At 72.1% G+C, this 114282-nt stretch carries 110 protein-coding genes, 1 tRNA gene and 1 pseudogene (2 of these 112 cut by a window edge); 72 read left to right on the forward strand and 40 right to left on the reverse strand.

The annotated features are described in order from the left end of the window. Positions 1-777, reverse strand: the 5' portion of a protein-coding gene (locus AB4K12_RS22035; protein WP_368435829.1) for a PspC domain-containing protein. 504 nt of this gene lie to the left of the window's left edge; 777 of the gene's 1281 nt are visible here — the first part of the coding sequence; the start codon lies at positions 775-777; the stop codon falls past the left edge of the window. Between the two features lie 123 nt (positions 778-900). Continuing rightward, on the reverse strand, positions 901-2451 hold the full coding sequence (locus AB4K12_RS22040) for a protein kinase (protein WP_368435830.1): 1551 nt from the start codon (positions 2449-2451) through the stop codon (positions 901-903). A 144-nt stretch (positions 2452-2595) separates the two neighbouring features. On the opposite strand from AB4K12_RS22040, the gene AB4K12_RS22045 reads away from it, so the two are divergent. Together AB4K12_RS22045 and AB4K12_RS22050 are read left to right on the forward strand one after the other, a co-directional pair. Continuing rightward, positions 2596-3948 (forward strand): PspC domain-containing protein, encoded by a 1353-nt coding sequence (locus AB4K12_RS22045; RefSeq protein WP_368435831.1) that lies wholly within the window; start codon positions 2596-2598, stop codon positions 3946-3948. Further along, entirely contained in the window at positions 3935-4177 is a 243-nt protein-coding gene (locus tag AB4K12_RS22050) for a hypothetical protein (protein WP_368435832.1), read from the forward strand. Before AB4K12_RS22045 ends, AB4K12_RS22050 begins: the two co-directional genes overlap by 14 nt. On the opposite strand, the gene AB4K12_RS22055 is transcribed toward AB4K12_RS22050, so the two are convergent. The 3 genes from AB4K12_RS22055 to guaA form a co-directional block, all read right to left on the reverse strand. Further along, positions 4170-4736, reverse strand: a complete 567-nt coding sequence (locus AB4K12_RS22055; protein ID WP_368435833.1) for a DoxX family membrane protein — start codon at positions 4734-4736, stop codon at positions 4170-4172. The genes AB4K12_RS22050 and AB4K12_RS22055 overlap by 8 nt on opposite strands. A gap of 130 nt (positions 4737-4866) precedes the next feature. Beyond that, positions 4867-5673 carry a class II aldolase/adducin family protein gene (locus AB4K12_RS22060; RefSeq protein WP_368435834.1) on the reverse strand — a complete coding sequence of 269 codons (807 nt, stop codon included), beginning with the start codon at positions 5671-5673 and terminating at the stop codon, positions 4867-4869. Positions 5674-5883: 210 nt separating this feature from the next. Next, complete coding sequence (gene guaA / locus AB4K12_RS22065) at positions 5884-7488, reverse strand: glutamine-hydrolyzing GMP synthase (protein WP_368435835.1); 1605 nt, start codon at positions 7486-7488, stop codon at positions 5884-5886. Positions 7489-7811: 323 nt separating this feature from the next. On the opposite strand from guaA, the gene AB4K12_RS22070 reads away from it, so the two are divergent. Then, entirely contained in the window at positions 7812-8138 is a 327-nt protein-coding gene (locus AB4K12_RS22070; RefSeq protein ID WP_368435836.1) for a chorismate mutase, read from the forward strand. Positions 8139-8801: 663 nt separating this feature from the next. On the opposite strand, the gene AB4K12_RS22075 is transcribed toward AB4K12_RS22070, so the two are convergent. From AB4K12_RS22075 to AB4K12_RS22090, 4 genes are all read right to left on the reverse strand, one after another. Further along, on the reverse strand, positions 8802-10598 hold the full coding sequence (locus tag AB4K12_RS22075; protein WP_368435837.1) for a GMC oxidoreductase: 1797 nt from the start codon (positions 10596-10598) through the stop codon (positions 8802-8804). 73 nt (positions 10599-10671) lie between these two features. Continuing rightward, positions 10672-12294, reverse strand: a complete 1623-nt coding sequence (locus AB4K12_RS22080) for a succinic semialdehyde dehydrogenase (RefSeq protein ID WP_368435838.1) — start codon at positions 12292-12294, stop codon at positions 10672-10674. Positions 12295-12352: 58 nt separating this feature from the next. After that, complete coding sequence (locus AB4K12_RS22085) at positions 12353-13975, reverse strand: serine/threonine-protein kinase (RefSeq protein ID WP_368435839.1); 1623 nt, start codon at positions 13973-13975, stop codon at positions 12353-12355. 52 nt (positions 13976-14027) lie between these two features. Continuing rightward, entirely contained in the window at positions 14028-15626 is a 1599-nt protein-coding gene (locus tag AB4K12_RS22090) for a serine/threonine-protein kinase (RefSeq protein WP_368435840.1), read from the reverse strand. A gap of 141 nt (positions 15627-15767) precedes the next feature. On the opposite strand from AB4K12_RS22090, the gene AB4K12_RS22095 reads away from it, so the two are divergent. Together AB4K12_RS22095 and AB4K12_RS22100 are read left to right on the forward strand one after the other, a co-directional pair. Next, positions 15768-15840 (forward strand) — tRNA-Arg (locus tag AB4K12_RS22095). Between the two features lie 108 nt (positions 15841-15948). Next, positions 15949-17127, forward strand: coding sequence for a winged helix DNA-binding domain-containing protein (locus AB4K12_RS22100; RefSeq protein ID WP_368435841.1), 1179 nt, complete (start codon positions 15949-15951; stop codon positions 17125-17127). A 46-nt stretch (positions 17128-17173) separates the two neighbouring features. Here the strand turns inward: AB4K12_RS22100 and AB4K12_RS22105 are convergent, their stop codons facing one another. Genes AB4K12_RS22105 through AB4K12_RS22120 form a run of 4 tightly spaced genes read right to left on the reverse strand, consistent with a single transcriptional unit; the run spans position 17174 to position 20847 of the window. Next, the gene (locus AB4K12_RS22105) at positions 17174-18091 is read right to left on the reverse strand and encodes a M64 family metallopeptidase (RefSeq protein WP_368435842.1); all 918 of its coding nucleotides are present in this window, start codon (positions 18089-18091) and stop codon (positions 17174-17176) included. Positions 18092-18107: 16 nt separating this feature from the next. Continuing rightward, positions 18108-19763 (reverse strand): recombinase family protein, encoded by a 1656-nt coding sequence (locus AB4K12_RS22110; protein ID WP_368435843.1) that lies wholly within the window; start codon positions 19761-19763, stop codon positions 18108-18110. Between the two features lie 36 nt (positions 19764-19799). Then, complete coding sequence (locus AB4K12_RS22115; RefSeq protein ID WP_368435844.1) at positions 19800-20417, reverse strand: hypothetical protein; 618 nt, start codon at positions 20415-20417, stop codon at positions 19800-19802. Further along, a complete protein-coding gene (locus AB4K12_RS22120) occupies positions 20401-20847 on the reverse strand; it encodes a helix-turn-helix domain-containing protein (RefSeq protein ID WP_368435845.1) in 447 nt (148 codons plus the stop codon). Before AB4K12_RS22120 ends, AB4K12_RS22115 begins: the two co-directional genes overlap by 17 nt. Before the next feature lie 253 nt (positions 20848-21100). On the opposite strand from AB4K12_RS22120, the gene AB4K12_RS22125 reads away from it, so the two are divergent. From AB4K12_RS22125 to AB4K12_RS22300, 36 genes are all read left to right on the forward strand, one after another. Further along, complete coding sequence (locus tag AB4K12_RS22125; protein ID WP_368435846.1) at positions 21101-21319, forward strand: helix-turn-helix domain-containing protein; 219 nt, start codon at positions 21101-21103, stop codon at positions 21317-21319. Continuing rightward, a complete protein-coding gene (locus tag AB4K12_RS22130; protein ID WP_368435847.1) occupies positions 21316-21528 on the forward strand; it encodes a hypothetical protein in 213 nt (70 codons plus the stop codon). Before AB4K12_RS22125 ends, AB4K12_RS22130 begins: the two co-directional genes overlap by 4 nt. Before the next feature lie 58 nt (positions 21529-21586). Beyond that, positions 21587-22624 carry a YqaJ viral recombinase family protein gene (locus AB4K12_RS22135; RefSeq protein ID WP_368435848.1) on the forward strand — a complete coding sequence of 346 codons (1038 nt, stop codon included), beginning with the start codon at positions 21587-21589 and terminating at the stop codon, positions 22622-22624. Next, positions 22621-23508, forward strand: a complete 888-nt coding sequence (recT, locus tag AB4K12_RS22140) for a recombination protein RecT (RefSeq protein WP_368435849.1) — start codon at positions 22621-22623, stop codon at positions 23506-23508. Before AB4K12_RS22135 ends, recT begins: the two co-directional genes overlap by 4 nt. A 184-nt stretch (positions 23509-23692) precedes the next feature. Beyond that, the gene (locus AB4K12_RS22145; RefSeq protein WP_368435850.1) at positions 23693-24649 is read left to right on the forward strand and encodes a mucin-2; all 957 of its coding nucleotides are present in this window, start codon (positions 23693-23695) and stop codon (positions 24647-24649) included. Further along, positions 24646-25341 (forward strand): hypothetical protein, encoded by a 696-nt coding sequence (locus tag AB4K12_RS22150; protein ID WP_368435851.1) that lies wholly within the window; start codon positions 24646-24648, stop codon positions 25339-25341. Before AB4K12_RS22145 ends, AB4K12_RS22150 begins: the two co-directional genes overlap by 4 nt. Then, positions 25338-25586 (forward strand): hypothetical protein, encoded by a 249-nt coding sequence (locus tag AB4K12_RS22155; RefSeq protein ID WP_368435852.1) that lies wholly within the window; start codon positions 25338-25340, stop codon positions 25584-25586. The genes AB4K12_RS22150 and AB4K12_RS22155 overlap by 4 nt, the downstream gene beginning before the upstream one ends. Then, positions 25583-26047, forward strand: a complete 465-nt coding sequence (locus tag AB4K12_RS22160) for a hypothetical protein (protein WP_368435853.1) — start codon at positions 25583-25585, stop codon at positions 26045-26047. Before AB4K12_RS22155 ends, AB4K12_RS22160 begins: the two co-directional genes overlap by 4 nt. Positions 26048-26068: 21 nt before the next feature. Then, positions 26069-26848, forward strand: a complete 780-nt coding sequence (locus AB4K12_RS22165) for a hypothetical protein (RefSeq protein WP_368435854.1) — start codon at positions 26069-26071, stop codon at positions 26846-26848. Positions 26849-27010: 162 nt separating this feature from the next. After that, positions 27011-28768, forward strand: a complete 1758-nt coding sequence (locus tag AB4K12_RS22170; protein WP_368435855.1) for a hypothetical protein — start codon at positions 27011-27013, stop codon at positions 28766-28768. Between the two features lie 120 nt (positions 28769-28888). Beyond that, positions 28889-29515, forward strand: a complete 627-nt coding sequence (locus AB4K12_RS22175; RefSeq protein ID WP_368435856.1) for a hypothetical protein — start codon at positions 28889-28891, stop codon at positions 29513-29515. A gap of 60 nt (positions 29516-29575) precedes the next feature. Beyond that, positions 29576-29995, forward strand: coding sequence for a hypothetical protein (locus AB4K12_RS22180; protein ID WP_368435857.1), 420 nt, complete (start codon positions 29576-29578; stop codon positions 29993-29995). Positions 29996-30241: 246 nt separating this feature from the next. After that, positions 30242-30688 carry a helix-turn-helix domain-containing protein gene (locus AB4K12_RS22185; protein WP_368435858.1) on the forward strand — a complete coding sequence of 149 codons (447 nt, stop codon included), beginning with the start codon at positions 30242-30244 and terminating at the stop codon, positions 30686-30688. Between the two features lie 6 nt (positions 30689-30694). Continuing rightward, positions 30695-31927 carry a PBSX family phage terminase large subunit gene (locus AB4K12_RS22190; protein WP_368435859.1) on the forward strand — a complete coding sequence of 411 codons (1233 nt, stop codon included), beginning with the start codon at positions 30695-30697 and terminating at the stop codon, positions 31925-31927. A gap of 72 nt (positions 31928-31999) precedes the next feature. After that, positions 32000-32434 (forward strand): HNH endonuclease signature motif containing protein, encoded by a 435-nt coding sequence (locus tag AB4K12_RS22195; protein WP_368435860.1) that lies wholly within the window; start codon positions 32000-32002, stop codon positions 32432-32434. Positions 32435-32462: 28 nt separating this feature from the next. After that, positions 32463-33896 carry a phage portal protein gene (locus tag AB4K12_RS22200; RefSeq protein ID WP_368436083.1) on the forward strand — a complete coding sequence of 478 codons (1434 nt, stop codon included), beginning with the start codon at positions 32463-32465 and terminating at the stop codon, positions 33894-33896. Between the two features lie 49 nt (positions 33897-33945). Then, entirely contained in the window at positions 33946-34470 is a 525-nt protein-coding gene (locus AB4K12_RS22205; RefSeq protein ID WP_368435861.1) for a hypothetical protein, read from the forward strand. Positions 34471-34487: 17 nt separating this feature from the next. Then, positions 34488-36746: a phage minor capsid protein gene (locus tag AB4K12_RS22210; RefSeq protein ID WP_368435862.1), complete on the forward strand. Its 2259-nt coding sequence runs from the start codon at positions 34488-34490 to the stop codon at positions 36744-36746. A 19-nt stretch (positions 36747-36765) separates the two neighbouring features. Further along, complete coding sequence (locus AB4K12_RS22215; protein ID WP_368435863.1) at positions 36766-36936, forward strand: Rmf/CrpP fold protein; 171 nt, start codon at positions 36766-36768, stop codon at positions 36934-36936. A 243-nt stretch (positions 36937-37179) separates the two neighbouring features. Beyond that, positions 37180-37824 (forward strand): hypothetical protein, encoded by a 645-nt coding sequence (locus tag AB4K12_RS22220; RefSeq protein WP_368435864.1) that lies wholly within the window; start codon positions 37180-37182, stop codon positions 37822-37824. 11 nt (positions 37825-37835) lie between these two features. Next, complete coding sequence (locus AB4K12_RS22225; protein ID WP_368435865.1) at positions 37836-38702, forward strand: N4-gp56 family major capsid protein; 867 nt, start codon at positions 37836-37838, stop codon at positions 38700-38702. 4 nt (positions 38703-38706) lie between these two features. Continuing rightward, positions 38707-39105: a hypothetical protein gene (locus AB4K12_RS22230; protein WP_368435866.1), complete on the forward strand. Its 399-nt coding sequence runs from the start codon at positions 38707-38709 to the stop codon at positions 39103-39105. Then, positions 39099-39422 carry a hypothetical protein gene (locus AB4K12_RS22235; RefSeq protein ID WP_368435867.1) on the forward strand — a complete coding sequence of 108 codons (324 nt, stop codon included), beginning with the start codon at positions 39099-39101 and terminating at the stop codon, positions 39420-39422. Before AB4K12_RS22230 ends, AB4K12_RS22235 begins: the two co-directional genes overlap by 7 nt. Further along, complete coding sequence (locus tag AB4K12_RS22240) at positions 39419-39772, forward strand: hypothetical protein (protein ID WP_368435868.1); 354 nt, start codon at positions 39419-39421, stop codon at positions 39770-39772. Before AB4K12_RS22235 ends, AB4K12_RS22240 begins: the two co-directional genes overlap by 4 nt. A 20-nt stretch (positions 39773-39792) precedes the next feature. Then, positions 39793-40203, forward strand: coding sequence for a minor capsid protein (locus AB4K12_RS22245; protein ID WP_368435869.1), 411 nt, complete (start codon positions 39793-39795; stop codon positions 40201-40203). A gap of 8 nt (positions 40204-40211) precedes the next feature. Beyond that, entirely contained in the window at positions 40212-40721 is a 510-nt protein-coding gene (locus AB4K12_RS22250) for a phage tail tube protein (protein WP_368435870.1), read from the forward strand. After that, positions 40721-41203 carry a hypothetical protein gene (locus AB4K12_RS22255; protein ID WP_368435871.1) on the forward strand — a complete coding sequence of 161 codons (483 nt, stop codon included), beginning with the start codon at positions 40721-40723 and terminating at the stop codon, positions 41201-41203. Before AB4K12_RS22250 ends, AB4K12_RS22255 begins: the two co-directional genes overlap by 1 nt. Before the next feature lie 267 nt (positions 41204-41470). After that, entirely contained in the window at positions 41471-43846 is a 2376-nt protein-coding gene (locus AB4K12_RS22260; protein WP_368435872.1) for a phage tail tape measure protein, read from the forward strand. A 2-nt stretch (positions 43847-43848) separates the two neighbouring features. Further along, a complete protein-coding gene (locus tag AB4K12_RS22265) occupies positions 43849-44751 on the forward strand; it encodes a hypothetical protein (protein ID WP_368435873.1) in 903 nt (300 codons plus the stop codon). A gap of 15 nt (positions 44752-44766) precedes the next feature. Next, positions 44767-45756 (forward strand): hypothetical protein, encoded by a 990-nt coding sequence (locus tag AB4K12_RS22270; RefSeq protein ID WP_368435874.1) that lies wholly within the window; start codon positions 44767-44769, stop codon positions 45754-45756. Between the two features lie 17 nt (positions 45757-45773). Next, the gene (locus AB4K12_RS22275; RefSeq protein WP_368435875.1) at positions 45774-46865 is read left to right on the forward strand and encodes a hypothetical protein; all 1092 of its coding nucleotides are present in this window, start codon (positions 45774-45776) and stop codon (positions 46863-46865) included. Beyond that, the gene (locus tag AB4K12_RS22280; protein WP_368435876.1) at positions 46865-47566 is read left to right on the forward strand and encodes a hypothetical protein; all 702 of its coding nucleotides are present in this window, start codon (positions 46865-46867) and stop codon (positions 47564-47566) included. Before AB4K12_RS22275 ends, AB4K12_RS22280 begins: the two co-directional genes overlap by 1 nt. Before the next feature lie 162 nt (positions 47567-47728). Continuing rightward, complete coding sequence (locus AB4K12_RS22285; RefSeq protein WP_368435877.1) at positions 47729-49081, forward strand: collagen-like protein; 1353 nt, start codon at positions 47729-47731, stop codon at positions 49079-49081. 72 nt (positions 49082-49153) lie between these two features. Beyond that, complete coding sequence (locus tag AB4K12_RS22290; RefSeq protein ID WP_368435879.1) at positions 49154-50023, forward strand: peptidoglycan-binding protein; 870 nt, start codon at positions 49154-49156, stop codon at positions 50021-50023. A gap of 58 nt (positions 50024-50081) precedes the next feature. After that, on the forward strand, positions 50082-50345 hold the full coding sequence (locus tag AB4K12_RS22295; protein ID WP_368435880.1) for a hypothetical protein: 264 nt from the start codon (positions 50082-50084) through the stop codon (positions 50343-50345). Beyond that, a complete protein-coding gene (locus AB4K12_RS22300) occupies positions 50342-50602 on the forward strand; it encodes a hypothetical protein (protein WP_368435881.1) in 261 nt (86 codons plus the stop codon). The genes AB4K12_RS22295 and AB4K12_RS22300 overlap by 4 nt, the downstream gene beginning before the upstream one ends. 475 nt (positions 50603-51077) lie before the next feature. Here AB4K12_RS22300 and AB4K12_RS22305 read toward each other — a convergent pair whose 3' ends face one another. Next, complete coding sequence (locus tag AB4K12_RS22305; RefSeq protein ID WP_368435882.1) at positions 51078-51341, reverse strand: hypothetical protein; 264 nt, start codon at positions 51339-51341, stop codon at positions 51078-51080. Beyond that, on the reverse strand, positions 51338-51790 hold the full coding sequence (locus tag AB4K12_RS22310; RefSeq protein WP_368435883.1) for a hypothetical protein: 453 nt from the start codon (positions 51788-51790) through the stop codon (positions 51338-51340). Before AB4K12_RS22310 ends, AB4K12_RS22305 begins: the two co-directional genes overlap by 4 nt. A 245-nt stretch (positions 51791-52035) precedes the next feature. Between AB4K12_RS22310 and AB4K12_RS22315 the strand changes: the two genes are divergently transcribed. From AB4K12_RS22315 to AB4K12_RS22340, 6 genes are all read left to right on the forward strand, one after another. Then, entirely contained in the window at positions 52036-52887 is an 852-nt protein-coding gene (locus AB4K12_RS22315; protein ID WP_368435884.1) for a helix-turn-helix domain-containing protein, read from the forward strand. Positions 52888-52891: 4 nt separating this feature from the next. Then, positions 52892-53089, forward strand: a complete 198-nt coding sequence (locus AB4K12_RS22320; protein ID WP_368435885.1) for a DUF397 domain-containing protein — start codon at positions 52892-52894, stop codon at positions 53087-53089. A gap of 361 nt (positions 53090-53450) precedes the next feature. Continuing rightward, positions 53451-53861 carry a hypothetical protein gene (locus AB4K12_RS22325; protein ID WP_368435886.1) on the forward strand — a complete coding sequence of 137 codons (411 nt, stop codon included), beginning with the start codon at positions 53451-53453 and terminating at the stop codon, positions 53859-53861. A gap of 95 nt (positions 53862-53956) precedes the next feature. Further along, on the forward strand, positions 53957-55057 hold the full coding sequence (locus tag AB4K12_RS22330) for a radical SAM protein (RefSeq protein WP_368435887.1): 1101 nt from the start codon (positions 53957-53959) through the stop codon (positions 55055-55057). Between the two features lie 9 nt (positions 55058-55066). Further along, on the forward strand, positions 55067-55237 hold the full coding sequence (locus AB4K12_RS22335; protein ID WP_368435888.1) for a hypothetical protein: 171 nt from the start codon (positions 55067-55069) through the stop codon (positions 55235-55237). Positions 55238-55306: 69 nt separating this feature from the next. Beyond that, complete coding sequence (locus tag AB4K12_RS22340; protein WP_368435889.1) at positions 55307-56116, forward strand: aminoglycoside phosphotransferase; 810 nt, start codon at positions 55307-55309, stop codon at positions 56114-56116. A gap of 87 nt (positions 56117-56203) precedes the next feature. Here the strand turns inward: AB4K12_RS22340 and AB4K12_RS22345 are convergent, their stop codons facing one another. Further along, positions 56204-56629, reverse strand: coding sequence for a M64 family metallopeptidase (locus tag AB4K12_RS22345; RefSeq protein ID WP_368435890.1), 426 nt, complete (start codon positions 56627-56629; stop codon positions 56204-56206). A gap of 131 nt (positions 56630-56760) precedes the next feature. Then, positions 56761-58092, reverse strand: a complete 1332-nt coding sequence (locus tag AB4K12_RS22350) for an alpha/beta fold hydrolase (RefSeq protein ID WP_368435891.1) — start codon at positions 58090-58092, stop codon at positions 56761-56763. A gap of 78 nt (positions 58093-58170) precedes the next feature. On the opposite strand from AB4K12_RS22350, the gene AB4K12_RS22355 reads away from it, so the two are divergent. Continuing rightward, positions 58171-59553, forward strand: a complete 1383-nt coding sequence (locus AB4K12_RS22355; protein ID WP_368435892.1) for a helix-turn-helix domain-containing protein — start codon at positions 58171-58173, stop codon at positions 59551-59553. A gap of 61 nt (positions 59554-59614) precedes the next feature. On the opposite strand, the gene AB4K12_RS22360 is transcribed toward AB4K12_RS22355, so the two are convergent. Then, a complete protein-coding gene (locus AB4K12_RS22360) occupies positions 59615-60460 on the reverse strand; it encodes a DUF4344 domain-containing metallopeptidase (RefSeq protein WP_368435893.1) in 846 nt (281 codons plus the stop codon). Between the two features lie 194 nt (positions 60461-60654). Here AB4K12_RS22360 and AB4K12_RS22365 point away from each other — a divergent pair, with 194 nt between their 5' ends. Continuing rightward, entirely contained in the window at positions 60655-61332 is a 678-nt protein-coding gene (locus tag AB4K12_RS22365; protein WP_368435894.1) for a response regulator, read from the forward strand. Continuing rightward, positions 61329-62459, forward strand: a complete 1131-nt coding sequence (locus AB4K12_RS22370; protein ID WP_368435895.1) for a sensor histidine kinase — start codon at positions 61329-61331, stop codon at positions 62457-62459. The genes AB4K12_RS22365 and AB4K12_RS22370 overlap by 4 nt, the downstream gene beginning before the upstream one ends. 28 nt (positions 62460-62487) lie before the next feature. On the opposite strand, the gene AB4K12_RS22375 is transcribed toward AB4K12_RS22370, so the two are convergent. Beyond that, complete coding sequence (locus tag AB4K12_RS22375; protein WP_086572946.1) at positions 62488-62862, reverse strand: STAS domain-containing protein; 375 nt, start codon at positions 62860-62862, stop codon at positions 62488-62490. A 385-nt stretch (positions 62863-63247) separates the two neighbouring features. On the opposite strand from AB4K12_RS22375, the gene AB4K12_RS22380 reads away from it, so the two are divergent. Then, entirely contained in the window at positions 63248-63814 is a 567-nt protein-coding gene (locus tag AB4K12_RS22380; RefSeq protein WP_086572939.1) for a sigma-70 family RNA polymerase sigma factor, read from the forward strand. Continuing rightward, a complete protein-coding gene (locus AB4K12_RS22385; RefSeq protein ID WP_368435896.1) occupies positions 63811-65040 on the forward strand; it encodes a maleylpyruvate isomerase N-terminal domain-containing protein in 1230 nt (409 codons plus the stop codon). The genes AB4K12_RS22380 and AB4K12_RS22385 overlap by 4 nt, the downstream gene beginning before the upstream one ends. Before the next feature lie 188 nt (positions 65041-65228). On the opposite strand, the gene purU is transcribed toward AB4K12_RS22385, so the two are convergent. From purU to AB4K12_RS22405, 4 genes are all read right to left on the reverse strand, one after another. Continuing rightward, the gene (gene purU / locus AB4K12_RS22390) at positions 65229-66092 is read right to left on the reverse strand and encodes a formyltetrahydrofolate deformylase (protein ID WP_368435897.1); all 864 of its coding nucleotides are present in this window, start codon (positions 66090-66092) and stop codon (positions 65229-65231) included. A 48-nt stretch (positions 66093-66140) separates the two neighbouring features. Next, positions 66141-66638, reverse strand: a complete 498-nt coding sequence (locus AB4K12_RS22395) for a hypothetical protein (RefSeq protein WP_086572942.1) — start codon at positions 66636-66638, stop codon at positions 66141-66143. A gap of 230 nt (positions 66639-66868) precedes the next feature. Continuing rightward, entirely contained in the window at positions 66869-68824 is a 1956-nt protein-coding gene (locus AB4K12_RS22400) for a hypothetical protein (RefSeq protein WP_368435898.1), read from the reverse strand. Between the two features lie 183 nt (positions 68825-69007). Next, positions 69008-70396, reverse strand: coding sequence for a transcriptional regulator (locus AB4K12_RS22405; RefSeq protein ID WP_368435899.1), 1389 nt, complete (start codon positions 70394-70396; stop codon positions 69008-69010). A gap of 311 nt (positions 70397-70707) precedes the next feature. On the opposite strand from AB4K12_RS22405, the gene AB4K12_RS22410 reads away from it, so the two are divergent. From AB4K12_RS22410 to AB4K12_RS22420, 3 genes are all read left to right on the forward strand, one after another. Beyond that, positions 70708-71382, forward strand: a complete 675-nt coding sequence (locus AB4K12_RS22410) for a bifunctional DNA primase/polymerase (protein ID WP_086572970.1) — start codon at positions 70708-70710, stop codon at positions 71380-71382. A 118-nt stretch (positions 71383-71500) separates the two neighbouring features. Beyond that, positions 71501-72292 carry an ABC transporter ATP-binding protein gene (locus tag AB4K12_RS22415; RefSeq protein WP_368435900.1) on the forward strand — a complete coding sequence of 264 codons (792 nt, stop codon included), beginning with the start codon at positions 71501-71503 and terminating at the stop codon, positions 72290-72292. Further along, on the forward strand, positions 72289-73938 hold the full coding sequence (locus AB4K12_RS22420; RefSeq protein ID WP_368435901.1) for a transporter: 1650 nt from the start codon (positions 72289-72291) through the stop codon (positions 73936-73938). The genes AB4K12_RS22415 and AB4K12_RS22420 overlap by 4 nt, the downstream gene beginning before the upstream one ends. Before the next feature lie 68 nt (positions 73939-74006). On the opposite strand, the gene AB4K12_RS22425 is transcribed toward AB4K12_RS22420, so the two are convergent. From AB4K12_RS22425 to AB4K12_RS22435, 3 genes are all read right to left on the reverse strand, one after another. Then, positions 74007-75422, reverse strand: a complete 1416-nt coding sequence (locus AB4K12_RS22425; RefSeq protein WP_368435902.1) for an FAD-dependent monooxygenase — start codon at positions 75420-75422, stop codon at positions 74007-74009. Between the two features lie 188 nt (positions 75423-75610). Next, positions 75611-76534 carry an alpha/beta fold hydrolase gene (locus AB4K12_RS22430; RefSeq protein ID WP_368435903.1) on the reverse strand — a complete coding sequence of 308 codons (924 nt, stop codon included), beginning with the start codon at positions 76532-76534 and terminating at the stop codon, positions 75611-75613. A gap of 541 nt (positions 76535-77075) precedes the next feature. Then, complete coding sequence (locus tag AB4K12_RS22435) at positions 77076-77768, reverse strand: metal-dependent transcriptional regulator (protein WP_086568647.1); 693 nt, start codon at positions 77766-77768, stop codon at positions 77076-77078. 165 nt (positions 77769-77933) lie between these two features. On the opposite strand from AB4K12_RS22435, the gene AB4K12_RS22440 reads away from it, so the two are divergent. Further along, positions 77934-78689: an SIS domain-containing protein gene (locus tag AB4K12_RS22440; protein ID WP_368435904.1), complete on the forward strand. Its 756-nt coding sequence runs from the start codon at positions 77934-77936 to the stop codon at positions 78687-78689. A 62-nt stretch (positions 78690-78751) separates the two neighbouring features. Here AB4K12_RS22440 and AB4K12_RS22445 read toward each other — a convergent pair whose 3' ends face one another. Beyond that, entirely contained in the window at positions 78752-80245 is a 1494-nt protein-coding gene (locus AB4K12_RS22445; protein ID WP_368435905.1) for a PAS domain-containing protein, read from the reverse strand. Positions 80246-80595: 350 nt separating this feature from the next. Continuing rightward, positions 80596-81237 carry a pyridoxamine 5'-phosphate oxidase gene (pdxH, locus tag AB4K12_RS22450; RefSeq protein WP_368436084.1) on the reverse strand — a complete coding sequence of 214 codons (642 nt, stop codon included), beginning with the start codon at positions 81235-81237 and terminating at the stop codon, positions 80596-80598. A gap of 366 nt (positions 81238-81603) precedes the next feature. Between pdxH and AB4K12_RS22455 the strand changes: the two genes are divergently transcribed. Together AB4K12_RS22455 and AB4K12_RS22460 are read left to right on the forward strand one after the other, a co-directional pair. After that, a complete protein-coding gene (locus tag AB4K12_RS22455) occupies positions 81604-82704 on the forward strand; it encodes a citrate synthase 2 (RefSeq protein WP_086568654.1) in 1101 nt (366 codons plus the stop codon). 114 nt (positions 82705-82818) lie between these two features. Continuing rightward, the gene (locus AB4K12_RS22460) at positions 82819-83850 is read left to right on the forward strand and encodes a hypothetical protein (protein WP_368435906.1); all 1032 of its coding nucleotides are present in this window, start codon (positions 82819-82821) and stop codon (positions 83848-83850) included. Positions 83851-83911: 61 nt separating this feature from the next. Here AB4K12_RS22460 and serC read toward each other — a convergent pair whose 3' ends face one another. After that, positions 83912-85030: a phosphoserine transaminase gene (serC, locus tag AB4K12_RS22465; RefSeq protein WP_368435907.1), complete on the reverse strand. Its 1119-nt coding sequence runs from the start codon at positions 85028-85030 to the stop codon at positions 83912-83914. 117 nt (positions 85031-85147) lie between these two features. Here serC and AB4K12_RS22470 point away from each other — a divergent pair, with 117 nt between their 5' ends. From AB4K12_RS22470 to AB4K12_RS22500, 7 genes are all read left to right on the forward strand, one after another. Continuing rightward, positions 85148-88054, forward strand: coding sequence for an FAD-binding and (Fe-S)-binding domain-containing protein (locus AB4K12_RS22470; protein WP_368435908.1), 2907 nt, complete (start codon positions 85148-85150; stop codon positions 88052-88054). A gap of 101 nt (positions 88055-88155) precedes the next feature. After that, entirely contained in the window at positions 88156-89949 is a 1794-nt protein-coding gene (locus AB4K12_RS22475; protein WP_368435909.1) for an acyclic terpene utilization AtuA family protein, read from the forward strand. Further along, the gene (locus AB4K12_RS22480) at positions 89946-91544 is read left to right on the forward strand and encodes an acyl-CoA carboxylase subunit beta (RefSeq protein WP_368435910.1); all 1599 of its coding nucleotides are present in this window, start codon (positions 89946-89948) and stop codon (positions 91542-91544) included. Before AB4K12_RS22475 ends, AB4K12_RS22480 begins: the two co-directional genes overlap by 4 nt. A gap of 88 nt (positions 91545-91632) precedes the next feature. Then, positions 91633-93717, forward strand: a complete 2085-nt coding sequence (locus AB4K12_RS22485) for a biotin carboxylase N-terminal domain-containing protein (RefSeq protein ID WP_368435911.1) — start codon at positions 91633-91635, stop codon at positions 93715-93717. Further along, on the forward strand, positions 93714-94871 hold the full coding sequence (locus AB4K12_RS22490; protein WP_368435912.1) for an acyl-CoA dehydrogenase family protein: 1158 nt from the start codon (positions 93714-93716) through the stop codon (positions 94869-94871). The genes AB4K12_RS22485 and AB4K12_RS22490 overlap by 4 nt, the downstream gene beginning before the upstream one ends. A gap of 18 nt (positions 94872-94889) precedes the next feature. After that, positions 94890-95615 (forward strand): enoyl-CoA hydratase family protein, encoded by a 726-nt coding sequence (locus tag AB4K12_RS22495; RefSeq protein ID WP_368435913.1) that lies wholly within the window; start codon positions 94890-94892, stop codon positions 95613-95615. Then, positions 95603-96211, forward strand: a complete 609-nt coding sequence (locus tag AB4K12_RS22500) for a TetR/AcrR family transcriptional regulator (protein ID WP_086568670.1) — start codon at positions 95603-95605, stop codon at positions 96209-96211. The genes AB4K12_RS22495 and AB4K12_RS22500 overlap by 13 nt, the downstream gene beginning before the upstream one ends. 150 nt (positions 96212-96361) lie before the next feature. Here the strand turns inward: AB4K12_RS22500 and AB4K12_RS22505 are convergent, their stop codons facing one another. From AB4K12_RS22505 to AB4K12_RS22515, 3 genes and pseudogenes are all read right to left on the reverse strand, one after another. After that, positions 96362-96577 (reverse strand): DUF397 domain-containing protein, encoded by a 216-nt coding sequence (locus AB4K12_RS22505; RefSeq protein WP_368435914.1) that lies wholly within the window; start codon positions 96575-96577, stop codon positions 96362-96364. Then, positions 96561-97121, reverse strand: coding sequence for a DUF5753 domain-containing protein (locus AB4K12_RS22510; RefSeq protein WP_368435915.1), 561 nt, complete (start codon positions 97119-97121; stop codon positions 96561-96563). The genes AB4K12_RS22505 and AB4K12_RS22510 overlap by 17 nt, the downstream gene beginning before the upstream one ends. Positions 97122-97242: 121 nt before the next feature. Further along, a pseudogene (locus tag AB4K12_RS22515) lies at positions 97243-97428 on the reverse strand (multiprotein-bridging factor 1 family protein); the annotation flags it as partial. Between the two features lie 367 nt (positions 97429-97795). Here AB4K12_RS22515 and AB4K12_RS22520 point away from each other — a divergent pair. Beyond that, entirely contained in the window at positions 97796-98530 is a 735-nt protein-coding gene (locus AB4K12_RS22520; RefSeq protein ID WP_368435916.1) for a phosphotransferase, read from the forward strand. A 53-nt stretch (positions 98531-98583) separates the two neighbouring features. Then, entirely contained in the window at positions 98584-99255 is a 672-nt protein-coding gene (locus tag AB4K12_RS22525; RefSeq protein WP_362253478.1) for a GDSL-type esterase/lipase family protein, read from the forward strand. 7 nt (positions 99256-99262) lie between these two features. Here the strand turns inward: AB4K12_RS22525 and AB4K12_RS22530 are convergent, their stop codons facing one another. The 5 genes from AB4K12_RS22530 to AB4K12_RS22550 all read right to left on the reverse strand — a co-directional run bounded on the left by AB4K12_RS22530 (position 99263) and on the right by AB4K12_RS22550 (position 104194). Next, positions 99263-100258, reverse strand: coding sequence for an aldo/keto reductase (locus tag AB4K12_RS22530; protein WP_368435917.1), 996 nt, complete (start codon positions 100256-100258; stop codon positions 99263-99265). A 29-nt stretch (positions 100259-100287) separates the two neighbouring features. Next, entirely contained in the window at positions 100288-101424 is a 1137-nt protein-coding gene (locus AB4K12_RS22535; protein WP_368436085.1) for a permease, read from the reverse strand. A gap of 180 nt (positions 101425-101604) precedes the next feature. Next, positions 101605-102186 carry an RNA 2',3'-cyclic phosphodiesterase gene (thpR, locus tag AB4K12_RS22540; RefSeq protein WP_368435918.1) on the reverse strand — a complete coding sequence of 194 codons (582 nt, stop codon included), beginning with the start codon at positions 102184-102186 and terminating at the stop codon, positions 101605-101607. A 98-nt stretch (positions 102187-102284) separates the two neighbouring features. After that, complete coding sequence (locus AB4K12_RS22545) at positions 102285-103655, reverse strand: MFS transporter (protein WP_368435919.1); 1371 nt, start codon at positions 103653-103655, stop codon at positions 102285-102287. Between the two features lie 92 nt (positions 103656-103747). Continuing rightward, positions 103748-104194 carry a MarR family winged helix-turn-helix transcriptional regulator gene (locus tag AB4K12_RS22550; protein WP_086568679.1) on the reverse strand — a complete coding sequence of 149 codons (447 nt, stop codon included), beginning with the start codon at positions 104192-104194 and terminating at the stop codon, positions 103748-103750. A 198-nt stretch (positions 104195-104392) separates the two neighbouring features. Between AB4K12_RS22550 and AB4K12_RS22555 the strand changes: the two genes are divergently transcribed. From AB4K12_RS22555 to AB4K12_RS22565, 3 genes are read left to right on the forward strand one after another with little or no spacing between them, the layout of a single operon-like run. Continuing rightward, positions 104393-105190: a CPBP family intramembrane glutamic endopeptidase gene (locus AB4K12_RS22555; protein WP_368435920.1), complete on the forward strand. Its 798-nt coding sequence runs from the start codon at positions 104393-104395 to the stop codon at positions 105188-105190. A gap of 14 nt (positions 105191-105204) precedes the next feature. Further along, positions 105205-106464 (forward strand): sensor domain-containing protein, encoded by a 1260-nt coding sequence (locus AB4K12_RS22560; RefSeq protein WP_368435921.1) that lies wholly within the window; start codon positions 105205-105207, stop codon positions 106462-106464. Beyond that, positions 106428-107072 carry a response regulator transcription factor gene (locus AB4K12_RS22565; protein WP_086568684.1) on the forward strand — a complete coding sequence of 215 codons (645 nt, stop codon included), beginning with the start codon at positions 106428-106430 and terminating at the stop codon, positions 107070-107072. The genes AB4K12_RS22560 and AB4K12_RS22565 overlap by 37 nt, the downstream gene beginning before the upstream one ends. 202 nt (positions 107073-107274) lie before the next feature. Here AB4K12_RS22565 and AB4K12_RS22570 read toward each other — a convergent pair whose 3' ends face one another. Next, entirely contained in the window at positions 107275-108747 is a 1473-nt protein-coding gene (locus AB4K12_RS22570) for an NCS2 family permease (RefSeq protein ID WP_368435922.1), read from the reverse strand. A gap of 239 nt (positions 108748-108986) precedes the next feature. On the opposite strand from AB4K12_RS22570, the gene AB4K12_RS22575 reads away from it, so the two are divergent. Both AB4K12_RS22575 and AB4K12_RS22580 read left to right on the forward strand, forming a co-directional pair. Further along, on the forward strand, positions 108987-109262 hold the full coding sequence (locus AB4K12_RS22575; RefSeq protein WP_368435923.1) for a DUF2530 domain-containing protein: 276 nt from the start codon (positions 108987-108989) through the stop codon (positions 109260-109262). A gap of 93 nt (positions 109263-109355) precedes the next feature. Then, a complete protein-coding gene (locus AB4K12_RS22580) occupies positions 109356-111704 on the forward strand; it encodes an HAD-IC family P-type ATPase (protein ID WP_368435924.1) in 2349 nt (782 codons plus the stop codon). 1 nt (position 111705) lies between these two features. Here the strand turns inward: AB4K12_RS22580 and AB4K12_RS22585 are convergent, their stop codons facing one another. Together AB4K12_RS22585 and AB4K12_RS22590 are read right to left on the reverse strand one after the other, a co-directional pair. Further along, a complete protein-coding gene (locus tag AB4K12_RS22585) occupies positions 111706-111897 on the reverse strand; it encodes a DUF1059 domain-containing protein (protein ID WP_368435925.1) in 192 nt (63 codons plus the stop codon). A 41-nt stretch (positions 111898-111938) separates the two neighbouring features. Then, positions 111939-114282, reverse strand: the 3' portion of a protein-coding gene (locus AB4K12_RS22590; protein WP_368435926.1) for a sacsin N-terminal ATP-binding-like domain-containing protein. Its footprint extends 884 nt past the window's final position; 2344 of the gene's 3228 nt are visible here — the last part of the coding sequence; its start codon lies off the right edge, out of view — the gene reads right to left on this strand; its stop codon occupies positions 111939-111941.

Below are 114282 nucleotides of genomic sequence, written 5' to 3' on the forward strand. Positions count from 1 at the left end.
GGCGTTGCGCTGGATGAGGGTGAGGGTGTGCAGGACGGAGTCGTGGACGTGGGCGGCGACCTCGGCACGCTCCTGGGCGCGGATGCGCATGGTCCGCTCGGCGGACAGGTCCTGGGTCATCCGGACGACCGAGGGGCCCGCCAGCAGCGCTATGCCCACCAGCACGGCCAGCGAGGCCTGCAGGACCGTGCCCAGGTGCTCCGCGGAACCCTGGAGGACGACGATGCCGGTCGCTCCGACGCCCACCAGCAGCACACCGGCCGCACCGCGCGCGACCGGCAGGACGCGCTTACGGCGTCCGACCTCCATCCAGTGGGCCCGGCGGGCGTTGTCGGCCTGCCGCCACACCAGGGCGACGCCGGCCCCTATGAGCACCAGCGGCCAGATGTAGGCGTTGGCGCGGCCGAGGTGGAGCCGGTCGAGGAAGATCGCCGCGCTGATGACGACCGCGAGCAGCGCGAAGACCTGGCCGCGGTCGGGCTTGCGGGCGAAGAGCGGGCGCCGCCCGTCGGCGGACGTCTCCACGGCCACGGCCTTGGGGGCCTCCACGCCGCCTATGCCGAGGGGGACGACGAACCAGAACACGGCGTAGAGCAGGGCTCCCATGCCCTGAGTCATCATCAGCGCCACGAACGCCAGCCGCACCCAGGACACCGGCACGCCCAAGTGCCCGGCGAGGCCGCGCGCCACACCGCCGAGCATCCGCCCGTCGGCGCTGCGGTAGAGCTTGCGCAGGGGCGGGCCGTCGGAGAGCTGCGGCGGGGTCGGGGCGGTCATGCCACTGATCGTCACATGAGCGCGTCCTTCCCGGCATCAGGGTCGTCCCTGAACCGACCCGGGGAAACCCCCGGGCCATGGGCCTGAGAACCGCACCATGGCGTCAGGACCGGGCCATGGGCCTCAGGACGTGGCGGCCGGGCGGAAGCCGTCGCGGACCACGTCGAAGACGTGCTTGTGACGGTCCCAGTCGGCCTTGGGCGCCGAGAGGTAGATGGCGTACTCGTTGCCGCCCTCGCGCCCGAACCCCAGATCGATGGCCTGCCAGTCGCGCGCCCTGCCCTTGAAGGTGAACTCCCACACGGCCGCCGGCTCGCCCCGGAACCGCGTCTCCTGCATCCGGCGCCGTTCGTAGCCGCTGACGCTCTTGCGCAGCTGCTCCTCGACGTCCTTCCAGTGCTGGAGGTGGCTCGGGCTCGCGAAGTCCAGGACGTTGACCTTGATGCCGAGCAGTCCCGACGGATCGACGTAGTTGACCTCGGTATCCGCCTTGTCCGTCTCGTCCTTGCGCTTCCAGCCGTCCGGCACGGGGAAGGAGACGCCGAGCCGGGGCTCCTTGACGAGGTGATAGCCCTCCGGCACGGGCGGCGGTTCGCTCGGCGCGGTGGACGCCGGCGGCGCCGAGGCGTCGCGGGCGGGTGCCGGCACGGCCCGTTCGTCCTCCTGGCCGTCGCCCGGGAACAGGACGTACGCGCCGGCCGCGAGCCCCACTGCGACGACCGCGGCGGCGGTGACCCACCACACCGCACGACCCCGGCGGGCGGTGCCGGCGGCCGCGGGCCGCGGGGCGACGGAGGCGGGCACGGTCGGCGGCTCGGGGCGGGGCTCCAGCGGCGGGATCACCAGATGCGCCGTCTCGGGCTCGGCGGCCGGCTCGCGCAGGATCTGCTCCGCCAGCTCGGCCGGGGGCCGCAGGTCCGGCTCCTTGGCCAGCAGGGTCTCGATGAGCTTGGCCAGCGGTCCCGCGTGACGCGGCGGCTCGAGGGGGTCCATGGCGATGGCGTACGCCGTCTCGACCGCCGTGTCCCGGCGGAACGGGGGGTGTCCTTCCAGCGCCTGATAGAGGGTCGCGCCCAGCGCCCACAGGTCGGAGGCGGGTCCGGGCTTGGCGCCCTTGACCCGCTCGGGGGCGATGTAGTCGATGGACCCGACCATCTCGCCCGTCTTGGTCAGGGTCGAGGTGCCGGTGGAGTGGGCGATGCCGAAGTCGGTGAGCACGACCCGGCCGTCGTGGCCGAGCAGGACGTTGCCGGGCTTGACGTCACGGTGCAGCACCCCGGCGGCGTGCGCCGCGCGCAACGCCGCGATCATGCCGCGGCCGACCCTGGCGGCCTCCTCGGGGGTGACCGTGCCGCGCTTGAGGACGTCGCCGAGCGTTCTGGAAGGCACGTACTCCATCACGATGCAGGGCAGGCCGCCGTCCTCGACCACGTCGTGGACGACCACGACGTTGGGATGGGTGATACGGGCCGCGCTGCGCGCCTCGCGGCGGGTGCGCTCGTAGAGGGTGGCGAGCTCGTCCTCCTCCAGCCCCGGGGAGACGTGCAGCCGCTTGACCGCCACCTGACGGCCCAGCAACTCGTCCTCGGCACGCCAGACGGTGCCCATGCCACCGCGGCCTATCTGCTCGGCGAGCCGGTACCGCCCGGCGATGAGCCGACCTGTCTCAGGCACTGCCCCGTGCACCGCACGTTCCTCCGGTTCCCCCGCTGGTGTTCGATGCGCCACCCTAACCGGCCGGGTCTCAGGGACGATCTCAGGGAACGTCCAGGGTCGCCACGGATGCCGCACAGGCGTTCCGGTTGACACGATGTCCTCATGACCGACGCACCCCCCGTTGAGCACGCGGCCACCCCGCCGCTGCGCCGCAGCCGCGAGCACAAGGTGATCTCCGGTGTCTGCGGCGGCCTGGGCCGCTGCTTCGACATGGACCCGGTCATCTTCCGCGTGGTGCTGGGCGTGCTGGGCGTCACCGGCGGCCTGGGGCTGATCGCCTACGGCCTGGCCTGGCTGCTGATCCCCCTCGAGGGCGAGGACGAGAACGAGGCCCGGCGCATGCTGTCGGGCCGCGTCGAGGGGCCGGCGCTCACGGCGGTGCTCTGTGCGCTCGTCGGCTGCGGACTGTTCCTGTCCATGCTCAACAACAGCGGCGTGATGTCCTTCGCGCTGCTGCTGTTGCTCGCCGTCACCGGCTCCACGTACTGGTCACGGCACCGCCGGCCGGACGGGGCCGCCGAGGACGAGCGTCCGGACGGCGCCGCCGAACCGGGCGCCCACGGCATGCACAAGCCCCCGAAGGCGCACCGCGCTCACAAGACCATGGAGGCGCCGCCGGAGACGCAGGCCCCTCCCGCCTTCGGCTCCCCGTCATGGTGGCGCGACCCGGCCAAGGACACCGCCGCCGCCACCGCGATCGCCCACGGCACCGGATACCTGTGGGGACCCGACGACTCCCCGGCCCGCGCGCCGTACGCGACGGGCGTCGCGGCCCGCACACCGGCCGCCCGCCCGGCGTCCCCCACCACCCGGCACCTGGGCGGCTGGACCTTCCTGCTGGCCCTGGCCGCCCTCGGCCTCGGCACGGGCCTGACCTGGCATCACCGGCCGCTGGGCACCTCCCTCGAGATCGGTCTGGCCTGTGCGCTGGGCGTCTTCGGCCTGGGCATCACGGTCAGTTCGCGCTACGGCCGCACGGGCGGCGGCACGATCGTCGCCGCCGTGCTGACCGGCGCGCTGCTCACGGGCGCCGCCGCGCTGCCCAAGTCCGTCACCGCCGACTGGACCCGCTCCACCTGGCGCCCCTCGGACCGCGCCGCCCTGCGCGACCACTACGCCCTGGGCACCGGCGTGGGAACGCTGGACCTGACCGGCGTGCCCTGGTCCCGCACGGCGCCCGACCCCGGCGCGGCGCCGGTCACCGTCCACGCGGAGGTCAGCGCCGGACAGCTCCGGGTCGTCCTGCCCGAGGACGTCACCGCGGAGCTGGACATCGAGGTCGGCGTCGGCGACATCCGCCTCCCGGGCGAGGCCCGCGACGACGTCGACGTCCAGCCCCGCCGGCACCAGCGGACGACCCTGCCCCCGGCCTCCGGGCAGCCCTCGCACGGCACCCTGAAACTCGAGCTCAAGGCCGGTGTCGGCCAGGTGGAGGTGACCCGTGTGGCGTCATGACTTCGAGCCGGGAAAGGTCGTCGTCGGACTCGTCCTCATCGGCGGCTGCCTGGCGTATCTGGCGGCGGCGGACGGCTCGTGGCACTTCCCCTCCTACCTGCTGCTGCCCGTCATGGTGGCCGGCTTCTGCGTGGCCGGGACGGTCTCCTCCCTCACCTACGCCGTCCGCCGTCACCGCGCCCGCGGCACGGACCGGCAGTCGGACCGGCAGCCGGACGGCCTCAGCTGAACGACGCGTCGCGCCGGGCACGCTCCCGTCGGCGGCGGGCCCACAGCCCGTCCACCGAGAGCAGGGGCGCGCCCGCGACGATCAGCGGCAGCCAGGCCATGAGATAGGGCAGGTCGTTGCCGTAGTAGTAGGGCGTCGCGGCCCAGCTGACGGTCAGCCACAGGCTGAGCGAGATCAGCGCGCCCCCGGCCGCGGCGACCCGCGCCCCTATCCCGAGCAGCGTGCCGATGCCGACCGCGAGCTCGCCCAGCGCCATCGCCCAGCCGAAGCCCACCGGGCTCTTCAGCGCCAGGTCGACCAGGCCCGGGAGCCCGGCGGTGTCGCGCGCCGCCCGCATCAGCTCGCCGATCGAGCCCGGACCGTCGGCCGCGAGGAAGGCGGGGTCGGTGAGCTTGTCGAGGCCCGCGTAGACGAACGTGATCCCCAGGAAGAGCCGCAGCGGAATCAGCGCATACCGAATCCGCCGGCTCTCCGCGTCCCCGGCACTCCCGGGCCCGGCCCCGAGCCCCGTTCCAAGCCCGGTTCCAAGCCCCGTCCTGAGCCCCGTCCTGAGTGACATGCCGCCCACCGCCTTCCTCTCGCCGTTCCTCGACGATACGTGCGGAGGGAAAAACGCGTTCAGCCCTGTGGACAACCCTCTCGGCGCCCGCCGGGGGTTGTCCACAGGGCTTGCGCGACGCGGCGACCGCTCAGCCCAGCAGGTCCGGCTCGCTCCGGGTGATCTGCTGGTACAACGGCTGGTAGTTGATCCACGCCACCAGGTCGTTGCCGAGCTGCTCGTGGGTGTGCGCCGCGTGCGCCGGGTCGATCGGCACCGGTTTGCCGGCCGCCTTCGCGGCCAGCTGCACCTGGCAGGAACGTTCCATCGTGATGAACCACCACGCCGCCGCGTCCACCGAGTCGCCGACGGTCAGCAGACCGTGATTCCGCAGGATGACGGCCTTGTGCGGCCCGAGGGCGGTCGCGATGCGCCGCCCCTCCTCCTCGTCCACGACGACGCCCGTGTAGTCGTCGAAGAGCGTGTGGTCCTGGTAGAACGCGCACACGTCCTGCGTGATCGGCTCGAGCAGCTCCCCCAGCGCGGACAGCGCCCGCCCGTAGGTGGAATGACTGTGCGCGGCGGCCACGACGTCGGGCCGCGCCTTGTGGATCTGCGAATGGATCGCGAACGCCGCCTGGTTGACGTGGTACCGGCCCTCGACGACCTGCCCCCGGTGATTGACGAGGATCAGGTCGGAGACGATGACGTGCTTGAAGGACATCCCGAAGGGATTGACCCAGAAGTGATCGGTGAACTCCGGGTCGCGCGCGGTGATGTGCCCCGCGACGCCCTCCTCGAACCCGAACCGCCCGAAGAGCCGGAGCGCGGCCGCGAGCCGCTCCTTGCGGTACCGCCGCTCGTCCTCGACGGAGTCGTGCTTCGGCGGCATGGCGAAGTGCAGCTGGTCGGTGGGTATGGGCTCGGGGGCGCTGGCGCCGGCGCGGGCCTCGGGCATGACGGGCCTCCTCCGTGATCCGTGGCTACGGGTCGGAAGCTACCGCCGGGTACCGGCGGAGGCCAGAGGTGTACAGCGGCGGTCAGGTCCCACCTCCGAAGACACCACCGAGACCACCGCAAACGCCACCGCAAGCACCACCGCCGCCGCTCAAACGAATGAGCGACGGCGGTGGCGTTGATCTGAGGCCCTACGACAGGACCGGTGGGACTACTCCCACTCGATCGTCCCCGGCGGCTTGCTGGTCACGTCCAGCACCACGCGGTTCACGTCGGCGACCTCGTTCGTGATGCGGGTCGAGATGCGGGCCAGGACGTCGTACGGCATGCGCGTCCAGTCGGCGGTCATGGCGTCCTCGGACGAGACCGGGCGCAGCACGATCGGGTGGCCGTAGGTGCGGCCGTCGCCCTGGACGCCGACGCTGCGGACGTCGGCCAGGAGCACGACCGGGCACTGCCAGATCTCGCGGTCCAGGCCGGCCGCGGTGAGCTCCTCGCGGGCGATGGCGTCGGCCTCGCGGAGCAGGTCCAGGCGCTCCTTGGTGACCTCGCCGACGATGCGGATGCCGAGGCCGGGGCCGGGGAAGGGCTGGCGCTGGACGATCTCGTCCGGCAGGCCGAGCTCCTGGCCGACCATGCGGACCTCGTCCTTGAAGAGCTGGCGGAGCGGCTCGACGAGCTTGAACTCCAGGTCCTCGGGGAGGCCGCCCACGTTGTGGTGGGACTTGATGTTGGCCGTGCCGGTGCCGCCGCCGGACTCGACGATGTCGGGGTAGAGCGTGCCCTGGACGAGGAACGCGACGTCCTCGCCGTCGGCCGCGCCCTCGGCGACGATCTCGGCCTGCGCCTGCTCGAAGACCCGGATGAACTCCCGACCGATGATCTTCCGCTTCTCCTCGGGGTCGGAGACCCCGGCGAGCGCGGCGAGGAAGCGCTCCTGCGCGTCGACGACCTTCAGCTGGACGCCGGTGGCGGCCACGAAGTCCTTCTCGACCTGCTCGGTCTCGCCCTTGCGCATCAGGCCGTGGTCGACGTAGACGCAGGTCAGCTGGGAGCCGATGGCCTTCTGCACGAGCGCGGCGGCGACGGCGGAGTCCACGCCGCCGGACAGGCCGCAGATGGCGCGCTTGGTGCCGACCTGCTCGCGGATGGCCTCGACCTGCTCCTCGATCACGTTGCCCGTGGTCCAGGTCGGCTCGATGCCCGCGCCGCGGTAGAGGAAGTGCTCCAGGACCAGCTGGCCGTGCGTGGAGTGCATGACCTCGGGGTGGTACTGGACGCCGTAGAGGCGCTTCTCGTCGTTCTCGAAGGCGGCGACCGGCACGACGTCCGTGGACGCGGTGACGGTGAAGCCCTCGGGAGCGGCCGAGCAGGCGTCGCCGTGCGACATCCACACCGACTGCTCGACCGGGGTGCCCTCGAAGAGCGTCGAGGCGGACTTGGTGACGTGCAGGGGCGTACGGCCGTACTCGCGCGCTCCGCTGTTGTCGACCGTGCCGCCGAGCGTGGTGGCCATCAGCTGGAAGCCGTAGCACATGCCGAAGACGGGGACACCGGACTCGAAGAGGCCGAGGGCGTCGTCCAGGCGCGGGGCGCCGTCCTCGTAGACCGAGGAGGGGCCACCGGAGAGGATGATCGCCTTCGGCTTCTTGGCGAGCATCTCGGCGACGGGCATCGTGCTGGGCACGACCTCGCTGTAGACCCGGGCCTCACGGACGCGACGGGCGATGAGCTGGGCGTACTGCGCGCCGAAGTCGACAACGAGCACCGGTTCCGCGGTGTTGTCGTGGGCGGCGGCGGGGGGTGCTGCTGACACGGGAGCGGCCTTCCGGCGATCGGAGGTGGGGGTCTGTATTTGTCGATTCTACCGGGGCGCGGGCGCTTGCTTTTGTCTCACCATCCGAATGCGTCTTTGCCCCGGGCTCGCTCCGGGGCCATACTGTGCGCCATGCGCAAGCAGCTGACCTTCGTCTTTACCTATGGCACCCGGCCCGCCGGCTGGGGTGTCGTAGGCGGTTGTGCTGCTTAGCAACTGACGAGCGACTTCCCAGGCGCCCCGGGCCGACAAGGCCCGGGGCGCCTGTCGTTTCCCGGGTCCTGCCGCTCCGGGGGCCGCGTCCCCTTTTTGGAGAAACACACATGAGCGCCAAGACCGCCACCGCCCGTCCCGCCTCCGTCCGGCCCGCCGCCGTCAGCCCCGACACCGGCGCCCGTACGGCCGAGGCCGCCGACGTGATCACCGACGCCCGGGAACGGATCGACGATCTCGACGGCCGCATCATCGGGCTCGTGCAGGAGCGGATGGCCGTCTCGGCGGTGATCCAGCGCGAGCGCATCGGCTCCGGCGGCCGCCGGGTGAACCTCTCGCGCGAGATGGAGATCCTCGGCCACTACCGGGACCAGCTCGGCAAGCCCGGCACCGCCCTCGCCATGACCCTCCTGGAGCTGTGCCGCGGGCGCGTCTGATCACGCGGGCGCGTCCGATCAGCGGGTGCGTCCGACCAGCGGGTGCGTCTGATCAACAGCCGCACCCGAGTTCGGCGGTCGTCACTCGTACGGAGCGTGACCGCGAACTGATCATCTTCGTTGATTCCGGTGTCCGCACCAGCCAGGAGCGGCCCACCGAAATCCACGCGTGGCTTCCGTCCCTGTTCATCTGGGCGCCCGGCACGACAGGGCGGATCCGCCGGAGTGTGAGACGCGCGAGCACGCGCGTCGTGGGACCTCACTCGGGCGGCGAGGCGACCGGTCAGCAGGGGACAGCAGCCCGGCCGCCACCCCAAGGGGCGGTCGGTTCCAGGGACGCCTGGAACCGACCGTATCCGGTCGAAACGGTTGCGCCCGGAGCGTGGTATCCCGCACGATGCAAAGGGAACACAAGGGCACGCCAAATCCCTTGTCCCGCATTGCCATTGGTTCAACCACCCGGTTCAACCAAGAGTTCAACCACCAGGTTTCACCCCTCCAGCCCGCGGCGCTCCCCCCGGCGCCGCTCCGCGGCACCGACCCTGCCCTGACCTCGGTGCCGGCAGTCAAGGGCCCCGAGGCCGCCCGCATGCCCCCGCGGAGCCGGCCCGGGGCCCTTCGCCGTGACCGCGGCGTCTCCTACGCCGCCTCCTACGCCGCCTCCTACGCCTCTTCGGGTCGCTGCCCCCTCCGCGGCACCTCCGGCACCGGCAGCAACGGCAGCCGCAGCGCCGCGAAGGCGTCCTTGGGCACCGCGGGCTCGCGGGGCTCGACCGCCGCCAGGCGGCGGTACGGGCTCCCCGGCGCGGGGCGCGGGTCGGCCTCGCCCTTGTTCGGCCAGAACGACATCGCCCGCTCGGCCTGGGCCGTGATCGTCAGGGACGGGTTCACGCCCAGGTTCGCGGAGACCGCCGCACCGTCCACGACCGAGATGCCCGGATGCCCGTAGAGCCGGTGGTACGGATCGATGACGCCCCGCGTGGCGTCGGGGCCGATGGGGCAGCCGCCGATGAAGTGGGCGGTGAGCGGGGTGCCGATCAGCTCGCCGACGTTGCTGCCCGGGAAGCCGTTGATCTCGCTCGCCACGTGCGAGGCCGCCTCGGCGGCCTGCGGGATCTGCCGCGGGTTGGGCGCGCCGTGCCCTTGCCGGGCGGTGAGCAGGCCCTTGCCCGGCCCCCTGGGCCGCCGGTACGTGGTCAGCGAGTTGTCCAGGGACTGCATGACGAGCCCGATGATCGTGCGTTCCGACCAGCGGCGGTTGGAGAGCGACCGCAGCAGCTGCACCGGATGCCGCGCGCAGTGCACGGCGAAGGCCACCGCGCGCGGCGCGCGCGTGCCGGCCGGCACCTGGAGGATCGACAGCAACCCCATGGCGTTGGAGCCCTTGCCGTAACGCACCGGCTCCACATGCGTGTTGGCGTCCGGGTGGAACGACGAGGTGATCGCGACGCCCCGGGTGAAGTCCGGGTCGCGCCCGTGCGCGGTGCGGTAGCGGCGGTCCGTGGTCGCCGCGCCGACCAGGGCCTCGGAGTTCGTACGGGTCAGCACCCCGAGCCGGCCGGAGATCCGGGGCAGCAGGCCCCGGTCCCGCATGGTGTGCAGCAGCGTCTGTGTGCCGTACGTGCCGGCCGCGAGCACCACGCGTTCGGCGCGGAGCACCCGGGGCGGCGCCTTGCGGGCCCTGCCGCGCCGGTCGGTGGGCACGGTCAGCACGCGATAGCCGCCGCCGGGGTCCTCGGTGACGGCCACGACGGTCGTCATCGGGTGCACGGCGGCGCCGGCCCGTTCGGCGAGGTGGAGGTAGTTCTCGGTGAGGGTGTTCTTCGCTCCGTGCCGGCAGCCCGTCATGCACTCGCCGCACTCGCGGCAGGCCGTGCGGTCCGGGCCCGCGCCGCCGAAGTACGGGTCGGGCACCTCCTGGCCCGGCCGTGCGCGGGACGTGCCGTCCGCGTCCCGGCCGTCGCCGAAGAAGACGCCCACCGGCGCCTGGTGGAAGGTCTCCCCCACGCCCATCCGCCCGGCCGCCGCCTTCATGTGCTCGTCGGACGGCGTCATGGTCGGGTTGAGGCGTACGCCGAGCATGCGCCGCGCCTGGTCGTAGTACGGCCGCAGCTCCCGCTCCCAGTCGGTGATCCCGGCCCACTGGGGGTCGTCGAAGAACGCCTTCGGCGGCACGTAGAGGGTGTTGGCGTAGTTGAGCGAACCGCCGCCCACCCCCGCCCCGGCCAGGACCATGACGTTGCCCAGCAGATGGATGCGCTGGATGCCGTAGAGGCCGAGGGCGGGCGCCCAGAGGTAGTTGCGCAGGTCCCAGGAGTTCCTGGGCAGGGTCTCGCGGGTGAAGCGCCGGCCCGCCTCCAGCACCCCCACGTGGTAGCCCTTCTCGGTCAGCCGCAGGGCGGAGACCGAACCGCCGAAGCCGGAGCCGACGACGATGACGTCGTAGTCAAACGGTGCCACGACAACCTCCGTACGGTGCCATCACAACCTCCGTCACACCCTGCGCCACAACCTGTGTCACGCCCTCCGTGGGTCAGCGCAGCCGCAGGGCCTTCAGTACCCGCATCCCGCCGGTGATCACGCGCGCGTACTGCTCGTCGTCCAGCCCGAAGGCCGGGCCCATCGGCATGATCCGCTGCTGGGCGACCGTCTGGGCCTCGGTGTACTTCAGGATGCCCTCGGCGCCGTGCCGGCGCCCCAGCCCCGAGGCGCCCATGCCGCCCATCGGCGCTCCGACGCTGCCGTAGGCGGCCGCGTACGCCTCGTTGACGTTGACCGTGCCGGCACGCACGCGTGCGGCGACCGCGCGGCCGCGCCGGCCGTCCCGCGTCCATACGCTCGCGTTGAGGCCGTACGGCGAGGAGTTGGCCAGGCGTACCGCCTCGTCCTCGTCCTCGAAGCGGTAGACGGAGACGACCGGGCCGAAGGTCTCCTCCGTGCACACCGCCATCGGCGGCTGGACGCCGTCCAGGATGGTCGGCTCGTAGAAGAGCGGGCCGACGTCCGGCCGCGGCCTGCCGCCGGCGACGACCGTGGCGCCCTTGGCGACGGCCTCCTCCACGTGCCGGGTCACGGTGTCCAGCTGCTGCTGGGACACCAGCGATCCCATGTCGGCGCCGTAGGCGAGGCCCGTGCCCAGGCGCAGCGCCCTGGTGCGGTCGGCGAAGCGCCGCAGGAACTCGTCGGCTATGGAGGAGTGCACGTACAGCCGCTCTATGGCCATGCACAGCTGGCCGGCGGACGAGAAGCAGCCGCGGACGGCGCCGGCCGCCGCCTTGTCGAGGTCGGCGTCGCGCAGCACCAGCATGGCGTTCTTGCCGCCGAGTTCGAGCGTGGCGCCGACGAGCCGGGCCGCCGCGGCCTGGGCGACCTCGCGGCCGGTGCGCGTGGAGCCGGTGAAGGAGACGTAGTCGGCGTGCGCGACGACCGCCGGGCCGACGACGGGGCCCTCGCCGAGCACGACTTGCCAGACGGCCTCGGGGAGTCCGGCCTCGATGAGGAGTTCACGGGCCCACAGGGCGGTCAGGGCCGTCTTGGTGTCGGGCTTCATGACGATGGCGTTGCCCGCGACGAAGGCGGGCAGGGCGTCGCCGACCGACAGCTCGAAGGGGTAGTTCCAGGGCGAGATGTGGCCGACCACGCCCTTGGGCAGGCGCAGTTCGGTGGCCTTGGTGAGGACCGGAAGGACGCCCGTATGGGCCTTCGGGCGCAGGTACGACGCCGCCGCGAGACCGTAGTGCCGGGCGACGACGGCGACCGCCTGGACCTCCTCGTGGGCGTGCAGCCGGGCCTTGCCGGTCTCCAGCTGGATCAGGTCCAGGATCTCCGGCTGGCGGGCGAGTACGAGGTCGTGGAAGCGCAGCAGGACGGCCGCCCGCCGCCGTACGGGTTCCGCGGCCCAGGCCCGCTGCGCCCGCCGTGCCCGCTCGAAGGCCGTGGCGACGTCCTCGGGGCCCGACTCCGGCAGATCAGCCAGCTTGCGCCCGGTGAAGGGCGTGTGGTTGGCCGTGCTGCCGCCGGAGCTCACCACCGCGCGCGTGAGGCGAGCGACGAGCTCAGGGGTGACGACATCGGCGGCGGTGCGGGTACCCGTCGGGGCTGCTGGATTACGGGGCTTGCCATCGGCGACTGTTCCAGTGTCCTGCGTGTCCGTCATGCGGGTGAGCGTATGACGGGTGGGACGCTTTGGGTACCCGCCGGTAACCTCAAATGGGTCACTGCTCCTGGATTTTGAGGTATTTCAGGACGTTGTCGAAGAGCTTGTCGCCGTCCTTGCGGCCCTGGCCGGCGGCGGGCATCCGAAGGCTCAGAATCCAGGCCGCGGTACCGGCCTTGTTGACGATGACACGCTCGCGGTAGGCCCGCTTGGGGTCCTTCTCGTCGTCTCCCGACCTGCGGTAGACGGTGACGGTCTCGGCCGCCTCCATGCCCTGGAAGGAGGGGACCTCGGACGTCTTCGACGAGGGGTCGTTGATCCCGGACACCTTGCCGTCCTTGTAGGACTTGGCCAGCTTCCCGGCCTCCTCCTCCGCCGAGCCGATCTCCACGCGCTCGGAGGAGTACTTGTTCCTGGGCTCCTCGGTCCTACGGGTGAGGGCGATGTTGAATACCCCGCTGGGGTCGCGGAACGCGACCCAGCCCTCGTCCGCGTTCACCTCCTTGGTGAAGTCCTCGGGGACCGCGAGCGACGCCTTGACGATCTCGGGCTCGTCCCGGACCTTCCAGTGCAGCGGAACGGCCGGCCCGACCGCGAAGGGGTTCACGACGAGCAGCGCCGCCGCGACGGCCACGGCCACCACGCCGCCCCCGAGCCCCCACTGGGCCTTGCGGTTGCCGTGCAGCACGGGCGGCGCCCACTTGCTGCCGGCGGGCCGCGCGCCCCCGGCCGTGAACGACGACGGCCGCGGGGCCTGCGGGTGGGCCACGTCCTCCAGCGCCTGCCGCACCTCGGCGGCCGTCGGGCGGGCGGCGGGGTCCTTGCGCAGCAGCTGCATGACGATCTCGGAGAACGCCCCCGTGCCGCGCGCCGGAACCTGGGGATCCGACGAGAGGATGGCCTGCATCGTGGCCTGTGTGTTGGAGCGGCGGAAGGGCGACATGCCCTCGGCGGCCGCGTAGAGCACCACGCCCAGCGACCACAGGTCGGACGCCGGGCCGGGCCGCTGGCCCAGCACCCGCTCCGGAGCGACGTATTCGGGCGAGCCGACGAACGCGCCCGTCTCCGTCAGCCCCTGCTCGCCCTCGATCTGCGCGATGCCGAAGTCGGTGAGGACGACGCGCTCGTCGCGCCCGAGCAGGACGTTGTCGGGCTTCACGTCGCGGTGCAGCACCCCCGCCTGGTGGGCGGCGGACAGCGCGCCCAGTACGGCCAGCCCGACGCGGGCCGCCTCACGCGGGTCCAGGGTGCCCTCGGCGAGCCGGTCGGCGAGCGAGTTCCCCCGCACCAGTTCCATGACGATCCACGGACGGCCGTCCTCCACGACCACGTCGTGGACGGTGACGACGGAAGGGTGGTCGATCCGGGCGGCGGCGCGCGCCTCGCGCTGCATGCGCAGGTGGACGTTCTGGCGCATGCTCTCGGGCACGCCGTCCGGGACGCGCGACTCCTTGACGGCGACGTCACGGTCGACGACCTCGTCGCGGGCCTTCCAGACCGTGCCCATGCCGCCGTGGCCGAGGCGGGATATGAGGCGGTAACGGCCGCCCACGACCCGGCCGGTGCCGGGTTCGGGGGCGGCGGTGTTCGCCTGGGTGGGGGCATGAGGGGTGCCCGCGGGTGCCGGCGGCTGGAGTTCGTAACTGGTGGGCCCGCTCGCCCATCCCCCGTCGTTCGTCATGGCCCCATCATTACCAAGCGCCCCACCGCGGCCGCACATCGAAAGCCGGTGGTCAGGGGGACGAGACCGGCCTCGTCCTGACAAAGGTGGACAGCGCGGTGTCGAAATGGCGGCGCCCCTCCGCCGCGCTGTCCGCCGGGGAGGACACCCACAGGTCGTACATCTTCTCGCCCTCGTCCCACGCGAGGTCGTAGGTGTGCCGCGCTCCGGCCGGGGCCTTGGTCGCGCCCTCGTCGAAGCCGTCCCAGCTGAACTCCCAGGAGGCGGCCCGGTGTCCCTTGTGCACCGTGCGCTCCACCTTGCCGTCGCGGTAGCCGGGATAGCGGTCCGGGGCGAGGGCCGCGGAGCTGCGCATCACGCCGATCGGGCCGCCCTCCTGCACGTCCTGGATCAGCACGCCGATGCGGAACTCCTTTCCGGGCGAGTAGTAGAAGACGCGTGGCGGCTCGAAGGAGCGGGTGAAGCCGTCGGGGACGGCGAGTGCGAAGCCCGCCGGGTCCTGGACGGCGTGATAGCCGGAGGGTGCGGTGACGGACGCGCTGACCGGCGCGTCGGGCACGTTCGGCGGCTCCGGCGGCCCGGCGACGACGGACCGGCCGGGTTTGGTGTCGGTCCCGGCGCCGGGACCGGCGCCGCGGTCGATCAGCAGCGCGGCGAGACCCGCGCCCATACCGGCCAGCGCCACCAGCGTGACCGCCGCCAGCAGGGCCGTACGCGCCCGCAGGCCGGCCGGGGCGACGCCGGCGGGCCCCGGGGGGCCGGGGGCGGCCGGCAGGTCCGTACGCGTGGGGGTGCGGCGCTCCAGGACGGCGGGGAGGCGGCCGGTGTCCAGGTACGCCCGCAGCAGCCGCTCCGCCTCGTCGGCGCTCATCCGGTGGGCCGGGTCGCGTTCCAGGAGCCCCTGGACGACCGGCAGCAGCGGCCCGGCCGCCTCGGGCGGGCGGATCTCGTCGTAGACGACGGCGTGCAGGATGCCGCCCAGCGAGTCGCGGTGGAAGGGCGACTCCCCGCTGAGGGCCGTGCACAGCAGCACCCCCAGTGACCACAGGTCGGACTGCGGCCCCGCGGGCCCGCCCGACATCCGTTCCGGCGCGGTGTACTCCGGCGAGCCGACGAACGCGCCCGCCTCCGTGATCGTCGTCGCCCCCGACACCTGGGCGATGCCGAAGTCGGTGAGCACGACCCGGCCCGTCGCGGCCTCCATCAGGACGTTCGGCGGCTTGATGTCCCGGTGCAGCACCCCGCGCGCGTGCGCCGCGCCCAGCGCGCCCAGCATCGCCACGCCGATCCGGGCGGCCTCGCGCGGGGTGACCGGGCCCTCGGCCGAGAGCAGGCCCGACAGCGACCGGCCCTCGATCAGCTCCATGACGATCCAGGGCCGCCCGTCCTGCTCGACGATGTCGTGCATGACGATCACGTTCGGATGCTTGATCAACGCCACGGCGCGGGCCTCGCGCAGCATGCGGTCGTACTGGACTCTGACGGCCTCGGCGGACTGCTGATCGTCCACATGCAGCTCTTTGACCGCCACCTCGCGGGCCAGCAGCTCGTCGGTGGCACGCCATACGGTGCCCATCCCGCCGCGCCCGATCTTCCGGACGAGCCGATACCGCCCGGCGATGAGACCGCCGTGTGCAGCGAAGGTGCCCATGAGCACATATTGCCCCACGGCGCCGGGCCGAGCCGTGGTCGTGCCGACGGCTTCACCCTGCACGCGCAAGAGCACCGGAACATTTCATGTACAGTTGTTCCCGCAACGCCGACCGGATGGCCGAAAACCACCGGGGGCCGAGCGCTCGTAGCTTAACGGATAGAGCACTTGACTACGGATCAAGAGGTTGCAGGTTCGAATCCTGCCGAGCGCACGTCCTGAGAAGGGGAGCCGGATCGATCCGGCTCCCCTTCTTCGTGTCCTGATGCGGGACACCACATGTAGGACACCATCCGACCTGATCGCCCTCTACGGTCGCCCCATGAGCACCGCCCCCCGCATCGGCGACGAACAGCGCCGCGCCCGCCTCGGCACCCGCCACCTCCTGGCTCCCGACCGCCGTGCCGCCTCCGTCGAGGCCGTGGCCGACGCCCTGGTCGCCCTGCACGCCACCGACGCGGCGACCGTCTACCTGTCCGCCTGCGCCCGCCTGGCCGAGCCGTCGCCCGGCGCGGTGGACCGGGCGCTGTACGAGCACGTCACGCTGGTGAAGCTGCTGTCCATGCGGCGCACGCTCTTCGCGGTGACCACCGAGGTCGCCCCCTGCGTCGGCTCCTCCACCGCCCGCGAGATCGCCCGGCGGGAAAGGGCGGCGCTGCTGAAGTCCCTGCGCGAGAACGCCGAGGGCGGCGCGCCCTGGGACGAGCACCGGCTGGCCGCCACCGAACGCGCGGCGCTCGAGGCGCTGGCCGCGCGCGGCGAGGCGACGACGGCCGAGCTGGGCCGGGACGTCCCCGCGCTCAAGGAGACGCTCCTGATGTCGCCCGGCAAGCCGTACGAGTCCCGGCAGAGCGTCGGCAGCCGGGTGCTGCGCATGCTGGCCTCGGACGGGCATGTGCGGCGCAGCCGGCCGCGCGGCTCGTGGACCAGCAGCCTCTACGCGTGGGCGCCGTCGCCGGCGCTGCCGGAGATGCCGGTGCGCGAGGCGCGGGCGGAGCTCGTCCGGCGCTGGCTGGCGGCCTACGGGCCCGCCACGGAGGCCGACCTGAAGTGGTGGACGGGCTGGACGCTGCGGGACACGCGGACGGCCCTGGCGGACGTGGGCGCGGTGGACGTGCGGCTCGGGTCGGGCGCGGGCCTCGCGCTGCCCGGCGACCTCGAGGACGACGCCCCCGCCGGGGACTGGGCCGCGCTGCTTCCGGGGCTCGACCCCACGGCCATGGGGTGGCGGGAGCGGGACTGGTACCTGGACCCGGGGCACGTCCCGTTCCTCTTCGACCGTGCGGGCAACGTCGGGCCCACGGTGTGGTGGAACGGCCGAGTCGTCGGCGGGTGGGCCCAGCGGGCGAACGGCGAGATCGTCTGGCGGCTCCTGGAGGACGCCGGACGGGAGGCGGGGGCGGCGATCGCGGCGGAAGCCGAACGGCTGTCCTCGTGGATCGGCGAAACGCGCGTCACACCGCGATTCCGCACCCCGCTGGAGCGCGAGCTGGTCCGTTAGGCCGGCCGCGAACCGCGCCCCGGGACCGCCTGGGCGCTCCGCCCCGTCAGCGCGTGACCTGCCACGACACCTGGCCCTGCAGCCGCTTGGACAGCTGCGGGTCGAGGACGGCGTCCGTACGGTCGACCCCTCCCGCGGTCAGGGTGTGCGGGCGGCCGTCGGCGAGGACGCCGAGCGTGCGGGGGACGACCGAGGTGCGGCCCCGGACCGCGCGGGCCTCGCGGCCGTCGACGTACCAGCGGACCTCGGTGGTGGCCACCGGGAGCCGGACGGCGACGCGCTGCCCGCGGCCGGCCGTGGGGCCGTCCGAGCCGGCCGCCTTGGTGAGCACGCTCGCGTGCCGGTAGAAGCCCGCGATCATCGCCTCGCGGCCCGGGAGGTTGAACTCGCGGCCCAGCGATCTCATGATCGAGTCCTCGGTGGGCCGGTAGAGGCCCCGGGGGTAGTAGCCGCCGCCCTCGTACGTGCCGACGGTGCCGCCGTCGGGGGAGGTCCGGCCGATCCAGCGGTACCACTTCGCGCGTTCGCCGGTCATGCGGCCGGAGTCGAACGTGCTGGTGTTGACGTCGGCGGGCTCGGGTCCGGTGTAGGTGCCGTACTCGTCGTACTGGTACTCGTCGGCGAGCTTGCCCAGGGAGTGGCCGGTCTCGTGGACGGCGACCTGGTCGGACTTCTCGTGGTCGGAGGAGGCGGTGGCCACGCCGTCGTAGCCCACCTGGGAGACGACGTCGTTGTAGCCGGCGCCGCCGTACTTGGTGGAGTTGGACAGCACCACGACCAGGTCGGCGGCCGGCGCCTTGGCGGCGTACGACTCGACTCTGGCGGTGTCGACGCACAGCAGGCGCTCGACGCCGTCGCAGAAGAAGCCGGAGCGGAGCGCGGTGTCCTTGGTGACGCCCTGGGCCGGGTCGCCCGAGACGCCGGAGTCGTGCGAGACGGCGTCGACGGCCCAGACGTTTAACAACCCGCCTTTGTATACGTCATCGCTTCGCGAGCTTGCGCTGAACTACAGAGCCCTTCCTCAGCTGAGTCTCGGGCTTCTCCGGGAACGGGTCCGGCTCCCACATCGGGGCCCACTGAAGGTTCCCGTCGCGATCCATGGTCACGCGTCGCAGCAGTTGCGCGATGACGGTCCGACGTCCGGCGTTGGTCATCTCCTCCCATCCGTCGGCGAGGTCCAACACGATGGGCAGGAAGTCGACGGGGTCGCCGATAATCGCAGGCTCCGGCAACTGGTCGAGCGCGTGCTGCGCTTCGTCACGCAGCTTCTTGAGCCGCTGCATGGTGGCCTTGTGGACGTCGTCCGGGGCCGGCTCGTCGGCGAGTGCCTGTTTCATGTGGGCCCTCTCCATGGCAGCGGTGTACTTCGAGACGTCAGCTTCCAGCTGCTTCCGTCGCTGCGCGGTGTCGTCGACCTCCTCGGGCAGCTCCGGAATCGGCATGCGTAGGGCAAGCTTCTGGATCTCGTCGCCAACCTTCAAGACCCACTTATGCCCCTGCTTCTCCAGGTCTTCCAGATGAATGCGCCCCCCGATGCATGCCGTGATGTCGTCGAGCCTGGTCTGACACCAGTAGATGAATCGATCCTTCTTGGTTCCGTCCTTCCTCCTCCTGCCCGTGTTCTGCGCTTGGGTCCGCCCATGGCAGTGCACGCACCAGGTGAAGCCCGTGAAGAGGTAACCCGAGTCGGCGCGCTTCGGCACCGTGTTCTCCAACTGCCGTGCGCGGAGCTCCTGATACGCCTCCCACTTCTCAGGGGCGATCAGCGCTTCGTGGGCGCCGGGGATGTGCTCCATGTGTGATCTGTCTTTGCACTCGCCGCGGTCCGGGCAGTGGACCTCGCGACGGTGGACGTAGAGCAGGCCGGCGGCGAAGCCCGAGTCCATGTACCCGGTGACGGCTGTGCGCGTCCACGGGGTTCCAATGCCGGTGGTGTAGCCGGCGAGGTTCCACGTGCGCATAATCTGGGCGTACGACACCTCGCCGGCGGTGTAGCCGTCGTAAGCCCAGTTCACCGCGTCGGTGGGTTCTTGCCCGGTGGGCTCGTATCGCTCCTCCTGGACTGTCCATCCACCTCGCCCGTTGGGGATCTTCCGGGGGTACCAGTCGTAGCCGAAGCGCGCCCTGCCTACTGCTGGCAGTCCGCTTGCGCGGCGGTGGTCGTGGGTTTCGACCCACTGCTCGGCGGCTCGATCGCTTTCGTAGGCGTTGAACTCCATGATGATGCTGCGCTGGAGTCGGCCGGTGGCCGTGCTGGCATCGATGTCTTCGGTTGCTGACAGGAGTTGTCCGCCGGCGTGCTCGATGCGCTGCAGGTTGATGGCCTGGCCGTATCTGGATCGTCCGAAGCGGGAGAACTTCCATACGGCGATGACGCCGACTTCGCCCGATTCAATGCAGGCAACCGCATCCATGATGCGCCGTTTGAAGTTCCTGCCGGTCTTGTCGAGGTCCTCGACCCAGTCGACTATGTAGTGCCCGGTGCGCGCTGCCCATTGAAGGATGGCCTTGCGCTGCAGGTCTGGGCTGATCATTTCTTCGCGCGCCAGGCTGACGCGTATGTACCCGAGAGCGGGCTTGAGCCCGCTCGGGATTGGCTTCTGTATGCCGCGTATGGGCATGGCTGTGCTGACCAACTCGCTTACCTCACTGGTAGACGAAGGATTTGTTGGTTAGGCACATCCGGGGTCGTCGGTCTTGACGACCCTCGGGTGCGGTTTGATGCGCTGCGGCTCTTGGTCGGCGGCGCGCTGACTCTTCCACTGCTGAAGGTCGAGCACGACGGCAGGTTGCGCGTCCTCTTCCGGGACGTGTTTGGCGTTGGCGTGCTCCAGCCCAAGGGCGTATGCCTTGATCAGCTCGGCCTCGCGGTCAAGCTCCCATGCGGCCTTTGCCTTGGTCAACTCTTCCTCGCGCCACTGCATTTGCCGCAGCGCTGCCATGTATTCGAGCCGGGACTCGTGCAGGGTGTTGCGCTCCCGCTCAAGCTTGCTGGTGCTGGCTTGGTGGTCGGTGCGGGCCCGTTCGAGCGTGTGCTCAGTGCGGCCGACAGCATCCCTGATGCGCTCTTCCATCCAGCCCCGGAGGGCGAACAGGCAGATCAGGCCGACGGACAGGAGCACGAGGATCACGCCGAACGCGATTTCCGCGTCGTTCGTGTAGCTGTCTCCACGAACGACGAGCGTGGCACCGACGATGGCACCTGTAACGCTTGAGACGGCGGCGAGCTTGTGGTGATCCTTCCACCCTGCGAAGCACATGATTTCCCCCTGACTATTGAGCTTCTGCATTTCTCCCTTCTGCGGTATGGGCGGTGTGCGACTCGACCTCTTGTAGCGTGCGCACGACGCCCCGCAGGACCTCGACGTTTGCCTCGGAGCGGATCCCTAGCTTTTCGGCGATGTCGTCGACCGTGACGGGCGGTCGGGGCTTTGTTGGGGCCCCGGTCAGCCCTTCTGCGGTCACGACTCCTGACCTCACCAATAGCTCGGTTACTGGGACTCCGAGGGCTCTTGCGAGTCCCTCAAGTTGTGTCGGGTGCGGTAGCGAGGTTCCGCTCAGAACTCGGCTGATCGCTGCGGGGCTCATCCCCGAGTCAACCGCTAGCTTGGCCTTTGCTCCGCTGCGCTGGTCATCCACGGCATAGCCGGCCCGTCTAGCTTCGGCTTTGACGTATGACCCGAAGGCGCTCGCGAGATCGGCGTTCTCGTCGGTAGGCATGGCTGCGACCCTACCTTCCGGGAACGGAAGTTACTAATGCTTCCGACCGAGGAAGATAGACAACCCGCCCATCGCGGACACACCACCCTCGTTTTGGCTCGATAGACCCCCCGAGTCGAACGTTAGACCGATACGGACCCTACACCGCAGCGTCACGCACCGCTCACAACTTCCTTGCGCGAAAGATCGTTCCCGGTTAGGTTCTTCCTACCTCGATCGATCGCTCGTTCGAGAAAGGAAGAAGGAGGTGGGTATGTCCTTGATCCGACTAAACGCTCCGGTGCTGCTGGCGGTTGCCCGTGCCGCGGGTGACCTGCGCCCTGTTGACATCTCACGCACTACCGGCGTACCGCAGAGCACCCTCTCGGCGCTGCTTTCCGGCCACCGAGCGCCGGCCGCCGCGACGCTCTTCGCGCTCGGCGACCGCTACAACCTGACCCATGAGCAGCTGCTGACTACGGCGGCGGCATGAACGACATCGAGCGCGCAACGCGCCGTCGAGCGGCCGTTTCCGCGGCTGCTGCCGCACTTGTCCGCGACGCCGCAGTGTGCGCCCGCATGACGCCCCGCGAACAGGCCGAGGCGGCATATCGCCCCTGGATCGGCCCGTCCGTGGACGAGCTCGAACAACGCATCAGGGCGCGACGCGCCCGCCACGGCGAGCGGCGCCTAGCTGCCTGAACGCTTCCGAACCATCCAACCGATTGGAGCCGTTGTGACTGCCGCACAGGCGCCCCGCATGGCTACCCCCACGGGCGCGGTCGTCGCCCCCGCCGGCCTCGACCGCGAGCAGTGGCTCGCCGTCCGCCGCACGGGAATTGGCGGCTCCGAGATCGCCGCGGTACTGGGCATGAGCAAGTACGCGTCACCGTACGAGGTCTACCTCGACAAGCGGGGCGAGCTCCCGCTCGACCGCCCGCAGCCGGCAGAGCTCGCCGAGGCCGCGTTCTGGGGACACCAGCACGAGCCGACCATCGCCGCAGTCTTCGCGGAACGAACCGGCCTCGGTGTCGTCGACGGCCCGGGAACGCTCGCCCATGTCGAGCGCCGGTGGATGCTCGCCAACCTCGACCGACACGTGCTCGAACCCGGGGAGTCGACCCCGTCCAGCCTGCTGGAGATCAAGACCCGCTCCGCCTACCAGCTCGACGAGTGGCTGCATGGCGTGCCTGACGGCCCGGCGCTCCAAACGCACTGGTACCTCGCCGTCACCGGCTACCGGAACGCGCACGTCGCCGCCCTGCTCGGCGGGAACCGGCTGATCGTGCATCGTGTCGAGCGCGACGAGCAGCTCGTCGAGCACCTCGTCGAGATCGTCGGCCGCTTCTGGCAGGGGGTACGCGACGGCACCCCGCCGGCGGTCGACGGGTCCGAGGCAACCGAGCGCCTGCTCGGCCACCTCTACGACGTCCAGGCCGACGCCGTGACCGTTGCCGACCCGGCCGAGGTCCTGCCGCTGCTGGAGCGGCGACGCGAGCTGAAAACGCGCGAGGCCCGGACCGCCGACGAGCTGCGCGAGGTCGACAACCGGCTGAAGGCCGCGGCCGGCGAGGCCGAGGTCGTCACGGTGCAGGGCTCGGTCGCCTACACGTACCGGCAAAACGGCCCGCTCTCGCAGAAGCGATTCGCCGCCGCGCACCCCACCCTCGCGCAGCAGTACACGCGCCGCGTCGACGCGCTCGACACGAAGCGCCTCGCCGCCGAACACCCCGACGAGTTCCGGGCCCACCGCGCCCGACGCCTTGTCGTCCCGAACCACCAGGAGAGCGCCGCATGAGCACCAACCTTGCCGAGCGTGTCGCCCAGCGCGCCACCACCCGTACGCCCGCCGTCCAGCCCGCCCACCGCCCGGCCAGCCTCGTTCAGTTCGTCGAGACGATGCGCCCGCAGATCGAGCGCGCCCTGCCTGCCCACATGGGCGGCGCCGATCGGATAGCCCGGATCGCTCTTACCGAGCTGCGGCGCGTCGAGCACCTCGCCGAGTGCACGCAGGAGTCGTTCGCCGGCGCCCTGATGACCTGCTCGGCTCTCGGGCTCGAACCCGGCGGAGTGTCGGGCGAGGCGTACCTGCTGCCGTTCTGGAACAAGAAGGTCCGGGCGTACGAGGTACAGCTCGTCATCGGCTATCAGGGCATGATCAAGCTCTTTTGGCAGCACCCGCTCGCCGCCGGCCTCGATGCGCATGTCGTGCACGAGGGTGACGAGTTCGAGTACGAGTACGGCCTCGAACCGAAGCTGCGGCACCGGCCCGGCCGCGGCTCCCGAGGGCAGGCCGCCCATTACTACGCCGTCGCGCGGCTGACGAACGGCGGCTCGGCGTTCGTCGTGCTCAGCGTCGAGGACGTCGAGGCGATCCGGAAGCGCAGCAAGGCCCGCGACTTCGGGCCCTGGCAGTCCGACTACGACGCGATGGCGTGTAAGACCGCCATCCGGCGGTTGTTCAAGCTGCTTCCGAAGTCGGCCGAGCTCGCGCGTGCCGTGGCGCACGACGAGACCGTGCGGCGTGACGCCTCGCCCGAGGGTCTCGACGTGCCCGGCGAGTACATCGAGGGCGAGATCGTCGAGCAGCAGGCCGCCCAGGGTGGCGAGCAGGCCACGGTCGAGGACGTGCCCGAGCAGTTCACCGGCTGGCCCGAGGCTGCCGAGCCGGCTGCCGCGTAGTGATCGACCGGCCGGCCGTCGACTACCGATGCCGGCACTGGGACGGGCAGGGGCGCCGCTACTGCGGTGCCCCCGGCGCCCGCCGCTACTTGCCCGGCTACCGGTGCCCCCTCCACACCCCCGCGGCCCTCGCCGGCCGCCCCGAGGCCCCATCCCGCACCCGTACGTAAGGAGCGTCCACCCCGTGGCGTGGTTCAAGATCGACGACGGCAGCCACATGCACCCGAAGGTGATCGCTGCCGGGAACGCCGCGTTGGGGTTGTGGCTGCGCTGCGGGGCCTACTCGGCGCAGCACCTCACCGAGGGACACGTGCCGGGCATCGTCGCCCGGCAGTACGGCACCGCTCCGCAGGCCCGCAAGCTCGTTGCCGTCGGTCTGTGGCACGAGCAGGGCCACGACTGCCCGCGGTGCCCGCAGCCGACCGCCGGCGACTTCATCGTGCACGACTTCTTCGAGGGCGGCCGGAACTCCACCCGTGCGCAGGTCGAGGCCAACCGGGCCGCCGCCGCGGAGCGCAAGGCCAAGAGCCGAACGCGCGCGAATCAGGGTCGAATCGGCGACGAATCGGCCGCGGATCGCGAGCGAAACGAGCGCGGATCGTCCACGAACCCGCCTCGAAACGCACCCCAGTTTCAGGAAGAAATCGCAGGTCAAGAGGGGGTGTCACAGCGTGACACCGTCGAGGGCGTCACAGGCCCCCAAGCCAGCACCAAGCCAAGCCCTTCTACTTCCTACGGAAGTAGAAGGGAACAAGCGAGCCCCGATGACGGGCCGCGGATCGCGGAGCCCGTACGCCCCCTCGTCGAGGCCATGACCGCCGCCGGTATGGCCGTCTCATGGGAGCTCGCCCCCGCCGAATGGGTCCTGCTGCAAGCGCTAATCGAGCGCTGCGGCGTGCAGATCCTCGTCGACCACGCCGGCGGCGCATGGCAGGCCGCACGCACCCGCCCCCGCTCCGCCAGGTACTTCCTCGCCGGCTGGCGCTCCCTCCCCTCCATGCCCACCCACATGCCCACCTCGACCGGCCCCGGGGCGACCGTCGTCGCCCTTCGCACCGCTCGGCCCTCCACCACCGATCAGCGCGTGCGCGACGGCCTCGACCTCGCCGCCCGACTCCGCGAACAGGAGACAGCCACATGACACCCGCCGACGCCGCCGAGCTCCTCGCCCTGTGCGCCGCCTACGATCGCCGCACCATCGGCGAGGCCGACGCCCACGCATGGGCCCGCGCCCTGCGCGACATCCCCCTCGACCACGACACCCGCACCGCCGTCGCCGAGCACTACGCCCGAACCGATCAGTGGATCACCCCGGCACGCGTCCGAGAGGTACGTGCACGCATCCGCGAGACCCGGATCGGCGCAACCCACCCGGTCTACGACGGCAACCCCGAAGAGACCGGAGCCGAGTTCGTCGAACGCCGACGCGCACAGATCACCGCCGCCGCCGACGGCACCCTGCCCACCCGCACCATCACCCACGCCATAGGCGCCGGCCCCCGCCGCGACGTCCTCGCCCTGGCCGCCAGCATCGGCCATGCCGTCGACGAACCCGAGCGCCCGTACATGCCGGCCGCCATCGTCGAGCAGCTCGCCGAGCAGGGGTTCGGCGCCCGACGCCGTGCCTTCCCCGAGCTCGACGTCGCGTGCCCGCTCCACACCTGCCGCGCCCGCAAGGGCTCGCGCTGCAAGGCCCCGAGCGGGCGCGAGCTGCGCGAGCACACCCACGACCTACGGCAGCGCGCCTACACAGAGCACGTCTCCCACGTGATGTGTCAACCGCCCGCCCCACGCACCACACGCGCCCGCCACACCTCCGGAGGCCGCCGATGATCCCGCCCGCCGCCCGCGCAGCCATCGCCGCCCACCTCACGGACGAACTCGATGTGCACCCGCACCTCGCAACCCTCATCGTCGCCAGCCTCGCCGACCGCCTCGCCGCCGAGGGATGGCACATCAACAGCACCCCGCCCGCGCGACCGGTCGCGCCTCGCGCGCGGGAGGAGGGCCGGACCCATGGGGGTCTCGCCCGTCGCCTGCTCCCCCGCCGTACCCGCACGAACGGAGACCCCTCATGAGCCGCCGCACCCGAGCAGCCGACCGCGAGCTCGGCCGCATCCGCCGCCGTGAGTCCCTCGCCGTCCTGCTCGCCCGCGCCGACCGGCTGCTGCCCGCCGAGGCCGACCTGCTGCGCGTCCTGGTCGAGACCGAGCTCGCCGCCGCCGACCGGGCACGGCGCACCGCCGGCGGACAGACAGCCGCCGCCGACCGGCTGCGCGCCAGGGTCGCGGCGGCCGACGCTGCGATCGTCGAGACCGAGGCCGACCGCGACCGGGCGCAGCAGGAGCTCGACGCGTTGCACGAGCGGCACCAGGGCATGGAGGCGGCGTACGTCGAGCACCTCGCCACCGCGGCCGTGCTCGCCGACGCGCTCAGGGACTCACTTGCCGGCGACGACTGGCACCTCGCAGAAACGATCCGCTGCGTGTGCACCGGCGAGATCACCCCGCGGCAGGCACTCGCCGCGACCGCACACTGAACCACCCGAGGGGGACCACTCATGACCAGCGCCACCATCGCGCGCCGCGAGACCGTCGAGGCGCTGCGCACCATCCGTGAACTGTGGGGCGAGCTGCTGCTCGCGATCGAGACGCCGCCGGCGGACGTCTGGCCCCCGCGACAGCTCGCGCACACCATGCGCGACGACGACGCCCTGCTCGTCGAGACCCGGGCGCCCCTGGTGCTGCGCGAGCACCCCGCCCCGCTCAACCTGCGCGCCCTCGACACCGGCCGCGGCATCGAGGGCCGACTGTTCGATCTCGCCGACCTGCTCGCCGCCCAGGCGCAGCAGCACGCCCCCCTCGGCGACCCCCGCCGGTGGATGTACCGCAGCGACACCTCGCCAGGCAGCAGGGCCTACGGGCTGCACTGGGCGTGCACGTGGATCGAGGGGCGCGTGCTCGACGAGGACACCACCTCCGAGCGCGACCTCGACGGCACCCTCGCCGAGGCGCCGTTCACTCCCCTGCCCGAGGCCCTGCTGTATGAGGCGCACCTCGCCGCCCGTCGGTGCGAGGGCCGGCTGCTGGCCGAGCTCGGCCTCGACCAGCGCGAGACCCCGGTGCCCGACCGGCCGTGCCCCTGGTGCGCCGGCCTGCTCGTCCTGCACACCAGGCCCGAGCGGGGGCCGGCTGTGACCTGCTCGACCGGGCCGGCCTGCTCCGCGCCCGTGGCGCTGGACGGTCGGGGGCGGCGTGTGTGGGAGTGGGGCGACCTGCTCGACCTCGTCGCCGCGCTCGGCACTGGGGGGCCGGTAGCCGAGGCGCCGATCGCCGCCTAGGCCCAACCCCCATGTCCTGCGGGGCAGTTGGTGGCCGGAGTCACACCCGCCGACATGAACTAGGTTCACGCAATCACTTGTGAACCTAGTTCATCTCCGCCTATGGTGATCACGCACCGCCGGTCTCCACCCGGCACCCAACTAGCAACGGGAGCAACCCCCATGGAGCAGACGACCTTTACCGAACGCGCTGGCGTCGCGTACGCCACTGTCGGTCGCGGCAAGCGAATCCACTACTCGCCGCGCACCGACGACACCCTGTGCGGCCGCGCGCTCACCACATACCGTGACGCCGAGGAAGTCGTCGCCCTGCTCGACACGGGGCACGAGCTCTGCACCCCCTGCCACCGAGCCGCCGAGCAGCGCGCCGAGGCCCGCCGCCTCGCCGCCGAGTCGCCCCTCGCCGCCGCGGCTGTAGAACTCGCCGACACCGTCGAGGCCACCGACGCCGAGCGCGCCGAGCAGGCCAATGTCATACGAGTCTCCATCCGCGCCCACCGCGCACCGGGCGGCGGTCGAATGCGCCTCCTGGCCTACGTCCACACCAACTGTGGATGCAGCCTCGCCTCGACCCTCGTCGGCGCGTTCGACAACCTCGCCGAGGCTGAGGCGCTCGCGGCCGGTGCGACCCCCGAGCGCTTCCGGCACTGCACGAAGTCCACCCCCATCCGCGAGCAGGCACCCGCCGTCGAGGCCGAGGCCCCCGCCGCCGAGCACCAGGAGCAGCCCGCGCGGGACGAGCCCTCCGACACGTGGACGATCACGAACCGCGCCGGTGTCGAGATTGCGCGGGTCGAGGGAGCTACGGCCGAGGACATGACCCGAGCGGCCGAGGCCCTGCCGAAGGTGCGCGCCATGATCCGGCGCGAGGGTGGGTTCACCCGTCGCCGTCTGTGGGTGTCCGAGCTGACGCCCGCGGACGTCGAACAGGCCCCGACCGCGGCCGGGGCCGAGCAGCAGCCGGTCGCCGAGGTCGAGCGGCGCGTCGTCGAGGGCGTCGTCGTTGAGCACGCCGGGACCACCGAAGGAAGCTGGCCCCGCCACGCCACGCACCCCGACGTCATCGCCGCCCGCGCCGCCCTCGACGGCCTCGCCGTAGCGACCGTGACCGAGCACCACGACGTCACCGACCCGACCGAGGACGAGCAGAGCGTGCGCGGGTACCTGGTCGACCCCCGCAAGCACGGCCGCGTCGCTGTGTACTGGCTCGAACAGGGCCGCATCGTGCGTCGCGAGGACCCGTGGCGCGGGCCGAGCCTTGACTGTCTCGCCGACCGCTTGGGCCGTCGCGGGTGGGTCGTCGAGAAGTTGACGCGCTCCTCGCAGTGCGTGTTCGCTCACGTGCCGGCCGAGGGCGCAACACCTGCCCCGCAGGAGACGGCCGCCGCCGTCGAGTCGGCCCCGGCCGGGCCAGTCCCCGGCGCACTGGTCGACCCGTGGACGTGGATTCGGCGCCCGGCCAGCAGCTACGACACGCGACGCACGGCGCCGACCGCAGTCGAGCCGACCGCGCCCGCGTGCCTGCACCACATCGCCGTTCGCCCGGAAGTGTCCGGCGACCCGATCACCACGTGCGCCCGCAAGCAGCCCACCCAAGAGGCCGGCGTGTTCAGCGACGAGGGATGCGTCGAGGCGTACGACTGCGCCGTGCAGGCCGCCAACCGCGCCGCCGAACTGAACGCCGAGGACGACAGCGACGACCCGCTGTATGGGTGGGACCTGATGTGCCCCGATCACCGCGAGCAGCACGTCGACACGTGCGAGGAGTGCACCGCCGAGGAGCCCGAGGGCGAGGTCGAGGAGACTCCGGAGGCGGGTGGTACGTGGCGTAGCGGCTGGATGGCGGCCGAGCAGCAGGTGATGGAGGAGGCATTGTTCGATCTCGGCGACGGGGTCGAGCAGGGGCTGCTCTTCCAGTAGCACCCGACGAGCATGAACTAGGTTCACGCGCTCCCTTGTGAACCTAGTTCATGTCGGCGTATGCTGATCTCGTTCTCGCCGGTCTCCACCCGGCACCCACCGAGCACGGGAGCAACCCCCATGCAGATCACCAAGTACGCCGTCATGAGCGCCGGTACCCCCCACTTCGGCGCCCGCGGCATCGACGGCGCACCGGTCATGCTGTGCGGCACCGGCGCGGCGAACCTCTGGCGCACCGCGAGCGAGGCCCGCATGTGCCAGCAGTGCGAGCGCGCGCACGCCGTGCTCGTGGCCGGTCCGGTCGAGCGCGAGCTGCGCCTCGCCGCGGGCGCCAAGGGCGGCCTGGGGCACCTGCTAATTCCGGGCGAGTCCCGCGGCTACTGCGGCAAGGGGCTCGGCGAGCAGGTCGCGACCGGCAAGCGGGTGTGCAAGAACTGCACTCGCGCCGCCGAGGGCCTCGACGCCTTTTCGGCCGCGGTTCCCGGCCTGATCGCGAAGCGCCTCGCGGCGCTCGGCGAGCAGCTCGACGCCGAGGCGCCGGACGTCCCCAACATGTTCGGTACGGCCGAGCCCGCCGCCATGGCCGAGCAGCTCGGCGCGCTCGGCAACCTGCTCGACACCCTGCTCGCCGCCGACGAGCAGCCGGTCGTCGAGGACACCGCGGGCACGTGGCGCGATGAGTGGATCATTGAGGGGCAGCAGACGCTCGCCGGCCTCGCCGACGAGCAGGGCGCCCTCTTCGCCTGATCGCCAACCGCCCGCCTCGGAGCCGACCGGGGCGGGCCTTCTTCACCCAAGGGAGTTCCCATGACCAAGCGAGACGGCAAGGCCGAGCAGGCGCGCGAGGAGATCGAGGCGGACCTGAAAGACGACCCGGAGGTGACTTGGCTCGCGCGGGACATCATCGCCGTCGTCAAGAAGCACCGGGCAGCCGAGCGCAAGCACGCGACCGAGGTCGCTGCCCGCCTGGAGGGGGCCCGACAGGTGGCAGGCGCAGAGGCTGCGGACGCCGAGGCGGCCGAGCATCTGACGCTCGCCGAGGCCGGGCGCATCCGCCGCGCGTACAAGGTCGCCCAGACTGCAACGCCGCGCTTGATCCTCGACGCCAATTCCAACGGCTTGAACGCGACCGAGATCGCGCGTGAGCTTGACGTATCAGGCTCGTACGTCGCCCGCTTCCTGCGAGAGAACGGCCGTCAGGAGAACCCCGAGGGGAGCCAGGGATAAGGGCGAGCCCGTCCTGCGTCTCCACCGCCGGACGGGCCCTAACCGCGGACGGGAGCAACCCCCGCCCGAGGCTGCGCACAGCGTATCTCGAAGAGCTCACCGAACAGACTTGCGCCGTTATCGATTCGTGACCTAATGTTGGCCGTGCCTCCGGCGTGCCCGGAAACTCTGGCCCTCTCACCCGAACGCCCCGTCGCCCTCCCCCCTGGCGACGGGGCGTTCGCCGTTCCCCCGGGAGGTGAGCGCGTGGCCGAGCCGATCACCGACCGGGACCGCGCAGAGGTGCGCCGGCTCCACGCGGAGGGCAAGACCCGCAACGCCATCGCCCGGGAGACCGGCCGCAGCGCTGCGACCGTCTCGAAGATCGCTGCACAGGAGGGGCTCGCCTTCTCCGGCGGTGCCCGGGTCGCAGCAGCGACCGAGGCGCGGCGCGCTGATTCTGCAGCACGCCGCGAGCAGCTCGCCGAGGACTCCCTCGACGCCGCCCTGTGCCAGGTCGAGCAGACCGTCGGCGCGGACTCCGCTCGCGACGCGCGCGACCGCGCCACCGCCGCTCGCGCCCTGACTGAGGTACACGTCCGCGTCTCCGAGCTTGCTCGCCACAGCGGCACCGGAAGCACCGGCGGATCGATGCTCGACCGCCTCGCCGACGCTCTGCTCGGGCCGGCTGGAGGTGACGAACAGGGGGTGTAACGGCCCTTGCCGCTCCCCCTGTCAGACAAGCAACTCGACTCGATCCGGCGCTCGTTCAACGCCCGCATTTCGATCTGGCACGGCAGCGTTCGGTCGGGCAAGACCATTGCGTCGCTGCTCGCGTTCCTGATCTCCATACGGCGCGCGCCGGCAACCGGCTTGATCCTGCTGTGCGGCCGATCGCTGCAAACGATCGAACGCAACATCCTCGAACCGCTGCAAGATCCCGAACTGTTCGGCTCGGACGTCACGGCGGAGGTACGACACACCCGCGGCGCGACCACGGCAAGCATCCTCGGCCGTACGGTCCACCTGATCGGCGCGTCGGACGCGCGGGCCGAGGGCCGGCTGCGCGGCGCGACGGCCTGCCTCGCCTACGTCGACGAAGGGACGTTGGTCCCCGAGGGCTTTTGGACGCAGCTACTCGCGCGTCTGTCCGTGCCTGGGGCGCGGCTGCTGGCCACCACGAACCCCGACGGGCCGCGACACTGGCTCAAGGCGTCGTACCTTGACCGCGAGACCGAGCTCGACCTCGCCGCCTTTCACTTCCGCCTCGCCGACAACCCCTCGCTAGCGCCGGCCTACGTTGCCGCACTGTCCGCCGAGTACAGCGGACTATGGCGCCGCCGGATGATCGATGGCGCATGGGTCGTCGCCGAGGGCTCGGTCTACGACTGCTACGACGAGCAGCAGCATGTCGTCGACGAGCTGCCGGAGATGCGTCGGTACTGGCTCGGCATCGACTACGGCACCGTCAACCCGTTCTCCGCGGTCCTGCTCGGACTCGGCGCCGATGAACGGCTGTACGCGGTCGCCGAGTGGCGATACGACTCCCGCGCCCACCACCGGCAGATGACCGACGCCCAGTACAGCGCGGCCGTACGCGGCTGGCTCGACGAGCTCGGCGTTACGCCCGAGTGGACGTTCGTGGACCCGAGCGCCGCCTCCTTCTCCACACAGTTGTGGACAGACGGGCACCCCGGGGTCGCCCGTGCCGACAACACCGTGCTGGACGGGATCCGCAGCGTCTCGAACGTGCTCGACGCTGGTCTGCTGCGCATCCACCGCTCGTGCGCCGGCCTGCTGGCCGAACTACCCGGCTACGCATGGTCGGAGCAGGCCGCCGCCCGCGGCGAGGACCAGCCGATCAAGGCGAACGACCACTCGTGCGACGCGCTGCGCTACGCCGTGCACTCCACCGCCCACGAGTGGCGCCACCACCTCGCGCGCGCCCAGTAGCCACCCACCACCAACATGCCCCGGCCGCCCGCCGGGGCGCGCCGCGGTTCCGCACATCAAGGGGGACACGCGATGCATACGACGTGGGCCAACCGCTTCCTCGACAAGGTCACCCGGACCGATGACGGCTGCTGGGAGTGGACGGGCTCGATCAAGCCGAGCGGGTACGGGCAGGTACGGGTCGGGGATCGCGTGCGCTCCGCGCACCGCGTCGCGTACGAGCTTGCGCATGGGGAGATACCCGACGGGCTCGTGATCGACCACCTATGCCGCCGGCGCAATTGCGTCCGGATCGACCACCTTGAAGCCGTTACGCAGCGGATCAACGTGCGGCGAGGCATCAGTGCCGCGGCCCACCGCGCCCGTCAGACCCACTGCTGCCGCGGGCACGCCTTCGACGCCGCCAACACCTACGTAGCGCCCAACGGAACCCGCAAATGCCGGCGGTGCCGTGCCGCAGCTCAGAACCGCGCACGACGTCAGGGGGTGACCTGTGTCCCTGCCTGAGAGTGGCTCGGCGTGGCCGCCGGCGCACATGACGGCCGCGTACCGGGAGATGCGCACGGATGATGCGTGGTACTCCGGGGACCGGACGAGACTCGCGCACGTCTACCGGGACGCCGGGCATCGGCGGGATGGGCATCGGCGTCTGTGGTCACGGCACCGTGGACCCGAGCCCGGTCACCGCGACCGCCGGATGCACATCCCCCTCGCCGCGGACATCGCCAGCACATCCGCCTCGTTGCTGTTCTCCGAGCCGCCCACGTTCACCGTGAGCGACAGCGCCACACAGGGCCGGCTCGCCGAGCTCGCCGAGGCCGACGGCGTGGCCAACACGCTGTTGGAGGCGGCCGAGGTGTGTGCCGCGCTCGGCGGCGTGTACCTGCGCGTCACGTGGGATGCGTCGCTCGTCGCCCGTCCGCTGCTGACCGTCATGCACGCCGACCGCGCCGTTCCCGAGTTTGTGTTCGGCATCCTGCGCGGCGTGACCTTCTGGCGCGTCCTGTCCTCGGACGGCGGCGCAACCGTGTGGCGGCATCTGGAGCGCCACGAGCCTGGCCTGATCACACATGGCCTCTACCAGGGGACGGCCGATCAGCTCGGCCGGCGCGTGCCGCTCACCGAGCATCCCAGTACCGCGCCGCTCGCCGCCTCGCTCGGGCCGGCTGGCGACGCGATCGAGACCGGGGTGCCGATGCTCACTGCGGTCTACGTGCCCAACATGAGGCCCCACCGACTCGACCGCGAATCCCCGCACGGCAGATCCGACTTTCAGGGCGCGCACGACATGTTCGACGAGCTTGACGAGGTCTGGTCGAGCTGGATGCGGGACATCCGGTTGGCGCGGGCCCGGCTGATCGTGCCGGACGCCTACCTTCGTGATCACGGCCCGGGACGTGGCGCGAGTTTCGATGCCGATCGCGAGATCTGGCAGACGGTGAGCGTGCCGCCGACGGAGAACGCGGGAATCACCCTGGCGCAGTTCGCGATCCGGGTCGAGGAGCACCAGGCGAGTGCGGATGCGCTGACGCAGCAGGCCGTACGGTCGGCCGGCTACAGTCTCCAAAGCTTCGGGCTCGGCGATCAGGTCGCCGCCGCGACCGCGACCGAGGTCACCGCGCGCGAGCGCAAGAGCATGATCACACGAGACACCAAAGCCAGGTACTGGGCACCTGCGGTCGCCGATGCACTGCACACGATGCTCGCCCTGGATCAGCAACTCTTCACCCCCGGGATCGTCCCCGAGCGGCCGAAGATCGCGTTCGGAGACGCTGTCTCGGAGGATCCGCAGTCGGTCGCGCAGACGCTCTCCCTGCTCACTCAGGCGCAAGCCGTGAGCGTCGACACGCGCGTGCGGCTGCTGCATCCGGAGTGGGACGACGACGCCGTACAGATCGAGGTCGAGCGCATCCTCGTCGAGACCGGCGCGGCAGTGCCCGACCCGATGCAGCTCGGCGCGCTCGCGTAATCCTGAAGACAGCCCCCGAGGGGCAGCGACCTGCGGAACACTGGCCAATATGGCCGATATTGAGCTGTGGATTGCCGGCTTAACCAGTGGCACGGCGATCATTGCGAGCTGGGTTACCAGCAGGGGGCACACTCGTGCCGCGCGCGACCGGGTCAGGCTTGAGGCTGCTGCCCAGCGCGACGAGCGACGGCGAGAGATTCGACGAGTCGCGTACCTCGACCTCATCACGCACACTCAGGATCAACGCAAGATCCTTTGGGCCATTCGGGACGCCCATAAATCTCCCGTCCCCGAAGAGCGCGCCACCGTTCTTCATGAACAACTAGCTGCTGCACGGGAGGCATACGACACGTTCGTTAGGCTCATGCAGGTGGTCTCGCTCGAAGGCCCCTCCCAAGTAGCCGAGTGCGCCGAGTCCATGCGGGCGCCCCTGGCCCTTGCCCGGCGAGAAGTGCAATCCCTCGCGGAGGCGCGGTCCCACTCGCTTCAGGCACTAGAGCACCTGAACCTAGAGATCCACACAGCGTTGTTGGGCTTCATCAGCGAAGCGAACAAGGCGCTGAACTCCATGTAGCAATACAAGGGGGTGCTGTGCCGATCCATCCGGGTATGGTCGAGGACCTGTCGGCCAGCGTCCTGGCCCTGTACGCAGACGCCGAGCAGCGGCTGCTCGGCGTCGTCGCGCGGCAGCTCGCCGACGGTTTCGAGGCGCCCGGTTGGGCCACGGCCAAACTTCGGGACGTGCAGGCGCTGCGCCGCGGTGCGCAGGGGGTCGTCGACGCGCTCGGCACGGCCATGCAGGTTGAGGTCTTCGACGCGGTCGCCGAGGCGTACACCGTCGGGGCCCGTTCTGGTCTCGCTGAGCTCGGCGCCCTGGACGACGTCGACGCCCGCCGGATCGCCGAGAGCACGCCCAACGGCCGTGCCGTTGACCGCCTCGCGCAGGAGACGATCGATCTCGTCGAGGCCACCCACCGCGGCATTCTGCGCGGCGTGGAAGACGGATACCGGCAGGTGATCGCCGAGGTGTCCGCAACGCCCCTGCTCGGCATCGACACCCGGCGCCAGGCCACACAGCGCGCGATGGAGCGTTTCGCCGACCGCGGTTTGAGGGCGTTCGTGGACCGGGCCGGCCGGTCGTGGCAGATGACGAGCTACGCCGAGATGGCCACCCGCACCAGCGTCGGGCGCGCTGCAGTCGAGGGACACACTGACCGTCTGCGCGCCGCTGGCCTCGACCTCGTGATCGTCTCCAACGCTCCGCACGAGTGCCCCCTGTGCCGGCCCTTCGAGGGCAAGGTGCTGTCGATCGACGGCCCGTCGGGGGCGCGCGAGGTGGACGTCGAGCACGCCGTCGAGGACGGCCGTACCGTGCGTGTGACCATCGCCGGATCACTCGACGAAGCGCGCACCCGCGGGTTCCAGCACCCCAATTGCCGGCACTCGGTCGCCGCGTACCTGCCCGGCGTCACCCGCGAGCCCACCGAGCACGCCACCGACCCAGACGGATACGAAGCGACCCAGCAGCAACGGGCGATCGAGCGCGGCATCCGCAAGTGGAAGAACCGCGCCGCTGCCGCGACCGACCCGGACGCGAAAAAGGCGGCCGAGGCCCGTGTGCGGCAGTGGCAGAAGCGCCAGCGCGAGCACCTGGCCGCGCATCCCGAGCTCATCCGGCGCCGCGAGCGCGAGCAGATCGGCGCCGGCAACAAAACCTCGAGTGACGGAACGGCCGGCTGGCCCGGCTCGCCGAGCGGTCCGGGGACGGACGCGTTCGAGGCCGCGCGCGTGCGCTCCGGCGACGCTCGCACTCTGCCCGAGATGAGCGACGAGCAGCTCGGCGCCGCCATCCGCTCGAACGTCCTCGACCGGCGCGACCGGGACCGGATCGGCGCCGAGGCCGACCGGCGCGACGAGCAGGTGCTGCTCGACCGCGTGCGCCCCGCCGGCCGCCTGGCCGACAACCTCGCCGTCTTCTCCGACGACGAGCTCGCGCGCGTCTCCGGCCACCTGGGCGACGACGACATGCTGCGCGTCATGGCCGAGATGGACCGACGTGACATCGACGCCGCCCTGCCCGGCGCCCGCCGGGACCTGATTGGCCTATCCGAGCGCGAGCTCGCCGACCGGGCCCGCCGCGCCGGCGACACCGAGCGCGCTGCCCTGGATGCCGAGGCGCACCGCCGGCAGCTGCTCGGCGACGTGTTCCCCGGCGGCCGGCTGGCCGCTGATCTCTCCGGCGTCGGCGACGACGCCCTCGGGTGGGCGATCCGGTACGCCAGGGACGACGACGCGCTGCGGATCGCCGCCGAGCTCGACCGCCGGTACCCGCCGGCCCCGATGCCGAAGGCGGCCGGAGCGCACACCGTCGAGGGGCAGCTCGCCGACCGCGCCGCCCTCGACGAGGTCCTCGGCCCGGCCGGCGACCCCGACGACTGGGCGCACCTGGCCGACGACCTGCCCGACGATCCGTATGTGGGCATGTCCGCGGCCGAGCGCTGGATCGCCGAGCGCGAGGCCGCGCAGCAGGCGCAGCGCACCGCGTACAGCCGGTCGCAGGTACAGGAGATGTACCGCGAGCACGTGTACGCGCAGTACATGGCCGCCGAGGATGAGCTGCGCGGCGTGCTGCTCTCCCGCGAGGCCGACCTCGCGGGCGTGGACCCGATCAGCCTGTTCACGGGCCCCGCTCACGTCGCCTACGCCCGTGCGTCGGAAGAGCTCAAGCGATGGTGGCAGATCCACCCGCGCACTACGCTGGCGGAGTACACCGAGCAGGTCACCGGCATACGGAGCAGCGCTGCGGACACCGCCCGCGCACGCCGCACCGAACACGACAACAAGCTCTAACCGAGGGGACGTTTACCGGATGGGTTCACGGGCCGACATCGTCCAGGCCATGCAGGACGGACGCCGCGCGGGCGCCGCCGGCGACCGGCCGACTGCGTGCCCCTACCCGGCCGGGAACCTGCTGCGCTCCGCGTGGCTGCGCGGGTACGCCGCCGCCCGCCCCCTCCCTGGCGAGACCAACCCCCAGTAGCGGCAGGCGGGACGAGTCCCCCACGGCCCGCAGGTCCCGCAGCTCACCAGGAGCACCGCCGGCTCGACACCGGCCGGGACCACCGGGGGGCCGCGCCGCCCATTAGTAACCGACCCCCGCCCCGCACGCGGGGGTGAGCCGAACGGGGTTGGAAGCCCGCACGGCCCCCCTTCCTTCCCTTTCACGGCCCGCCCTCGGCGGGCCTTTTTTCATGCCCGCACCAGCCCGGAGGGTCCTTTCCCCATGTCCGATCCCACCCCGGCCGCCCCGGCAACAGGCACCGAGCCCACCCCCGACATGGGCCCGGCCGCCCCGCCGCCAGCGCCGGCCCCCGCAGCTCCGACGGCGCCCGATCCGGCGACCGAGCAGGCCCTCGTCGAGGCGCAGCGCGAGCGCGAGCAGGCCACCGCAGACCGCGATCAGCTTCACGCCGCACTGCGCCGGCTGCTCGATCCCGAGGGCGCGCAGGGCGAGGCAGACCCGGCCAGGCTCGCCGAGCAGGCTGCCAGCGAGCGCGACCAGGCCCTCGCCGAGGCGCGCCGGCTGCGCGTCGAGCTCGCCGCCCACCAGGCCGCGCACGCCGCGGGCGCCGACCCCGGCCGGCTGCTGGACTCCCGCGCGGTCGAGCGGCAGCTCGCCGACCTCGACCCCACCGACGGCAAGTTCGGCGAGCAGCTCGGCCAAATGATCGCCGCCGCGGTCGAGGCACACCCCCACCTGCGCGCAGCTCCGGCCGGCCCGACCCGCGGGGGCGCCGACTTCTCCAGCGGTCCCGCACAGCAGATCACCCCGGCCCAGTTCGCGCGGCTCACCTACGCGCAGCGCGTCGAGCTGCACCAGTCTGACCCCGACCTGTACCGGCAGTTGTCTGCCGCGTCCGAGAACTAAGGAGGCGCCGCATGGCGACCGGCACGACCACATCCGCACAGATGCTCATCCCCGAAGTGTGGGCCGACATGGTCGCGGCGAAGTTCCGGGGCTCCATGGTCCTGGGCACGCTCGCGATCAACGACAACACCCTCGAAGGCATCCCCGGTGCGTCGATCGACTTCCCCAAGTGGAAGCCGCTGGGCGAGGCAGACGAGCTCGACGAGGCCACCCCGATGACCCCCGAGCAGCTCGGCACCGACAAGGGCGCCCGAGCCACGATCCGGGAAATCGGCAAGGCCGTTCGCTTCACAGACAAGTCCCGGCTTGTGGCGTTCGGCGACCCCTACGCCGAGGCGCAGCGGCAGCTCGGCATCCTGATTGCCCGGCGTATCGACCGGGACCTGACGGCCGCGGCCGAGGCTCCCGGCGCGATCACCGTCGACGCCGCGGCTAAGGCCCTGTCCTGGGATGTCATGGTCGACGGCATCGCGCGCTTCCGGGACGAGTGGGATCCCGAGAACATGGCCGGAATCGTGATCCACAGCTCGCAGCGCGCGAGCCTGCTCAAGGATCCGAACTTCATCTCGGCCGACAAGCTCGGCGCCGGCGGCGCGGTGATCCCCCGCGGCGTGATCGGCCAGGTGGGCGGCGTCAACGTCCTCGTCTCGGACCGCGTCACCACCACTCCGAGCCCCGACGGTAAGGCCCCGACCACCTACAACGCCCTGATGATCAGGCGCGGGTCGCTCGGCCTGCTCTACAAGCGGCAGCCGCTGGTCGAGACCGACCGGGACGTGCTTGCCCGCTCGACCGTGCTCACCACGACCGTGCACTACGCCACGCACCGACTCGACGACGAGGGGATCGTCGTCCTGAAGACGCAGGGGGCCGCGTAGCGCCGTGGCTCGACTTCCCTACGCGACCCCTGAGCAGCTCGCCGCGTGGACGGGACACCCGGCGCCGCCCGACGCCGAGCGGCTGCTCGCCAGGGCGGCCGAGGACATCGACTCGGCCCTGCTCACCTCGGTCTATCCCGTCGACGACGACGGCGACCCCACCGACCCGGACATCGCCGCTGCTCTGTCCGCCGCCACGTGCGCACAAGTCGAGTGGCAGCTCGCCACAGGCGACGACGGGACGGGCGCGAGCGGCACATGGGACTCGGTCTCGATCGGCCCCGTGAGCCTGTCCGGCCGCACCGGGCGCAGCGCCGGCTCGTCCGGCGTCGAGCTCGCCCCGCGCGCCGACCGGGCCCTGCGCCGCGCTGGCCTGTCGCCCGGACGGATCTACGCATGGTGACCCGCGTCCCGCTGGCCCTGCTGCGCCACCGGATCACCGTCGAGCCGTACGCGGGAGAAGGGGCGTACGGCGAGCAGTACCGGCACGCCATCCCGGACGTGCCGGCGCTCGTCGACTCCTCCCCTCGGCTCGTCCGCGCCGCGGACGGCCGGCAGGTCACCGCCACCGCAACTGTGATCGCGGGGCCGACGCTGGACTGCCCGCCCGGATCAAAGATCACCCTGCCCAACGGCCGCACCACTAAGGCGATCACCGTCAACCACCACACCGCCCCGGGTCTGCCGGTGCCGGCCTGTACGGAGGTGAGCTGCGAGTGAGCCAATCCGTACGACTCCAGTGGAACGGCGCCGCCGCAACCGAGCTCATGCGCCGCGCCGCGGCTCGGGGCCTGCTGCTCGGCGCCGAGCATGTGCTCGCCGCGAGCAGGCAGCGCGTACCGATCAACGAGGGCACCCTCGAACGGAGTGGCGCTGCCTCAGTCGACGAGCAGTCGATGACCGCCGCCGTGTCCTACGACACGACATACGCGGTGAGGGTCCATGAGGACATGAACGCGCGGCACAGTCCCGGCCGATCGGCGAAGTACCTCGAATCCGTGCTGCCGGAAGTGTCCGGCGAGGTGCAGGCGCTGATCGCCGCGCAGGTCCGGCGCGCGTTGGGCGGCTGATGTCGTACACCACCGATCTCTTGGACGGTCTCGCCCGACTCCTGCACGAGCAGGGTGTCGGCACCTACCGGCCCGAGGGCGTGTACGCCCCGGGCGAGACCGCGATCACGGTCGCCGCCATGCCGCCGGCCCCCGACCGCGCGATCTGCCTCTCGGCTTACGTCGTCGCCGACTCTTCCGTGCTCACGGACACGACGACGGGCGTGCAGGTGCGCACCCGCGCAGGGGCAGACCCGCGCGAGGTCGACGCCCTCGATGATCTGCTGTTTTCCGTCCTGCAGGGCGCCGGGCCGTTCCTCTTCGGAGCGGTCCGGGTGCAGCTCATCACCCGTGCCTCGGGGGCCCCGATCGGCGCCGATTCCTCCGGCCGCATGGAGCGCAGCTCTAACTACTACCTCCGCGCGCACCGCGCGCACCCCCATCTCGAATAGGAGGCCCTATGGCTACGCCTACGCCGCCGGCCGAGACCGTGACCGCGCTTGCGAGGCGCTACCGCCTCGAACTCGACATGGGCGCGAGCGGCACCCCGAATTGGACCCTGATACCGGGGATCACCGAATTCACACCGAAAGTGGAACCCACCCAGCAGGATGTCACGAGCTACGACGCCGACGGGTGGAGCGAGCAGGCCGTGACCATGCTCGCGTGGTCCGTTGAGACGACGATGGCGCATCGAGCGCACCCCGTGACGGGGAAGTTCAATGCGGCGCAGGAAGCGCTCAGAAAGGCGAGCATGTCTTTCGGCGCCGCCTCTTACGTCAAGGTCCGGTATTACGACCGCACCGGGCAGGACGACGCTCAGGAAGGCACCGCGCTCGTCACGTGGGAGCCCGACGGCGGCGGCCCGGATGAGATCGACTCGATCAAGGTCACGTTGACCGGGTCGGGCCCTCTGGTGCAGATCGTCAATCCGGTGGCCGGTACACCGCCGAAGGTGGTGGCTGCCTGATGGCTTTCGAGGCACTCGGCGAGCTGCTCGACGAGACGCTCGCCCTGCCGATCGGCGACACCCTGTACGTGGTGCCGGCTCCGTCTGCCGAGGTCGGGCTGCGGGTGCAGGCGATCATTCACGCCGCCGCAGTCGCGGCCGACGGCGGTCGGGTCGACGAGGAAGTACTCGGCGACGCGGCCGAGCGCGACCTGTACCGCGACGTCCTCGGCGAGGCGTACGACCGCATGCTCGCCGACGGTGTGACGTGGCCCGCCCTCAAGCACAGCGCAGTCACGGCCATGGTGTGGATCTCGCAGGACAAGGCCGCGAGCGAGCGCTATTGGAATTCGGGCGGCGACCCAAATCGAGCGGCCCCGAATCGGCAGGCACGCCGCAACCGATCGGCCGGGGCGAACTCGACGTCGAATCGGGGCTCTACGAATGGTACGAGTGGCCGGAAGGCCACCACCCGCGCAAAGGCGCGGCCGGCCCGTCCCTGACGTGGCCCCAAATCCTCAGCGAATGGCCCCTCATCGAGGCTGACCTGCACGAGGTCTACGGCATCGATCTCGGCGACCCCTCCCTGCTGCGCGCCCGTACATGGCGATGGCTACGCGTACGCATTCTCGCGCTCCTAAGCGCTGAATCACGCCTCGCCCGCGTGCTCACACCCCCACCCGACCCTTCCCCCACCTCAGGGGGTGCAACTCCCCGGAGGTGATGAGCACATGCCCCTCCGGGTTGGCGAGCTCGCCGCCACACTCAGCGTGGACGACAGCGCGGTTGGCCCCGGCACTCAGCGGGCCGAGGCGACGGTGCGCGCGAGCGGCGCGCAGATGGCCGCAGACGCAGACCGCGCCGGCCAGCAGGCCGGACGGGATCTCGGCGACGGCGTCGCCGAGGGCGCGAGCGCCGGCGGCGAACGGGCATCGAACGCCTTGAAATCCGGTCTGTCCAAGCTCGGCGCGGCGGCCCTCGGCATCGGCATTGGCGCGGCCCTTATGGGCGGCATCAGTCAGGCCCTCGAACAAGGGAAGGTGCAGGGCAAGCTACGGGCCCAGATGGGCAGTTCCGGCCCGATCGCCGCCGAGTACGGCAAGGCAGCCGGGCAACTCTACTCCGGCGCGATCGTCGACTCGGTCGAGGACGGCGCCGAGATCATGAAGGGGATCGCACAGAACGGTCTCCTACCGCCCGAGGCGACGCAGTCCCAGATTCAGACGATGGGCCGGCGCGTCGCCGATACGGCCTCCGTCATGGGCGAGGACGTCAGCAAGGTAAGCCGCGCAGTCGGCGTCATGCTGAAGACCGGCGTAGCCAAATCCGCGGATGAGGCTATGGACGTCCTCGTCAAGGGCTCACAGAACGGCGTCAACGCCGCCGAGGACCTGCTCGACACCTACAGCGAATACCCCACCGAGTTCCGACAGTTGGGCCTCGACGCAAAGACGTCCATGGGCCTGATGTCCCAGGGACTCAAAGGCGGCGCGCGCGATGCCGACGTCGTCGCCGACGCGCTCAAAGAGTTCACGCTGCAAGCGCAGGGGATGAGCGACACCACCAAGACGGCTTACGAGGACCTCGGCCTTTCCGGCGAGAAAATGCAGGAGGTATTCCGGAAGGGTGGACCCGCAGCAGGAAAAGCGTTCGAGGAGATCATCACCAAGCTGCGAGCCGTCAAGGACCCCGCCAAGAAAAGCGAGATCGCCCTCGGCCTCTTCGGCACCAAATTCGAAGACATGCAGCAGGCCATCTATGCCCTTGACCCCGCTCACGCAGTCGACGCCCTCGGCGACGTCAAGGGGGCGACGGACAAGGCCGGCGACGCAATGCGAGACAACGCCGCAACGAAGATCGAGGTATTCAAGCGGGCGCTTGAAACGAAATTCGTCAACCTTATCGGCGGCAAGGTAATACCCGTGGTCGAGAAGCTCGCCGACTGGATCGGAGCGGGCGGACTCGGTAAAGCATGGTCCGCCTCGACTCAATTCATAAAGGAGCACTCGACAGAGCTCACCGCCGCCGCAACGGTGATCACCGTCCTGATGCTGCCGACCCTCGTCACCCTGGCCACTCAGATGGGAGTGACGACGGCCGCCGTAGTCACGGGGTGGGTGACGCAGGGCGCCGCCGGCGTCGCCGCCGGGGTCCGCTTCCTCGCCACAAATGCGCTGATCATCGGCGGATGGGTGGCGCAGGGAGCCGCGGCCGGCATGGCGGCCCTACGGGTCGTCGGCGCGTGGGTCCTGATGGGGACGCAGTCGACGATTCAGGGCGCCAAAATGGCGGCTGCGTGGGTCATGGGCATGGGGCCCGTCGGCTGGATAACCGCCGCGATTGTCGCCCTGGTCGTCCTCGTCGTTGCCAACTGGGACAGAATCGTTTCTGCGACGTCCGCGGCGTGGGATTGGGTATGGGGCAAGATCAAGGGAATTGGCCAAGCCCTCCTTGATTTCTTCCTCAACTGGACAATCGCCGGGCTCATCATTAGCCACTGGGACTCCATCAAATCCGGCACCGTCCGCGTCTGGGATGCCATTACGAATTGGATATCCGGCATCCCCGGTCGGATAGTGGGCTTCTTCTTCGACTGGCCCCTCGTCGGGACCATCCTCCGACACTGGAGTGCCGTGAAGGATGGCACGTCCCGCAAGGCTGGTGAAATGCTCGACTACGTCCGCGGACTCCCGGGGCGCATCGTCGGCTATTTCGGCGATTTCGGTTCCATGCTGTACGGCAAGGGACAAGACCTCATCCGCGGGCTGTGGAACGGCATTCTCGGCATGGGCGGGTGGCTGCGCTCAAAGCTCATGTCCTGGGCAAGCAGCGCAATCCCCGGACCCATCGCTAAGGCGCTCGGCATTCACTCGCCGAGCCGCCTTATGCGCGACAAGATCGGCAAGTTCATTCCGGCCGGTGTCGTCGAGGGCATCAAGGCCGGCGCTCCCGCCATCGACCGCACCATGCGCAATCTCGTACCCGTCCCATCCGCGCAGTTCTCCACCCCTGGCGGCCCGTCCAATGGCGCCGCGGCCGGAGGGGGTTGGGGGCCAGCGGTGCACATCGAGAACTGGCACGCAGGCAGTGCGAGCGCTGATCAGACCGCGGCGGCGCTCACCTGGCACATGAAAGGCAGGGGGTGAACGTGGCCCCCGGTGATCTGGCGAGGCTCCCCGGGCACATCCAGTTCGGCGACTTCCTCATAGGCCCCGGAACCCCCGTGCGCTGGAAGTCCGTTGCCGGCTGGGAGGAAACACCGGGCCTCGACTCCGGCACGGTGCCCCGCTCGTCCCAACACGGCGCCTTCCCTGGCGTGCTGCTCGCGCAGCCTCGCACCATCACGGTGAACGACCTCGTGCTGCGTACCGAGCCCGGTGCGATGAGTGCCGCGGTGCGGGCCCTGGCCGCGGCGACTGCGTTGCGCGATGACGAGCTGCCGCTCGCGATCAAGTTGGACGACGGGCCGGCGCTGATGTGCTGGGCCCGGTGCCTGCGGCGCAGCGTCCCCGTGGCCTCCGGCTACCGGGTCGGTGTGGCCGAGGGCGGCGCGTTGCAGTTCGAGGCGACCGACCCGAGGCGCTATTCGCTGGTCGAGCAGCGCGTCGAGGCGCGTCTGCCGCGGCCCGAGCCCGGCCTCGACTGGCACCTCGCCCCCGGCCCCGAGGGGCTGGTGTGGCCGTTGGATTTCGGGCCGCCGGGCAGTACGGGCGGCATGACCGTGACCAATGAGGGCGACGCCCCCGTCAGCCCCGTGATCGAGTTCCGCGGGCCCGTCGACCGGCCGAGCCTGACGAACGTGAGCACGGGGGACGTCGTCGAGTACGACATCGTCCTCGACTCCTCCGACGTGCTCACCGTCGACACCGGGGCCGGCACTGTCCTACTCAACGGCTCGACGTCCCGCCTGGGTACCGTCACCGGCCGCAGCGTTCCCGAGGCGGTGTTCACGCTGCTGCCGGGCACGTCGACGCTGGCCTACCGCGCCGCCCCTGGCTCATCCGACCCCCGCTCGTCCGTGGCCGTGAGCTTCCGCTCGGCCTACTGGTAAGGAGGACTGCTCCGTATGACCGTCCGTTCCGCGTGGCTGCTCGGCACCGGGCAGACCCGTGAAGACACCCGCGTGACCCCGCTCGGGGTGATGGCGCCCGCGGGGGAGATGACCAGCCGCGACGGCGTGATCGCCGGCGGGCAGCCATTCGCTGCGGTCGGGGTGTCGGCGATGCAGGTGCAGATCGGCGTCGGCCGCGCGATCGTGCAGGGCACCGTCGCACAAGGCGCCTACCCGGTGGCGATCACGGCCCCCGAGGTGGTGACCATTGCCGACGGCTCCCCCCAGTACGGGCGGATCGACTCCATCGTGCTCCGGATTGCCGACCCGGGGTACGACACCTCGCCGGCCCCCGCCGCCCGCGTCGAGGTCGTCCAGGGCGAGGCGACCGCCACCCCCAGCGCCCCCACCCTCACCGGCGCAGTGCTGCGTCTGTGGGACGTCACCGTCCCGGCCGGCACCTCGGCCGGTACCGGCGGGATCACCTGGGGCTCGGCCCTCGCCGACCGGCGCCGCTTCACCAGCGCTGCCGGCGGGATCATCCCCCGCGGGTACGGGCTCGCCTTCCCGGGCGCCTACGACGGGCAGTACCGCGACACCGGCACCGGGCTGGAACGCTGGTCCGCGAAGGGGGCAGCGTGGCAGCCGTACCCGACTGACTCGGGGTGGCAGCCGCTCACCTTGTCCTCGGGCTACGGCTGGCCCAACCACGGCACTCCCGCGGCATGGCGCCGCATCGGCCCCGTGATCATGTTGCGCGGACGCATCGGCCCGACGAAGTCCGGGGGCACCATCCCCAACGGCGCGACGATTCTTACCCTGCCGGTCGAAGCGCGGCCGGCCGGCGGCAGGGAATTCGCATGGGCATCGCCGCGTGACCAGATCAACCGCGGCCCCTCCCTCTGCCGCGTCGAAATCCAGCCCGGCGGCGCAGTGCGCACCTACGAATTCTGGGAGCTCCCCCAGTGGATCAGCCTTGACGGAGTGACCTACACAGCGGACTGACCCGAAGGGGGTGCACGATGACCCCCTACCGGGTCCTGTTCTGTGACCTGCGCACCGACCAGTTGCTCGACGTCCTGCCGGTGCAGGGGCTGGCATTCGACGACTGGATCGGCAAGACCCCGAGCATGTCCGGCACCATCCCCGTGCCGAATGCCCAACTCGCCGCCCGCGTACGACAGGTCATCGAGCCCGGCCGTACCGCGGTATGGGTCGAGCGCGGGCGTGAAATCTGGTGGGGCGGGATTCTCTGGACGGCGCGGGTCAACAGCAGCAGCCGCGGCGAGATTGCCGTGCAGATACAGGCGGCCGGGTGGGATTCCTATCTCGACCACCGCATGCTCTACGACACGCTGACCGCAACCGGCGTCGACCAATACGACATCGTCCGCACGCTCATCGACTACACGCAGAACACCGTCGGCGGCGACATCGGAATCACCTACGACACAACCCCCTCGGGCGTGCGTCGCGACCGCGTGTACTCCCGATACGACCTGCCGCACATTCGCGACCTGATATCCCAACTCGGAGCAGTCGAGGGGGGTTTCGAGTGGCGCATCGCATCTATGCGTGACCCGGAGTCCGGGCGCCGCATCAAACGGTTGCAGCTCGGCTCCCCCATCCGCACGGGGGCGAGCGAGATCGTCCTCGACCACCCCGGGCCCGTCCTGGCCTACGGGTGGCCGGTCGATGCCACCGTGACCGCGAATGCGTGGCAGTCCCGCGGTGCGAGCACGAACTCGAATCAGGCGGCCGAATCAGTCCCGCTCACGTCCGCGCTGCTCGTCGCCGACCAGGACCTCGCCGCCGGCTGGCCCCGCCTCGACGGCAGCTCGGACTATCAGACGGTCATCACGCAGGATGTACTCGACGCCCACGCACGCGCCGACCACGCACGCGCCCGCGCCCCCCTCACCATCCCCGAGATCACGGTGCGGCTCGACGGCGGCCTGTCGCCGGCCGCGCTCGGCGCCACGATCAGGCTCCGCATTCGTGACCTGTGGTGGCCTGCCGGCCTCGACGCCCGGTACCGCGTGATCGGCATGTCCGTCACGCCCGCCGAGCGCGGGCGCGCCGAGACTGCCCAGTTGCATTTGGAGGCTGCCTGATGGCTGCTGTGCCCCTCGACCTACTCGACCGCATTCGCGAGCTGGAAAGGCAGGTGCGGCAACTCGCCGGCCGCTCTCAAATCCGACCGGCCATGAACCAAGTCAGCAAAGGAGACGTACGCATTGGCGAGGGCGGCACCCTCGGCGTCTACGCCCCTAACGGTTCACAGATCCTCGGCGTGGGCCGTTGGCCCAACGGCGAATACGGCCTCCATCTGGGCCGACAGAACGGCACATCGGCTCTCACAATCCGCCTCGGAACCGACGAAAGCATCCCGCAGCCCGTACGCCTATGGGATGCCAAAGGACACGTCATCTGGGCTGACGACGTACGGACCGGCGGCATCGCCTACCCCTACCTCGGCCTGCTACCTCCACAGGACTCCGACGCAAGCAACTGGCCACGCACGGACTCGACCGAGTTCACCAGGATCGCCCACTCCTTCAACTCGGTGTGGCAGCCCAAATTCCGGCTCTACATGCACACGGCTTTCGACGGGGGAACCTCCGGCGAAATACGGGTCCTCGTTAACGAGCAGACGTGGGGACCAACCATCCGCGCCGGCGCCTCTTTCGATTACACGGGCTTCACCGGAGTTGATCCCGGGGGACAAATCGACGTCGAAGTGCAGGCCCGGCGTACGAGCGGAAACGGGCGCGTCTACGCACAGCCGCTGATGATGCACGGACAAGAGACCTAACCCAAACCCACCAAGCCTTTCAGACAGGAGGCAACCCCCCTGCTGCCCGACTCCATACCCACAGTCACCGTAAGCGGACGTTTCCTCGCCCCCGACGGCCGCCCCCTCTCCGGGAGCGTCACCTTTCGCCCGCCCGCTCAGCTCACGTTCCCCGCGGCCGACGTGATCCTCGGCGGCCCCGTCGTCGCGCAGCTCGACGCGCAGGGACAGATCGCCGTCGTCCTCCCCGCGACCGACGCGCCCGGCATGGATCCGTCGGGGTGGAGCTGGACCGTCACCGAGGCACTGTCCGGCATCCCGGCCGGCCGCACGTATCAACTGCTGCTGCCAGCACGGGAGCCACACGTCGACTTGGCCGACGCCGCACCCACCGACCCCACCAAACCGAACTACGTCCCGGTGATCGGCCCGAAGGGGGACCAGGGCGAGCGCGGACAGTCCGCGTACGAGGTCGCCGTCGCCGCCGGATTCTCCGGCGCCCCCGCGGACTGGCTCGCGTCCCTGGTCGGCCCCCGCGGCGCGACCGGCCCGCAAGGCGACCGCGGGCCCGCCGGCCCGCAGGGTCAGCCCGGCGTCGTCCAGTCCGTCAACGGCATCTCCACCCCGGTGGTCACCCTCACCGCGACCCACGTCGGCGCCATCCCCACCACCGCAGCCGGCGCCGCCGGCGGCGTGGCCACCCTCGGGACCGACGGCCGCGTACCTGCCGCGCAGCTCCCCGCCGCGTCCGGCGGGGGCGCGGTCGAGTCGGTCAACGGCTTCGTCGGCCGGGTGCAGCTCGACGCCGCCGCGGTCGGAGCAGCACCGGCTACGCACACGCACACCGCGGCGCAGGTCGGTGCCCTCGCCACCACGGCCCGCGGCGCGGCGGGAGGTGTCGCGGCCCTCGGCGCCGACGGGAAGGTGCCCGCGGCGCAGCTACCGGCCGTGTCCGCGACGCTGCCCGGCACGTGGATGCCGGAGGACTACGGACACCGCGCGTGGGCGTACGATCTCGCCACCTCGTCCCGTACCCCCGGTGACCCTCCCTCCGAGGCCGGCCGCCTGTACCTGGTGGGCGTCCCGCTCCGCACGGCTGCGACGATCAATCGCGTCTCGGTACACGTCATGGGCTACGACAAACCGAACTCGACGGTCACGGCCGCGTACCTGGGCATCTACGACAAGGATTTGAAGCGGGTAGCGACCACGGCCAACGCTGCTGCGTCGCTCCCCGAGACACACAACATCGGCGGACAACCGGCATCCTTCAGCCTGACGGCGTCCGTCAGCCTCGCTGCGGGTAGTTACTACGTGGCCCTGCTGATCAAGGGAACAGGCACCAACGCCGTGCCGTTCCTCGCCGCAACGAATTGGAACGCGACGGCGACGACGTCGGGCGCCCGGGTAGCGGACACCACCGGCGTCTACCGGTGGCTTCAGACCTCATCCACCGCCCTTACCAACCTGCCCGCCGCGCTCACGCTCGCCGACATGACCGAGGCGAGCACCTGCTATTGGGCCGCCATCGGCTGACCCTCACTACCCGCAACAACCATCCGCCCCGCGCGCCACGCCGGGGCGTTCCTCATGTCTGGAGACATTCGCATGGCTGCACCCCTTTCCCCCGACGCCCTGCTCGACGCCCTGCGCGACGAGGGCGTCAACGTCATCCCCTACGGCTCATGGCGCACCCACGACCGCGGCAACCGCGGCGCCGGCTGGGGCCCGATCAACGGCGTGGTCATCCACCACACGGCATCGAGCGGCACCGATAGCTCGGTCGAGCTGTGCGTCGACGGGTACGCCGAGCTGCCCGGCCCGCTGTGCCACGGCGTGATTGCGAAGAACGGCACGGTCTACCTGATCTCGGCCGGCCGCGCCAACCACGCCGGGAGCGGCGACGGCGATGTACTCGACGCCGTCATCGACGAGCGCGCCACCCCGGACCCCTCCGGCTCCGACACCGACGGCAACGCCCACTTCTACGGCTTCGAGTGCGTCAACCTCGGCAACGGCTCCGACCCCTGGCCGTCCGAGCAGCTCGACGCCATCGAGCGCGTCGGCGCCGCGATCTGCCGCGTCTACGGGTGGTCGGCCGCGTCCGTGATCGGTCACAAGGAATGGACCGATCAGAAGATCGACCCGCGTGGCTTCAGCATGCAGACGATGCGCGAGCGGATCGACCGCCGCCTCGGCCACGCGCCCGGCAAGCCCGTGCCGGCCCCGGAGTTCGAGCCGTTCCCCGGCCGCGACTTCTTCCGGTCGTACCCCGACTCGCCGATCGTGACCGCGATGGGTCGCCGGCTCGTCGACGAGGGGTGCAGCGTTTACTCCGCGGGCCCCGGCCCGCAGTGGACCGTCGCTGACCTCCGCAGCTACGCCCGGTGGCAGCGTGCGCAGGGGTTCTCCGGCAGCGACGCCGACGGGTGGCCCGGCCGCGTCACCTGGGATGCGCTCCGCGTCCCCAAGGTCTAAAACCTCTCCCCGAAAAAACCTCGAGTTTTTTGATCTTGCTCCGAAAGGGACTCGACTCATGACTGATGCATCCCGCCGGACCATCCGCACCGTGGTGCAGACGGCCGTCGCCCTGGCCGTGCTGCTGCCTGCCATCGTCGACGCCGCTGGCATCCCCCGCGCCCTGCCCTGGGTCGCCGGCGCCCTGGCCGTGGCCGGTGGCCTCGCCCGCGTGATGGCCCTGCCCGGCGTCCAGGCGCTCATGCCCGGATGGCTGCGCACCGCCCCCGACCGCGACGCCGAGCTGCGCGCGCTCAACCGCCCGCGGGACGAGGGCCGATGACCACTCCCCCGCCCGACCCGACCCCGGTCGCCCTCGAACTGGAGCGGCTGCACCGGTCCGTCGAGGTCGGTTTCGCTCGCCTCGACGGGCAGCTCGCGCTCCTCGTCCAGCGCAGCGACCAGACCGACGGCCGGCTCGGCGACCTCGATGCGCGCGTTGACGAGCTCGAACGGGCCCGCTGGCCCCTGCCCAGCGTGGCCGCCCTGGTCGCGCTCGCAGCGCTCCTCCTGTCCCTCTGGCAGACGATCTCCCACTGACACGCAGATGCGCCCCTGGTGCCGGCCTTGTGCCGGCACCAGGGGCGCGCTTTTGTCGTTGGTGGGCACGAGGCAGGGCCCGGTCGGCGGCTGTCGACCGGGCCCTGCGTCGGGGATTCACCGGGCGGGGTGCCTCTGCGGCAACCGGCGCGGGAGTCTCCCCGGTCCTATACCGCCCCCCTTGTGGCCGGGCGGTGCAGAACGGATGCGGCGCCATGGGCGGCGCACTCGTCGGGCGTGTCGACGTTGTCGACGGCCTCGGGCAGTGAACTTCCGTTCGTCCTCGATCGAGGCGAGGACAGTGACCGTGATCGGGTCCTCGTAGCAGTAGCAGCGGTACCGCTTTCCGGGGCTACCGATCGGGGGCGGGGTGAAGCCGCGGCGGGGGTTCGGTAAGAGCCACCAGAGCAGGAACAGCAGCAGGCCGAGGACGGACACCGCCAGTACGACGGCGCCGACGACCACGCGTCCAGGGTCAACGACATGCACGGTTCGCCCTCCCGCTGCTGATGGGGAGGGGGCGCCGGCGCAGGAGCGACCGTAAGCGCCGTGCTGCGCGCGCGAGGCGCGGCTCGGCGGGGGCGACATCAAGGCCGACGTACTCGGCGAGCTCGTAGGTCAGTTCACGGGCGAGCTGCGGTTTCAGCTCGACCATCAGGCGCGTGTCGAAGTAGAGCCACAGCACGCGGTTGGTACGCCAGCCGATATGACTCAGGCTGAATCGCTGGGGCTTGATCACGCGGGCACCTGCCCCTCGATGGGTAGTTCGAGGTAGACGCGCGTGGCTCGTCGGTGACCGTCCCACACTCGGCAAACGCCGAGGTAGATCGCCGTCTGTCGGGTGATCGCCAGCATGGGCGCGTCGGCAATGTTCTTCGGCGTCAGGTGGTACAGGGCGTGCGAAGGGCCGTCGCCGTCCTCGATCACGAAGGCCACGTACGCACGACGAAACCAAACGGTCACGGTGACAGTCGGGTGTTCGGGCATCTCGGCGAGGGTGAACGCAATCGCATCAGAGATGCAGACACACGCGTCGTCGATCAGCTCGGGGTAGGGGCGCAGGATCGCTTGCACGGACTCACGTGCGACCCGGACCGCCGATCGGGTGGCCGGTACGGCGATGCAGTAGAGCTCACCCTGGTCATTGCTATTGGTGGTGCGGGGACTGCTGAGCGTGGCTGTACTCATGGGGCGTCTCCCATCCGTCGTAGCCGCGCACCTCACGCCGTCCGTGGCTCGGCCGCCCCCGGGGCGCCCTCAACTGGGCGCGCGGCAGCTGCACTTCGGGTCTTCCCGGCGTGCTGCGCGGTGCTGTCAGGACCATAGGGCGGCATCGGGAATCGATGCAACCTCCTCGGTGAAAATGTGCACCGGCTAGACCCTGCGGAAGGTCACGCGCGAGACTGTCCGCACCAGACCAGGGGAGGAGCGGCATGCCACCAAGGACGGCACCGACAGGAAGGCAGCAAAGGCTCGGCGCCGAGCTGCGGAGGATGCGCGAGCAGGCCGGCCTCTCGCCCCTGGACGCTGGCCGCGAGCTGGGCGCCGACCGTACACGCATCAGCAACACGGAGGCGGGCCGCCTCGGGTTGAGCCCGGAAAGGATCCGGACCTTTGCGCGCATCTACTCATGCCCCGACAGCAAGTACGTTGACGCTCTTGTTGCCATGGCGGACGAACGGGGTAAGGGATGGTGGGAGGAGTACCGGGGAACACTCTCCCCGAGCACGCTCGATCTTGCAGAGCTGGAATACAACGCTTCCAGCTTGACGGTTCTTCAGCTCGCGTACATCCCGGGACTTCTCCAGACCGAAGAATATGCGCGGAGTCTATTCCTGAACACGGTTCCACCACTCTCCTCAATAGATGTTGAGCGTCGCGTATCGTTCCGGATGCAACGGAAGTGCGTCATGCAGAGAACTCCGGCAACTCCCTGCACCTTCGTGATCCATGAGTGCGCCCTACGGATGCTTCATGCTGGCGTAGACGGGCAGCGTCGACAGCTCGACAGGCTGATCGATGTCAGCAGCCATGAGGGAGTCACCGTTCGCGTGATCCCCTTCGCCGCCGGATCGTTCCCGGGCGCGAACACCTCTGCGACTTTTGCCGAGGGCGCCGTCTCTAAGCTCGATACGGTTCAGATCGACACTGCCCACGGCTCGCTATTTCTCGATGCCGAAGCGCACTTGGAGAACTACCGGAGCATTCTGAGATACGCCAAAAAGACTGCCCTTACTCCCAAGGAGTCAAGGGATTTTATCCGCAGCATCGCAAATCAACTGTGAAGGCATGGAGATGTCGGAAGTAACGTGGAAGAAGTCGTCTTTCTCTGGCGATAGAGATGAATGCGTGGAAGCGGGGAAGCTCGACGGTAAGGTCGTGATCCGGGAAAGCGACGACCCCGAAGTGATCGTGTCCACCACTCCCGCCAAGTGGCGAGCTTTCATTCTCGGAGTCAAGGCCGGAGAGTTCGACCACCTGATCTAGCGATCTTCCACACCCGAGAGCCCCCCATCTCCGCAGGTGGGGGGCTTTTGGCATATGCCGGTGCACTTGTTTTCCGGTGCACTATTGCACCGAGGCTTGAGCGGCGCTACGTTCTCCCTCTGCACCGCCGCGTCGGGCGGACGACAGGCGAGACCGCGTCCGGCGCTCCGGTGCAACTCCCGTGCAGTGACTGAGAGTTGAGCGGGAGTACCCCCGAAGCTCTCTCCCCCCTCACCCTCCTCGCAGGGGGGAGAGAGCCTCCCCCCACCGCGCAAGGGAGTGCACAGGGCAGATGGCAACAAACGGCGGTCGGCAAATCTTCGGGCACGCGTTCGTCACCAACGAAAAGGGCCACCCCCTCATGGTGACTCGCCCGAACGGGAAACTCGAACTCCCCGGCGGTGTCACCGCCCTTGACGAGCCCGCCGTGGACCCCGCTGCCTACCACCTCCGCCGCCTCGGACTCGACAGGCGGCCCGGCCCGATCCTGCTCGTCGACCACATGGAGCCGATCCGCCTCAGCGATGACAACGACCGGCTCGACTTCATTTTCTACTGCGGGAAACTCACCCCCGCGGAATGCGAGGCCCTCGGTGCCCCCGGGCTCCCCGATGACGTCACCGCATGGCGCTTCGTCAACCTCCAGTACTACGAAGTGGGCATCACCGCCTATCACCGGCGATGCCTCAACGCCGCCGTAACCGCCTGCGCCGCCGGCACCGGCTCCCCCTACCTCCGTAACGGGCTCCGCATCAACGCCGTACCCGCCTAGCACTCTCGGCCCGCCGACGCCGCCCGCCGAAAACCGCCCTACCGCCCCACAGACGCCCGGTACGAGACTGACCCCTCCCCGACCCCGGAGGACCCATGCACTCAGTCATCGCGAGTCCCCAGGAAGAGAAGTACCTCGTAGCCCACCCCGGCGCACGGGCCGGACTCCAGATCCCCAGCCGCTACTACCGCGAGCTCGCCGCGGCCGTCGACGCCGCCCTCGACGTCCCCCCATGGCTCGTCGACGCCGCCCGAGGGGCATGGGGACTCAACCTCGCCGGCGAGCGCAGCGACCGCGTCCTCGTCGTTCGCCCCGAGACGACCCTCGGGTACAGCCGCGCCACCTGGGAGATCAACAAGGGCTGTAACTTCAACTGCGAACACTGCTTCCTCGAATCACGCCCCTTCGACGGGCTCACACCCGCCGATAAGATCCGCCTACTCGACATGCTGCGCGACGCCGGCGTGCTCTGGCTCCAGATCACCGGGGGCGAGCCCCTCATCGACCCAGGGTTCCCCGACGCCTACCGCCACGCCTACCGCGCCGGCATGTTGATCGAGATCCTTACCAACGGATCGAGGCTGCACCGGCACGTCGAGCTCCTCGCGGACATGCCCCCGCACAAGGTGACCGTCTCTCTCTACGGCGCCACGCCCGAATCCTTCGACGGGCTCACCCGCACCAAAGGCTCGTTCAAGAACACCATCCGCGGACTCGACGCAGCACGCGCCGCCGGCATCCCCATCGAGATGACCCTGATCATCACGAAGTACAGCGCCGACGAGGTCCCCCAAATGCGCGCCCTAGCCGAGCAGTACGCCGTCGCGCACAACGAGTTCTCCAACATCTCCCCGACCTATACCGGCGGCCCCGACCCCCTCGCCACGCAGGCCCCGGAGTACCTCGACAAGACCGCCATTTTCAGCGGATGCCCAGCCGGCCACACGTTCTTTCACGTCGATCCCAAGGGCTACGCGACCATGTGCAAAGTCGGTCGCGAACACCCGATTCCCCTCATGGTCGAGGGGCTCGACGGACTCACGCGTTTGCCCGCTATCGCAGACGCCCAGATGCTCCGCACCGGTGGCTGTAACGGGTGCAAGCTTTCGGCCACATGCCGAGTCTGCCGACCGCTCGCCCGTGCCTACCAGGAGGCGGAGGCACCACTGAACACCTACTGCCAACACGGCGACTAAGGAGACAGCATGACCGCTGTACCAGTGGAGATCACGACCGGGCCGCCCACGCTCACCCTCGCGCCGGCCCCCAACCGACAGCCTGCCCCCGAGCCGGCCGGCGTCGTCATGGTCGCCGACATCGAGACCATCGCCGCCGGCTCAACCCCCGGCTGCAACGACGACAACCCGTACCGGTAACCGACAACACCCTGAACGGGCCCCACAGCGTTCATACGCTGTGGGGCCCGCTCGTCGTCAGGAGACACCTTGCCCACCACCCGAATCACCTTCGAAGACCTACCCGCCGCCGTGCAGACAGCAGTCGAGCAGCACACCGGCCCCCTACTCAAGATCGAGACCATCGCAGCCGGCTTCAACAGCGCCATCTCCGCCCGCATCCACTCCACGAACGGCACCTGCCACGTCAAGGGACTCCGAGGCGATCACCGCTGGGCATGGACACAGCAGCGCGAGGCCGAGATCGCCCCGTACCTCCGCGGGATCGCGCCCGCGCTCCTCTGGCGCCTCGAAACCACAGGGTGGGACCTGATCGCCTTCGAGGCCCTCGACGGCCACCACGCCGACTACTCCCCCGACTCCCCCGACCTACCCAAGGTCGCCGACCTCCTGCGCCGCCTCAGCGAAACACCCTGCCCTGACATCGAGCTCCGCCGCGCCGAGCAGCGGCTGCACGCCTACGTCGCCCGCCCGTCGCACGCCGAGCTCTTCGCCGGCCCCGCCCTGCTCCACACCGACCTGAACAACGAGAACGTCATCGTCGACGACGAGCGGGCCCTGCTCGTCGACTGGGGATGGGCTACCCGCGGGGCGCCATGGCTCGACGCCGGGTACTGGGTGATCTGGCTCATGGCCGCCGGTGGACACTCCCCGGAGTCCGCCGAGGCATGGGCGGCGCGAGTCCCTGCCTGGCACACCGCCTCGCAGACAGGGATCAACGCGTTCGCCGCCGCCAACGCGAACATGTGGGAGGAGATCGCCGGCGACACCCCCGACCCGTGGACGCAGCGCATGCTCGACGCCGCGCAACTCTGGGCCGCCCACCGCTCGGCACAGTGACCCACGCAGACCTGAGACATGCCTCGGCCGCGGCTGGCTACCCCTTCCGGGGAGCTGCCGCGGCCGAGTCATACGCGTTTCCGCAGGTCAGAGCGTCATATACAAAGGCAGGCTGTTATTGAAGAGGCCGCGGTAGGAGGCGTAGGGCTCGACCGCCGACATCTTCGCCCACTTGGTGCGGACGGCCGCGTGGAAGGCGTCCTGCTGGGTGGCGGTGTAGCCGTCGCCGATGAAGACGACGTCGAGCTTGGTGCCCACCGGGCCGTTGTCGACGATGGACGTCACCTCGCCGTCGCCCTTGGTCCAGGGACGCAGGGAGCGGGGCGGGCCGCTGGGGGCGGGGACGGTGGTGTGCCGTGGATGGCCGTCGGGCTCGGGGAAGTACTCCACCCGTTGGGTGGGTTTGGGCTGCGGCGGCCGGCCGACTGTCGGACCGGCCGCCGAGGCGCCGTTGGCGGCGGCGAGCATGACCAGGGCGGCCACGCCTGCCGCGACGGATATTCGTCTGTGCATGGGGGGTTCCTCCCGAAACCGAAACCCGCCACTCAAGTGGCGAGTTAAGTCGCGTTAAGGTGCCGCTCAACGTAGAGGCTCGGGAGGTTCATGACAATGGCTGAGGTGTGTGGTGTTGCCGAAGCGGCGTCTTACGCCTCGTCGTTCACGAGCCGCAGCAGCCGGTCCAGCACCATGCGGCCGCCCGCGCGCAGGCCGTCGTGCTCGTACTCGTCCGTGACCCACGTCCGCAGGCCCGCGACGGAGCCCGCCGTGCGCAGCGAGTGCGCGGTGTCGACGTACAGGTCGTCGTGGTAGACGGCGGCCGCGACGGGCACGGTGGTGCCGGCCAGGCGCCCGGCGTCGTACAGCGGCGCCCAGTCGGTGCGTTCGGCGAGGACCTCGGCGGTGCGGCGCAGCGGGCGCAGGGCCGGCTGGGTGCGCAGCATCCAGGGGTGGACGGTCTCGCCGGTGAAGAGGAAGCGGCCACCGGGCTCGAAGTGACGTTCGAACTGCGGGAATTCCGACCGTATCCGCTCCGCCGACCAGTGCGTCGCCCGGCCGTCCTGGGCATAGATGGCCTCATGGAGGATGGTGTACAGAGGGCTGGCGGCGCGCGAGAGCACCGCCGCGGCCTGTTCGCCGAACGCGTCGGACAGACGCGGCCCGCCGGGCGTGGGAACGAACGCGTCCTCCAGGAGGTAGTGCAGCCGGTGCGAGCCGTCCCCCGTGCCCAGCAGGATGCCCAGCTGCTGGAAGGCCTCGACGGTCAGCAGGGAGCCGTCCGGCAGGGTCTCCTCCCGTTCGGCGAGGTGCTCGGCGATGCGCCGGGCCGCCTCCTCGTCGCCGGGGTAACGGGCGTAGTGCGCGAGGCACTTGCGCTCCATGCGCGGATAGGCGGCGCGGTAGACGGCGTCCGCGTCGGCGTCCAGGGAGGGCAGGCCGCCGGTGATCAGCACCCGCTCCAGCCCCTCCGGCGCGAGCGAGAGGTAGGTGACCGCGCAGAAGCCGCCGAAGCTCTGCCCGAGAACGGTCCAGGGCCGGCCGCCGGTGAGGCGGGGGCGGATGTACTCGCAGTCGCGGACGATGGAGTCGGCGCGGAAGCGGGTGAGGTAGTCGGCCTGGCGCTCCGGGGTGCCGCGCAGCGGCAGCGTCTGCCGGGTGGCGGGCGTGGAGCGGCCGGTGCCGCGCTGGTCGAGGAGCAGCACGCGGTACTCCTCCAGCGCGCGGTCGAGCCAGTTCTCGCGGCCCACGGGCCGCCCGGCGGGGAAGCCGGGGCCGCCCTGCAGATAGACCAGCCAGGGCAGGTCCTCGTGCGCGCGGCCGGCGGCGACGACCTCGCGGCCGTAGAGGCGGATGCGCTCGCCCCCGGGGTCGGCGTGGTCGAGCGGGACGTCGAAGAAGCGGTCGGTCAGGACGAGGCCAGGCTGTCGGAAGGTGACGGTCTCGTCCCCCACCCGGGTGACCCCGGGCAACTTCGGCACGGATGACACGGTTACATCCTCACGTAAGCAGATTTACCCAACGGCTTGAATCACGGCGCAATGTACCGAGGGGCGGAAGTGGCCGAGAACAGCACCCACGGCATACGGGCGGACGAGCCCTCCGACATCGGCCGCCGCGTCCTGCGGCTGCGTACCGAAAAGGGACTGACCCAGAAACAACTGGCGGAGCCCGCCTACACGGCCGCCTACGTCTCCACCCTGGAGGCCGGCCGGGTCCGGCCCTCCGAGACCGCCCTGCGGCATCTCGCGGGGCGCCTGGGCATCACCGTGGAGGAGCTCGCCACCGGCCGCCCCCCGCACCTGGCCACCGAGCTGCGGCTGCGGCTGACCGACGCCCGGCGCACCCTGGCCACCGGCGACGCCGAGGACGCCGCCGCGCTCTTCCGCGCCCTGCGCGACGAGGCGGCGGCCCTGGAGCTCGTGGGCGAGCGGTTCACCGCCCTCCTCGGGCTCGGCGACTGCGCCCTGGAGACCGGTGACCTCACCGACGCCCGCGACCTCTTCGCCGAGGCCGAGGGCCTGCTCGCCGGCCAGCCGCTGCCGCGCCGCGTCCCGGCCCTGCGCGGACGGGCCACCGCCCACCTCCTGGCCGGCGAACTGCGCTACGCCTGCTATCTGCTGGAGACGGCCGTCGACGAGCTGAACGCCTCCGGCATGCACGACCCCGACGCCCTGCTCCTGCTCTACACCGCCTCCATCGCCCCCTACATGGACATGGGAGCACACGCGCGTGCCGCGCACGCCGCGGAGCTGGCGCTCGCCCTGGCACCCCAGGTGGACAACCCCGCCCTCGTCGCCGGGATGCACCGGGGTGTCGCCCGCACGCTGATCGCCGAGGGCCGCATCGCCGACGCCGACGCCTCCCTGGCCAAGGCCCAGGAGCTCTACCAGCAGCTGCACATACGGACCGAACTGGCCCACTGCCACTGGATGCGCGGTTACGTCCACGCCCAGGACGGCAACCTGCGCAAGGCCGAGAACGAACTGCGCACCGCCCGCGACATGCTGGCGTCCAAGCGCGCCGCCCTGTTCACCGTGCAGGTCGAGGTGGAGCTGGCGGACGTGCTGCGGCGCCGGGGCAAGGCCGCCGAGGCGGAGGAGCTGCTGCGCCCGCTGCTGTCCCCCACCGCGCTGGGCGCCGAGCGCGGCGCGGTCCACGCGGGCGGCGCGCACCGCCTGCTGGGGCTCATCGCCGAGGAGCGCGCGGACACCGAGGCCGCCGAGGAGCACTACTGCGCCGCCCTGTCCCTGCTGGAGCGCACGGGAGCCGCCGGCGACCTCGCGGACCTGTGCCGGCTGCTGGGCGACCTGCTGCGGCGCACGGGGCGCACGGAGGCGGCCCTGGACGCCTACCGCACGGGACTGGGCCACCGGGCCGCGCCCGGCACCACGACACTGGGCCCGGCGCCGACGGCGCCGCCGCCCTGGCCGCGGCCGTAAGGCGCGTCCGAGGCACGCGGCGGATGGGACCGCTGACCGGCCCTCCCCTCACGGGGGCCGGTCAGCGGTCGGCTTTGTAGGGCGCGAGGAGCTGTTCCCAGCCGCGCCGCAGGCTCCGGTGCTCCTCCTCGCACAGCTCGGCCCGCTCCTTGGTGAGCCGCTTGCCGTCGACGAGCCGACGGCGCTCCTTCGCCCGGTCCTGCCGGGGCGTGGAGCCGTAGAGGTAGCAGCGGTAGTTGGCGCTGCGGACGGCGTCGGGGGCGTGCTCGTCGGAGGGGTCCGAGTCCGCCGGGTCGCTCTCGCGCGCGTACTGGTCGTAGTTGTCGGCGGCGGCCAGCAGCGCGGCGCGCCCGCCGGTGCCCTGCCGCAGCAGGCGGTACGCGGCGAACTGGTCGGCCACGTCCTCCTCGCGGCCGGTGAACGGCAGGTTCAGTTTGTCGATGAGGGCGTGGGCCGCCTCGTGGTAGAGCGTCTCGGTGACGACGCCGGCCGTCCGCCCCTGCGGGTCGGCGTCGCCGTCGGCCTCGAACATCGAGCGGACCTCGTGGATGAAGCCGTAGCAGAGCGCGATCCGCCCGCTCTCCGGGTCGTACTCGGGCGTCTCGTCCTTCGCGCAGGAGCGTCCGACGATCTCCACCCGGGCGGGCAGCCGCACGGCCTTGCCCAGGTCCTCCACGACCTTCTCGGCCAGCCCGCGCGTGCGCAGGAAGGACCGCTCGTCGGCGTCGCCGCCGCGGGGGGCCTGGTAGGAGACGGACAGGCCGCCGCGTGTGGGGGGCGCGGCGGCCTGCGACGGGGTGCCGCATCCGGTCGCGAGGGCGGCGGTGCAGACGCCGGCCGCCACGAGCGCGCGGGCGCGCCGCGCTCGGGCCGGAATCCGGGGGCCGGCCCCCGCATGGTGCAGCATGGACAGCACTCTGCCGGTCGGATCACCCGAATGGAATCCACCGTGAGTCCAGGCCGACCCCCGCCGGTCGGCGGGGGTCGCCCTGCCCATGGGTGGAGTACTCAGCTCCGCTTTTCTCCGCCGGTGCGGCAGGCTGGAGGGGCCAGGGGCCGGTCGCGGCCCCGGGCGGAACAGGGAAGAAGAGGTAGCGATCGGTGATCCGTGTTGCGGTGGTGGACGACGAACAGCTCGTCCGGTCCGGGCTGCGGATGATCCTGGGCACGGCCCCGGACATCGACGTGGTCGCGGACTGCGGCGGCGGCGAGGCCGTGGACACCGTCCGGCGGTGCGCTCCCGACGTCGTGCTCCTCGACATCCGGATGCCCGACGTCGACGGCCTGACCGTCCTGCGGGGCCTGCGCGCCCTGGCGCGGCCGCCCGCCGTGGCCATGCTCACCACGTTCGACGCCGACGAGTACCTCGCCGCCGCGCTGCGCGGGGGCGCTGCCGGCTTCCTGCTCAAGGACACCGACCCGGAGCAGCTCGTACGGGCCGTGCGCACCCTCGCCGCCGGCGGCAGCGTCCTCGACCCCGGCGTGACCCGCGCGGTCATCGGCGGCTATCTGGCCGCCGAGGCCGAGACCACGGCCGCCTCGGCGATCCAGGCGCTGACCCCGCGCGAGCGCGAGGTGCTGTCGCTGGTGGGCGCGGGCCTGGCCAACCCGCAGATCGCCGAACGCATGGGGCTCGCGCCCAGCACCGTCAAGGACCACGTCCGGGCCGTGCTCGGCAAGCTGGGCGGCATCAACCGCGTGCAGGCGGCGATCGTCGCCGACCGCGCGGGCCTGGTCGCCTCGCAGCGGGCGCCGCGGGGCGAGAGGAGCGGCCGGTGAACGTCCGGCACGCCACCCTGCCCTCCTGGCTGCCCTCCTGGGCGGCCGTCGCGCTGCCCGCGCTGTTCGCGGCCACGGACGCGCTGCTGGTCAACGGCGTCACCCCCGGGAAGGACCTGTGGCTGTCGCTGCTGGCGGCGGTGGCGCTGCTGTGGCGGCGAAGATTCCCCGCCACCGTCTTCCTGGCCACCCTGCCGGGGATGTACCTGACCTACATCTGGCTCGCACCCATGATCGCCCTGTACACGGTGGCCGTCCGGCGGCCCGCCCGGTGGCTGCTGGGGGCGACGGGACTGCTCATGGCGGCCGCGCAGTTCGTGCCGTACCCCGTCTCGGACCTGGCACACAACGACCGGCGCCAGATGGCCGTCAACCTCGTCGACGCCTTCGTCGTGGCGGCCACCCCCATCGCCCTCGGCCTGCTCACCCGCACCCGGCGCGAGCTCGCCGACCGCCTCGAGGAGCTGACCCGCAGCCGCGCCCGCGAGGACCGGCTGCTCGCCGACCGCGTCCTCGCCACCGAACGCGCCCGGCTGGCCCGCGAGATGCACGACGTCGTCGCCCACCAGGTCAGCCTGATCAGCCTGCAGGCAGGGGCGGTGCAGATCAGCACCGAGGACACCCAGGCCCGCGCCGGGGCCCGGACCATCCGCGAACTGTCGGTGCGCACCCTGGACGAACTGCGCCACATGGTCGGCATCCTGCGCGCGGCCGGCGCCGACACCGAGGAACTCACCCCGCAGCCACGCCTGGCCGACCTGCCCCGGCTGATCGAGCTGAGCGCGCTGGACGTCGCCTTCGAGGACGCCACCGACCCGGGGACGGAGCGGTCGGAGGCGGTGGAGCGCGCGGCCTTCCGTACGGTGCAGGAGGCGCTGACCAATGTGCGCAAGCACGCGCCGGGAGCGAAGGTGACGGTACGGGTCGTCGAGGAGGCCGGCGCCGGGCTGGTGGTGGAGATCCGCAACGGCCCGCCGGACGCGGCCGTTCCGGCGCCGGAACTGCCGGGCGGCGGCCACGGTCTGGTGGGGCTGCGCGAGCGGGCGCAGAGCCTGGGCGGCACGCTGGAGGCGCATGCCACGCCGGAGGGCGGGTTCGTCGTACGGGCGCGCCTGCCCCGCGAGTAGCGGCCCGGGGCGCCGGGCCGGGCGCGGGTCAGGCCGAGAGCGGGTCCGCCGAATCCGTGGTCGCGCTGGCGATGTCCGGGTAGACCTCGAAGAGCCTGCGCACTCCCAGCGCCGCGAGCACCCTGTTGACGTGCGAGCCCTCGACCGCGCCCTGGGCGGGCAGGATGAGCCGCAGCCGGCCCTGGCACGAGCGCATCAGACGGCGGGCGGCGATCAGCACCCCCACCCCGCTGGAGTCGCAGAACCGCACTTCCCCGAGGTCGAGCACCAGACTCCGCCGGCCGTCCGCGACGGCATCGTGCACATGCTGCCGGACGGCGGGTGAGGTCACCAGATCCATCTCACCGGATACCTGGAGCACGGCCCAGTCCCCCCGCTCGCGCTCCAACACCTTCAACGTCACGCGCTCGAGCCCCTTCACTCGGTCTGTCGTTCCTATGGAATGGACCCTTCCGCGGTGTGGCTGCCTGGCGCTTCCCCCGTGGGGCGCCGTATGAAACACCGTGGTCCCAGACGCGGTACAAGCCGACCCATGGTGAGCCTATGCCCAGCTCGAACGCCGAATCCTCCTAGATCCGGTCACACCCGCATAACACATCGGCACATTCGGGCACGTACGATCGGCTCCGATCGTCGGCATCGACCCAGCGTGACGGTTCCCATACCATGCGCCGCGAAGGCCGTCGACAGGCTCACCGGGTTTCGCCCCAAACGCTCGTGCGCTGTCGGACCCGGCCGATACATTCGGCGGTAGGGGCGTACAGCAGTACGTACGGAGGGGGCCGGGCATGACGAACGACGCACCGCCGCGGTGGGACCGCAGAATGCAGCAGCGACTCGCCCACGGTGAGGCCGCGGCGCTCGGCGAGCTCTACGACCGTTTCGCCTCCCTCGTGCACGGCGTCGCCCACCGCGTCCTGGGCGACGAGGGCGGCGCCGACCGCGTCACCCGCGACGTCTTCGCCCACGCCTGGGAGCACGCCGACGAGTACGACCCCCGCCAGGGCTCCCTCCGCTCCTGGATCGCCGGGCTCGCGCACCGGCACGCCGTCAGCCGGCTGCGGCGGGCGCAGGACGACGGGGAGCGGCCGGCGACGGAGGTCGAGGAGAAGGTCCGTGCCGCGTCCGCCGCGGCCCGCGCCGACTACATCGTCACCTCCATGCCCGCGCCCCTGCGGGCGGCCCTGGACCTCGCCTACTTCCGGCGCCTGGACTACCGCCAGGCCGCCGCCCGGCTCGGCGTCACGGACGACGAGGCCAGGCGCAGACTCCGGCTGGGCTTACAGCTGCTGTCCACCGCCCACGACGGGCCCCGCGCGGTCTCGCCGCCGGGCGGCCGGGCGGCGGTGCGATGAGCACCTCACCCGGCTCGGGCTCCGACGACGACGCCGCACGTCCCGCGCGCATACCGCCACCGCGGGCTGCCGCCGACGACGCGGCGCGCCTGCCCCCGGCCGCGCCGGGAGCACCGGCGCGGCGGGCGCCCGAGCGGTCCCATCCCGTGCTCAAGTCCCTGCTCGGCGCCTGGGCGCTGGCCGCCTGCTCCCCCGAGGAGACCGCGGCCGTCGAGGAGCACCTCACCGACTGCGCCCCCTGCGCGGAGGAGGCCGTCCGGCTGCGCGACGCGGTCGCCCTGCTGCATCCCGAGGACGGCCTCGACCTCGACCCCACGCTGCGCTCCCGGGTGCTGGCCGGCGCGCTCGGCCGTCGCCCCGCCCGGATCCCGATCCCCGGCTGGGCCGGTCCCTACGAGGCGGAGACCGCCCGGCTCGACGCGCTGCTGCACGACATCGGCGAGGCGGAATGGCGGGCGCCGGTGCGGCTCGCGTGGTTCAAGGGCCGGCGGTCCGTCGGGCGCGAGGTCACGGTGGCCGCCGTCATCAGCCATCTGGCGGCGGTGGACGGCATCGTGGCGGGCGCGCTGGGCCTGGCCGACCCGCAGGGCCCCGGCACGCCCGACGAGCGCACGGCGGCCCGCTGGGCCGCGGACGCGTCCGGCCGGACGACGTCCGGCGAGGTCCACTCCGCCTGGCGCCACCAGGGCCGTGCGCTGATACGCACCGCGTCCTTCGCCGGCGACCGGGTGGCCGGCACGCCCGTGGAGTACGGGCCCTTCCGCCTGCCGCTGCGGGACGCGTTCCTGGAGCGGGCCTTCGAGTGCTGGGTGCACGCCGAGGACGTCGCGGAGGCGGTCGACTATCCGTACCAGCCGCCCGCCTCGCCGGACCTGCACCACATGATCGACCTCGCGGCCCGGATGCTGCCCCTCGCCATCGCCGGCCGCCGCCGCGCGGGCCTGGCCCCGCCGGCCCGCACGCTCGTCGCGGCCGGCGCGCCCGGCCGCGCGCTGCACCTCGAGGTCGAGGGCCGCGGCGGCGGCCATTGGTACATCCCGCTCGACTCCCCCGGGGCGGTCGGCACACGCGAGGGAGAGGTGGCCCATGTGGCCTTGGACGGCGTCGAGTTCTGCCGGCTGGCCTCGGGCCGCGTTTCGCCGGAAGAGGCGGCAGCGGGCGCCCTCGGCGACGCGCAGGCCGTGTGCGACGTCCTGTACGCGATGGCGTCGCTGTCGCGGATGTGACGTCCCGCTGAGGCGGCGGGCGTCCGTGTCGCCGCGCGGCGGTACGACACCCCCGCCGGGCGCGGCGCCCGGGCCGTAGCGGTCCGGGCGCGACGCGTGGGCCTGGGGCGCGCGTTCGCCACGCGAGGACGACTACGCGAAGACGGCCACGCGAAGACGACTACGCGAAGACGGCCACGCCAAGACGACTACGCGAAGACGACCGTCCGCGAGCCGTTCAGCAGGACGCGGTGCTCGCTGTGCCACTTCACCGCGCGCGCCAGCGCCTGGCACTCCACGTCACGGCCGATGGCCACGAGCTGCTCGGGCGTCACCTCGTGACCGACGCGCTCGACCTCCTGCTCGATGATCGGGCCCTCGTCGAGGTCGGCGGTGACGTAGTGCGCGGTCGCACCGATCAGCTTCACACCACGCGCGTGCGCCTGGTGGTACGGCTTGGCGCCCTTGAAGCTGGGCAGGAAGGAGTGGTGGATGTTGATGATCCGGCCGGAGAGCGCCTTGCAGAGGTCGTCGGAGAGGACCTGCATGTAGCGGGCCAGCACCACGAGCTCGACGTTCTCGGCCTGCACCAGCTCCAGAAGCCTCGCCTCGGACTCCGCCTTGTTCTCCTTCGTCACCGGAATGTGGTGGAAGGGGACGCCGTACGAGCCGACGAGCTCGGCGAAGTCGGTGTGGTTGGAGACGACCGCCGCGATCTCCACCGGCAGCGCCCCGATCCGGGAACGGAAGAGCAGGTCGTTGAGGCAGTGCCCGAACTTGGACACCATCAGCACGATCCGCATCTTCTCCTCGGCCCGGTGGATCTGCCAGTCCATGCCGAAGGAGTCGCCGATCGCCGCGAAGCTCGCGCGCAGCTTCTCCAGCGTCACCGGGTCCTCGGCGCTGAAGTGCACGCGCATGAAGAACAGGCCGGTGTCACGGTCGCCGAACTGCCGACTGTCCTCGATGTTGCAGCCGGTCATGAAGAGATAGCTGGACACCGCGTGCACGATGCCCTGCTTGTCCGGGCAGGAGAGGGTGAGGACGTACTGGGCTTGCTGTTCGGTGGCCATAGCCCAATAGCGTCGCATATCCGCGGCCCCCGGATGACCCCAGCCGGGTCAGATCCGGGTCAGCCGCGACAGGTCGTCCAGCGAGCGCGGTGCCGCGTCCGCGTCGTCGCCGTCGTTCGCCGCCAGCCGGACGTGCGCCTCGCGGGCCGCCCGTACCGCCTCCGCCCAGCCGTGGTGCTCCAGGTACGCCGAGACCGGCGCGTCCGCGCCCACCTGATGCATGATCCGCAGCACCCGCAGCACGGCGACGTCGACCAGCGCGGCCTCGCCGGAGTCCCGGAACACCGTTCCGACGTACTTCTCGGCCGACCAGTTGTCCAGCCAGGAGTCCTCGACGAGCCGGTAGACGGCGTCGGTCACATCTCCGTACCCCGCGCGTCCCGCGAGCCAGCACTCCTGCTGGAAGACCGGGTCCGAGAGCATGTGCAGCGCCGAGCGCACGTTCGTACGCCAGCGCCACCACGGCATGTCATTGAGCGGCATACCGTCCATGGTGGTCGAGCGGCGGCCGCGACGGGAAGACTTCTCTGAACCCTGCACAGCCATCGATCGTACGTTCCCGCCGGGTTCCGTGACGCGGCGGGATCCGGGCCGCGCTGTTCACCGTGCCGTCACCGGCCGTTCAGCGATGATCATCCGGCCGTTCCCCGCCGGGAGACAGGCTCGGGCCCGGTTCCCGGGGGCCCGTGGGGGGACTCCCGGGGGCCGATCGCTTCACGGCCCGCTTCACGACTCGCTTCACGCACTTCACGACGACGCCCGCGACCGCCGTCCGGTCACAGCTGGGACCACTCGTGCGTGGTCAGCCCGTACGCCCCCGCGATCGGGTTCCACAGGTCCGCCGCCTTCTTCTTCGCGGTGGTGGCGTCGCTGCTCGCCTTGTCGCCGGCGGCGCTGTCGCGGGTGGGGCGGGCGTGGCCCTTCACGCAGCCCTTCTTGCCCTCCACCTGGTCCGACCAGTCCGCGTAGCGGCTGTCGGCGGTGGCGGACGACTTCCACGCCTTCTTCAGCTGGCTCGTCAGGTCGTCATGGTTCGGCAGCTTGTCCGTCGGGGTCTTGTCGAGGCGCTTGAGCAGCTCGTTGCGCTCCTTCGCCGCCGCCTTCAGGGCGGACTCGGACTTGTCGAGGTCCTTGCACACCTTGATCGAGTCGACCGCCTTGACCACGGCGTCACGGCTCTTGTTGCTGTCCTTCAGCAGCGCGTCCAGCGCCTTGGCCTGCGACTCGATCGCCGGGTCCGCGGTCTTGGCGGGCTTGCTCGGCGTCGGGGCCGGCGTGGTGGCCTCCGTGGCGGGGGCGGACGGGGCGGGGCTGGCGACGGCGGCCTTCTGCGGCTCGTCGCCTCCCCCGCCGCTGAGCAGCGCCCCCGCGCCGAGGCCGGCGACCGCACAGCCCGCGACGACGGCCACGATCAGCATGGCGGGCGACTTCTTCCGCTGGGGCGGCCGGCCGCCATGACCGGAACGAGGCGCGTGGGGCCCGTGCGGACCCTGTGGACCCTGCGGGCCCTGGGCGCCGTGCGGCGAGGGCGCGGCGGCGGCCGAGGAGCGCGGCGGCTTCGGCAGCCGGCGGCTCGTCGCCGGGCCCGGCGTGGACGCCGGGACGGGCGGCAGCTGCTGGGTGGGAGCGGCGGCGCGGAAGAGCGTGTCGAACTCGGCGGGCGGTGGGCGCTCGCCCGACTGGGAGATCACTCCGAAGGGCGACCCGATGCCGGGCGCCCCACCCCCGGGAGGCGCGGGCAGGTCGGTGCCGCCGACGGGCGGGAGGACGGTGGTCGCCGCCGCGTCGCCGCGCCCGGCGCCGCCCACGGGCGGGAGGAGCGTGGTCGCGGCCGCGTCGCCGGGGCCGGGGCCGCCCACGGGCGGGAGGACGGTGGTGGCGGCCGCGTCGCCGCCGAGGCCGGCGGGCGGGGTGTTCAGCGACGGCAGGAGCGTCGTCGCCTCGGCGTCCGCGGCCCGGGGGGCGGGCGCCGGGACCTCGTCCTCGTTGACCACGGGCGGCAGGTACTGCGTCGCCGGGGCGTTCTCCTCGGCCCGTCCGTCCCGGCCTTCCGGAACGACGAAGGGGCGCGGCGTCACGGTGCCGCCGGCGGGCGGGAGGAAGGCGGTCGCGTCGGCGTCGCCGCCGAGGCCGACGGGGCCGGTGCCGGCGACCGGCGGAATGAGGGCCGTGGCCGCGGCGTCCGCCGGCGGCGTGGCGCCGAACGGGGCGTTGCCGTAGGGGGCGGCCGTACCGCCGTCGCCGTACGACGCGTCGCCGTAGGCGGGGTTGTCGTAGGCCGCGTAGTCGTACGTCGCGATGCCGTACGTCGGGGGACCGGTGGGCGCGTCGCCGACGGGCGGGAGGAACGCCGTCGCCGCGGCGTCCGCCGAGGGCGCGGCCGGCCGGCCCGCCCCGGTGGCCGGATTCCCGTTCGGCGTCGGCGGCTGCAGCAACTGCGTGGCCTCGGAAGCGGATTCGGGCCCTATGTCACGTATGCCGGGTATACCCGGTATCCCCCCACCGCTGGGCGGAACCGGCGGCGCCGGCGGCATCGCGGGCACGGGCGGAACCGGATGCACGGGGGTCAGCGAGGCCGCCGACAGTGGAGGGGCCTCCGGAGGCAGCGGGGCGCCCGGGCCCCAGGGGGCGGCGGGTGCGGGCGTGCCGGACCACGGATCGGCGGGCCGTGCGGGCGGCTCGGGCGGGGCCGCGGGGCGCTGCGGCTCGTTCCCCTGTCCGCTCTGCGTCACCGGGACTCCTCAGGCTGTAACGGGACTTACGCAATCGGCCGCTCACGCTACCGGGTCGCCCCGGCGCTCGGCCATGCACCGCCCGTTCACCCCGGTCCGCGGCACGATCGTCCCAGGTCACCCCAGGCCTCGGAGCAGCCGTCCGGTCTTCGCCGACCGGGCCTCCGGGCCTGGGGCACGTCCCTACGCCGCCTGCATCTCCATCCGCGTCCCGAATTCCCTTACGACCGGTTCGTCCCGGTACGGCTCCAATCGCTGCCGGAAGTCGTCCAGATACTCGGCACCCCGGTTGGAACGCAGCGTGCCCAGCAGCTCCAGGGCACGGGTGCCCGTGGCGCAGGCCTCCTCCACCTCGCGCTGCTGCACATGGGCCGTGGCGAGCAGCAGCAGGTCGATGGCCCGGCGGCGCACGCGGCCCGTCGGGTGGGTGGCCAGCGCGTCCTCCGCGTGCCGCCGCGCGGGCTCGGCCTGGCCGAGGTCGCGGTGGCAGTGGGCCAGCTCGTCGGAGAGGTAGGCCCGGTCGAAGTGACGGATCCACGGCGGGTCGTCGCCGGAGTCGGTGCCGTTGTCGGCGGCCTCGAGCCGGGAGACGGCCCGGCTCGCGACGACCTGACAGGCGCGCGCGTCGCCGAGCAGCGCGTGGCCGCGCGCCTCGGCCGCGTAGAACATCGCCTCGGCGCGGGGCGTGACATGCCCCCGCGCGCCCTCCTGGGCCGCCTTGGCGAGCTGCGCGATCTCCCTGGGGTTGCCCAGGGACGCGGCGAGGTGGCTCATGCTGGCGGCCAGGACGTAGCCGCCGTAACCGCGGTCGCCCGCGGCCTGGGCCAGGCGCAGCGCCTGGATGTAGTAGCGCTGGGCGAGCCCGGGCTGGCCGGTGTCGACGGCCATGTAGCCCGCCAGCTCCGTCAGCCGCGACACGGCCGCGAAGAGGTCGCGGCCTACCGCCTCGCGGTACGAGCCGGCCAGCAGACCGGAGACGACGCTGTTGAGGTAGTGGACCACCACGGGGCGTACGTGCCCGCTGCCGTAGCGGTGGTCGAGCTCCACGAGCGCGTCCGTGGTGGCCCGCACGGCCTCGACGTCGGACGGGCCCACGCGCGCGCCCGCGCTCCGCGCGACCTGCGGGTCGGCGGCGGTGATCAGCCAGTCGCGGCTGGGCTCGACGAGCGCCGAGGACGCCACCGACGTTCCGCTGAGGAAGTCGCGGCGGCCGACGTCGCTGCGCCACAGCTCGCAGACCTGCTCGATCGCGCCGAGGACGGTCGGGGAGAACTGCAGCCCCACCCCGGACGCGAGGTTCTTGCCGTTGGCCATGCCGATCTCGTCGATCGTGACCGTGCGGCCCAGCTTGCGGCCGAGGGCCTCGGCGATGACGGCGGGCGCCCGGCCCCGCGGCTGCTGGCCGCGCAGCCACCGGGCCACGGACGTCTTGTCGTACCGCAGGTCCAGGCCGTGCTCGGCGCCGCACATGTTGACCCTGCGCGCCAGGCCGGCGTTGGAACAGCCGGCTTCCTGAATGAGCGCTTGCAGCCGTTCGTTCGGCTGCCGCGCCACGAGTGGCCGTGCGGCCATGCTCAACCCCCTGAGACTGCTATGCGTTCGCGATGTGCTCCGCGTGGTGCGGAGTGACCGATCCGGCTGTGAACGCCTTCTCCTGTGATCTTTGCCCCCCTGATATGCGGAGAATGCAGGACTTACCGGTATTGGCATCAATAGCGGCAATGACCTGGGTCAGTAACACGCCGCCCAGGTGGCTACCCCTTCGCGGCGGCGAACTTTCGCCTGCGCCCCCGCACATGCATCCGTGCGCCCCATGTGCTGTGGCCGGCAGGTGCGAGGAGCCTGTGCCAGAGCCGTAACCCCCGGTGACGGCGGCAGTTGAGCTGGGCGTGGAAGAGACCATCGGAGTAGCGGCCCCGCATATCCCCCAACAGCGCGGTGAGCGCGTGCTGGACGCGGCGGCGAGATACGCGGAGGACCGGCACTGGGACGTTTTCCCCGGCACCTGGCTGGAGGCCAGGGACGGGCGCGAGCACTGCTCGTGCGGCGAGCCCGCCTGCCCCGCGCCCGGCGCCCATCCCGCCCGGCCCGACTGGGCCACGCAGGCCACGGGCAGCGCGTCCACCGCGCGGCGCATGTGGACGAAACAGCCCCGCGCCTCGATCCTGCTGCCCACCGGTCGCACCTTCGACGCCCTGGACGTCTCGGAGTCGGCCGGTTTCCTGGCGCTGGCCCGCATGGAGCGCATGGAGATCCAGCTCGGGCCGATCACGTGCACGCCGTTCCGCCGGATGCTGTTCTTCGTGCTGCCCGGCGGCGCCCTGAAGGTCGCCGACCACATCCGCAAGCTCGGCTGGGCGCCCTCCACCCTCGACCTGGTCGCCCGCGGCGAGGGCGACTACGTGGTCGCTCCCCCCACCCGCATCGGCAGCCGCGGCCCCGTGCAGTGGGCGCGTCAGCCCACCGCCGCCAACCGCTGGCTGCCGGACGCGGAGGAGCTCGTCAGCGCCCTCGCCTACGCCTGCGGCCGCGAGGCGGCGCTGGCCCGCGGCCGCTGAGAACTGCTGACAAACGTCATCGGTCCGCCCCTCGCGTCGCCCCTATGGTGGATTCGGGGGGCGGAGTGCTGTTCGGCGTCCCCGGAGCACCACATCACGGGGACGAAGGAAGTGCGCGATGGAAGCAGTGGGGCAGGGCGCGAGGACCGCGGTCCGCGTCGAGGGGCTGTGGAAGCGGTTCGGTGAGCAGGTGGCCGTCGCCGGGGTCGATCTGGAGATTCCGGCGGGCCGGTTCATCGGCCTCGTCGGCCCCAACGGCGCGGGCAAGACGACCACCCTGTCCATGATCACCGGCCTGCTGCGCCCCGACACGGGCCGGGTCCTGATCGGCGGCCACGACGTCTGGCAGGACCCCGCCGCCGTCAAGGCCCGCATCGGCGTGCTGCCCGAGGGGCTGCGAATGTTCGAGCGGCTGTCGGGGCGCGAACTCCTGGCGTACACCGGCCGGCTGCGCGGGCTGCCGGGCGAGGAGGTCGACAAGCGCGCCACGCAGCTGCTGGACGTCCTCGACCTCGCCGGCTCCCAGCACAAGCTCGTCATCGACTACTCCACCGGCATGCGCAAGAAGATCGGCCTGGCCGCCGCGCTGCTGCACAACCCCGAAGTCCTCTTCCTCGACGAGCCGTTCGAGGGCGTCGACCCGGTCTCCGCCCAGACGATCCGCGGGGTGCTCGAGCGCTACACCGCCTCGGGCGCCACGGTCGTCTTCTCCAGCCATGTGATGGAGCTGGTCGAGTCCCTGTGCTCCTGGGTCGCGGTGATGGCCGGAGGCCGGATCCGCGCCCACGGCCCGCTCGCGGACGTCCGGGGCGACGCCGCCACCCTGCAGGACGCCTTCCTCGAACTGGTCGGCGTGCGCGGGGCGGCCGCCGGCGACAGCCTCGACTGGCTGGGCGGCGGCGCCCGATGACCACCGCAGCCGCACCCTCCGCCCCGTCCGCCCCGGCGGCCCCCTCCGCCGCGGCCGTACCCTCCACCACGGCCGTCTTCGTCCGGCTCAAGCTGTCGCTGCTGCGCAACGGCCTGCGCCAGTCCGCCGGCCGCAAGGCCGTGTGGATCACCTCCGTCGTCCTGGTCTCGCTCTACGCCGCGCTGCAGGTGCTCGGCCTGATCGTGCTGCGCGGGCACGCCCACATCGGCGCCCTGGCCGTCTGCATGGCGGCACTGCTGGCGTTCGGCTGGGCGGTGATGCCGCTGTTCTTCCCCGGCGGCGACGAGACCATGGACCCCACCCGGCTCGTGATGCTGCCGCTGCGGCCCACCCCGATGATGACGGGACTGCTCGCCGCGTCCCTGGTCGGCATAGGCCCCGGCTTCACGCTCGCGGTGCTGACCGGCGCGGTCGTCGCCAGTGCGCACGGCGCCGCGGCCTTCGCCGTCGGCGTGCTGGCCGCGCCGCTGGCCCTGCTGGTCTGCCTGTCCCTGGCGCGGGCCGTCGCCACCGCCAACGTCCGCCTGCTGACCAGCCGCAAGGGCCGTGACCTCGCCCTGCTGAGCGGCCTGATCATCGGCGTGGGCGGACAGCTCGTCAACCTCGGCATGCAGCAGCTCAACGGCCTCGGCATGGCCCGGCTGGAGCCGGTCGCCGACGTCCTGCGGTGGATACCGCCCGGCTCCGCACTGGACGCCGTGCGCGCCGCGAGCGAGGGGTCGTACGGCCGGGCCGCCGCCGGACTGGCCCTGACGGCCGCCGCGCTCGCCGCCCTGCTGTGGTGGTGGCAGCGCAGCCTCACCAAGGTGATGACGTCCCCCGACGGCTCCACCATCGGGGCGGCCTCGGCCAAGCCGGACAAGGCGCGCGCCTCCGGCCCGGGCCTGGCCGGCCTGCTGCCCGCCGGGCGCACGGGCGCCGCCATGCACCGCTCGCTGCGCTACATATGGCGTGACCCGAAGACCAAGGCGTCATGGGTCTCCGGGCTCGCGGTGGGCGCGCTGGTGCCGATCGTCAACGCGGCGCAGGGCGCGGAGAGCGTCTGGTTCTCCATGTTCGCACCGACGATGCTCGGCCTGCAGATGTACAACCAGTTCGGACAGGACGGCCCGGCGTTCTGGATGGTGCTGCAGACGCTCGGCTCGGCGCGCGACGCCTACGTCGAACTGCGCGCCAGGGCGCTGGCGTTCTCCCTGATCGCCGTGCCCTATGTGACGCTGGTGGTCACCGGCACGGCCGCGTTCACCGGCAAGTGGTGGGACTGGGCGGAGGTCCTGGGCCTGTCCCTGGCCCTGCTGGGCGCGCTCTTCGCCACGGGCGCGATGGCCTCGGTGCTGGCGCCGTACTCGATCCCGCAGGACAGCGGCTTCAAGAACGTCGCGCCGGGCCAGGGCGCCCTCGCCTGGTTCGGCATGCTGGGCGCCCTGGTGGGCGCGGTGCTCTGCGCCCCGCTGGCGGCCCTGACCATCTGGCTGCACATGGCCGGAGCGCACTCCCTGCTGTGGATCGTGCTGCCGCTGGGCGCGGGCTACGGCCTGCTGACGGCGTGGCTGGGACTGCGGCTCGCCGCGCCCCGCGTGGTCGATCGGCTGCCGGAGATCCTGGCGGCGGTCAGCAAGGGATAGCGGCCGGCAAGGGACAGCGGCGGACGTGCCGTCCGGCGGCCGGTCGCGGCCCCGGACGGCGCGGCGTCTCACCCGTCCGAGGCGTGCTCCACATAGCCGTCGGGGCGGACGAGCAGGGTCGTGGAGCCGGCGTCGGCGCGGGTGACCGTGACGACGCCGGCCTCCTTCCGCGGCTCGGCGCCACGCGGCAGGACCCGGACGTGCGTTCCGGCGCGCAGTGCCTCGTACAGCCGGGTCGGGCCGCCGTCGGTCTCGGCCAGCGGCAGGTCGGGGGCGCGGCGGCCGGTGAGGGGGTGGGAGCCGGGCGGGGCGGGGTAGTGGATGCCGATGCCGGAGACGAAGCGCGCGATCCGGTGGGTGGCCGGGGGCACCAGGAAGGCGGCCGCCGCCACCGTGTTGCGCAGCCGGCGGGTGGTGGGCGAGGAGGCCAGCACGGTGCGTACGAGCGCCCCGCTGGCGCGCAGCACCTGGGTGCCGACGGGGTGGCGCTCGGCGTGGTAGCTGTCGAGGAGGGCGTCGTCGCCGCGTCCGTCCAGGGCGGCGGCCAGCTTCCAGCCGAGGTTGGCGGCGTCCTGGATGCTGGCGTTCATGCCCAGTCCGCCGGCGGGCGAGTGGACGTGGGCGGCGTCGCCGGCGAGGAAGACCCGGCCGTCGCGGTAGCGGGGCACCTGGCGCTCGTCGCTGTGGAAGCGCGAGGTCCAGCGGGGGTCGCGCATGCCGAAGTCCGTCCCGAAGGCGGCCCGGGTGACGGCCTTGAGGTTGTCGAAGTCCACGGGCACGTCGGAGGACAGGTCGCTGCCCCGCTCCCAGGCGATGACCCGGTACCAGCCGTCGCCGAAGGGGGCGATGAAGGCGAAGCCGTCGGCGACGCCGTTGAACGCGGGCACCTGGCCGGGCGCGACGTCCAGGCGCACGTCGGCGAGCATCACGGAGCGCAGCACGGCCTTGCCGGGGAACGGCATGCCGATGGCCGAACGAACGGCGCTGTGCACGCCGTCCGCGCCGACGACGTAGCGGCCGCGCAGCGTCACGGGGGCGGCGCCCTCCTCCACCGGCTGGACGTCCACGTCGACGCCCTCCGCGTCCTGGCGCAGCCCGGTCACCCGGGCGCCGCGCCGGATCTCGGCGCCGCGGGCCAGCGCCCGCTCCTCCAGGAGCCGCTCGAGCTCGTACTGCGGGGTGATGAGGAGGCCCGCGAAGCGGGTGTCGAGCGTGCCGAGGTCGATGCCCGCGCGGCCGAAGAGGCGCAGGGCCTGCAGGAAGGTGCCGGTGGCGATGAGCGGCTCGGCGAGCGCGCGGGCGTCGAGCACCTCGAGGGTGCGGGCGTGCACGGCGAAGGCGCGGGTCAGGTTGGACTCCTCCGCGCGCCGTTCCAGCACGACGACGCGCACCCCGGCGGCGGCGAGATCGCCGGCCAGCAGGAGTCCGGTGGGGCCGGCCCCGACGACCAGGACGTCGGCGGTGGGTTCGGTGCGCAGTGACATGACGGCTCCCGATGGGTGGCTTCGGCGCGGCCTCGTACGCGACGGGTGGCGTAGGGCGCCTATGCCCAGTGCACACCCGCCGCCGGGGTGATGTCAACGGTCGTTGAATTAAATCGGGACAGCTCCGGCCCCATCCGGACGCATCCGGCTTCAGGTCGGACGCATCCGGCTTTCGGACGCATCCGGCCTCAGGCCGGCACGGCCGCCTCCAGAAAGGGCTCGGTGACCCGGCGCCAGCCGTCGGGCCGGTCGTAGTGGATCAGGTGGCCGGCGTCGGGCACCTCGGCATAGCGGCCGCGCGGCAGGACCCGGACCATCTCCTGGGCCTCGGCCCGGCCCAGCGCGCCGTCCAGCCCGCGCACCACCAGGGTGGGACACTCCACCATCGCCAGCTCCTCCCAGTGCGCGTCGTGGGCGTAGCCCTCGCGGGCCTGGAGCATCTGGCGACGGAAGAACAGCGGCCGCCAGCCGTCGGCGCGCTCGGCCATCACCTCGGCGTAGAAGTCGCCGCGGGCGGGCACGGGGCGCTCCAGGGTCGGGTCGTCCTCGCCGAACCACTTGCGGACGTCGGCGAGCGTGGCGAACGGCACCGGCCAGGAGCCCAGCCACTCGCTCCACTCGCGCTGCGTGGCCGCGCCCAGGGCGGAGGCCCGCATGTCGGTGATGACCAGGGCCCGCACGAGGTCGGGGCGGCGGGCGGCCAGCTGCCAGGCCGTGAGGGCGCCCATGGCGTGGCCGATGAGGGTGACGGGGGCGAGGCCGAGCTGCTCGACGGCCGCCTCGGCGTCGGCGACATATGCCTCGCGGGCGTACGGGCCGCTGACCGGCTTGTCGCTGCGGCCGTGGCCGCGCTGGTCGAGGGCGACCGTGCGATAGCGCCCGGAGAGCCAGCGGGCGGTGTCCGCCCAGTGCGCGGCACGGCCCAGCAGGCCGTGCAGGAGCAGGACGCCGCCCTCGCCGGAGCACCGCCCGCCGCCGTCCCGCCCGGCGCGGCGGACCGCGCGGCGTACCGCACAACGGTCCGCCGCATGGTCCGCCTTCGGCGGTTCGGCGAACTCCCAGGCGGCAAGCCGCACTCCGCCGCTTCCGGTCACTTCGATGCGCCGCACCATGAGCCCTGGCACCCCCTCGTCTCCCCCGAGCAGCCCAACCCTATGGAACTTCCATTCGAATGAACCGTTGTCGCGCGTAACACCCCTCGTTCGAGTGACCGGGCGGCAGGATTGACCGTCTGCGGTCAGGGGAGAAATCGACTCGGGCGCGGACCGCTCGGGGAAGAAGGTCCGCGAGGCGCACCCTGGGAGCTCGGGGCTCCGGGTCGCCACGGGGGACAACGGGGAGGTGGGGCCCCGGCTGCCTGTGAGGGCGCCGGGGCCCTTTTCCGTTCCCGTGCCCGTAGGCGGTGGCGCGGCTCCCGTGCCCGTAGGCGGTGGCGCGGCTCCCGTGCCCGTGGCCGGTGGCGCGGCCCGCGCGGTGCGTCGGCCTCATCCGATCCCCTCCCCACGGCCGTCGGCGCGCATATGCGCGTCGGCACTCAGCGCCAGCGTGGCACGCCTTCGGCCCGAGCGCGCCGATTCCGCCGCGGCTCGGCAGGTTGACGTAACCGGGCGTACGTACCCCGCGCGGCAGCCCGTTCCCGGCCGTCGAGGCCGGTCAGCGCTTGGCTACGAACACATGGGAGGCGATGTCGGAGGCCAGCTCGGCGGCCTCGCCACTGCTGCCCACCATCACTCCACCGGGCGACTCGGTCACACTGACCACGGCTCCGGGCTGAACGCCCGCGCGGCGCAGGGTGTACATCAGCTGGGGGTCCGTCTGGATGGGCTCGCCGATGCGGCGGACGACCACGGTCTTGCCCTCGGAGCCCGGCTCGAGGTCCATCAGGCTGACCATGCCGTCGTTGAGGAAGGGGTCCGACTCGGACTTCTCGCCCAGCTCCTCCAGGCCCGGGATGGGGTTGCCGTACGGCGACTCGGTGGGGTGGCGCAGCAGCTCCAGCACCCGCCGCTCCACGGCCTCGCTCATCACGTGCTCCCAGCGGCAGGCCTCGGCGTGCACCTGCTCCCACTCCAGGCCGATCACGTCGACCAGCAGGCACTCCGCGAGGCGGTGCTTGCGCATCACGCGCGTGGCCAGCCGGCGGCCCTCCTCGGTCAGCTCCAGGTGCCGGTCGCCGGCGACGGAGACCAGGCCGTCGCGCTCCATGCGGGCCACCGTCTGGCTCACCGTCGGGCCGCTCTGGTCGAGCCGCTCGGCGATGCGGGCGCGCATGGGGACCACACCTTCCTCTTCCAGCTCAAGGATGGTGCGGAGATACATCTCCGTGGTGTCGATCAGTCCGGACATGCCGTGCCCCTCGATAAGTCGTGCGCTGGCCCTGAACCCAATTCTGACGCATGCCGCCGTCAACGGGGCCGCGTACGCCACCGCCCGCCCCCGTCGTATTGACAGGGCCCACGTCGAGACCGCAACGTGACGTCGAGCCGAACCGAGCCAAGGAGCCCCGCAGCGATGAGCGAGAACAAGCTTGCCGGGCAGTTCTTCGACGCCGCGATCGCCCTGCTGGGACGGGTCCGCGACGAGGAGGCCGGCGCCATGGCCGCCGCCGGGAGCGTACTCGCCGACACCGTGGCCCACGGCGGCAGGCTCTTCGTCTTCGGCGCCGGGCACTCCTCTCTCCCCGCGCAGGACGTCGTCTACCGCGCGGGCGGGCTCGCCCTGATGAACCTGCTGGCCGTGCCGGGCGTCGTCGGCGTCGACGTCATGCCCGCCACGCTCGGCAGCGCGCTGGAGCGGGTGGACGGACTCGCCGGGGCCGTCCTGGACACCAGCCCCGCCCGGCCCGGCGACGCCCTGATCGTCGTCTCGCTGTCCGGGCGCAACTCCCTGCCCGTCGAGATGGCCATGAACGCCCGCGCCCTCGGCCTGAAGGTCATCGGCATCACGTCCCTGGCGTACGCCGAGGAGACCCGGTCGCGGCACGCGTCCGGAACGTTCCTCAAGGACCACTGCGACATCGTCGTCGACACGAAGATCGGCACGGGCGACGCGGAGCTGTCCGCCGACGGCATCGCAGCACCCTTCGGGCCGGCCTCCACGGTCGTCGGCGCGGCGGTGGTCCAGGCCGTCGTGGCATCCGCCGCGGGCGAACTGGCCGCGCGCGGCATCGACCCGCCGATGCTGCGGTCCGGGAACGTCGACGGCGGCCACGAATGGAACGGGCGCGTGCTCAGCGAGTACGGGGACCGCATCTTCTTCCGGCACTAGGCGTACCGGGCGCACCTGGCGTACCTGGCGTGCGCGTCAGGTGCCGGCGCCGGGCGCACGCATCAGGCCGGGCCCGTCACCGCCACCGCCAGATCGATCGCCGCGGCGACGCGCGAGGCGATGTCCTCGGCGTACACCGCGTCCGCCCGGTCGAACGCCCTGCGCGACCCGCCGCGCAGGAACGTCACCACACCCACCGTCCGCCCCCGGCTGCGCAGCGCCGTGGCCAGGGCGTGCCGCGTGCCGTCGGGCCATCTGCGGGCCGCCGCCCACCCGGCGCCGCGGTCCGCGGCCGCCCGTACCGAACCGCATCGCTCGACCGCCTGCAGCGCCGGATGGCCTTCCCGGTACGGCACGGGCAGGCCGCCGCCGGCCGCGACGGGGCCCTGCCCCGGCGCCCCGGCGGGCGTCGTCGCGGCACGGACCAGCCGCACCGGCCCCTCCGGATCGGCCTCCGGATCCGGCAGCAGGTCGATCAGGGCGTGGTCGGCGAAGCCCGCGAGGGCGAAGTCCAGGTAGAGCGCCGCGGCCTCCATCGGGTCCTCGCACTCGGCCACGGCCCGGCCCGCCCGGTGCAGCTGGCTGCCCCGGAACCGCAGCCGCGCGCTCTCCTGCTCGGCCAGCCGCGTCTTCGTCACGTCCAGGAACAGCCAGGCCACCCCCAGCGGCACGGGCTCCTCCACCAGCGGCGTCGCCAGCCGCAGGAAGCCGCTGCGCCAGCAGCGGCGCTCGGCCGCCGGGGCCCCCGCCACCGCGTCGGCTGAGCGCACGGTCACCCACAGCTCGGTGGGCGCGGGCGGCGCTCCGGCCGCCAGGACGTGCTGCAACGCGCCCTCGAGTTCCTCCACACCCTGGTCGAGGAGCTCGCCCAGCGGCCGGCCCAGCAGCGCCGTGCGGCTCGTCCGCAGCAACCGGGCGGCGTGCGCGTTGGCCAGGGCCGGGCGCAGGTCCGCGTCGACCAGCACCACGCCCCACGAGGAGGCCTCGCCGAACAGCGCCTCGCTCAGCGCGACCGACCGCTCGAGGTCGATCTGCGTGTGCACCTCGCTGAACGCGCAGTACACCCCGGCCGGGGTGCCGTCCGCGCCCGGCACGGCGGAGGACTGGATGCGCACCAGCACCCGCCCGCCGTCCTTGGTCAGCAGCGCGAACTCGTCCACCTGCCGCCCCGGGGCGTTCATCGCGCCCAGCAGTCGCCCGGTGACCTCCTCGGCGTCCGCCTCGCGCGCCGCCCAGCCCGCCAGGCCCCGCCGGCCGACGGCCTCCCGCGCGGTCCAGCCGAGTATCCGTTCGGCCTCGCGATTCCAGTGGGTCACCGTGCCGTCCGCGTCGAAGGCGCACAGGGCGGCGTCCATGCCGTCCAGGAGAGCCGCGAGGAGGTCGTGGTCGTCGCCGTCCGCCGTCGGGTCGTGGCGGGCGGGGCCGGACTGGTGTGGAGCGGTCACGGGGTACCCCCTGCTGAACGCGTCTGCGGGTGGAGCGTGCCCTGCATGTCCTGCACGAGCGGCATTCAACTCGAGACGGGCGCGGACCACACCGCGTTCGGTGAAATCCATGCGCCGAAATCACGCCCCGGAAATTCGCTTGTCGCCGCCGGAGGCCCTTCCTAGGCTGTCCCGTACACGAGAAGGGAGGTGGTTCGGGACATGATTTCTTTCCGGACGCGTGAGGTGACTGCGGGCTAGCGCCCGTCGTCGCGTATCTACGCAGCGCCGGCTCCGCCGGCCAATCCCAGGCAGTCACCCGATCCGTGGGCCGCCGAGTCGTCCGCTCGGCACCGCCACGCTCGCGCTGTGCGAGTGCGGTGGTAGCGGCCCACGGATCGTCTGCGTCTGCCGCCGAGTGCGATCGGGGCTCCGCCCCGGACCCCGGTCCTCAGACGCCGGACGGGCTGATTCCCAGCCCTTCACGGGCACAGGCGCTCCACGCGCCACCCGCTGTCGCCCTCGCCCACATCGCCGGTGCGGACGTACCGCAGCCGGTCGTGCAGCCGGTTCGCCCGCCCCTGCCAGAACTCCACGGTCCGCGCCGTGACCCGGAAGCCGCCCCAGTGCGGCGGCACCGGCACCGGCTCGCCCTCCGGGAAGCGGGCCGCCATCCGCGCGTACGCCGCGTCGAGGTCGGCACGCGAGGCCGCCACCGCGGACTGCTCGCTCGCCCAGGCGCCGATCTGCGAGCCGTAGGGCCGGGAGCGGAAGTACACGGCCGTCTCCAGGGGATCCACCCGATCGGCCGTGCCCGTCACCACCACCTGACGGGCCAGCGGATACCAGGGGAAGAGCAGGGAGACGTGCGGATTGGCCGCGATCTCCCGGGCCTTGCGCGAGCCGTAGTTGGTGTAGAACACGAAGCCGCGCTCGTCGTAGCCCTTCAGCAGCACGGTCCGGGAACTGGGCCGGCCGGCCGCGTCCGCCGTGGAGACGACCATGGCGTTGGGCTCGTGCAGCTCTCCCGCGGCGGCCTCGGCGAACCAGCGCGCGAACTGCCGGTGCGGGCCGGGCGCCAGTTCGTCCTCGGCGATGCCCTCGAACTCGTAGTGGCGGCGCATGGCGGCGAGGTCGTGCTCGTGTGCGTACTCGTCGGTGGTGTGCTCGTCGGTGTGGGACACGGGCCACATCTTGCAGGAGCGGGCGGGGGCGGGAGAAGTCGCGTCCCCGTCAAGAGCCCCGCCGAACGCGCGGTGTGCCGGACATCACCGAGGTGTACAGCTGTGGGCCGGTTGACCAAGGGGCTATCGTTTCCGGCCCCGGCACGGCGACGGCTTTCCGCGACGGCTTTCTGCGGAGGCCGGGTGAACCACCGGGTGAACCACCACCGCACGGGGCATGACCGCTTTTGACCGGGACGGACCGCGAGCCGCGCAGACGGCCCCGGTCGGCAGTCACGTGTCGAACACATCATGAGGAGCCGCCTGATGTCCGACTTCGTACCCGGACTCGAAGGAGTCGTCGCGTTCGAAACGGAGATCGCCGAACCCGACAAGGAAGGCGGCTCGCTCCGCTACCGAGGCGTCGACATCGAGGACCTGGTGGGCGACGTGTCCTTCGGGAACGTCTGGGGCCTGCTGGTCGACGGATCCTTCAACCCCGGCCTGCCGCCGGCCGAACCCTTCCCCATCCCCGTCCACTCGGGTGACATCCGCGTCGACGTCCAGTCCGCGCTCGCGATGCTCGCGCCGGTGTGGGGGCTCAAACCCCTCCTCGACATCGACGAGGCCACCGCGCGCGACAACCTCGCCCGGGCCGCCGTGATGGCCCTGTCGTACGTCGCCCAGTCGGCCCGCGGCCAGGGCCTGCCGATGGTGCCGCAGAAGGAGATCGACAAGGCGGGGACCGTCGTCGAGCGCTTCATGAAGCGCTGGCGCGGCGAGCCCGACCCCAAGCACGTCAAGGCCGTCGACGCCTACTGGACCTCGGCCGCCGAGCACGGCATGAACGCCTCCACCTTCACCGCCCGCGTCATCGCCTCGACCGGCGCCGACGTGGCCGCCGCCCTGTCCGGAGCGGTCGGCGCCATGTCCGGCCCGCTGCACGGCGGCGCGCCCTCCCGCGTCCTGGGCATGATCGAGGAGATCGAGCGCACCGGCGACGCCGTCGCCTACGTCAAGGGCGCCCTCGACCGCGGCGAACGCCTCATGGGCTTCGGCCACCGCGTCTACCGCGCCGAGGACCCGCGCGCCCGCGTCCTGCGCCGTACGGCCAAGGAGCTGGCCGCGCCGCGCTTCGAGGTCGCCGAGGCCCTGGAGAAGGCCGCCCTGGAGGAGCTGCACAACCGCCGCCCGGACCGGGTGCTGGCCACCAACGTCGAGTTCTGGGCGGCCATCGTCCTGGACTTCGCCGAGGTCCCCGCGCACATGTTCACGTCGATGTTCACCTGCGCCCGTACGGCGGGCTGGAGCGCCCACATCCTGGAGCAGAAGCGCACCGGCCGCCTCGTCCGCCCCTCGGCACGCTACGTGGGTCCCGGCCCGCGCGACCCGCGCGAGGTGGAGGGCTACGGCGACATCGCGCGCTGACGCCCCCTCCCGCGCCGTACGGCGCCCCCGGAAGGATCGAACGACCCTATGACCGATGCGTGGCGGAGGGGCGGCTGCCGCCGCTCCGCCACGGGCGGATGGCAGGCTTGGTCCATGCGTCCATTCCTCCCAGCCCTGGGGATCGCCGCGCTGGTCGCGCTGTCCGCCGCCCCGCCCGCGAGGGCCGTACCGGCGGCGGACGGCGATGTCCCCTCCGCCTTCACCATCCAGGACCCGAGGATCAAGGAGTCCAGCGGCCTCGCCGCGAGCCGCGCGCACCCGGGCGTGTACTGGACCCACAACGACAGCGGCGACGGCGCGAACGTCTTCGCCGTGGACAGCCGCACGGGGCGCACGGTCGCGACGGTGACGCTGGCCGGCATCGATCCCCGGGACGTGGAGGCCATCTCGATCGGGCCCGACGGGAACATCTACCTCGGCGACATCGGCGACAACCTCGGCGGCACCTGGCCCGAGGTGTGGATCTACCGCTTCCCGGAGCCGAAGACGCTGCGCGACGCGACCGTGACACCCGTCCGCTTCACCGTCCGCTACGACGAGGGGCCGCGCGACGCCGAGTCGCTGATGGTGCATCCGAAGACGGGCCGCGTCTACATCGCCAGCAAGAAGCGTTCGGGCAAGGGCGCCCTCTACGAGGGGCCGGAGCGGCTGTCGGAGTCCGGGGTGAACACCTTCCGGCGGGTGGCCGACGTCAACGTCTGGGCCACGGACGGCGCGTTCTCCCCGGACGGCACACGGCTGGTGGTCCGCGGCTACTTCGAGGCCCGTGCGTACCGCTGGAAGGACGGCCGTCTGCAGGAGGAGGCCGGCCGGCCCACCGTCCCGCTGCAGCGGCAGGGCGAGTCCGTCACGTTCACGCCCGACGGCCGGACCCTGATGTACGGCACGGAGGGCGCCACCAGCCGCGTCACCCCCGTCGAGCTCAAGGGCGAGCTGCTGCCCGACAGCGTGCCCGAGCGCTCGGGCGACGACGACTCCGGCAAGGGAGGCGACCCGTCCGACGGCAAGGCCTCGGGCCCGGGCGGCGACGAGAGCAACCGCAACATCGCCATAGGGGCGGGCACGTTGGCGGTCGTGACCGTACTGGTCGTCGCACTGCGCCGGCTGCTGCGGCGGCGTACGTGAGCGGGGGCGCGGACGGCCGCGCCCCCGCTCACGGCCCTAAGCAGTAAGCAGTAAGCAGTGGCTAGAGGCGCTCGATGACGTAGTCCACGCAGGCCGTCAGGGCCTCGACGTCCGCCGGGTCGATCGCCGGGAACATCGCCACACGCAGCTGGTTGCGGCCCAGCTTGCGGTAGGGCTCGGTGTCGACGATGCCGTTGGCGCGCAGCACCTTGGCGATCGCGGCGGCGTCCACGTCCTCGGAGAAGTCGATGGTGCCGATGACGGCCGAGCGGCGCGCCGGGTCCGTGACGAACGGGGTCGCGTGCTTGGAGGCCTCGGCCCAGCCGTAGAGGGTGCGGGCGGAGGTCGCCGTGCGGCGGACCGCCCAGTCCAGGCCGCCCTGGCCGTTGAGCCATTCGAGCTGCTCGTTGAGCAGGAAGAGGGTGGACAGGGCCGGGGTGTTGTACGTCTGGTTCTTCAGCGAGTTGTCGATCGCGGTCGGCAGCGAGAAGAACTCGGGGATGTGGCGCCCGGAGGCGTGGACGCGGGCGGCGCGCTCCAGGGCGGCCGGGGAGAACACCGCGAGCCACAGGCCGCCGTCGGCGGCGAAGGACTTCTGCGGCGCGAAGTAGTAGACATCGGTCTCGGTGATGTCGACCGGCAGTCCGCCCGCGCCGGAGGTGGCGTCCACCAGCACCAGCGATCCGGTGTCCGCGCCCTCGACGCGCCGGACGGGGGCCGCCACGCCGGTGGAGGTCTCGTTGTGGGTGAGGGCGTAGGCGTCGACGCCCGCCTCCGCCTTCGGCTCGGGGTGGGTGCCGGGCTCGGAGGAGATGACGGTCGGGTCCTCCAGCCACGGGGCCAGCCGGGCGGCCGTGGCGAACTTCGAGGAGAACTCGCCGAAGGCCAGGTGCTGCGACTTCGACTCGATGAGGCCGTGCGTGGCGATGTCCCAGAACGCGGTCGAGCCGCCGTTGCCGAGGATCACCTCGTAGCCCTCGGGCAGGGAGAAGAGCTCGCCGATGCCCGCGCGTACCCTGCCGACCAGTTCCTTGACCGGGGCCTGGCGGTGGGACGTACCGAGCAGAGACGTTCCGGTGGCAGCCAGGGCGCTGAGCGCCTCGGTCCGCACCTTGGACGGGCCCGCGCCGAAACGACCGTCGGCGGGCTTGATGTCAGCGGGGATCTGGATATCAGCCACGGCCGCAGCCTAGTGCGAAAGGGAGCCGCGCGGGGGTGCCGTTCCATCGGATGAGATGTGGCTCATGCTCGCCGGGCCCTGCCCCGGCGAGGGCCGGCGGCCTGCAGGATGACGCCCATGGGCACACGCGGCGGGAGTGGCGGGGACGGCGGGAGCGCCGCGCTGGAGCGGGCGTTGCGGGCGGCCGTGGGCGGCGGCGTGGACTTCACGACCACCGCCCGCGCGCTGACGACCATGGACGCGTCGAACTACCGCCGCGTGCCGCTCGGCGTGGTCGCGCCGCGTGACGCCGACGACGTGGCGGCCGCGCTCGCCGTGTGCCGCGAGCACGGCGTGCCCGTCGTCCCGCGCGGCGGCGGCACGTCGGTCGCCGGGCAGGCGACGGGCGAAGGGGTGGTGCTGGACTTCACCCGGCACATGAACGCGATCGTCCGCCTCGATCCCGGGGAGCGCACGGCCGTGGTCCAGCCGGGCGTCGTCCTCGACACGCTGCGGGCGGCGGCGGGCGCGTACGGGCTGACGTTCGGGCCCGACCCGTCCACGCACGGGCGGTGCACGCTCGGCGGGATGATCGGCAACAACGCCTGCGGCGCGCACTCCGTGGCCTGGGGCACGACGGCCGACAACGTGGCCGCCCTGCACGTGCTGACGTACGGCGGCGAGCACGCCCGGCTCGGCCGGGGGCCGGAAGCGCTCGCCGGACTCCCCCGGCGGCTGGCCGACGGCGTACGGGCGCTCGTACGCGAGGAGTTGGCGCTGCTGCGCACCGGCTTCCCGGACCTGCCGCGCCGGATCTCCGGCTACGCGCTGGACGCGCTGCCGCCCGAGCGGGGCTGGGACGTGGCCCGGGCCTTCACGGGCAGCGAGGGCACGCTCGGGGTGCTGACCGAGGCCACGGTCCGCCTCGTCGGGAGCCCGGGCGCCCGCGCGCTGGCAGTGCTCGGCTACCCGGACGAGAGCGCGGCGGCGGACGCGGCGCCCCGGCTCCTGCCGTACGGGCCCCTCACCGTCGAGGGCATGGCCGCCGACCTGGTGGGCGACGTCGCCGCAGCGCTGCCCAGGGGCGCGGCCTGGCTGTTCGCCGAGATCGGCGGGGCGACGCCGGCCGAGGCGGCGGCGCGGGCGGCGGAGATCTGCCGGGCGGCGGTCGCCGACGGCGCCGCCGGGCACGCCGTCGTCACCGGCGACGCGGAACAGCGGGCCCTGTGGCGCGTACGGGACGACGCGGCCGGCGCCGCCACCCGGCTGCCCGGCGGCGGCGAGGCCTGGCCGGGATGGGAGGACTGCGCGGTTCCGCCGGACCGGCTCGGCGCGTATCTGCGGGACTTCCGGGCGCTGTTGGGGCGCTACGGGCTGCGCGGCGCGCCGTTCGGCCACTTCGGCGAGGGCTGCGTGCACGTGCGGATCGACGTCGACCTGATGAGCGTGGACGGAGTGCGGCGCTATCGCGACTTCTCCTCCGACATGGCCTCTCTGGTGGTCGCGCACGGCGGCTCGCTGTCCGGCGAGCACGGCGACGGCCAGGCCCGGGCCGAGCTGTTGCCGCGCATGTACGGGACGGACGTCGTACGACTCTTCGAACGCTTCAAGGACCTCTGGGATCCGGCGGGCGGCCTCAACCCCGGCATGCTCGTCCGCCCCTACCGCCTCGACGAGAACCTCCGCTTCGACGTCCTGCCCGAGCGGCCGGGGGCGGTGGACGTGGAGTTCGGCTACCCGGAGGACGGCGGCGACTTCGCGACGGCCGTCCGGCGCTGCGTGGGCGTCGCCAAGTGCCGCGACACGAGCGCCGCCGGTACGGGCGTGATGTGCCCCTCGTACCGGGTCACGCGCGAGGAGCGGCACTCCACCCGGGGGCGGGCCCGGCTGCTGCACGAGATGCTGGCGGGCGAGGTGGTGACCGGCGGCTGGCGGGCGCCGGAGGTGCGCGACGCGCTGGACCTGTGCCTGGCCTGCAAGGGGTGCCGCCACGACTGCCCGGTGGGCGTGGACATGGCCACGTACAAGGCCGAGTTCCTGCACCACCACTACGCGCGGCGCGTTCGCCCCGCCGCGCACTACACGATGGGCTGGCTGCCGGTGTGGCTGCGCGGCGCGGCGGCCCTGCGCGCGGCGCCGGCGCTCAACGCCCTGGCGGGAGTCGGGCCGTTGGCGGCGCTCGCGAAGCGCGCCGGAGGGATCGCGCCGGAGCGTGCGCTCGTGGAGCTCGCGCGCGAGCCGTTCACGTGGTGGTGGCAGCGGCGACCCAGGACGCCGGGCGGCGGAGACGAGGTCGTCCTGTGGCCCGACACGTTCACCACCTACCTCTCCCCCGAGGCCGGACGCGCCGCCGTGGCCGTGCTCGAGGACGCCGGCTTGCGCGTCGGCGTGCCGCCCGGCCGGCCCGTGTGCTGCGGGCTCACCTGGGTCTCCACCGGCCAGCTCGGCCGCGCCCGGGCCGTGATGCGCCGCACCCTCGACACCCTCGCCCCCGCCCTGGCCGCCGGCCGCCCCGTCGTCGGCCTCGAACCGAGCTGCACGGCCACGCTGCGCACGGACCTGCCGGAGCTGCTTTCGGACGATCCTCGCGCCCGCCGGCTCGCCGCCTCCGTACGCACCCTCGCCCAGGCCCTGGAGGAGTTCGCCCCGCACTGGCGGCCCCCGCACATCGGCCTGCCCGTCGTCGGGCAGACCCACTGCCACCAGCACGCCGTCCTGGGCGACGAGGCCGAACGGCGGCTTCGCCGGCGCGCCGGACTGACCGGCGGGCTCAGCGGCGGATGCTGCGGGCTGGCCGGCAACTTCGGCTACGAGCGCGGCCACTTCGACGTGTCCGCGGCCTGCGCCGAGGAGACGCTGCTGCCGTCCCTGCGGCAGGCCCCGGACGGGGCGCTCGTCCTGGCCGACGGATTCTCCTGCCGCACGCAGATCCAGCAGCTCGCGGGCGTCCGGGCCCGGCATCTGGCGGAGGTTCTCGCGGAGGCCTCGGGGGCGGCTTCGGACGGCTCTTCGGGTGGTTCTTCGGGTGGTCGTCCGGGGGGCTGAGGGGTGACAAAGGGGGGCGTGACGGGCGGTCCCCGTGGTCCGGCCGAAAAGCATGCAAGCACGCTTGCTTGTTTTCCCCGGCGCTGCCAGCCTCCCGTGCCATGCCTGCGCCTGTCCTCCGAATCGGCAACGCCTCCGGCTTCTACGGCGACCGCTTCGACGCCCTGCACGAGATGCTCACCGACGGCCCGCTGGACGTCCTCACCGGCGACTACCTCGCCGAGCTGACCATGCTGATCCTCGGCCGCGACCGTCTGAAGAACCCCTACCGGGGCTACGCGCGCACCTTCCTCGCCCAGCTGGAGAAGACCCTCGGCCTCGCCGTCGAGCGCGGCGTCACCCTCGTCACCAACGCCGGCGGGCTCAACCCCGCCGGCCTCGCCGGGCGCATCGGCGAACTCGCCGACCGCCTCGGCGTCCCCGCCCGCGTCGCGTACGTCACCGGCGACGACCTCCTCGACGACCAGCGGTGGGGCACCGACGTCCTCACCGCCAACGCCTACCTCGGCGGGGGCGGCATCGCCGCGTGCCTGCGGGCCGGCGCGGACGTCGTGGTCACCGGCCGGGTCACCGACGCCGCCCTCGTCACCGGCCCGGCGGCCGCGCACTTCGGCTGGGGCCCCGGCGACCTCGACGCGCTGGCCGGCGCCGTCGTCGCCGGGCACATCCTGGAGTGCGGCACCCAGGCGACGGGCGGCAACTACGCCTTCTTCGGCGAACACGACGTCCGCCACCCCGGCTTCCCCCTCGCCGAGATCCACGCCGACGGCTCGGCCGTCATCACCAAGCACCCCGGCACGGGCGGCGTCGTCGACGTCTCCACCGTCACCGCGCAGCTGCTGTACGAGACGGCCGGCGCCCGCTACCTCGGCCCGGACGTGACCGCCCGGCTCGACACCGTACGACTCACATCCGACGGGCCCGACCGCGTGCGCGTCAGCGGGGTGCGCGGCGAGGCGCCGCCGGCCTCGCTCAAGGTCGGGCTGACCCGTCCCGGGGGCTGGCGGCACGAGGTGGCCTTCGTCCTGACCGGCCTCGACATCGAGGCCAAGGCCCGGCTCGTCCGCGCCCAGCTCGACGGCGTGCTGGCCGAGCGCCGGCCGGCGGCGGTCCGCTGGACCCTCGCCCGTACGGACCGGGCCGACGCGCCCGTACAGGAGGAGGCGAGCGCGCTGCTGCGGCTCGTCGTGCGCGACCGCGATCCGGAGGTGGGGCGGGCCGTCGAAGCCGCCTGCGTGGAGCTGGCGCTGGCCAGCTATCCCGGGTTCCACGTCGCCACGCCACCGGGCAAGGGCACGCAGTACGGGGTCTTCGAGGCCGCTTACGTGGACGCCGGGGCCGTCCCCCATGCGGCCGTGCTGGCGGACGGGCGGCGGGTGGTGATCCCTCCGGCGTCCGGGAGCGTCGTGGAGGCGGCGCCGACGTCCGGGAGCGTCGTGGAGGCGGCTCCGGCGTCCGGGAGCGTCGTGGAGGCGGCTCCGGCCTACGGCCACGCGTGCGTGCCCGACGCCGCGCTTCCGGAGCCACTGCCGGAGCCACTGCCGGAGCCGCTGCCGGCCGGGCCCACCCGGCGTGCCCCGCTCGGGCTCGTCGCGGGCGCCCGCAGCGGCGACAAGGGCGGCAGCGCCAACGTGGGCGTCTGGGTGCGCGACGACGACGCGTGGCGGTGGCTCGCCCACGAGCTGACCGTGGAGCGCTTCCGGCAACTGCTCCCGGAGACAGCCGGCTTCGCCGTCGAGCGGCACGTCCTGCCCAACCTGCGCGCCCTGAACTTCGTGGTCGACGGCCTCCTCGGCGAAGGCGTCGCCTCCCAGGCCCGCTTCGACCCGCAGGCCAAGGCCGTCGGCGAATGGCTGCGGGCCCGCCACCTGGAGATACCGGAGGTGCTGCTGTGACCGTGCTGGCGTCCGCGCTCGACGTGACCGGCCCCGAGTACGCCGCCCACCGCTCCGCCATGCTCGACAAGCTCGCCGTCCTCGAGACCGAGCACGCCAAGGCCGTCGCCGGCGGAGGCGAGAAGTACACCGCCCGGCACCGGGCACGCGGCAAGCTGCTCGCCCGGGAACGGGTCGAGCTCCTCGTCGACCCCGACACGCCGTTCCTCGAGCTCTCGCCGCTCGCCGCGTGGGGCAGCGACTACGCCGTCGGCGCGTCCATCGTGACCGGCATCGGCGTGATCGAGGGCGTCGAGTGCCTGATCACCGCCAACGATCCGACCGTACGCGGCGGCGCCAGCAACCCGTGGACGCTGAAGAAGGCCCTGCGGGCCAACGAGATCGCCCACGCCAACCGGCTGCCCGTCGTCTCGCTCGTCGAGTCCGGCGGCGCCGACCTGCCGAGCCAGAAGGAGATCTTCATCCCCGGCGGCGGCCTCTTCCGCGACCTGACCCGGCTGTCCGCCGCCGGGATCCCCACCGTGGCGGTCGTCTTCGGCAACTCCACGGCCGGCGGCGCGTACGTCCCCGGCATGTCCGACCACGTCATCATGGTCAAGGACCGCGCCAAGGTCTTCCTGGGCGGTCCGCCGCTGGTGAAGATGGCCACCGGCGAGGAGAGCGACGACGAGTCCCTGGGCGGCGCCGAGATGCACGCGCGCGTGTCCGGTCTCGCCGACTACTTCGCCGTCGATGAGCTGGATGCGCTGCGGCAGGCCCGGCGGGTCGTTTCCCGCCTCAACTGGCGGACCGTCGGGAATCGTTCCGGCCGCGTCGAGCCGCCGCTGTACGACCAGGACGAGCTGCTCGGCATCGTGCCGGGGGACCTCAAGGTGCCCTTCGATCCGCGCGAGGTCATCGCGCGCGTGGTCGACGGGTCGGACTTCGACGAGTTCAAGCCGCTGTACGGGGCGAGCCTCGCGACCGGGTGGGCACGCCTGCACGGCTACCCCGTGGGCGTACTCGCCAACGCGCGCGGCGTGCTCTTCAGCGAGGAGTCGCAGAAGGCCGCGCAGTTCATCCAGCTCGCGAACCAGCGGGACATCCCCCTGGTCTTCCTCCACAACACCACCGGCTACATGGTCGGCCGCGAATACGAGCAGGGCGGCATCATCAAGCACGGCGCCATGATGATCAACGCCGTCTCCAACTCCCGGGTGCCGCACCTGTCCGTGCTGCTCGGGGCCTCGTACGGCGCCGGGCACTACGGCATGTGCGGGCGGGCGTACGACCCGAGGTTCCTCTTCGCCTGGCCCGGCGCCAAGTCCGCCGTGATGGGGCCGCAGCAGCTGGCCGGCGTGCTGTCCATCGTCGCGCGGGCCGCGGCCGCCGCGAAGGGGCAGCCGTACGACGAGGAGACCGACGCCGGGCTGCGGGCCATGGTGGAACAGCAGATCGAGGCGGAGTCCCTGCCGATGTTCCTGTCCGGCCGGCTCTACGACGACGGGGTCATCGACCCGCGCGACACGCGGACGGTGCTCGGCATGTGCCTGTCCGTCGTGCACGGCGCGCCTGTGGAGGGGGCTCGGGGTGGGTTCGGCGTCTTTCGGATGTGAGGCGTCATTCGGGTGCGAGGCGCCTTTCGGGCGTGAGGGGGTGCGGTCGGTGGGTTCTGGGTCGGGGTCGGGTGTGGGGTCGGGTTTCTTGGTTTCTTCTGTGCTCGTCGCCAATCGGGGCGAGATCGCTTGCCGGATCTTTCGTACGTGCCGCGAGCTGGGCATCGCCACCGTCGCCGTGTACTCGGACGCCGACGCCGGCGCCCGGCACGTCCGGGAGGCCGACGCGGCGGTGCGGCTGCCGGGGGTCGCGCCCGCGGATACGTATCTGCGGGGCGATCTGCTGATCGCCGCCGCACGGGCGGCGGGCGCCGACGCCGTGCATCCGGGGTACGGGTTCCTGTCCGAGAACCCCGGCTTCGCCCGCGCCGTGACGGACGCCGGGCTGGTGTGGATCGGGCCGCCGGCCGGGGCGATCGAGGCCATGGCCTCCAAGACGCGGGCGAAGCGGCTGATGGGCGGCGCCCCGCTGGACCCCGCGGCCGTCACGGAGGCGGACCTTCCGGTGCTGGTCAAGGCTGCCGAGGGGGGCGGCGGGCGCGGCATGCGCGTCGTCCGCTCGCTCACGGACCTGCCCGGGGAGCTGGCCGCCGCCCGCTCCGAGGCGGCGGCCGCCTTCGGTGACGGCGAGGTGTTCGTGGAGCCGTACCTCGAGGACGGACGGCACGTGGAGGTCCAGGTCCTCGCGGACGCGCACGGCACGGTGTGGACGTTGGGCACGCGGGACTGCTCGCTGCAGCGCCGGCACCAGAAGGTCATCGAGGAGTGCCCGGCGCCGGGCCTGCCGGGGCCGCCGGGCGCGGTGGAGCGGGCCCTGTGCGACGCCGCCGCGTCGGCCGCACGGGCCATCGGGTACGTGGGGGCCGGGACGGTCGAGTTCCTGGTGACGGCGGACGGCCGGACGCACTTCCTGGAGATGAACACCCGGCTGCAGGTGGAGCATCCGGTGACCGAGGCGGTGTACGGGGTGGATCTCGTCGCGCTGCAGGTGCGGGTTGCCGAGGGGATGGCGCTGGGGGCTCCGCCGGAGCCCGTGGGGCATGCCGTCGAGGCTCGGTTGTACGCCGAGGATCCTGGGCGGGAGTGGTTGCCGTGGGCCGGTTTCGTGCACCGGCTGGACTTGGGGGACGGTGCGTCGTGGGTGCGGCGCCGGGGCCTCCGGGGCGGGGGTCCGGGATCGTCTATTTACGGGCCCGTTGCCCCGCATCCTCAGGGCACCCCCTCATTGGGCCCGCAAATACACGGCAGCATCCCGGACCCCCGCCCCTGCGACCCCGACGCCTCCCGTCCGTTCGTCCCCGACGCGCCGTGGGTGCGTGTCGACTCCGGATACGAGGACGGTGATCGGATTCCGGTTCACTACGACTCGTTGGTCGCCAAGGTCGTCGCCTGGGGGCGCAGTCGGGACGAGGCCGTGCGGGTGCTGGGCCGTGCCTTGTCCCGTGGCCGTGTTCATGGGCCCGTCACCAATCGGGACGTGCTCGTTCGGTCGTTGCGGCATCCGGAGTTTCGTCAGGGGCGTATGGATACCGGGTTTTATCGGCGGTATCTCGGTGAACTGGTGGGCGGAGGAGGGGGTGTTGTCGCCCTTGCCGCCCTTGCCGCCGCCGTCGCCGATGCTCAGGGGCGGTCGCCTTTCGGCGGGTGGCGCAACGTTCCCTCTCAGCCTCAGGTCAAGCGCTATCGCTCCTCGCCCGACGGCCTGGAGCACGAGGTCCGTTACCGGCTCGGCCGGGACGGGCTCACCGCCGAAGGGTTCCCCGGTGTGCGGCTGCTCGAGGCCGCCCCCGACCGCGTCGTGCTGGAGACCGGCGGCGTCCGGCGCGCCTTCGACGTGGCCGACTACGGCTCGGAGGTCCATGTGGACACCCCGCACGCCGGTTCGTACGCCCTGATTCCCCTCCCCCGCTTCCCCGCTCCCGTCTCGCACGTCGCACCCGGCTCCCTGCTCGCCCCCATGCCCGGCACCGTCGTGCGGGTCGCGGACGGCGTCGCCGTGGGGAAGGCCGTGGCGGCCGGGCAGGCCCTGCTGTGGCTGGAGGCGATGAAGATGGAGCACCGCGTCGTCGCGCCCGCCGACGGCACGCTCACCGCCCTGCACGCGGTGGCCGGGCGGCAGGTCGAGGTGGGGGAACTGCTCGCCGTGGTCACCGAGTCCGAGGAGCCCTCATGAACATGATCGAGTCCGCCGAGCACCGCGACCTTCGCGCCGCCGTGGCCCGCCTCGCCGGCCGCTACGGCCGTGAGTACTTCGCCACCGCCGTGCGCGAGGGCCGGCACGCCGACGAGCTGTGGGAGGAGGCCGGCAAGCACGGCTATCTCGGGGTCAACCTCCCCGAGGAGTACGGCGGCGGGGGCGGCGGGATCGCCGAGCTCGCCCTGGTGCTGGAGGAGCTGGGGGCCGCGGGGTGTCCGCTGCTGCTGATGGTCGTCTCGCCCGCCATCTGCGGCACGGTGATCGCCCGCTTCGGCACCGACGAGCAGAAGCGCGCCTGGCTGCCCGGGCTCGCCTCCGGCACGCTCAGGATGGCCTTCGGGATCACCGAGCCCGACGCCGGGTCCAACTCCCACCGGCTGACCACGACGGCCCGGCGGGACGGGACGGACTGGATCCTCAACGGCCGCAAGGTCTTCATCTCCGGCGTCGACGCGGCCGACGCGACGCTGATCGTGGGGCGGACGGAGGACGCCGGGACGGGCCGGCTCAAGCCCTGTCTGTTCATCGTCGGTCGTGACACTCCTGGGTTCCAGCGGCGGCCGATCGACATGGAACTGGCCTCGCCGGAGAAGCAGTTCGAGCTCTTGTTGGATGATGTGCGTCTGCCGGCCGATGCGTTGGTCGGTGATGAGGACGCCGGGCTGTTGCAGCTCTTCGCCGGGCTCAACCCCGAGCGGATCATGACCGCGGCGTTCGCGATCGGCATGGGGCGGTACGCGGTCGCCCGGGCCGTGGACTACGCGCGGACCCGGCAGGTGTGGGACGCGCCGATCGGCGCCCACCAGGCCGTCGCCCACCCCCTGGCGCGGTCGCACATCGAGCTCGAGCTGGCCCGGCTGATGATGTACAAGGCCGCGCACCTCTACGACGCCGGGGACGACGCCGGGGCGGGCGAGGCCGCCAACATGGCGAAGTACGCGGCCGCCGAGGCGGCCGTGCGCGCCGTCGACCAGGCCGTGCACACCCTCGGCGGGAACGGCCTCACCGCGGAGTACGGGCTGGCCTCGCTGATCACGGCGGCACGGGTGGCGCGGGTGGCTCCCGTGAGCCGGGAGATGATTCTCAACTACGTCTCGCACCAGACTCTGGGACTCCCCAAGTCCTACTGAGAGAAGGAGGATTGCCCGATGCTGGTCCGCCACTCCCACGAGCGCGGCATCACGACCCTGACCCTGGACTCGCCGCACAACCGCAACGCCCTCTCCGCCCGACTGGTCGGCGAGCTGCGGGAGGCGCTCGGACGGGCCGGCGACGACCCGGACACGCGGGCCGTGGTCCTCGCGCACACCGGCAACACCTTCTGCGCGGGCGCCGACCTCACGGAGCCCACGCCGACCGGGCCGCTGGAACTCGCCGGGCTCCTGCGGGCGATCGTCGAACTGCCCAAGCCCGTCGTGGCGGCCGTACGCGGCCATGTACGGGCCGGCGGGCTGGGGCTGGTGGGGGCGTGCGACATCGCGATGGCCGGGCAGGCCTCGACGTTCGCCTTCACCGAGGCGCTGCTGGGGCTGGCGCCCGCCGTGATCTCCATGCCGCTGCTGCCGCGCCTCGACGCACGCGCCGCGGGCCGCTACTACCTGACCGGTGAGCGCTTCGGGGCCGCCGAGGCGGCGAGGATCGGCCTGGTGACGGCCGTGGGCGAGGACCTGGAGCCGGTCCTGGCCGGACTGCGGCGGGCCTCGCCGCAGGGGCTCGCCGAGTCCAAGCGCCTGGTCACCGCGGAGGTGCTGCGGGCCTTCGACCGCGACACCGGGGCGCTGGCGGAGCTCTCGGCGCGACTGTTCGCCTCGGACGAGGCCCGCGAGGGCATGACGGCCTTTCTGGAGAAGAGGGATCCGGCATGGGGACGGTGACCTCTCCCAAGCAGGACCGCAGCCGGGCGACGCGCCGGCGCCTGATGGAGGCGGCCATCGAGTGCCTGGCCGAGCACGGCTGGGCCGGCTCGACCGTGGCCGTGGTCGCCGAGCGGGCCGGAGTGTCGCGGGGGGCCGCCCAGCACCACTTCCCCACCCGTGAGGACCTGTTCACCGCCGCGGTGGAGCACGTGGCGGAGGAGCGCCTGAGGAAGCTGCGGGCGATCGCCGACGCGACCTCGATGACCATGGGCCCGGCGCGCCGGTACGCCGTGGTCGAGACGATGGTCGGGCTCTACACGGGGCCCCTGTTCCGGGCCGCGCTGCAGCTGTGGGTGGCCGCGTCGCACGACGACGGCCGGCTGCGGGAGCGGGTGACGGCCCTGGAGGCCCGCGTCGGCCGCGAGACCCACCGCATGGCGGTGACGCTGCTGCGGGCCGACGAGGGCAGGCCCGGCGCCCGGGAGACCGTCCAGGGGTTCCTGGACATGGCGCGCGGGCTGGGTCTGGCGGGGCTGCTGACGGACGACAGCGCCCGGCGCGAGCGCGTGGTGGAGCAGTGGGTGGAGATTCTGGAGGGGGTGCTGGGGCGGTAGGCGTCGGATCCTTCCGTCACTGGGCGCTCGCCGCGGGTCGTACGACGATCTCGTTGACGTCGCGCTGCGGCGGCTACGAGATCGCGTAGGCAGCCCCAGCGCCGAGGCGCTCGGCCTGCTCGGCTCCGTGCACGCCACGGCGAACCGCGCCTAGCCCACGGCCGCCACGTGGCCGACGAACGCCACCCAGGACCGGGCGGGGAACACCAGGGCGGGACCGAGGGGGGCCTTGCTGTCCCGGACGGGGACTACACCGGGTATGTTGTCGGCGATTTCGAGGCAGTTGTTCTGTCCGCTCTGGTCACCGGCCCCGCTGTAGCTGCTCTTACGCCAGGTCTTAGCACTCGGGTTAATTGCTGGCCTCATGCGCGCACTCCTCTGCAACTGATCGGATCAAGGACAGGGACTCGGCCGGTGACAGCGCGACGCTCCGCGCAAGGTCATACGAACGCACACACTCCGCCACCTCGGCCGGATCGTCCAGCAAGCTCCCGGTTTGGTGGCCCTCGGCGTACGCGACCGGCGGCGCATCCTCGAAGGTCATGAGAGTGAGCGCTCCTTCCACCTCGGGATGGCCGGCCTTGAAGGGCAGGACCTGCACGCCGATCCGGCGTCTGTCCGCCAGTGACACCATGTGCATCAATTGCTCACACATCACAGCCGCACCGCCGAGCCGGCGTCGAATGACGCTCTCATCGAGGACGGTCCACCACAACGGCCCTGTTGGGCGGTCGAAGATGCGAGCTCGTTCCAGCCGTGCAGCCACTCGGGCTTCGATCTCGTCTTCCGCGATGAAGGGAAGACCGCCCACGAAGACCGCCCGCGCATAGGCGGCCGTCTGCAGCACGCCCGGCACGAACATCGGCGAGTACTCCCTGATCGTGGTGGCCAGCCCATAGAGGTATGCCACCTCCGCGACACTCGGCGTAGGGCGAAGCATTGATCAGTTCCTCGCACATCCGCCCGAAGAACCCGTCGGTCCCCAGCTCCGCGTCGATCCGCTGTGCGACCTCGGACTGCGGCTTACGGGCTCCCGTCTCGAACTGCCCGATGTAGGACCCCGAGCAGAACACCTTCCTGCCCAGTTCCTGCTGCGAAAGCCCCGCCGCCTCCCGCCTCCGCTTCAGTTCGGAGCCGAAGAACTCCCAGCCGACCTTGCCCTGCCCGTAGCGCCCCGCCCGCCCGGAATCCTTGGTCACAAAGTAACTCCGCTTCACTACAGGCGACTTGTCGCGCGTGCTCCCCTTCCCGAGCGTAGCCCCGCACCATGACGCTCTCTGTACAGTCGGCGAAATGGCCCTCGAAGTGGTCAAGCGTCGAGGCCGCCCACCGGCGCTTCACAGGTGACACCGCCGAAAGGATCACTATGTTCGAGCTGATCCGCAGCAGCACGGTCCGGAACGATGAATGCGAGCACGACTGGGTCCAGTGGAGCGGCGCGACGCGCTGCCGTAAATGCGGGGAGACGCAGCAGTAGCGTTTCCCGGCCCGGGTTGGGGCCATGCTCAGGCCCCACCCGCCAGGGGGAGAACAGTGACACCACGTACCGATTGGCATCGACTACCCGGCGCCGTCAGAGCAGCCGTGGAAGAACACACCGGCCCCGTCCTCGCGGTCCGGGCGATCCCCGACGGGCTGAACTGCGCCATCGCCGCCTGCCTGACGAGCGCCGAGGGCAGGACGTTCGTGAAGGGCGTCCGCACCCAGTGCACCAAGGCTCACGCGGCGCAGCGGTGGGAAGTGGCGGTCAACCCGCACGTACGGACCGTCGGCCCACGGCTCCTGTGGCAGGTCACCGCCGAAGGGTGGGATCTGCTCGGGTTCGAGTACATCGACGGGCGGCACGCGGACTTGTCGCGCGGGTCGCCGGACCTGCCCCTCGTCGCCGAGGCGCTGCACGCCGCCCAGGACCTGGGGGTCCCGTACGTGCTCGGCGTGCCGTGGTTCGCCGACCGGTGGGCCCCGTATCTGGACGCCACGGAACTCGCCCTTCTCGGCGGCGAAACCCTCCTGCACACCGACACCAACCCCCACAACCTCCTCGTCGCCCACGACCGCGCACACCTCGTCGACTGGGCGATGCCCGCCCTGGGCCCGGCCTGGGTGGATGTCGCCTGCACGGCTGTACGGCTCATGGAGGCCGACTGCGCCGCCGACGAGGCGCTCTCCTGGGCCGCCCGGTTCCCCAGCTGGAGGGCAGCGGACCCCACGGCTCTGCGGGCCTTCGTGACCGCGAACCGCCGACAGTGGGAATCGCGCGTCGGCCGCGCCGCCGCCCGCCACAGCAACGCTCGCTTCGCCGCTCTCCTGCGCGGGTGACCCGCGCGGCCCGTGACACCACCGCCGTCAGGCAGAATGGAGGGGTGCGGATCATGTTCGTCGGCGACTCGATGACGGTCGGTAGCGCCGGGGACTACACATGGCGCTACCGCATGTGGCAGCACCTCAACGCCTCCTACGGCGGGCCGTACCGGATCGTCGGGCCGCGCCGGGAGCTGTACGACCCCGCCGCCGACGCCGCCGGGTCGCTCGACTACGGCGACCCGGACTTCCCCGAGCGGGCCAGGGCGCACCTCGCCGGCTGGGGCGAGGGATGGCTGCACATGGCGCCGCTGATCGCCGAGGCCGTGCGCAAGGGCAAGGCCGACACCCTGCTGGTCTCCCTCGGCCTCATCGACCTGGGCTTCTACACCAACGCCGAGCAGACCGCGGACAACGTCCGCGGCTTCCTCGCCGAGGCCCGCGCGGCCAATCCGCGCGTACGGGCCGTGCTGATGCCGGTGCTCCACAACGTCCGCGCGCTGGCGGAGCCGCACTTCGCCGCCGAGGTCGAGCGCTTCAACGAGCTGCTCGGCAAGATCGTCGCCGATCTCGCCGAGCCCGCCTCGCCCCTGCTGCTGGCCTCGCCGCCCGAGGGCTGGGACACCCAGCGGGACACCTACGACGGCACGCATCCCAGCGCCGCGGGCGAGCACCGCATCGCCGCCGCGTTCGCGGACGCGATGCACCAGGCGTGGGACGTGGGCGGCCCCTACGGCCGCTAGCGCCGGATTACCAGGCGAAGGCCTCCGGTGAAGGGCCCGGGCCCGGGAAGACGCCGTCGATCTCGGTCAGCAGGTCCTCGTCCAGCTTCAGCTCCACGGCGCGCAGCGCGCTCTCGAGCTGTCCGAGGGTGCGCGGCCCGACGATCGGGCCGGTGACGCCGGGGCGGGTGAGCAGCCAGGCCAGGGCGACCTCGCCGGGTGCCAGGCCGTGCTTGTCCAGCAGGTCCTCGTACGCCTGCACCTGCTCGCGGACCTTGGTGTTCGCCAGCGCGTCGGCCGACCGGCCGGACGCGGCGCGGGCGCTGCCGCCCTCCCTCTCCTTGCGCAGGACGCCGCCGAGGAGGCCGCCGTGCAGCGGGGACCAGGGGATCACGCCGAGCCCGTACGCCTCGGCCGCCGGGATGACCTCCATCTCGGCGCGGCGCTCGGCGAGGTTGTACAGGCACTGCTCGCTGACGAGGCCGAGCGTGCCGCGGCGGCGGGCGCTCTCGTTGGCCTGGGCGATGTGCCAGCCGGCGTGGTTGGACGACCCCGCGTAGACGATCTTGCCCTGCTGGACGAGGACGTCGATGGCCTGCCAGATCTCGTCCCACGGAGTGGCCCGGTCGACGTGGTGGAACTGGTAGAGGTCGATGTGGTCGGTGCCCAGGCGCCGCAGGCTGCCCTCGACGGCCCGCCGGACGTTCACGGCGGACAGGCGGTCGTGGTTGGGCCAGTTCGCGCCGTCCGGGCCCATGTTGCCGAACACCTTGGTGGCGATCACGACCTTCTCCCGCCGCCCGTCTCCCTTGGCGAGCCAGCTGCCGATGATCTCCTCGGTGCGGCCCTTGTCGTCGCCCCAGCCGTAGACGTTGGCGGTGTCGAAGAAGTTCAGGCCCGCGTCCAGCGCGGCGTCCATGATGGCGTGGCTGTCGGCCTCGCCGGTCTGCGGGCCGAAGTTCATGGTGCCGAGGACGAGTCGGCTGACCTTGAGGCCTGTGCGTCCGAGCTGCGTGTACTCCATGGCGACCAAGCCAACGCCTTCGAGCGGGCTCAAGGCAAGGGCGCCCCGCCCATCGCGCGGAGCATCGCCCTTCCGCCCGTGGTGAGGAAGCGGGCCACCAGCACCGCGCCCAGCAGCAGGAAGGCGATGTTGAGGAACGTCGTGTAGTTCCACGTCACCCCCGCCATGGGCACATGCGCACGGGTCTGGTCGGGGATCAGTCCGAGCGCGCCGAAGACGAACTCCACGGCGTACCCGGCGAGGACCATGGCGGCGTAGAAGGTGCCCAGCAGGTACAGGGCCGTTCGGGTGCCGTAGTACTTCCGGTAGATGGCGAGGATGGGCAGGATCAGCAGGTCGGCGAAGATGAACGCCACCACGCCGCCGAAGCTGATCCCGCCCTGCCACAGCACCACCGCCAGCGGCACGTTGCCGATCGAGCACACGAACGAGGCGATCGCCACCAGCGGCCCCACCAGCGGGCCCCAGAGCTTCGCCGCGAGCGGGTGCCCCTCGAAGAACAGCGCCTGCCAGAAGGCCTCCGGAACCCAGGCGGCGATCGCGCCCGCGATCAGCAGGCCCAGCACCAGGTCGCGCAGGATCGCCGCCCACTCCATGACGAAGACGCGGGAGACGGCCGTGAAGCCCTCGCCCGACAGCAGCCGCCGGGCGAACGAGCGGCTCCCGCCCACCGACATGTCCATCGCCGCGTGGCCCTCCATCGCCCCGGCCACGCCCCGCTCGGCCTGCTCCCTCGCCCGGCGCAGCAGGCCCTCCCGCAGCGTCAGGCGGAACAGCACCGCCAGCACCGCGATCATGATCAGGCCGCCGGCGAACTCCGCCGCCGTGAACTGCCAGCCCAGCAGCAGCGCCAGGATCACGCCCAGCTCGACCACCAGGTTCGTCGAGGCGATCTCGAAGCCCATCGCGGCGGTGAAGTGCGCCCCCTTCACGAACAGCGAGCGGGCGAGCGCCACGGCGGCGTACGAGCAGGAGGACGAGGCCGCGCCCAGCCCGGCCGCGACGGCGAGGGTACGGGGACGGTCGTCGCCCAGCAGCGAGACGACGGAGGACCGGCGCACCACGGCCTGGACCACGGCGGACAGTGCGAAGCCGAGGATCAGTGCCCAGGTGATCTCCCAGGTCATGGCCCCGGCGATGGACAGCGCGCGCAGCATGGCGTGGATCACCCCACCAGCATCGCCGCCCGCGCCCGGCGGCCGGCGGCCGGGCGGTCGGCGTGTCGCGCCCTACGGCGTCACCTCACCGCGGCCACCACGGCGACGACGACGAGCATCACGGCGAGCGCACCGGTCATGATCCGGTTTCTGGTCTTGGGGTCCACCCCTCGAGCGTAACCGGAGCGGTCAGTCGGCCCGCCGGGTGCCCAGGGGCCAGGACGCCACGGTCTCGTAGCGGGGGCGCTCACCGGGGACTCCGGAGACGGGCAGACGGCTTTGCATGAGCTCCACGCGCTCGGCCCACCAGCGGCGTCCCCGGAACTCCGCCAGCTCCTCCGCGTACGGCCGGAGATTCACATGGCCGGCGGTCCGGGCGAGGGTGAGGTGGGGGCGGAAGGGCTTGGCATCGGTCATGCGCACCCCGGCCCGCCGGGCGCCGGCGGCGGTGGAGCGGGCGAGGCCGCCCAGGGTCTCCACGGAGCCGGTCGCCCCGACCCACAGGATCCGGTCGCCGAACCGGCCGCCTCCGGCGAACCGCAGCTCGTGCACGGGATGCCGGTGGGCGGCGCGCCCGAGGCGCTCGTCCAGCTCCGGGAGCAGGGCCTCGTCGACCTCGCCGAGGAAGGCGAGCGTGAAGTGCCACAGGGCGGGCTCGGTCCAGCGCAGGCGGCCGCGCCGGTCGGGCAGGGCGGCGCGCAATTGCGTCACCTCGGCCGCCAGTTCGTCGATCGCGGGCTGGGGAGGAACCACCGCGGCGAACAGTCGCATGGGGCCAGTCTCCCTCGGGGGAGACCGATCGGCCGCACATCGGGCGGGGCGGGCCGGCCGGCGTCGTGGACGGCGCCGCGCCGCCCCGCCCCAACCCCTCAGACGGCCGCCGTCGCCCGCTCCGGCCGTGCCACGGGCTCGCGGGGGACGAAGGCCACATGCCGGTGGCCCCGCCGGAAGTCGACCTTCAGGCGCAGGTCGCCCGCGCGGGCCAGCGCCAGGCCGACGGCGGCCGCCGCGAGCGCCGAGACGACGCCGCCGGCGAGGAAGCCGGTGCGGGGCCCGTACGCGTCGGTGATCCAGCCGACCAGGGGCGCGCCCAGCGGCGTACCGCCCATGAAGACCATCATGAACAGGCTCATCACCCGTCCCCGCAGTGCGGGGTCGGCGGCCATCTGAAGGCCGGAGTTGGCGGTGACGTTGATCGTCAGGCCGCACATGCCGATCGGCACGAGCAGCAGCGCGAAGACCCAGAACGAGGGCGCGAGCGCCGCCGTGATCTCCAGCACGCCGAACAGCGCCGCGGCCCCCACCAGCAGCCGCAGCCGCGAGCTGCCCCGGCGGGCCGCGAGCAGCGCGCCGACCAGCGAGCCGGCCGCCATCAGGGTGTTGAGCAGGCCGTAGGTGCTGGCGTCGGCGTGGAAGACGTCATTGACGAACGCCGTGAGCCAGATGGGGAAGTTGAAGCCGAAGGTGCCGATGAAGCCGACCAGCACGATGGGCCAGATCAGCTCCGGGTTCCCGGCGACGTAGCGCAGGCCCTCCCTCAGCTGACCCTTGCCGCGCGGGGCGCGCTCGGCCCTGTGCAGTTCACCGGTGCGCATCATCAGCAGTCCGGCGATGGGCGCGGCGAACGACAGTCCGTTGGCCAGGAACGCCCAGCCGCTGCCCACGGCGGTGATCAGCACACCGGCGACGGCCGGGCCGACCAGCCGGGCGGACTGGAAGTTGGCGGAGTTCAGGCTGACGGCGTTGCGCAGGTCGGCGGGTCCGACCATCTCGGCGACGAACGCCTGACGGGCGGGGTTGTCGACGACGGTGACGAGACCGAGGACGAAGGCGGTGAGGTAGACGTGCCAGACCTCGACCCGTCCGGTCAGGGTGAGCACGGCGAGCGCGACGCCGGTGACGCCCATCGCCGCCTGGGTCGCCAGCAGCAGCCGGCGTTTGGGGGAACGGTCGGCTATGACGCCGCCGTAGAGCCCGAACAACAGCATGGGCAGGAACTGCAGTGCCGTGGTGATGCCCACGGCGGCCGAGGAGCCGGTGATGCTGAGGACCAGCCAGTCCTGGGCGATCCGCTGCATCCAGGTGCCGGTGTTGGACACCACCTGACCGGCGGCGAAGAGCCGGTAGTTGCGGATGCGGAGCGAGCTGAACGTGCCTCCCTTGGTGTGCAGGGAGGTGGTGCGTGCGTCGTGGTGGTGGTTCGGTGCGGGTGCGGAGTCTGCTCCGGGTCCCGAACTCAAGTGGGGTCGCCTCCTTCTCTGTGCGCTGTCTCCTTGCGCGGCGCTCCGGCGGGCGCGCGCTCGACACGCTCGTGGGGAGCGGTGCCGGGCGCCTACAGGTGCGCGAGTTTCTCCAGGACGGGCGCGGCGGCGCGCAGCGTCGCCCGCTCGTCCTCGTCCAACTGGCCCACCAGTTCGGCGAGCCAGGCATTGCGCTTGCGACGGCTCTGCTCGAGCATCGCCTCGGCCTGCTCCGTCTGGCGGACCACCTTCTGGCGGCGGTCCTCGGGATGCGGCTCGAGAGCGACGAGCCCCTTGCCCTCCAGCAGCGCGACGATGCGGGTCATCGACGGCGGCTGCACATGCTCCTTGCGGGCGAGCTCGCCCGGGGTGGCGGAGCCGCAGCGGGCGAGGGTGCCCAGGACCGACATCTCGGCCGGGCTGAGCGACTCGTCCACCCGCTGGTGCTTGAGCCTGCGGGACAGTCGCATCACCGCCGACCGAAGGTCGTTCACGGCGGCGCTGTCGTCTGGTTCGAGGGTGCGGGAAGGCTCCGGCATGAAAATTAGATTACCTCATTACTTGCCCTAAAGAAAGTGGGCACTGGGGCGGACGGAAGCACACGAGGGGAGCGCTCCCGCACGGGCACGGGGGGTGTACGTACGTACACCCCGGCCCGGCAGCCAGACGCAGTGGCCGCCGCCCCGCCACCCGGCATCGTCGATGGCGAACCAACGACCCGAGGGGGGCACGACGGCATGAGGACAGCCGGCACCATGTGGAACGGCGGCATCGGAGCACCGGTGGGGGTGTTCCTGACCGTCGCCTTCCTGGCCGCGGGGGCGCTCGGCGCGGCGCAGCCCGCGACGGGGATTCCCCCCGAGGTCGTCCAGCTGACCCAGTTCGGGCCGGCCCTGGGAGTGGGGCTGGCGGCGCTGCTGTGGCCGGGCCGGGTACGGGCCCTGCTCGCCGGGGCCCTGCGCGGCCGCCGGGCGGGCGGGGGCGCCCTGCTGCTGACGGCACCCCTGATCATCGCCCTGAGCGCCGGCGCGTACGCCCTCCTGACCGGGGACGCGCGGTTCACCCGGCCGGACGCGCTCGAGCACCCCTTCGCGCTGATCGTCGTGGCCCAGGTGATCGGCGCCTGCGGCGAGGAGATCGGCTGGCGCTGCTTCCTGCAGCCACTGCTGCGCACCCGCTGCGGCCCGCTCACGACCTCGGTCACGGTGGGCGCGATCTGGGGCGTCTGGCACGTGGGCGTCTTCGCCGAGGACCCGGTGTACGCGGCGGCGTTCCTGGTGGGGGCCATCGCCATGTCCGTCGTCATGGGGTGGGCGCTCGAGGGCACCCGGGCCGGCGGGCTGCCGCTCGCCGGCGGCTTCCACGCCCTGATCAACCTCGGCATGCTGCTGCTGATGGACGAGGAGTCCGGCGCCGTGCTCCCGATGACGCTGTTCGGGGCGGCCTGCCTGGCGGCGGCGGTGCTGTGGACCTGGCGGAACGCCCGTACGGCACCGGCGGCTAGGATCCGCACGATTCCGGAACACGTTCGATAGGGCGACGCACCCCCATGGCCTCGGTTGTCTCCCGCGCCTGCGTCGCCGCCGTGCGCTGCCAGTGGGCGAGCCTGCTCGCCCTGGCGGTGCCGTTCGTGGGCTCGCTCGTGGTGTGCGCCCTGCTGCTGTTGCCCGTCGGCGCCGGCTTCGCCCTGCTGCCGCCCGCCGCGCGGGCGCTGCGCTCGCTGACCGACCGGGCCCGCGCACGGGCCGGGCGCTGGACGGACACGCGCATCAGCCCGCCGCGGGACCTGACCGCCGTCGCCCCGGGCCCGCGTCGCCGGGCGGCCGCGATCCTGGCCGACGAGGGGTTCTGGCGCGACCTGACATGGGCCTGGCTGGAGCCGGCGGTCGGCGGACTGCTCGTCGCCGTGCCGCTGGCCCTCATCGAGTACGGGGCGTTCGGCGCGCTCGTCCAGCCGTTCATCTGGCGGATCATCGACGACGGCAACTGGTACGCCTTCGTCCCCGTGCACAGCACCGCGACGATGCTCGCCGCCCTCGCCCTGGGCCTGGCCCTCGCCGCCGGCGGCCTGGCCGCCGCACCCGCCGTCCTCCGGCTGCACGCCCGCTGGAGCCGGCTGCTGCTGTCCGCGCCCCGCAGCGCCGAACTCGCCCGCCGCGTGGAACGGCTCACCGACACCCGCGACCGGGCCCTGGACACCCAGGCGGCCGAACTGCGCCGCATCGAACGGGACCTGCACGACGGCGCCCAGGCCCGCCTCGTCGCCCTCGGCATGACGCTGGACAGCGCCACCCGCCTGCTGGACACCGACCCGGCGGCCGCCCGCGAGCTGCTGCTGGACGTCCGCCGGACCTCCGAGGCGGCGCTGCGGGACCTGCGCGACCTGGTCCACGGCATCCACCCGCCGGTCCTCGCCGACCGGGGGCTCGGCGACGCGGTCCGGTCGCTGGCGCTCGACACCTTCCTCGACGTGCACGTCGAGGCCCGCCTGCCGGGCCGGCTCCCGGCGCCGGTCGAGTCCGCCGCGTACTTCGCGGTGAGCGAGGCGCTGACCAACGCCGCCAAGCACGCGCGGGCCCGGGAGGTACGGATCACACTGACCCACGAGGACGGCACGCTGCGGGCCGTCGTCGCCGACGACGGCCGCGGCGGCGCCGACATCGCGGGCGGCACCGGACTGCTGGGGGTACGGCGCCGGTTGGATACCTTCGACGGCGTCCTCGCCCTGCACAGCCCGCCGGGCGGCCCGACCACCGTGACGATGGAGATCCCGTGCGCGTTGTCCTCGCCGAAGACCTCTTTTTGCTGAGAGACGGCCTCATACGCACGCTGCGCGAGCACGGCTGCGAGGTCGTGGCGGCCGTCGACAACGGCCCGTCCCTGCTGCGCGCGCTGCTGGAGGAGGAGCCGGACGTGGCGGTGGTCGACGTCCGCCTCCCGCCGAGCTTCACCGACGAGGGCCTGCAGGCCGCGCTCGAGGCCCGCCGCCGGCGTCCCGGCCTGCCCGTGCTGGTGCTCTCGCAGTACGTCGAGCAGCTCTACGCCAACGAGCTGCTGGCCGGCGGCGAGGGCGCCGTCGGCTACCTGCTCAAGGACCGGGTGACCAACACCGAGCAGTTCGTCGACGCGGTCCGCCGGGTCGCCGCCGGCGGGACGGTGATGGACCCTCAGGTCATCGCCAAGCTGCTCGCGCGGGGCGAGGCCCGAGGGACGGTCGGCGACCTGACGGCGCGCGAGCGCGACGTGCTGGAGCTGATGGCCGAGGGCCGCTCGAACGCCGCGATCGCGAGCGGCCTGCACATCAGCGAGAGCGCGGTCGCCAAGCACACGGCGAGCATCTTCGCCAGGCTCGGCATCGCCCCGTCGGCGGACGACAACCGCCGGGTGCTGGCCGTGCTGGCCTACCTCAAGCGCTAGGGGGTGTCCGGTGGGTCGGTGCGGGTCCTGCGGCGTCTGGTGCGGTGGATCGCAAGGCGGAGCATCTCCCTCGGACTGGGCGTCCTTGGGTGATGCGACAACGCGGCGAGGTGCCGTGCCAGGCGCCGCAGGGCCCGTGCCGACCCATCGGACACCCCCTGGGCCGGCCCGGCCGGCACCCGGCGGTGGCGGTCGTGTCCGGTTACTTCACGCCCAGCAGCTTCTCGATCGGGTCGAGCATGAAGTAGACGAGGAAGCAGGCCCCGACGACGTTCAGCAGCCAGGGGATCTCGCGGGCCCGCTTGTCGGCGATCCGCAGCAGGATGAAGGCGAGGACGCCGATGCCGATGCCGTTGGTGATCGAGTAGGTGAACGGCATGGAGATGATCGTCAGGAACGCGGGGATCGCGATCGTGAAGTCACTCCAGTCGATCTCCTTGACGTTCGAGGCCATGATCAGGAAGCCGACGACGACCAGGGCGGGGGTCGCGGCCTGGGCGGGCACCACGGTGGCCAGCGGGGTGAAGACGAGGGCGAGCAGGAAGAGCCCGCCGGTCATCAGGTTGGCCAGGCCCGTACGGGCGCCCTCGCCGACGCCCGCCGTGGACTCCACGAAGCAGGTGTTGGCGGAGGCGGAACCGGCGCCGCCGGCCGCCACGGCCACACCGTCCATCATGAGGATCCTGCCCATGTTGGGCAGCTGGCCCTTCTCGTCCGTCAGGCCGGCCTCCTCGCCGACGCCGATGATCGTGCCCATGGCGTCGAAGAAGCCGGACAGCAGCACGGTGAAGACGAACAGGCAGCCGGTGAGCAGGCCGACCTCGTGGAATCCGCCGAAGAGGCTGACGTCGCCGATGAGCCCGAAGTCCGGGGTGTCCACGATCTTGTCCGGCACGGTGGGCACGGACAGGCCCCAGCTGATGTCCGGGATCTCGACCAGCGAGTTGATGACGATCGCCACGACCGTCATCACGACGATCCCGATGAGGATCGCGCCCGGCGCCTTGCGCACCAGCAGGATGAACGTCAGCGCGAGCCCGGCCGCGAAGACCAGCACCGGCCAGCCGGTCAGCTGACCGCCCTGGCCCAGCCCCATCGGGACGGTGGTGTGGGCGGCGTCGGGGTTGCGGCTGACGAAGCCGGAGTCGACCAGGCCGATCAGCGAGATGAACAGGCCGATGCCGATCGCGATGGCGCGCCGCAGCCCGCCGGGGATGGCGTCCATGACGCGCTGCCGCAGACCGGAGGCGACCAGCACCATCAGCACCAGGCCGGCCAGGACGACCATGCCCATCGCGTCCGGCCAGCTCATCTTGGGCGCCAGCTGCAGCGAGACGACGGCGTTGATGCCGAGGCCGGCGGCGCAGGCGATGGGCACGTTGCCGATCGCGCCCATGAGGACGGTGCTGAGCCCGGCCATCAGGGCGGTGGCCGTGACCAGCTGGCCGTTGTCCAGCTGGTGGCCGAACTTGTCCTGGCCCGCCCCGAGGATGATCGGGTTCAGCACGATGATGTACGCCATCGCGAAGAAGGTCGCCAGGCCGCCGCGCAGCTCACGGGCGACGGACGAACCCCGCTCGGTGATCCGGAAGTACCGGTCGAGGGCGTTCTTTCCGACGGGCGGCACGGGCGACGACCGGTCGTCGTCGACCGTGGAGGTGGCCGAGGTGGGCATGGGGGGAACCTCAGTCGTACGGGCCCGGGAGGGCAAGAGGACAAACAAAAAGGATCAAGATCCGAACCGTTTTTGGATGATTGAACAAAACCGTTCAGTCAAATCCAGTTCGATTCAGTATGAATAAACAAACGCCGAATGGCTATCTCCGCGCGTAGACCCCTGCGGCACAAGGCCTCCGTCTCCGGACCCCGCCCGACTTCACCGGAGTGACGACTCGTACGCACTAGGCTGACGCCATGACGAAGTGGACACCCACGCACGAGGCCCCCGAGCCCCTGGAGGGCCCGGTCGTCGCCACCATCACCGGCGGCACGATCCTGTGGTTCGTCCTCTTCCTCGCCCAGCTGCCGTTCTACGGCTGGTTCGAGGACCACGGGCACGCCTGGTGGGTATGGACCTGCCTCGCCGGCGGCGGACTGGGCCTCATCGGCGTCTGGTACGTCCGCAAGCGCGACGCCGCCCTTCGCCGCCACGCGGCGAGGAACGCCGGAAACGCCGGAAACACCGCCTGACGGGGCGGGGCACCGGGGGCACGACCGGGCGGGAGGGGCCGGGGCGCCACCTTCGAAAGGCCGAGCGCCCATCGCCCCCGTACCGTCGGACGTATGAGCCACCCCGGCCTCACCGCCCGCGAAGTCGCCGAGCGAGTGGCCCGAGGCGAGGTCAACGACGTCCCGGTCCGCTCCTCCCGCTCCACCCGGGACATCGTCCGGGCCAACGTCCTCACCCGCTTCAACGCCATCATCGGCGTCCTCTTCCTGATCATCCTGGTCGTCGGCCCCCTCCAGGACGGCCTCTTCGGCTTCGTGATCATCGCCAACACCGCGATCGGCATCGTCCAGGAGCTCCGCGCCAAGAAGACCCTCGACTCCCTGGCCGTCATCGGCGAGGCGAAACCCACCGTCCGCCGCGACGGCACCCCCGCCCCCGTCGCCACCGGCGAGATCGTCCTCGGCGACGTCATCGAGCTCGGCCCCGGCGACAAGTGCGTCGTCGACGGCGACGTCCTCGAGGCCGACGGCCTCGAGATCGACGAATCCCTGCTCACCGGCGAGGCCGACCCCGTCCTCAAACGGCCCGGCGACCCGGTCATGTCCGGCTCCTTCGTGGTCGCCGGCGGCGGCGCCTTCACCGCCGCCAGGGTCGGCCGCGAGGCCTACGCCGCCCAGCTGGCCGAGGAGGCCTCCCGCTTCACCCTCGTCCACTCCGAGCTGCGCACCGGCATCAGCGTGATCCTCAAGTACGTCACCTGGATGATGATCCCCACCGCCCTGGGCCTCATCGTCAGCCAGCTCGTCATCGAGGACCACGACTGGCGCGAGGCCGTCCGGCGGATGGTCGCCGGCATCGTGCCGATGGTCCCCGAGGGCCTGGTGCTGCTCACCTCGGTCGCCTTCGCCATCGGCGTCGTCCGCCTCGGCCGCCGGCAGTGCCTGGTGCAGGAGCTGCCCGCCATCGAGGGCCTGGCCCGCGTCGACGTCGTCTGCCTGGACAAGACCGGCACCCTCACCGAGGGCGGCATGGACGTCAGCGAACTGCGCCTCCTGCCCGACGCCCCCGCCGACGAGCCCTGCGTACGCCGCGTGCTCGGCGCGCTCGGCGAGTCCGACCCCCGCCCCAACGCCAGCCTCCAGGCCATCATCGACGCCTACCCCGACGGCACCGGCTCGCGCTGCACCGCGTCCCTGCCGTTCTCCTCGGCCCGCAAATACAGCGGCGCCTCCCTCGACGGCCCCGGCACACAGAGCGGCAACTGGCTGCTGGGCGCCCCCGACGTCCTGCTGCCCTCCGGCGCCGACGCCCTCGCCGAAGCCGATGACCTCAACGCCCGCGGCCTGCGCGTCCTGCTCCTGGCCCGCGCCTCCCGCGAACTGGACGACCCGCGCGTCACCGAGGACGTCCACCCCACCGCCCTCGTCGTCCTCGAACAGCGGCTGCGCTCCGACGCGGCGGACACCCTGCGCTACTTCGCCGAACAGGACGTCTCCGCCAAGGTGATCTCCGGCGACAACGCCGTCTCCGTCGGAGCCGTCGCCGCCCAGCTGGCCCTGCCCGGCGCCGAGACCCCCGTCGACGCCCGCCGGCTGCCCGGCGAGCGCGACGCGATGGCACGGGCCCTGGACCGGGGCGCGGTCTTCGGCCGCGTCACCCCCCGGCAGAAGCGGGACATGGTCGGCGCCCTGCAGTCACGCGGCCACACGGTGGCCATGACCGGCGACGGCGTCAACGACGTGCTCGCGCTCAAGGACGCCGACATCGGCGTGGCCATGGGCTCCGGCTCCGAGGCCACCCGCGCCGTCGCCCAGATCGTGCTGCTCGACAACAGCTTCGCCGCGCTGCCCTCCGTCGTGGCCGAGGGCAGGCGCGTGATCGGCAACATCACGCGCGTGGCGACGCTGTTCCTCACCAAGACGGTCTACTCCGTCCTGCTGGCCGTCCTGGTCGTCTGCACCCGCGTGCCCTACCCGTTCCTCCCCCGCCACCTCACGCTGCTCTCCACGCTGACCATCGGCGTCCCCGCCTTCTTCCTCGCCCTCGCACCGAACCGGGAACGCGCCCAGCCCCACTTCGTACGCCGCGTCATGCGCTACGCCGTCCCGGCGGGACTGATCGCGGCCACGGCCACCTTCGCCGCCTATCTGCTGGCCCGCCACTACTACGCGGGCGTGGACGCGCTCGGCGCGGAGACGAGCGCGGCGACGCTCACGCTGTTCCTGATCTCCCTGTGGGTGCTCGCGATCATCGCGCGGCCCTACACCTGGTGGCGGGTGGCGCTGGTGCTGGCCATGGCGGCGGCGTTCGTGATCGTCCTGCTCACGCCATGGCTCCAGCGCTTCTTCGCGCTCAAGCTGATCGGCACGACGATGCCGTGGACCGCCGTGGCGATCGCCGCCGTGGCCGCGATCGCCCTGGAGTTCACCTGGCGCTGGGTGAGCCGCCGCTTCCCGGCGTGAGTCAGACGCCGGGCTTCTCGTCCTCCAGGAACTCCTTGATCTGCTTGCGCAGCTCGGGAGAGTCCTCGTGCTGATGGACGGACACCGCGTGCTCGGCGGCGGCCCGCAGGACCTCGTCCTCCTCGCCCGCGATGCGCAGCGTGCAGTGCGACTCGCTGGGGAACCTGCGGCAGTCGGCGACTTTCCTGGTCATCACGGCCTCCCGGAATCGGGTGCACTGCCAGGATAGATCCGTCAGTCGAACCAGCGGTCCCGCGCCAGCTCCTCGGTCCGGGAGGCGTCCTCCAGCAGCGCCGCCGCCTCGAACCGCCGCGCCCACGCCCCGGCCGCCCAGGCCAGGCCCGCCGCCACGCCCTCCAGCGTCGCCGCGTGCAGCACCCCGTCCGGGCCCAGACGCCAGTCCAGCTCGACGCCGTCGACCACGAGCTCCTCGTGCTCGACATACGTCGCCGGCGCCCCCGGCAGCAGCACCCGCACACCCTCCGGGACCTCGCGCGGCTCTCCCTCGCCCGCCGGGACGGTCACCGGGAACACCTCGCTCAGCCGCCGCACCTGCAGCAGCTCGGCAAGGGCGGCGGCCCGGTCCGGTCGTACGGGCAGCAGCGGGTGGCCCGCCGCGAGGGGCATCAGATCGGGGGCGTCCGCGACCAGCGCGTCCGTCGCGTCCCCGAGCTGGACGTCGCCGTCCACCACGGCCCGCACGTCGTCCGGCACCGTCACGTCCCGCGGATCCAGCTCCGCCAGCACGCTGTAGAGACCGTGCAGCTGGGCGGGGCTCACCCGGGTGTCCTCATCGGCCAGGCGGGCCAGCAGCTCCGCGGCGCCCCCGGGCTCGTCCAGCAGGGCGGCCACCGAGGTCCGCACCCCCAGCGCCCGCAGCACCTGCTCGTCCGCGAGACCGCCCGCGTCCGCCGCCTCGTACAGCCCCGCCAGCAGCGGGTCGCCGCCCTCCACCCGCAGCCCGGCGGGCCGGCGCCCGTCCAGGACCGGGTGCCCGCGCAGCCACCAGGCGGTGTACGGGCGTACGGACTCGGTCGTGCCGTCCGGCAGCAGCACCCGCACCGGCGCGGTCAGCGCGTCCCGCAGCGGCGGCCGGGACAGCATGGCCAGCGCCCGCGGCCAGGCGTCGTCGTCCACCAGGTCGAGGTCCCGTACGGCCACGACCTCCGTGGCGACCGGCGGCACCGGGGTGTCCGGCAGCCGGTCCAGCACGTCCTCGCACCACACGTCCACCGCGTCCAGCAGCCCGACGTCGTCCGGCTCGGCGAAGTCGCCGTCGCGCGGCTCGAGTTCGTCCGGGTCCAGGACGACGTCCGTGGCCCGCACGAGCGCGAAGTCCGCCAGCACGCCGACCGCCGTCAGCGGCTGCTCGCCCCAGCGCTCGACGAGCTCGGCGTCGCACGCGGCGAGCTCACCCGGACGGATGACCGACTCGAACGCACTGCCGGGCAACACGAGTTCACCGGCCGGCGCGAGCTCGCCGTCCTCGTCCGGAAGCGCGAGGGCGCCGAGCCACGGCTCGTCGCCCGGCGCGAGATCGGCGTCGCGCACCAGCGTGAGGACCACCTCGACCAGCGCGTCGGCGTCCAGCCCCTCCTCGTCCCAGACGTCCTCCGCGTCCAGCGACCCCGCGACCGCCGCCCGCACCTGAGGCGTCGTCAGGACGGCGCGCGGGGAACTCGGCGTCGCGCCGAGCTTCTCCAGCAGCGGATGGGCCGCGTCTGGATGGGCGACCTTCAGCCCCAGCCGCGACAGCCGCTCCGAACCCGTCGTGTCGGCCGGCGGAAGCAGCACCTGCCGGGGCCCGATGGCCGTACGGCCGTCGGCGAGCGGCACCGGCAGACCGGTCAGCCGGTCCGGGTCGACGCCGGCGAGGCTGTCGTACAGCCTCCACCACCAGGTCGCCGGCCGCTCGGCCCCGGCGAGACGGTCGATCGCCTCACCGAGCGGCACCCGGGCCACGCCCAGCGCCCGGAGCTCCTGACGGCGCTCGAGCCCGGCGGGCAGCAGGTTGGGGAACAGCTCGCCCAGCACCGCGACGGTCTCCGCCCCGGCACCCTCCACGACCTCGGCGTACACCGGACGCAGGGCGACCCGCTCACCACCGCCCGGCCCGCCCGGGGCCAGGGCATCGTCCCAGCTCTGCGTGGCGGCGTCCGGGCCCTCCGTCCAGGGGATGCCCTCGATGCCGCCGCCCGGGGCCGGCGTCGGCTCGCCGCCGACGTCCGTGACCGAGGCCGCGCTCGGCAGGAACGGCACACGCGGCAGCCGCTCCAGCACCAGGCGGCGCAGCTCGGCGTCCAGCACGCCGGTGGCCAGCGGGGCCGGGACCAGGTCGAGAGTTCCGGTGGAGACCGGGTGCCAGTCGCGGAGCAGATCCGCGTAGGCCTCGGCGGCGCGCTCGGTGAGGAAGGCGGTCAGCGGGCCGGGCGCCGTGTGCCGGCGGGTCGGCTCGAGAGGGAAGGTGGCGATGAGCAGGCCCGGCAGGCCCAGCGGTTCGTCCGTGGGGGTCGGGGCGTGCAGCACCGGGGCGGTACGCGGCCGCTCCGGCGCGCCGTCCGGACCGGCCGGGACCGCC

Source organism: Streptomyces sp. C36 (assembly GCF_040932295.1).
GTDB classification, from domain to species: domain Bacteria; phylum Actinomycetota; class Actinomycetes; order Streptomycetales; family Streptomycetaceae; genus Streptomyces; species Streptomyces triculaminicus.

Bases quoted from the DNA above. Each gene is read 5' to 3' on its own strand.
- AB4K12_RS22045 (WP_368435831.1), top strand. From the start codon at position 2,596: ATGACCGACGCACCCCCCGTTGAGCACGCGGCCACCCCGCCGCTGCGC.
- AB4K12_RS22055 (WP_368435833.1), bottom strand. From the start codon at position 4,736: ATGTCACTCAGGACGGGGCTCAGGACGGGGCTTGGAACCGGGCTTGGA.
- AB4K12_RS22060 (WP_368435834.1), bottom strand. From the start codon at position 5,673: ATGCCCGAGGCCCGCGCCGGCGCCAGCGCCCCCGAGCCCATACCCACC.
- AB4K12_RS22070 (WP_368435836.1), top strand. From the start codon at position 7,812: ATGAGCGCCAAGACCGCCACCGCCCGTCCCGCCTCCGTCCGGCCCGCC.
- AB4K12_RS22080 (WP_368435838.1), bottom strand. From the start codon at position 12,294: ATGACGGACACGCAGGACACTGGAACAGTCGCCGATGGCAAGCCCCGT.
- AB4K12_RS22085 (WP_368435839.1), bottom strand. From the start codon at position 13,975: ATGACGAACGACGGGGGATGGGCGAGCGGGCCCACCAGTTACGAACTC.
- AB4K12_RS22090 (WP_368435840.1), bottom strand. From the start codon at position 15,626: ATGGGCACCTTCGCTGCACACGGCGGTCTCATCGCCGGGCGGTATCGG.
- AB4K12_RS22100 (WP_368435841.1), top strand. From the start codon at position 15,949: ATGAGCACCGCCCCCCGCATCGGCGACGAACAGCGCCGCGCCCGCCTC.
- AB4K12_RS22115 (WP_368435844.1), bottom strand. From the start codon at position 20,417: ATGCAGAAGCTCAATAGTCAGGGGGAAATCATGTGCTTCGCAGGGTGG.
- AB4K12_RS22120 (WP_368435845.1), bottom strand. From the start codon at position 20,847: ATGCCTACCGACGAGAACGCCGATCTCGCGAGCGCCTTCGGGTCATAC.
- AB4K12_RS22125 (WP_368435846.1), top strand. From the start codon at position 21,101: ATGTCCTTGATCCGACTAAACGCTCCGGTGCTGCTGGCGGTTGCCCGT.
- AB4K12_RS22130 (WP_368435847.1), top strand. From the start codon at position 21,316: ATGAACGACATCGAGCGCGCAACGCGCCGTCGAGCGGCCGTTTCCGCG.
- AB4K12_RS22135 (WP_368435848.1), top strand. From the start codon at position 21,587: ATGGCTACCCCCACGGGCGCGGTCGTCGCCCCCGCCGGCCTCGACCGC.
- recT (WP_368435849.1), top strand. From the start codon at position 22,621: ATGAGCACCAACCTTGCCGAGCGTGTCGCCCAGCGCGCCACCACCCGT.
- AB4K12_RS22150 (WP_368435851.1), top strand. From the start codon at position 24,646: ATGACACCCGCCGACGCCGCCGAGCTCCTCGCCCTGTGCGCCGCCTAC.
- AB4K12_RS22155 (WP_368435852.1), top strand. From the start codon at position 25,338: ATGATCCCGCCCGCCGCCCGCGCAGCCATCGCCGCCCACCTCACGGAC.
- AB4K12_RS22160 (WP_368435853.1), top strand. From the start codon at position 25,583: ATGAGCCGCCGCACCCGAGCAGCCGACCGCGAGCTCGGCCGCATCCGC.
- AB4K12_RS22165 (WP_368435854.1), top strand. From the start codon at position 26,069: ATGACCAGCGCCACCATCGCGCGCCGCGAGACCGTCGAGGCGCTGCGC.
- AB4K12_RS22170 (WP_368435855.1), top strand. From the start codon at position 27,011: ATGGAGCAGACGACCTTTACCGAACGCGCTGGCGTCGCGTACGCCACT.
- AB4K12_RS22175 (WP_368435856.1), top strand. From the start codon at position 28,889: ATGCAGATCACCAAGTACGCCGTCATGAGCGCCGGTACCCCCCACTTC.
- AB4K12_RS22180 (WP_368435857.1), top strand. From the start codon at position 29,576: ATGACCAAGCGAGACGGCAAGGCCGAGCAGGCGCGCGAGGAGATCGAG.
- AB4K12_RS22195 (WP_368435860.1), top strand. From the start codon at position 32,000: ATGCATACGACGTGGGCCAACCGCTTCCTCGACAAGGTCACCCGGACC.
- AB4K12_RS22200 (WP_368436083.1), top strand. From the start codon at position 32,463: ATGACGGCCGCGTACCGGGAGATGCGCACGGATGATGCGTGGTACTCC.
- AB4K12_RS22205 (WP_368435861.1), top strand. From the start codon at position 33,946: ATGGCCGATATTGAGCTGTGGATTGCCGGCTTAACCAGTGGCACGGCG.
- AB4K12_RS22215 (WP_368435863.1), top strand. From the start codon at position 36,766: ATGGGTTCACGGGCCGACATCGTCCAGGCCATGCAGGACGGACGCCGC.
- AB4K12_RS22220 (WP_368435864.1), top strand. From the start codon at position 37,180: ATGTCCGATCCCACCCCGGCCGCCCCGGCAACAGGCACCGAGCCCACC.
- AB4K12_RS22225 (WP_368435865.1), top strand. From the start codon at position 37,836: ATGGCGACCGGCACGACCACATCCGCACAGATGCTCATCCCCGAAGTG.
- AB4K12_RS22235 (WP_368435867.1), top strand. From the start codon at position 39,099: ATGGTGACCCGCGTCCCGCTGGCCCTGCTGCGCCACCGGATCACCGTC.
- AB4K12_RS22250 (WP_368435870.1), top strand. From the start codon at position 40,212: ATGGCTACGCCTACGCCGCCGGCCGAGACCGTGACCGCGCTTGCGAGG.
- AB4K12_RS22255 (WP_368435871.1), top strand. From the start codon at position 40,721: ATGGCTTTCGAGGCACTCGGCGAGCTGCTCGACGAGACGCTCGCCCTG.
- AB4K12_RS22270 (WP_368435874.1), top strand. From the start codon at position 44,767: ATGACCGTCCGTTCCGCGTGGCTGCTCGGCACCGGGCAGACCCGTGAA.
- AB4K12_RS22275 (WP_368435875.1), top strand. From the start codon at position 45,774: ATGACCCCCTACCGGGTCCTGTTCTGTGACCTGCGCACCGACCAGTTG.
- AB4K12_RS22280 (WP_368435876.1), top strand. From the start codon at position 46,865: ATGGCTGCTGTGCCCCTCGACCTACTCGACCGCATTCGCGAGCTGGAA.
- AB4K12_RS22290 (WP_368435879.1), top strand. From the start codon at position 49,154: ATGGCTGCACCCCTTTCCCCCGACGCCCTGCTCGACGCCCTGCGCGAC.
- AB4K12_RS22295 (WP_368435880.1), top strand. From the start codon at position 50,082: ATGACTGATGCATCCCGCCGGACCATCCGCACCGTGGTGCAGACGGCC.
- AB4K12_RS22300 (WP_368435881.1), top strand. From the start codon at position 50,342: ATGACCACTCCCCCGCCCGACCCGACCCCGGTCGCCCTCGAACTGGAG.
- AB4K12_RS22310 (WP_368435883.1), bottom strand. From the start codon at position 51,790: ATGAGTACAGCCACGCTCAGCAGTCCCCGCACCACCAATAGCAATGAC.
- AB4K12_RS22315 (WP_368435884.1), top strand. From the start codon at position 52,036: ATGCCACCAAGGACGGCACCGACAGGAAGGCAGCAAAGGCTCGGCGCC.
- AB4K12_RS22320 (WP_368435885.1), top strand. From the start codon at position 52,892: ATGGAGATGTCGGAAGTAACGTGGAAGAAGTCGTCTTTCTCTGGCGAT.
- AB4K12_RS22325 (WP_368435886.1), top strand. From the start codon at position 53,451: ATGGTGACTCGCCCGAACGGGAAACTCGAACTCCCCGGCGGTGTCACC.
- AB4K12_RS22330 (WP_368435887.1), top strand. From the start codon at position 53,957: ATGCACTCAGTCATCGCGAGTCCCCAGGAAGAGAAGTACCTCGTAGCC.
- AB4K12_RS22335 (WP_368435888.1), top strand. From the start codon at position 55,067: ATGACCGCTGTACCAGTGGAGATCACGACCGGGCCGCCCACGCTCACC.
- AB4K12_RS22345 (WP_368435890.1), bottom strand. From the start codon at position 56,629: ATGCACAGACGAATATCCGTCGCGGCAGGCGTGGCCGCCCTGGTCATG.
- AB4K12_RS22360 (WP_368435893.1), bottom strand. From the start codon at position 60,460: ATGCTGCACCATGCGGGGGCCGGCCCCCGGATTCCGGCCCGAGCGCGG.
- AB4K12_RS22380 (WP_086572939.1), top strand. From the start codon at position 63,248: ATGACGAACGACGCACCGCCGCGGTGGGACCGCAGAATGCAGCAGCGA.
- AB4K12_RS22385 (WP_368435896.1), top strand. From the start codon at position 63,811: ATGAGCACCTCACCCGGCTCGGGCTCCGACGACGACGCCGCACGTCCC.
- purU (WP_368435897.1), bottom strand. From the start codon at position 66,092: ATGGCCACCGAACAGCAAGCCCAGTACGTCCTCACCCTCTCCTGCCCG.
- AB4K12_RS22395 (WP_086572942.1), bottom strand. From the start codon at position 66,638: ATGGCTGTGCAGGGTTCAGAGAAGTCTTCCCGTCGCGGCCGCCGCTCG.
- AB4K12_RS22405 (WP_368435899.1), bottom strand. From the start codon at position 70,396: ATGGCCGCACGGCCACTCGTGGCGCGGCAGCCGAACGAACGGCTGCAA.
- AB4K12_RS22415 (WP_368435900.1), top strand. From the start codon at position 71,501: ATGGAAGCAGTGGGGCAGGGCGCGAGGACCGCGGTCCGCGTCGAGGGG.
- AB4K12_RS22420 (WP_368435901.1), top strand. From the start codon at position 72,289: ATGACCACCGCAGCCGCACCCTCCGCCCCGTCCGCCCCGGCGGCCCCC.
- AB4K12_RS22425 (WP_368435902.1), bottom strand. From the start codon at position 75,422: ATGTCACTGCGCACCGAACCCACCGCCGACGTCCTGGTCGTCGGGGCC.
- AB4K12_RS22430 (WP_368435903.1), bottom strand. From the start codon at position 76,534: ATGGTGCGGCGCATCGAAGTGACCGGAAGCGGCGGAGTGCGGCTTGCC.
- AB4K12_RS22435 (WP_086568647.1), bottom strand. From the start codon at position 77,768: ATGTCCGGACTGATCGACACCACGGAGATGTATCTCCGCACCATCCTT.
- AB4K12_RS22440 (WP_368435904.1), top strand. From the start codon at position 77,934: ATGAGCGAGAACAAGCTTGCCGGGCAGTTCTTCGACGCCGCGATCGCC.
- AB4K12_RS22445 (WP_368435905.1), bottom strand. From the start codon at position 80,245: ATGGATTTCACCGAACGCGGTGTGGTCCGCGCCCGTCTCGAGTTGAAT.
- pdxH (WP_368436084.1), bottom strand. From the start codon at position 81,237: ATGCGCCGCCACTACGAGTTCGAGGGCATCGCCGAGGACGAACTGGCG.
- AB4K12_RS22455 (WP_086568654.1), top strand. From the start codon at position 81,604: ATGTCCGACTTCGTACCCGGACTCGAAGGAGTCGTCGCGTTCGAAACG.
- AB4K12_RS22460 (WP_368435906.1), top strand. From the start codon at position 82,819: ATGCGTCCATTCCTCCCAGCCCTGGGGATCGCCGCGCTGGTCGCGCTG.
- AB4K12_RS22470 (WP_368435908.1), top strand. From the start codon at position 85,148: ATGGGCACACGCGGCGGGAGTGGCGGGGACGGCGGGAGCGCCGCGCTG.
- AB4K12_RS22475 (WP_368435909.1), top strand. From the start codon at position 88,156: ATGCCTGCGCCTGTCCTCCGAATCGGCAACGCCTCCGGCTTCTACGGC.
- AB4K12_RS22490 (WP_368435912.1), top strand. From the start codon at position 93,714: ATGAACATGATCGAGTCCGCCGAGCACCGCGACCTTCGCGCCGCCGTG.
- AB4K12_RS22495 (WP_368435913.1), top strand. From the start codon at position 94,890: ATGCTGGTCCGCCACTCCCACGAGCGCGGCATCACGACCCTGACCCTG.
- AB4K12_RS22500 (WP_086568670.1), top strand. From the start codon at position 95,603: ATGGGGACGGTGACCTCTCCCAAGCAGGACCGCAGCCGGGCGACGCGC.
- AB4K12_RS22505 (WP_368435914.1), bottom strand. From the start codon at position 96,577: ATGAGGCCAGCAATTAACCCGAGTGCTAAGACCTGGCGTAAGAGCAGC.
- AB4K12_RS22525 (WP_362253478.1), top strand. From the start codon at position 98,584: ATGTTCGTCGGCGACTCGATGACGGTCGGTAGCGCCGGGGACTACACA.
- AB4K12_RS22530 (WP_368435917.1), bottom strand. From the start codon at position 100,258: ATGGAGTACACGCAGCTCGGACGCACAGGCCTCAAGGTCAGCCGACTC.
- thpR (WP_368435918.1), bottom strand. From the start codon at position 102,186: ATGCGACTGTTCGCCGCGGTGGTTCCTCCCCAGCCCGCGATCGACGAA.
- AB4K12_RS22550 (WP_086568679.1), bottom strand. From the start codon at position 104,194: ATGCCGGAGCCTTCCCGCACCCTCGAACCAGACGACAGCGCCGCCGTG.
- AB4K12_RS22555 (WP_368435920.1), top strand. From the start codon at position 104,393: ATGAGGACAGCCGGCACCATGTGGAACGGCGGCATCGGAGCACCGGTG.
- AB4K12_RS22560 (WP_368435921.1), top strand. From the start codon at position 105,205: ATGGCCTCGGTTGTCTCCCGCGCCTGCGTCGCCGCCGTGCGCTGCCAG.
- AB4K12_RS22570 (WP_368435922.1), bottom strand. From the start codon at position 108,747: ATGCCCACCTCGGCCACCTCCACGGTCGACGACGACCGGTCGTCGCCC.
- AB4K12_RS22575 (WP_368435923.1), top strand. From the start codon at position 108,987: ATGACGAAGTGGACACCCACGCACGAGGCCCCCGAGCCCCTGGAGGGC.
- AB4K12_RS22580 (WP_368435924.1), top strand. From the start codon at position 109,356: ATGAGCCACCCCGGCCTCACCGCCCGCGAAGTCGCCGAGCGAGTGGCC.
- AB4K12_RS22585 (WP_368435925.1), bottom strand. From the start codon at position 111,897: ATGACCAGGAAAGTCGCCGACTGCCGCAGGTTCCCCAGCGAGTCGCAC.